This is a genomic window from Rhodococcus sp. IEGM 1354 (assembly GCF_030056855.1).
In the GTDB taxonomy this organism is placed as follows: domain Bacteria; phylum Actinomycetota; class Actinomycetes; order Mycobacteriales; family Mycobacteriaceae; genus Rhodococcoides.
The window spans coordinates 114,924-230,266 of sequence record NZ_JASHKT010000007.1 but is presented as its reverse complement, the minus strand read 5'-3'; the positions used below and the strand labels follow the sequence as shown (position 1 = coordinate 230,266).

The following is a 115,343-nucleotide window of genomic DNA, read 5'->3' as shown; positions in this document are numbered from 1 at the left end:
CACCGAGACTACGGTGCACGTGTCGTATCAGGCGTTGGGCTCCGCGTCCGTCGCAACGACCGCATCGGTGGTCGGCAAGCCCATCGCAGGGTTGCGCGTCTACGTTCTCGATACCCGGCTCCATCCGGTCCCGGTCGGCGTCCCCGGCGAGATGTACGTTGCCGGTGGACAATTGGCGCGCGGGTACCTGGGCCGCTCACCGCTCACCGCGGTGCGGTTCGTGGCCGATCCGTTCGCCGCCGGCTCCGATGCCGGGTCGATGCTGTACCGCACCGGCGATCTGGCGCAGTGGAACGCGTCAGGCGAGCTCGAGTATCTGGGCCGCTCCGACGATCAGGTCAAGGTTCGCGGCTTCCGAATCGAGTTGGGTGAGGTCGAGGCCGCGGTCACCGCGCACCCCGCCGTCACCCAGGCCGCCGTCGTCGTCCGTGAGGATTCGCCCGGGGCAGCCCGATTGGTGGCCTACGTGGTCTCGGCGTTGGCGAACGGTCGGCCGACCCTGGACCTCGAGGATCTGCGAACCGGTATCGCCGAACTGTTGCCGGAGTACATGGTCCCGTCGGCGTTCGTTGCGCTGGAGACGATCCCGTTGACGGTCAACGGAAAGCTGGACCGGCGCGCACTGCCTGCGCCGGTGTTCGAGGTGCGAGATTTCCGCGCGCCGACGACACCGATCGAAGAGATAGTCGCCGACGTCTTCGCGGAGGTCCTCGGCGTCGAGCGGGTGGGACTGGACGACGACTTCTTCGAGCTCGGTGGCAACTCGCTGATCGCGACCCAGGTGGTCTCGCGGCTCGGAGTCGCTCTCGACGCCACCGTGCCGGTGCGCATGCTGTTCGAGGCGTCGACGGTCGCTCTGCTCGCGGTGCGCGTCGAACAGGCCGCGGGGGAGGGTGGACGGACTGCATTGGTTGCGACCGTCCGGCCGGAGCGCATCCCGTTGTCGCTTGCACAGCAACGCATGTGGTTCCTCAACCGGTTCGACGTCGACTCCGCCGCGTACAACATTCCGTTCGCGCTGAAGCTGACCGGTGACCTGGATGTCGCCGCACTGCAGGTCGCCATCATGGATGTCATCGACCGGCACGAGTCTCTGCGCACCGTCTATCCCGACACCGCGCACGGACCGCAGCAGTCCATTCTCGACGCCGCGCAAACGGTGCCGAACCTGATGCCGATTCCGACCTCGGCAGCGGACATTCAGCGGCAGGTCTTCGCGCTCGCGTCGACAACGTTCGACGTGACCGTCAACGTGCCGATCCAGGCCCGACTGTTCGAGATCGGTCCACGCGAACACGTGATCGCCATGGTGGTCCACCACATCTCGGCCGACGGCTGGTCGATGGGACCGCTGGCCCGAGACATCATGATCGCCTACGCCTCGCGCACCGCGTGGGAGAACCCGGCCTGGATGCCGTTGGAAGTGCAGTACGCCGACTACAGCCTGTGGCAACGTTCGGTTCTGGGCTCCGAGGACGATCCGCAATCGCTGATCTCCGGTCAGGTGAACTACTGGGCCGACATCCTCGCCGGCCTACCCGACCAGCTCGATCTGCCGACCGATCGGCCGCGCCCCAGCCGCCAGTCCTACCAAGGCGCCTCCATCGGATTCGACGTGCCCGCTGATGTGCACCAGGGACTGTCCGCCCTGGCACACACCCACAACGCATCGCTGTTCATGGTCGTCCACGCCGCACTGGCCGTGCTTCTGGCCCGTCTGTCCGGGACCGAGGACATCGCCATCGGTACCCCGGTCGCCGGCCGCGGTGACGCAGCGCTCGACGACGTGGTCGGCATGTTCGTCAACACGCTCGTCCTGCGCACCGACATCGACTCCGGGCGCACGTTCTCCGAGCAGATCGGCCGCGCGCGCGAGGTAGCGCTCGGAGCCTTCGGACACGCCGATCTACCGTTCGAGCGTCTGGTCGAGGTCCTGAACCCGTCTCGGTCGCAGGCTCGACACCCGCTGTTCCAAGTGATGCTCTCGTTCGAGAACCTCACCCGTACACACGTAGATCTGCCGGGGCTGTCGGTGGACAGCGTCGCCCTCGACGCCGAGGTCGCCAAGTTCGACCTGCAGCTCACCGTGACCGAGTCCATCGGACTGGACGGCCGCGGACAGGGCATGGCCGCCGAACTAACTTACGCGACAGACCTTTTCGATGCCGAGACCGTACGCGGATTCGCCGACCGATTCGTGCGGATGCTCACGGCCGTGGTGTCCGATTCGTCGGTGGCCGTCGGCGACATCGATCTGCTCGACGACGGCGAGCACGATCGTGTGGTGGCCGGGTGGAACGACACCGAACACGAGGTCCCCTCCGGCGTCACGCTGGTGGACCTGTTCGACCGACAGGTTGCCCTGACCCCGGACGCAACTGCGTTGGTCTTCGAGGGCGAGCAGCTGACGTACGCCGAGTTCGACGCGCGAGTCAACCGTCTTGCGCGGCATCTGGTGTCGCTGGGCGTCGGGCCCGACACGTTGGTCGGCCTCGCGATCGCCCGCAGCCTCGACCTGTTCGTCGGCATGTATGCGATCGTCAAGGCCGGGGCCGGATACGTGCCGATCGACCCGACCCAACCGGCGGATCGCAACGACTACATCGTGGCCACCGCGGCACCGATCCGGGTGTTGTCCACCGTGCGCGATCACGTCGAATTCCCCGGCGTCGACACGATTGACATCGACACGCTCGATACTTCGAGCCTGTCGTCGGAACCGTTGCGCGACAACGATAGACGCGCCCCACTGCGTTCGCGGAACCTCGCGTACGTCATCTTCACGTCGGGTTCGACGGGCCGTCCCAAGGGTGTCGGGGTGTCGCACGACGCGATCGTCAACCGACTCCTATGGATGCAGGGCGAATACGCCCTGACTCCACGCGACGTGGTGCTGCAGAAGACGCCGTCCACTTTCGACGTGTCGGTGTGGGAGTTCTTCTGGGCGCTCCAGGTCGGTGCCTCGGTGGTGATCGCCGTTCCCGACGGTCACCGAGATCCCATCTACTTGCTCGATGTCATTGCACGCGAACGTGTTTCGGTGGTGCACTTCGTGCCGTCGATGATGTCGGTGTTCGTACCCGAAGTCGAGCGGCGTCGCAGCGCGGGAGCCTCGCTCCGGCTGATGTTCGCCTCCGGCGAGGCCCTGCCGCCCACCACCGCTCGCGCACTGCGGCGTGCGGTCGCCTCGGTGGAACTGCACAACTTGTACGGACCCACCGAGGCTGCCGTGGACGTGACGTATCACGCGGTCACGGATTCGGATTCCGACGTCATGCCGATCGGTGCTCCGGTCTGGAACACTGCTGTCTACGTGCTGGATTCGCGACTGCATCCGACCCCGGTCGGTGTTGCAGGTGAGCTCTATCTCGCCGGTACTCAGCTCGCGCGCGGCTATGTGGGACGCCCCGACCTGACCGCGGACAGGTTCGTCGCCCACCCGTTCGCCGATGGCGGCGCGCGGCTGTACCGCACCGGCGACGTCGTGCGCTGGAATCGCGACGGCGAGCTCGAATACGTCGGACGTTCCGACTTCCAGGTCAAGTTGCGCGGCCTGCGCATCGAACTGGGTGAGATCGAAACGGCGCTGCTCGCCCAGCGGTCGGTCTCTCAAGCCGTAGTCGTGGTCCGCCGCGACCAACTCGTCGGATACGTGGTTCCTTCGGGGGTGTCGGTCGACACCGGAGCCGTTCTGTCGGCGCTACGCGGCCGTCTGGCGGAGTACATGGTGCCGTCGACACTGATCGTGCTGCCCGAGTTCCCGCTCGGCGCCAGCGGAAAGCTCGACCGAAAGGCGTTGCCCGACCCCGCATTCGAGGTCACCGAGTACCGCGAACCGACCAACGACATCGAACGCACCGTCGCCGAGGTGTACGCCCAGGTGCTCGGCGTCGAGCGCGTGGGTCTCGACGACGACTTCTTCGAGCTGGGCGGAAACTCGCTCATCGCCACGCAACTCGTGTCCCGACTCGGCGTCGCGCTGGACACCCGGATCGCCGTTCGCGAGCTGTTCGACGCGTCCTCGGTGGCCGACCTCGCAGCCAGACTGGGCACCCTGGTCGCCACCGGCAGCAGGCCGCCGCTGGTACCGCAGCAGCGTCCGCAGCACATTCCGCTGTCGCTGGCGCAACAGCGGATGTGGTTCCTCAACAAGTTCGACGTCGAATCGGCGGCCAACAACATCCCGATCGCCGTCCGGTTGTCCGGTCTGCTCGACCGCCGAGCCATGCAGATCGCGGTCGCGGACGTCGTCGCCAGGCACGAGTCTCTGCGGACGGTGTTCCCGGAGACCGACGGCACGGCTCATCAGGTGATCGTCGACGCGCAGACGGCCACACCGGAATTGACGCCGATCGAAATTTCCGCGCATCAGGTGGCCGATGCCATGCGCGAGCTGGCGACGACAGGATTCGACCTGTCGAAGGACCTCCCGTTCCGTACTCGGTTGTTCGAGGTGAGCCCCACCGAGCACCTGCTGGTGTTCGTGGTGCACCACATCGCCGCCGATGGTTTCTCGCTCGGCCCACTCACTCGCGACGTCATGAATGCCTATGCGGCGCGGTCGATGAACCAGGAGCCGTACTGGACTCCGCTTCCGGTCGACTACGCCGACTACAGCCTGTGGCAGCGCGAGGTGCTGGGCTCCGAGGACGACCCCACGTCCGTGGTCTCGCAGCAGATCGACTACTGGACGACGACGTTGGCCGGTCTGCCGGATCAGCTCGATGTGCCCTCCGACCGTCCCAGGCCGGCGGTGGCATCGAACAGCGGTGCGCTGGTGCGTTTCTCGATCGACGGAGAACTGCATCGCGCTCTGATCGAGGCGTCCCGACGTGAGAACGCGTCGCTGTTCATGCTGGTGCACACCAGCCTTGCCGTACTGCTGTCGCGGTTGTCCGGCGAGACCGACATCGCCATCGGCACACCGGTCGCGGGCCGCGGTGAGGCCGCGCTCGACGACCTGATCGGCATGTTCGTCAACACCCTCGTGCTCCGAACGGAGATCGACACCGCGCGCAGGTTCGACCAGGTACTGGCCGATGCTCGCGAGACCGATCTGTCGGCGCTCGCGCACGTGGACGTTCCGTTCGAGCGTCTGGTGGAGATCCTCAACCCGGTACGTTCCACGGCACGTCATCCCCTCGTTCAGGTGGTGCTCGCGTTCCAGAACCTGGGTCAGAAGGATCTCGAACTACCGGGACTGTCGGTCTCGGGCGTCGACTTCGAGACCCTGGTTGCACTGTTCGACCTGCAGTTCACGTTCGTCGAATCGTTCGGGCCCAGTGGCGCGGCGCAGGGTATGACGTTCGATGTCACCTACGCCACCGACCTGTTCGACGAGTCCACGGTGGTCACCCTGGGTGAGCGTCTGATCAAGGTCCTCGAATCCGTCGCCGACAATCTCTCGACCGTCGTGGGCGACATCGAACTGCTCGACGACGTCGAGTACAAGCGCGTGCTCGACGACTGGAACGACACCGACCACGACGTCGACCGGTCGCAGACGCTGGCCTCGCTCGGGCGGTCGGTCGAATCCGACGGAACCGCACTGGTTTTCGGTGACGAGTCGGTGTCCTACGGCGAGTTCGACGCACGGGTGGCTCGTCTTGCGCGGTACCTCGTCGACCGTGGTGTCGGGCCCGAGACCACCGTGGCGATCGCTGCCCGTCGTTCGGTGGAGCTCCTCGTCGGAATTCACGCGATCGTCGCGGCGGGCGGTGCCTACGTACCGATCGACCCGGATCAGCCTGCCGAGCGAATTGCGCACATCCTGCGCACCGCGGCACCGGTGTGCGTACTGAGCACGTCACGAGACTCGGTGGATGCCGACGGGCTCGACGTGATCGACATCGACGTTCTCGACCTGTCCGGGGTCTCCGATGCACCGATCACCGACGCGGACCGAATCGGTGCACTCGCACCGACGAACACCGCATACGTCATCTTCACGTCCGGGTCGACCGGGCAGCCGAAGGGTGTGGCCGTCACACACGAGGCAATCGTCAACCGCCTGCTATGGATGCAGTCGGAGTACGAGCTCGTCGCCGACGATGTCGTGTTGCAGAAGACTCCCGTCACGTTCGACGTGTCGGTGTGGGAACTGTTCTGGCCGTTGCAGATCGGGGCGACGCTGGTCATCGCGAAGCCGGACGGGCACCGAGACCCGCAGTACCTGCTCGAGACCATCGAGGCGCACTCGGTCACGACGGCACACTTCGTGCCGTCGTTGCTAGAGGTCTTCGTCGCCGTCGTCGCAGCCGAGCAGTCCTCGTCGGCTGCGTCGCTGCGGACGCTGTTCGCCTCCGGTGAGGCGCTGCCCGCCGAGGTCGGCGAACGCGTCCGACGCGTCCTGCCGGGCGTGGCGCTGCACAACCTCTACGGACCCACCGAAGCGGCTGTCGACGTCACTTATCACGAGGTGTCGAAGGCGGACGTCGACCTGGTTCCGATCGGTGTTCCGGTGTGGAACACCAGAACCTACGTCCTCGACTCCCGACTGTCCCCGGTTGCTCCCGGGGTCGCAGGTGAGCTCTATCTCGCCGGAGTCCAACTGGCCCGCGGCTACCTCGGTCGAGTGGATCTGACGGCAGATCGATTCCTGCCGGATCCGTTCGGCGAACCGGGTTCTCGTATGTATCGCACCGGCGATCTGGTGCGCTGGCGGGAGTCCTCGTCTCACACCGGGCGTCTGGAGTATCTGGGCCGCACCGACTTCCAGGTCAAGTTGCGTGGTTTGCGCATCGAACTCGGGGAGATCGAGACCGTGCTGCGCCGGCACCCGTCGGTGGAGTCGGCCGTGGTGCTGGTTCGCCAGACGGCCGTTGCCGGAGATCAACTGGTCGCCTATGTCGTCCCGGCCGCCGGTGCGACCGTCGACGTGGCCGACCTGACGGCGTTCGCCGCCCGCTCGCTCGCCGGATACATGGTTCCGGCTGCGACCGTCGTGCTCGACGCACTTCCGCTGACCGCCAACGGCAAGCTCGACCGGCGCGCGCTCCCGGCACCGGATATCGAGCAGCGTGCCTTCCGCGCTCCGACGACCACGTCGGAAATCGTGGTGTCGCAGGTGTTCCGCGACGTGCTCGGCGTCGATGTCGTCGGAGCCGACGACGAGTTCTTCGCTCTCGGCGGTAACTCGCTCGTGGCGACCAGGGTGGCGTCGCGCATCGGTGCCGCGACGGACACCACGGTCAGTGTTCGGACCATTTTCGAGGCGTCGACGGTGTCGGCTCTGGCGGCGAAGCTGGACGAACTCTCGGGATCGGGACGAAAGATTCCGCTCGTGCGCACCGAGTTGCCGGACTTCGTTCCGCTGTCGCTCGCACAGCGCCGGATGTGGTTCCTCAACCGGTTCGACGTCGATTCGGCGACGGAAAACCTGCCCGTCGCCATCGAACTGATCGGTGACCTCGACGTCGCCGCGCTGCGCTCTGCCGTGGCCGACGTGATCGAACGGCACGAATCGCTGCGCACCGTCTACCCCGAGGTGGACGGGGTGGCGTCCCAGGTGATCGTCCCCGCAGCGCAGGTAGCTCCGGAGCTGGCACCGACGAAGGTCACCGCCGCCGACGTCACCGCCGCCCTGGCCGAATTCTTCGTGCAGGGTTTCGACGTCACGGCCGCACCCCCACTCCGCGCCATCCTGCTCGAGCTCGACTCGAACCGGCACGTGCTGGCCCTGGCCACACATCACATTGCCGCAGACGGTTTCTCGATCGGACCGATGACTCGCGACCTCATGATCGCGTACGCGGCCCGGAGTGCAGGAAACGAACCGGGTTGGGCACCGCTCGCGGTTCGCTACGCCGACTACACCCTGTGGCAGCAGACCGTGCTCGGTTCCGAGAGCGATCCCGATTCACCGGTGTCCGGCCAGATCCGACATTGGACGCGAACGCTGTCGGGACTGCCGGACGAGAGCACGTTCCCCGGCGACCGAGTGCGTCCCGATCGGTCGTCCTACCGCGGCGGCAACGTTCGGCTGACGCTCGATGCGCAGACGCATGCGCGCCTCGGTGCGGTCGCTCGCGTCAATCAGAGCTCACTGTTCATGGTGTTGCACGCTGGTCTCGCGGTGTTGCTCTCCCGGTTGTCGGGCGAAACCGACATCGCCATCGGTACTCCGGTCGCCGGTCGCGGTGAGGCGGCACTCGACGACGTCATCGGTATGTTCGTCAACACCCTCGTGCTGCGGACCGAGATCGATCCCGGTGCTGCCTTCACCGAATTGCTCGCCCGGACGCGCAACACCGATCTGTCGGCGTTCGCGCACGCGGAGGTGCCGTTCGAGCGACTCGTCGAGGTACTCGACCCACCGAGGTCGGCCGCGCGGCATCCGCTGATCCAGGTGATGCTCACCGTGCAGAACATGGAGCAGACCGAACTCGAGCTCCCGGGTCTGACCGTGCGCGGAGTCGATCTCGACGTCGAGACGGCGAAGTTCGACATCCAGTTCACGTTCACCGAGAACCAGGCGGACGGCACCTCGGCCATCGACGTGACGTTCGCCCGTGATCTCTACGACGACGACACAGCGCGCGCGTTCGGTGAGCGCCTGATCCGCGTGCTGGAGTCGGTCGGTACCGATGCCGAGCAGCCCGTCGGGGACATCCCGGTGATGGATACGGCCGAGCGCGATCACGTTCTCGCCCTTGCCCAGGACGCACCGGCGGTCGCGGATTCTGCCGACTCCATCGTCTCCCTGTTCGCGGCCAGGGTCGCGGAGAACCCGGACGCGGCCGCCGTCGTGTTCGACGGTCGCTCGCGCACGTACGGAGACATCGACACCGAGTCGACGGCACTGGCGAGAGTTCTTGTAGCACAGGGTGTCGGCCGCGAATCCGCGGTCGCAGTCGTACTGCCTCGCACGGCCGATCTCGTGGTGGCGCTGCTCGCGGTGCTCAAGGCCGGAGGTGCATACGTACCGATCGATCCGTCGTACCCGGCCGATCGCATCGAGTTCGTGCTCGCCGACTCGCGTCCCGCCGCGGTACTGACCTGGACCGGTGTCGAGGTCGCGCTACCGCCGGAACTGCCCAGGGTCGACATGGACACCCCAGCGGACGATTCCCAGTTCGCAACGGGCGTCCTTCCCGCGGTGACGGCCGCAGAAGCTGCGTACGTCATCTACACCTCGGGTTCGACCGGCACCCCCAAGGGCGTCGTCGTCCCGCACCGCAACGTCGTCCGTCTGCTGGCGAACACCCAGCGGCACTTCGATTTCGGCCCCGCCGACGTCTGGACTCTGTTCCACTCGTACGCGTTCGACTTCTCCGTGTGGGAACTGTGGGGCCCGCTCACCACGGGTGGCACCGTCGTCGTGGTCGACTACTTCACGTCGAGGTCGCCGGAAGCGCTGCGCGAGTTGTTGATTCGCGAACGGGTGACCGTGCTCAATCAGACCCCGTCTGCCTTCTATCAGTTCGACCAGGCCGACCGCACGGCATCGGGTGCTGCCGAGTACGCGCTGCGCTACGTCGTCTTCGGCGGAGAAGCGTTGGAGCTGCGTCGATTGAGCGGTTGGTTCGATCGGCACGGTGATCGGTCCCCGCAGCTGGTCAACATGTACGGCATCACCGAAACCACCGTCCACGTCTCGCATCGGGCGCTCGACGCGCAGGCGGCCGCGGAGGCATCGGGGTCACTGGTGGGTCGGGCGATCTCCGGGTTGTCGGTGTACGTGTTGGATGCGCGACTCGGCCTCGTGCCGGCGGGTGTCCCGGGAGAGATGTACGTCTCGGGCGGTCAGGTGGCACGGGGATACCTGGGTCGGCCGGACCTGACGGCGACACGATTCGTGGCAGATCCCTTCGCAGGCGACGGATCCGTGCTCTATCGCACCGGCGACGTCGCCCGGTGGTCGCCCACCGGCGAGCTCGAATTCGTCGGGCGCGCAGACGATCAGGTCAAGATCCGCGGCTTCCGCATCGAACTGGGCGAAGTCGAATCGTCGGTTCTGTCGGCTCCGGCCGTCGGACAGGCCGCGGTGATCGTGCGCGAGGACGTTCCTGGTGCCGCGCGCCTGGTCGCTTACCTGGTGCCCACAACCGGTTTCACGATCGATGTCGACGCCGTCCGTGCGTCGGTGGCCGAGCAGCTCCCCGAGTACATGGTCCCGTCGGCGTTCGTGGTGCTCGACGCAATTCCGTTGACCACCAACGGAAAGCTGGACCGACGAGCGTTGCCCGAACCGGCCGCGCGGACTCGCGAGTTCCGGCAGCCGACGACTCCGATCGAGTCGATGGTCGCCGAGGTGTTCGCCGACGTCCTCGGTCTCGACCGGGTCGGCCTCGACGACGACTTCTTCGAACTCGGTGGCAACTCGCTGGTGGCCACCCAGGTGGTGTCCCGGCTCGGTGCCTCCGCCGACACGACGGTCCCGGTCCGGGCACTGTTCGAGGCCCCGACGGTCGCGGCACTCGCGGCGAGGGTCGAGCAGGGCTCGGGCGCGCGGCCGGCGCTGGTGCCGGGGCCTCGTCCCGATCGAGTTCCACTCTCGCTCGCGCAGCAGCGGATGTGGTTCCTCAACCGGTTCGACTCGGACTCGACGGCGTACAACATCCCGTTCGCTCTGCGGCTGAGCGGCGATCTGAACGTCGGCGCGTTGCAGAGCGCGGTCACTGACGTCATCGAGCGGCACGAGACACTGCGATCGGTGTACCCGGATTCACCCGAGGGACCGCATCAGGTGGTCGTGCCGATGTCCCAGGTGCCGACGACTCTCGACGTGATCGACACCGACGCGGAATCGGTGACCGCCCGGGTGCTGGAACTGTTGGCATCGACGTTCGACGTCACCGCAGAGGTCCCGCTGAAGACCTCGCTGTTCCGAGTCTCCGCCACCGAGTTCGTACTGGCGATGGTGGTCCACCACATCAGCGCCGACGGTCTGTCGATGATGCCGTTGTCGACCGACGTCATGACGGCCTATGCCGCCCGTACCCGGCAGTCCGATCCCGCATGGGCACCGCTGCCGGTGCAGTACGCCGACTACGCGCTCTGGCAACGCGACGTCCTCGGGTCCGAGGATGACGCCGAATCGATTGCAGCGCAACAGATTCGGTACTGGTCTGCCGCTCTGTCGGAGTTGCCCGAGCAGATCGAGCTACCTCTCGACCGCCCGCGTCCGGCCAGCCAGACCTTCCGGGGTAATCGCATCGATTTCCGAATCGACGTCGACGCGCACGCCCGGCTCGCGGAACTCGCACGCGCGCACAACGCCACCGTCTTCATGGCCGTGCATGCGGCCTTCGCGGTACTGCTCTCGCGGATCTCGGGGTCCTCGGACATCGTCGTGGGTACACCCATCGCAGGTCGCGGCGAGGCCGAGATCGAGAATCTCGTCGGCATGTTCGTCAATACCCTGGTGTTGCGACTCGATGTTCCGGGCGAGGCGACCTTCGGTGATCTCCTCGACGCCGCACGTGAAACCGATCTGCAGGCGTTCGCCAACTCGGACATCCCGTTCGAGCGGCTCGTCGACGTGGTCAACCCCACGCGCTCGACGGCTCGGCACCCGCTGTTCCAGGTCGGCTTCTCGTTCCAGAACTTCGCTCGCCGCGAGTTCGAGCTCGACGGGTTGGAAATCTCGGCGCTCGACACCGAGACCGGCAACTCCCAGTTCGATCTGCATCTGATCGTGTCCGATGCCCAGCAGGGCGACGGCGCGGCAGGTGGCTTCGATGCCCTGCTGACCTACGCGACGGATCTGTTCGACGAGAGCACCGCCCGTTCACTCGTGGCCCGCTTCGAGGCCGTGCTGGCCGCCGTCGTGGCGTCGCCGTCGACACCCATCGGCGATCTCGATGTGCTGCTGGACGGCGAGCGATCTGCGATCGTCGAGGACTGGAACGACACGGTTCACGATTTCGGTGCCGTCGAAGGGACGACTCTGCCCGATCTGTTCGGTGCAGCCGCCGAACGCGACCGCGCTGCAGTCGCACTCGTCCACGACGACGGCGTGGTGACGTACGGAGAGTTCGCCGAGCGGGTCTCGCAGCTCGCGCGTCACCTGATCGGCATGGGTGTCGGGCCGGAAGTGCCTGTCGGCCTTGCCATTCGGCGCTCGGTCGATCTCCTCGTCGGCATGTATGCCATCTCGACAGCAGGCGGGGCGTACGTTCCGATCGATCCCGACCAGCCGGCCGAGCGCAACGCGTCGGTCCTCGAGACAGCCGCTCCCGCGTGCATTCTGATCTCCGGCGATGTGGGTGCCGAGATCACCGATGCTGCTCCGATCGTGGATCTGGCCCGGTTCGACGCCGATGCCTACTCGGGTGCTCCGGTGGACGCGTCCGAACGCACCGGGGTGCTCACCGCAGCCAACACCGCGTACGTCATCTTCACGTCCGGGTCGACCGGTCGGCCGAAGGGCGTTGCGGTCTCGCACGGTGCCGTCGTCAACCAGCTGAACTGGCTGCGTGCGGAGTACGCACTCGACGAGACCGACGCAGCGCTGCTCAAGACCGCAGCCACGTTCGACCTGTCGGTGTGGGAGTTCTGGTCGCAGCTGACCTCCGGCGGGCGGCTCGTCGTGGCCGAGGCCGACGGTCATCGCGACCCCGACTACCTGCTGAATCTGATTCGCACACAGTCGGTGACGACACTGCACCTGGTGCCGTCGATGCTGTCCATGCTCGGCACCGTCGCCGCGGGCCAGGTGTCGCCGAGCCTGCGGCGAGTGCTGGCGATCGGTGAGGCACTGCCTGCGGCCGCCGCACAGGAGTTCCGCAAGCGGAACGGGTCGACCGAACTGCACAACCTGTACGGGCCGACCGAGGCAGCGGTGTCGGTGACCGCGCACGCGGTGACGGACGCCGACACGACCGCGGTGCCGATCGGTGTTCCCGAGGCGAACACGACGTTGTTCGTTCTCGACTCGCGGTTGCATCCGGTGCCTGCGGGCGTCAGTGGCGAGCTCTACCTGGCGGGCGCGCAGCTGGCGCGCGGCTACTTCGGGCGCGCGGACCTGACGTCGGAGCGATTCGTCGCCAATCCATTCGACGCGAACGGTTCTCGGATGTACCGCACCGGCGACCTGGTGCGCTGGCGGATGCCCGTCGTCGACGGAACGGCCGCCCCGGCGCACCTCGAATACATCGAACGTGCCGACTTCCAGGTCAAGATTCGCGGATTCCGCATCGAGCTCGGTGAGATCGAAGCGGCCCTGCGGTCGCAGCCGGCAGTGGCAGATTCGGCCGTCGTGGTGCACAGCGGCGAGTCCATGGGTGACCAATTGGTGGCCTACGTCGTCGGCCGGGCCGGAGAGGTCGTCGATGTCGCGCACGTCGAATCCGAACTCTCGCATCTCGTTCCGTCGTACATGGTGCCTGCGGCATTCGTGGTGCTCGAAGCGCTACCGCTCAATGCCAACGGAAAGCTGGACCGAAAGGCGCTGCCCGCGCCGCACTTCGAGGCAGCCGAGTTCCGCGCACCGGTCACCCCGATCGAGGAGATCGTCGCGGCGACCGTCGCCGAACTGCTCGGGCTGGACCGCGCCGGGCTGGACGACGACTTCTTCGCCCTCGGCGGAAACTCGTTGATCGCAACCCAATTGGTCTCACGTCTGGGCCAGGCTCTCGACGCGCAGATTCCCGTGCGATCGGTGTTCGCGGCGTCCACGGTGGCGGGCCTCGCTGCACACATCGCTCCGCTCGTCGGCGGCGGTGCCCGCCGGGAACTGACGGTTCGCGAGCGTCCCGATCGACTTCCCCTGTCGATCGCCCAGGAACGGATGTGGACGATCAACCGCATCGACCCGGGCTCGTCCGCGTACAACATCCCCGTTGCGGTGCGCTTGACCGGTGCTCTCGACATCGTCTCGCTCCGCGGCGCGTTCGACGATGTACTCGGCCGCCACGAGATCCTGCGGACGGCGTACCCGGACTCGGTCGACGGCCCGGTGCAGCAGATCGGTGGCGTTGGTGATGTCGGGGTGGATCTCGAACCCGAACGGGTGGCACCGGATGCCGTGGTGTCCCGCCTGACCGACGTCCTGGGTGCGGGATTCGACGTGACGAAGACCGTCCCGGTCCGGGCTGCGCTGCTGCAGGTCGGCGACGACGAACACGTCCTCGCCGTGGTGGCTCACCACATCGCCGCCGACGGATTCTCGATGGGGCCGTTGATCCGCGATGTCATGGTCGCTTACACCGCTCGGGTGGCGGGGGAGATGCCGTCGTGGGCACCGCTGCCGGTGCAGTACGCCGATTTCGCGCTGTGGCAGCGTGACGTACTCGGCCGCGAGGACGACCCGGACAGTCCGCTGGCGAAGCAGCTGGCCTACTGGACCGCCGAGCTGGCGGGAGCGCCGGAACAACTGGCACTGCCGCTCGACCGCCCACGGCCACCTCGACCGACCATGGAAGGCGCGTCGTACGGCTTCACGTTCGGTTCCGACGTGGCGTCGGCCATCGAGAAGATCGCCCGCGAGCATGCGGCGACGACGTTCATGGTGGTGCACAGCGCGTTCGCGGTTCTGTTGGGCCGGTTGAGCAACTCGTCGGACATCAGCATCGGCACTCCGACCGCAGGACGCGGCGAGGAGCAACTGGACGACCTGGTCGGCATGTTCGTCAATACGTTGGTGCTGCGCACGCAGATCGATCCGAACGGGACGTTCCTCGACCTGGTGCGTCAGGCGAAGGACAAGGACCTCGCGGCGTTCGGCCACGCGGACGTTCCGTTCGAGCGGCTGGTCGATGCGCTCGGCCGCGCCCGGTCGAGCGCCTACACACCGCTGTTCCAGGCGATGTTGACGTTCCAGAACCATGCGACGGGCACGTTCGAGTTGCCGGGCCTGCAGGTGCAGGCGCTGCCGGCAGGCGACGATCAGGCGAAGTTCGACCTTCAGCTGACCGCCGTCGAGAACTTCGACGAGACCGGAGCGCTGCAGGACATCGAGGCGACGTTCACCTACGCGACGTCGATCTTCGACGAATCGACGATAGCGACGTTCGCCGAGCGGCTGTCGAAGATTCTGCGGACGGTCGTCTCCGATCCCGAGGTGGTGCTGCGATCCATCGACATCCTCACAGACGAGGAGAAGGCCGAGTTCGCGCCGCGCGCCAAGCCGAAGACGGTCGACGACCTACCGCAGTTGATTGCCGACGCAGCGGCGACCGCGCCCGATGCGGTGGCACTGGAGCACGAATCGACGAGTGTCGATTTCGCGGCCCTGAACGCGAAATTGACGCAGATGTCGGCGACGATGGGCGCGGCGATGAAGCCGCAGGCTCTGGTGACGGTCACGCTGTCCGCACTGATTCCGGGCATCTTGCCCGCCCTCGGTGCAGAGGGGTTGTCGACCGCTCTGGCATCGTTGATCCAACGGGCGGAGTCGGTGATCGCGTCGTCGTGACGAAAGCCGAGCTCGCCGGTTGTGCACGTGGATCGATCAGGAGGAAAAGTTAGATGGCGGTTGGACGTCGACGCGAGGCAGCATTGACGGTCGAGGACCTTCCGCGCTTGGTTCGGAGCGTTGCTGCGGTCGAACCGGACCGCGTGGCGCTCGCGCACCTCGGCACGGAGTTGACCTACGCCCGGTTGGACGAGGAGATCACCACCCTCGACACGGCCATGGGTGGGGTTCTCGGCCCGGACGCGCTGGTCCCGGTCGTGCTGTCCAACACCGTTCCCGGCCTCATCGAGGCCACCGACGGTGGTCTCGATGCCGTGGTCTCGTCGGTGGTCTCCGATGCCGCGACGGTTCTCGGTGGCGACGACTCGGCGTCGAGCCCGGCCGAACCAGAAGCGACCACCCTCTACACCCTGTTCGCCGATCAGGCCGAGCGGACCCCGGACGCGCCCTCGCTCGTGTTCGGCGACGAGACTCGGACCTACGGCGAGTTCGCAGAGTCGGTCGAACGCCTCGCCCGGGTTCTGGTCCAGCGGGGAGTCCGCCCGGATTCGACGGTGGGGCTGTCGATCCGCCGCTCGTTCGATCTGCTGGTGGGTATGTATGCCATCTCGGCAGCCGGTGGTGCCTACGTTCCGTTGGACCCCGAGCACCCGGTGGATCGACTCGCCTACGTTCTCGATACCGCGCGACCGGTTCTGGTGCTCACGACATCGGAGGACCTGCCGCAGCTGCCCGACGGCACGCAGACTCTGCTCGTCGATGCCGTCGACGTCACCGGCGTGACTGCAGGCCGCATCACCGATGCAGACCGGCTCGGCAGCCTCGGCGAGGACGACCTCGCGTACGTCATCTTCACGTCCGGCTCGACCGGGCGTCCGAAGGGCGTAGCGGTGAGCCACCGCGCGATCGTCGCCAATATCTCCTGGCGGCAGCGGGAATACACGATGACCCCGGCCGACGTCGTCGTGCAGAAGACGCCGTTCACGTTCGACGTGTCCGTCTGGGAGTTCTTCTGGCCGTTGCAGATCGGCGCGACACTGGTGATCGCCGAGCCCGACGGGCACCGCGACCCCGCCTACCTCGCCCGCATCATCACCGAGCACGGCGTGACGGTGACCCACTTCGTGCCGTCGATGCTGTCGGTCTTCGTTGCCGAACCCACCGCTGCACAGGCTGATTCGCTTCGCATGGTGTTCGCCTCCGGTGAGGCGCTGCCGGCGCGCACCGTCAACGCGTTCCACGCGATCTCCGATGCCGAGTTGCACAACCTGTACGGTCCCACCGAAGCAGCCGTCGACGTCACGTACTACCGAACCCAGCAGGTGGAGGACGGCTCGGTACCGATCGGCGCTGCCGTCGACGACACCGACCTCTACGTGCTCGACGAGGGTCTGCGGCGCTCACCCCGGGGAGTCGAGGGAGAGCTCTATCTCGCGGGCGTGCAGCTCGCTCGCGGATACCTCGGACGCACGGACCTGACGTCCGATCGATTCGTCGCCGACCCGTTCGGTGAGCCGGGGGACCGGATGTACCGCACCGGCGACCTGGTGCGACGACGCGCCGACGGCCAGATCGAGTACATCGGCCGCACCGACTTCCAGGTCAAATTGCGTGGCCTCCGCATCGAACTCGGCGAGATCGAGCAAGCCCTGCTCGCCGAGCCGCAGGTGACCCAGGCCGCGGTGCTCGTTCACGCCGACCACTCGCAGGCGCAGTTGGGCGAGCAGCTCGTCGGCTATGTCGTGAGCACCGAGCCCGATATCGATCACGACGGCCTTGCGGATGCGGTGCGCCGCCGCATGCCCGAGTACATGGTGCCGTCGGTGTTCGTCGTGCTGGACGAATTCCCTCTGAACGCCAGCGGCAAGCTGGACCGAAAGGCCCTGCCTGCACCCGATTTCGCCTCGCTCGTACGCGAGTACCGCGCCCCGGGCACCGACACCGAAACTGCTCTGGCGGCAATTTTCGAGACGGTTCTCGGTATCGACCGTATCGGCGTGGACGACGACTTCTTCGTTCTCGGCGGAAACTCGCTCAACGCCACCCGCGTGATCGCGCGAGTCAACGCGGAACTGGGCACAGCAGTGGATGTGCGGTCGTTCTTCGACGCACCGACCGTCGCCGAACTCGCCGCGGCGGTCGATGCCGCAGGCTCGACGCACGCGCGACCTCCGTTGGTGGCACAGCAGCGGCCCGAACGTGTGCCGCTGTCGCTGGCCCAGCAACGGATGTGGTTCCTCAACCGATTCGAGCCGGACTCGGCAGTCAACAACATCCCGGTCGCCATCGCGTTGAGCGGTGAACTCGATTTCGCCGCCCTGCAGGCGGCCTTGATCGACGTGTTGGACCGGCACGAGTCGCTGCGGACAGTACACCCCGATCACGACGGCATCGGCTTCCAGCAAGTACTCGAATCCGATGCGGTGGCAGTGGAATTGGAACGCGCGACGGCAACCGATGCCGACGTTCCCGCCGTGCTGCTCGAGTTCGCGCTCAGGCCCTTCGATCTGGCAGTACAGCTGCCCTTCCGGGCGGTGCTTCTCGAGACGTCCGAGACCGAGCACGTGCTCGCGTTCGTGGTGCACCACATCGCGGCCGACGGATTCTCGATGGGCCCGCTGACCCGAGACGTGGTGGCCGCATACTTGGCCCGCACCGACGGGCAGGAACCACAGTGGGCTCCGCTCGAGGTGCAGTACGCCGACTTCACGCTGTGGCAGAGGGCCGTCCTCGGTAGCGAGGACGATCCGGAATCTCTGATCTCGGCGCAGGAGAACTACTGGCGGCACCAACTCGGCGGCGCACCAGACCAATTGGAGCTACCCACCGACCGCCCCCGCCCGGCTGTCGCCACGACCAACGGCGGCACGCACACGTTCGAGATCGACGCCGAACTGGTCCGCGCGCTGGAGAAGCTCGGAAGAGACCACAACGCAACGACGTTCATGGTCGTGCACGCCGCACTGGCCGTGCTGTTGGCCAAGCTCGCGGCCGCCGACGACATCAGTGTCGGTACGCCGGTCGCCGGCCGCGGAGACGCGGCCCTCGATGACGTCGTCGGCATGTTCGTCAACACACTGGTGCTGCGCTCCGAAGTCGATCCACGGACGTCGTTCGACGATCTGCTGCGCAAGATCCGGGAAGTGGACCTCGCTGCGTTCTCCCACGCCGACGTGCCGTTCGAGCGTCTGGTGGACGTGTTGGCCCCGGCACGCTCGCAGGCCCGGCACCCGCTGTTCCAGGTGATGTTGACGTTCCAGAACCTGGATCGGACGTCGGTCGAACTCCCCGGCCTGACCATCGCGGCGGTCGACTACGAGGCAGACCTGGCGAAGTTCGATCTGCAGGTGACGTTGTGGGATTCGGCTCCGGCCGGCTCGGAGCCCGCGGGCCTGACCGTCGCCCTGACCTATGCCGCGGACCTGTTCGAGAAATCGACGATGGCCCGATTCGGAGAACGGTTCGTTCGTGTTCTTCGTGCGATCACCGCAGCGCCCGCCGCAGCCGTCGGAGAGATCGACCTCCTCGACTCGGTCGAGCGGAAGTCGGTGCTGGCGTTCGGTTCGGGGCCGGCACACGAGATCCCCGGCGGGACTACCTTGGTGGGGCAGTTCGATGCTCGCGTCGAGCAGACCCCCGACGCGCAAGCCCTGGTGTTCGAGGACGATCGGCTGACGTACGCCGAGCTCGACGCGCGCGCGAACCGCCTGGCACGGTACCTGTTGTCGGTGGGCGTCGGCACCGATTCGACGGTCGGCCTCGCGGTCGGTCGCAGTATCGAGTTGCTGGTCGGCATGTACGCGATCGTCAAGGCCGGTGCCGCCTACGTACCCATCGACCCGGGTCAGCCGTCGGAGCGCAACGAGTACATCGTGAGCACGGCGTCGCCGGTACGGGTGCTCTCGAGCACCAGAGACCACGTCGAGTTCCCGGGTGTGGAGACGGTGGACATCGACACCGTGGACGTGTCGGAATTCTCGTCGGCACCGGTGACCGATGCGGAGCGGACGGCACCGCTGCGGGCAGAGAACCTCGCATACGTCATCTTCACCTCGGGTTCGACCGGTCGGCCGAAGGGCGTCGGCGTATCGCACGCGGCGATCGTCAACCGGTTGTCGTGGATGCAGCACGAGTACCCTCTCGGTCCGCTGGACGTGGTGTTGCAGAAGACGCCGGCTACGTTCGACGTGTCGGTGTGGGAGTTCTTCTGGGCCTTCCAGGTCGGCGCATCGGTGGTCGTCGCAGTTCCCGAGGGCCATCGGGATCCGTCCTACCTGCTCGATGTCGTTGCACGCGAACATGTTTCGGTGGTCCACTTCGTGCCGTCGATGATGTCGGTGTTCACGCCGGAGGCGCTGCGTAGGCCCGACGCGGGAGCGTCGCTGCGTACGGTGTTCGCCTCGGGGGAGGCGCTTGCGCCTGCTACTGCACATTCGCTGCGCCGCGCACTCCCACAGGTGTCGGTACACAACCTGTACGGCCCGACCGAAGCTGCTGTCGACGTGACCTATCACGCGGTCTCCGACGCGGACACCGCTGTGGTGCCGATCGGCTCACCGGTGTGGAACACCGCTGTGCGCGTTCTCGATTCGTCGTTGCGGCCGGTTCCGGTCGGGGTATCGGGAGAGCTCTATCTCTCGGGTGTCCAGCTCGCCAGGGGATACGTGAGCCGACCCGATCTGACCGCGGATCGCTTCGTCGCCGATCCGTTCGCGGTCGACGGTGAGCGGATGTACCGAACCGGCGACGTGGTGCGGTGGCTGCCCGCCGGTGAACTGGAGTACGTGGGCCGGTCCGACTTCCAGGTGAAGTTGCGTGGTCTCCGTATCGAACTCGGCGAAATCGAATCGGCTCTGTTGGACCTGCCCGAGATCGCTCAGGCCGTGGTGCTCGTGCGACGGGAACAACTGGTCGCCTACGTCGTCCCCACCGACGGCCCGGTCGATGTGGACCGGGTACGCACCGCGCTACGTGGACGTCTCGCCGAGTACATGGTTCCGTCCACCGTCGTGGAATTGGCCGAGTTCCCGCTCGGCGGAAGTGGCAAGCTCGATCGAAAAGCGCTGCCCGATCCGGAATTCGAGGCAACGCCCTACCGAGCACCGTCCGATCCGGTCGAAGAGATCGTCGCGAACGTGTTCGGCGCGGTCCTCGGACTCGACCGAGTCGGTGTGGACGACGACTTCTTCGCGCTCGGCGGCAATTCGCTCGTCGCCACTCAGGTCGCGGCACGACTCGGTGCCGAACTGGGCACGACGGTGCCCGTCCGAACGATGTTCGAGGCAGGCACGGTGGCAGCCTTGGCTGCTGCGTTGGAAAGCCACGTCGGCCGCGGAGTCTCCGCGCCTCTGGTGCCGCAGGAACGCCCCGAACGAATTCCGCTCTCTCTCGCCCAGCAGCGGATGTGGTTCCTCAACCGATTCGAGCCCGAATCGGCGGTCAACAACATCCCCGTGGCGATCCGGCTCACCGGAGCACTCGACGCTGCGGCCCTGAACGCGGCGGTCGTCGACGTTCTCGACCGGCACGAAGCACTGCGCACCGTCTACCCGAGTGTGGACGGAGCGGGGCACCAGGTGATCCTGCCTGCCGAATCGGTGGCACCTGACCTGACGCCCACCACGCCGTCCGCCGACGGTGCGGTGGCCGACCTGATCGCTTTCGCCTCCGAAGGATTCGACGTCACCCAGTCGATTCCCCTGCGCGCCAAACTGTTCCAGGTCACCGACGACGAGTACGTGCTGGTCGTCGTGGTTCACCACATCAGTGCAGACGGGTGGTCCATGGGGCCGCTGACCCGCGACGTGATGACCGCTTACCTCGCTCGTGTGGCCGGCGACGCTCCGCAGTGGACGCCGCTGGCGGTTCAGTACGCCGACTTCGCGCTGTGGCAGCGCGCCGTGCTGGGCGACGACGCGGATCCGAGCAGCCTGATGGCAGCACAGGCGGACTACTGGCGTTCGGCCCTGGCGGACCTGCCCAGTGAGCTGACCCTGCCGTACGACCGGCCGCGTCCTGCGGTGCAGTCGTACTCGGGCGGGCGGTTCCAGTTCGACATCGACGCGGATCTGCGTGCCTCGCTCGACGATCTGGCCCGGTCGACCGGAACCACCCTGTTCATGGTGCTCCACGGTGCTCTCGCGCTGTTCCTGGCTCGCATGTCCACCTCGGACGACGTTGCGGTGGGTACCGCCGTCGCAGGCCGCGGCGAGCCCGTCCTGGACGACGTGATCGGCATGTTCGTCAACACCCTGGTGCTCCGCACCTCGGTCGATCGAAGCAAGGGATTCACCGACCTCCTCGGCCACGTCCGGGACGTCGATCTCGATGCATTCGCACACGCGGACATCCCCTTCGAGCGGCTCGTCGATCTGCTCGAACCCGAGCGCACGACGGCCAGGCATCCGCTGTTTCAAGTGGCGATCGCATTCGAGAACCTGCCGCCGAGCGAATTCCACCTACCCGATCTGACGGTCTCGGCGGTCGACGTCGAGGTCGACACCGCCAAGTTCGACCTGTCGCTGACGCTGCACGAGAAGTCCGACGGCACCGGTCTCGCCGCTGGTTTCCTCTACGCGCGAGACCTGTTCGACGAGAACACGATCGAGGTGTTCTCGCGACGTTTCCGCTGGCTGCTCGAAGCGATCGTGGCGACACCGAACACCCCGGTGGGCGATCTGTCCATCCTCTACGACGACGAATACGACCGGCTCACCCACGTCCACGGTGACGACGTGTTGGCCGGCGGCACTCTGGCCGAGATCTTCGCTGCCGGAGCCGCACTCGACCCGTCGGCGACCGCGATTCGCTACGAGGGCCGCTCGATCTCGTACGCCGAACTCGATGCGACGTCCTCGCAGCTCGCCCGGGTGCTCATCGAGCGCGGGGCCGGCCCCGAATCCGTTGTGGCTCTGGGATTCCAGCGCTCCTACTTCATGGTGCTCGCGGTCTGGGCAGTGGCGAAATCGGGAGCTGCACACCTACCCGTCGACCCGACGTATCCGCAGGATCGCATCGCCCACATGATCTCGGACTCCGAGGCCCTACTGGGTCTGACCACCCGGGCACACTCGGATCGGCTCGCCGGCGGACAGCAGGACCTGACCTGGCTCAGCGTCGACGACGACGAGTTCGTGGCCGAGGTCCGCACCCGCTCTGCCGAGCCGGTCACCGACGCCGCCCGCCTGCGACCCGTCACGTTCCAGAACCCCGCCTACGTCATCTACACCTCGGGCTCGACGGGCAAGCCGAAGGGCGTCGTCGTCACGCACGCCGGACTCGGCGGCGTCCTCGACGCAGCAACCGATCTCTATCACCTGAAACCGGCCTCGCGGTTCCTCCACGTCTGCTCGCCGAACTTCGATCCGTCGGTTCTGGAGTGGATGGCGGCGTTCTCCGTCGGCGCCACGTTGGTAGTGGTACCGGCATCGATTCTCGGCGGCACCGAACTGGCCGAATTGTTGAAGGCGGAGAGGGTCACTCACACGATCATCACGCCCGCGGTGCTCGGCACGATGGATCCCCACGGGATCGATTCGCTCGAGGTGCTCTCGGTGGGCGGCGACGTGACCACTCCCGAACTCCTCGCCCGGTGGGCAGGGGACCGGAAGTACTTCAATGGGTACGGACCGACCGAGACCACGATCATCTCGAGCTTCGCCCAGTTGACGCCCGGCGAACCGATCACCATCGGTCGACCGATTCACGGCATGTCCGTGCTCATCCTCGATTCCCGACTCGAACCGGTTCCGACCGGTGTCGCGGGTGACCTGTATCTGTCGGGCGGTGCGCTCGCTCGCGGCTATCTCGGTAGGCCGAGTCTGTCTTCCGAGCGCTTCGTGGCCAATCCGTACGGCATCGACGGCGCACGGATGTACCGCACCGGCGACGTCGTGCGATGGACGGACGACCTGCAGCTGCAATTCGTCGGCCGCACCGACTTCCAGGTCAAGGTGCGCGGTTTCCGTATCGAGCTCGGCGAGATCGACTCCGCGCTCACCGCTGCTCCCGAAGTCGACTTCGCCGTCACCCTCGGGCACGAACTGCCGTCGGGCGTCACCACGCTCGTGTCCTACGTGCTGCCGACGCGCGGGGCCGTCGTCGACGTCGAGGAGCTGACCGCCTTCGTCGGAAAATCGCTGCCCGCCTACATGGTTCCGTCGTCGATCATCGTTCTCGACACCATTCCGCTGACCCCGGTCGGCAAGTTGGACCGCGCCGCACTTCCCGCACCCGTGTTCGAGGCCCGTGAATTCCGAGCACCCACCACCGCGGTCGAAGAGATCGTCGCCGGAGTGTTCGCCGACGTCCTGCACATCGATCGAGTGGGACTGGACGACGACTTCTTCGCCCTGGGCGGCAATTCGTTGATCGCCACCCAGGTGGTCTCGCGACTCGGCACGGCCCTGGACACCGTCGTGCCGGTGCGCGCACTGTTCGAGAGCTCCACCGTCGCCGCACTGGTGGCGCACGTGGAGAGCGCTGTCGGTTCGGGCGGGCGAGCTGCACTCGTGGCCGGTCCGCGTCCCGAGCGCCCGCCGCTCTCGCCGGCACAGCAGCGGTACTGGTTCCTCAACCAGTTCGACACGACGTCGTCGGTGGACAACATTCCGTTCGCCGTGCGGTTGTCGGGCGAGCTCGACGTCGCTGCGCTGCAATCGGCGGTGCGCGACGTCGTCGAACGCCACGAGTCTCTTCGTACCCGTTACCCGGACTCGACACAGGGCCCGTTCCAGCAGGTGCTGCCGGCGTCCGAGGTGCCGATGGACCTCAGCGTCCGAGATGTGGCCGGTGCGAACGTCGTTGCCGCCGTGACCGAATTCTTCACGCGTGGCTTCGACGTCACCGCCGAGGTGCCGGTCGACGCGCGCGTGTTCCGCGTCGACGAGAACGAGCACGTCTTGGCCTTCGTCGTCCACCACGTGTCGGCCGACGGCGCGTCGATGGGCCCGCTGGCCGTCGACGTCATGACCGCATACACCGCGAGATCTGCAGGGGCGGCCCCGGACTGGGAGCCGCTCGAGGTGCAGTACGTCGACTTCGCGTTGTGGCAGCGAACCGTGCTCGGTACCGAATCGGATCCCGATTCGGTTGCAGCGCAGCAGGTGTCGTACTGGAAAGATGCGCTCGCCGAGCTGCCGGATCAGTTGGTACTGCCTACCGACCGCCCGCGCCCGCCTGCGCAGAGTTTCCGCGGCGATGCCGTGCGGTTCACCGTCGACGCGGGCACGCACGCCGCTCTCGCCGAGCTCGGACGCACCGAGCAGGCAACGTTGTTCATGGTGGTGCACTCGGCATTCGCGGTGTTGCTCGCACGCCTGTCCGGTTCCGAGGACATCGCCGTCGGAACGCCCATCGCCGGCCGCGGTGAGCGTGCTCTCGATTCGATGATCGGTATGTTCGTCAATACCCTGGTCTTCCGGTCGTCGGTCGAATCGTCGATGACTTTCCGCCAGTTGCTCGCTCAGGCCCGTGAGCGGGACCTGGCTGCGTTCGCGCACTCCGACGTTCCGTTCGAGCGTCTCGTCGAGGTGCTGAACCCGGTGCGTTCGACGGCACGCAACCCGCTGTTCCAGGTAGGCCTGTCCTTCCAGAACCTCGCCGAGTCGACGTTCGAGCTGCCGGGTCTGACGGTGAGTGCCGTCGAGGCGGACGCGGTGACCGCGAAAACCGATCTGCAACTGTCGATCTCGGACCGCTACGCCCCGGACGGGTCGCCTGCCGAACTGTCGGCCGAATTCAGTTACGCCACCGATCTCTTCGATCGCGCCACGGTGGAGACGTTCGCCGACCGGTTCGTGCGCCTCCTCGCCGCAGTGGCCGAGGATCCCTCGGCCGTCATCGGCGATCTCGAGCTGCTCTCACCCGAGGAACGCACCCGGATCGTGCGCACGTGGAACGACACCGATCACGATGTCGATGCGGCGCAGACACTGGTGTCGCTCTTCGACCGACAGGTGCAGGCGCAGCCCGACGCGATCGCGGTGGTCCGTGCGGGAGAATCGCTGTCGTATGCCGAGTTCGATCGTCGAATCAATCGGTTGGCTCGCGTCCTGATCGGTGCCGGCGTCGGCCCGCAGGTGACGGTCGGCCTGGCGATCAGGCGCTCGATGGATCTGCTCGTGGCGATGTACGCCGTCGCCAAGGCCGGCGGAGCGTACGTGCCCATCGACCCGGATCAACCGGCGGACCGTAACGCCTACATTCTCGAGGTAGCCGCTCCCGCCCTGGTGTTGAGCACTGCGCGTGACGATGTCCAGTTCGAGTCGGTTCCGGTTCTGCTCGTCGACACCGATCCTCGACTGCTGGGTGCAGAGGTCTCGGACGCGCCCGTCACCGACAGCGAGCGCACCTCGCCGCTGCGGCCCGAGAACACCGCGTACGTCATCTTCACGTCCGGATCCACCGGCCGACCCAAGGGTGTCGCGGTGAGTCATGCCGCCATCGTCAATCAGCTGCTGTGGCAGAGCGCCAATTACGGGCTGGGCACCACGGACCGGGTACTGCTCAAGACTGCCGCCACCTTCGATCTGTCCGTGTGGGAGTTCTGGGTCGCCACCGTCTCCGGTGGTGCGATCGTCGTGGCCGACGCCGAGGGCCACCGCGATCCCGCCTACCTCGTCGATCTGATGAACCGGGAATCGGTGACGACACTGCACACCGTGCCGTCCGTGCTCGATGCGCTGGTCACGGCGTCGGCGGGAGTCCTACCCCGGCATCTGACACGGATCCTGGCGATCGGCGAAGCGCTGCCGGTCGCGACGGCGGAGCGCGCACTGCGCAGTTCTGCTGCGCGACTGGACAATCTGTACGGGCCGACCGAGGCCGCGGTCTCGGTGACCGCGCATCGGGTGACGACCGTCGACGGCACGGCCGTCCCCATCGGCACGCCCGAGTGGAACACCCGTGTCTACGTGCTCGACTCGCGTCTGACTCCCGTTCCGGTCGGCGTCGCAGGTGAGCTCTATCTCGCGGGTACGCAACTGGCCGACGGGTACTTCGCGCGGCCGGATCTGACGGCCGAGCGTTTCGTCGCGGACCCGTTCACCCCCGGCGGCCGCCTGTACCGCACCGGCGACCTCGTGTCCTGGCGTGCCGACGGCGAACTGGAGTACGTCGGCCGCACCGACTTCCAGGTGAAGATTCGCGGTTTCCGTATCGAACTCGGCGACATCGATGCCGCTCTCGGATCGCTCGACGACATTCGTGACGTCGCTGTGATCGCTCTCGCGGACACGGGATCAGGCGCGCGGCTCGTGGCCTACCTCGTGCCCGCCGATGGGGTGACGCTGGATCAGGACGGCATCCGTCGTGCACTCGCCGAACGTCTGCCGTCGTACATGATCCCGGCGGCCTTCGTCGTGCTCGAGGCTCTTCCCCGAGGCGTCAACGGCAAGCTGGATCGACAGGCGCTTCCCGAACCGCAGTTCGAGACAGCCGAGTTCCGCGCACCGACCAACCCGGTGGAAGAGACCGTTGCGGCGGTGTTCGCCGAGGTACTCGCCGTGGAGCGCGTGGGTCTGGACGACGATTTCTTCGCACTCGGCGGTAACTCGTTGATCGCCACCCAGGTGGTCTCTCGGCTGGGGGCGGCGCTCGATACTCAGGTGCCGGTCCGCTCGATCTTCGAGTCTCCGACGGTGCAGACGCTCGCCCGCGCCATCGAGTCCGAGGTGGGTACCGGTGCGCGCCGGGCACTGACGGCTCGAACACGACCGGACTCGGTGCCGCTGTCGATGGCTCAGCAGCGCATGTGGTTCCTGAGCCAATTCGATCCGACCTCCGCCGTGAACAACATCCCGGTCGCAATTCGGTTGTCCGGCAGCATCGATGTCGATGCACTCACCAACGCCGTGCACGACGTGCTGGCGCGGCACGAAATTCTGCGCACCGTGTACCCGGAGGTCGACGGACGAGGCCATCAGGTGGTACTCGGTACCGCAGAGGCCGGCGTGACGGTTCTCGTCGACGACGTCGACGAGAGTTCGATCGAGCAGGCCCTGCGCGACTTCGTGTCCGCGGGATTCGACGTGACCCGAGCTGTTCCGGTCCGAATTCGGATTCTGCGGGTCAGCGAGACCGAACACGTACTGGCTTTCGTCGCCCATCACATCGCCGCGGACGGGTTCTCGATGGGACCCCTGACACGCGATGTCATGGTCGCCTACACCGCCCGTGCCGCAGGGGAGAGCCCGCAGTGGGCACCGCTTCCGGTGCAGTACGCGGACTTCACACTGTGGCAGCGCGAGGTTCTCGGTTCCGAGGACGACCCCGATTCGCCGTTGGCGAAGCAGCTCGCCTACTGGACGTCGGCTCTGGCCGGTGCCCCGGCGCAGCTCGATCTCGCGACCGACCGACCGCGCCCAGCGGTGGCGTCGTATCGCGGTGCGGCATACAACTTCTCGATCGACTCGACCCTGCAGTCGAACATCGCTCGGGCCGCCCGAGCCGGTAACGCCACGAACTTCATGGTGGTGCACACCGCGCTCGCGGTGCTTCTCGGCGCGATGGCGGGTACCGACGACGTGACGATCGGAACCCCGGTCGCCGGTCGCGGTGATGCGGATCTGGACGAGCTCGTCGGCATGTTCGTCAACACGCTCGCCCTGCGTACCGCGGTGAACCCCGCGGCAACGTTGCGGGAGCAACTCGCCGCAGTTCGTGAATCCGACCTGGGTGCCTTCGGACACGCCGACGTCCCGTTCGAGCGGCTCGTCGACGAGCTGGCCCCGGACCGTTCTCAGGCTCGGCACCCGATCTTCCAGGTCATGTTGACGTTCCAGAACCTGAACCGTCAGACGCTGGCCCTGCCCGGGCTGAGCGTCGAGGGAATCGATCTCGGCAGCGCGTTCGCAAAGTTCGATCTGCAGGTGACGCTGTGGGAGAACACCGACGAGCACGGCGCTGCGGCGGGCATCGACGTGCAATTCGACTATGCCACCGATCTTTTCGACGAGTCCAGCATGGCGTCTCTCGGGCGCCGGCTCGTCCGAGTACTGCACGCGCTCACCGACGCACCGGACGGAGTCGTCGGCGACCTCGACATCCTCGAGGAGGGCGAACGTACCCGCGTCCTCGAGGACTGGAACGCGACCGCACACGAGGTGGATCCCGGCGCGACTCTGGTGTCGCTGTTCGAGGCCCGAGTTGCGGCGTCACCGGAGAACATCGCCACGAGCTTCCTCGACGATCAGGTGACGTACCGCGAATTTTCCGAGCGGGTCAACTCGCTCGCGCGTCTGCTCATCGCCGAGGGCGTCGGCCCGGAAACCGTAGTGGCCACGGCCATGCGCCGCTCGATCGACATGCTGACGGGTATCTACGCCGTGCTCGCCGCCGGTGGTGCCTACGTTCCGGTCGACCCGGATCTACCGGCCGAACGGATCGGCTACATCCTGGACACGGCGGCACCGGTGGTGCTGCTCACGACCGAGCACGACGGCACATCTCTCGTGACCGACGCCGCCAGGATCCTGGTCGACACCGTCGACACGACAGGTCTGTCCACGGCACCGGTGACCGATGCCGAGCGAACCGCACCGCTGCGGCCGGCGGACACCGCGTACGTCATCTTCACCTCCGGCTCCACCGGTCGCCCCAAAGGCGTTGCGGTCAGCCACGAGGCCATCGTCAACCGTCTGCTGTGGATGCAGGACGAGTACCGCCTCACCGAGCAGGACAAGGTGTTGCAGAAGACGCCGGTCACGTTCGACGTGTCGGTGTGGGAGCTGTTCTGGCCGTTGCAGATCGGTGCCGAACTCGTCATCGCGGTGCCCGACGGTCATCGCGATCCGGCATATCTGGTGAGCACCGTCGCCGAACGCGGCGTCACGGTCGCGCACTTCGTGCCGTCGTTGCTGGCCGTGTTCGCAGCCGCGGACGGTGTCTCGAACTGCACCGGTCTGCGTGCGGTGTTCGCGTCCGGTGAGGCACTGCCCGCATCGGTCGCGGCTGCCCTGCGCGCTGCACTGCCCGCAACCGAGCTGCACAACCTCTACGGCCCGACCGAGGCTGCGGTCGACGTCACGTACCACCGCGTGCTGCCGTCGGATACCGTGTCGGTCCCCATCGGCGCACCGGTGTGGAACACCCGAGTCACCGTGCTCGATGCACGCCTGCACCCGGTCCCGGTCGGGGTACCCGGGGAGCTGTATCTCGCCGGGCGGCAACTGGCCCGCGGATACCTCGGCCGCCCGGACCTGACCGCCGACCGGTTCGTCGCCGATCCGCACGGCGCAGCCGGCTCGCGGATGTATCGCACCGGAGACCTGGTGCGCTGGAGGCGCGACGGTGAACTCGAGTACCTCGGCCGCACCGACTTCCAGGTCAAACTCCGAGGCCTCCGGATCGAACTCGGCGAGATCGAAGCCGCACTGACCGCAGACCCGTCGGTCGATCAGGCCGTGGTTCTCGTGCGCCGGACGCCGTCTGCAGGCGAACTACTGGTCGGGTACGTCGTGCCCATTGCCGGGGAGACGATCGACACCGCAGCGGTCACCGCGTCGGTTGCCACCCTGGTTCCGGAATACATGGTTCCGGCCGGGCTCATCGTGCTCGATGCCCTCCCACTCGGGCCGAACGGCAAGCTGGACCGCAGAGCGCTTCCCGAACCCGAATTCGGCAGCGATGCCGAATTCCGCACGGCGACAACCGATACCGAACGCATCATTGCCGAGGTCTTCGCAGACGTGCTCGGCCTCGACACCGTCGGGGTCGACGATTCGTTCTTCGCGCTCGGCGGCGACAGTATCGTCTCGATTCAGCTCGTTTCTCGTGCCAAGGCCAGGGGAATTCAGTTCGGTCCGCGAGATGTGTTCGAGCGCAAGACCGTCGCCGGTCTCGCCGAGGTCGCCGTGACCGTCGGTGAGGGCAGTGACGCGGTCGTGCTCGAGGAACTCGACGGCGGCGGCGTCGGTTGGATGCCGCTACCCCCGTTCGGTGTCGCGATGATCGAGCGCGGCGGCGGGTGGTCCCGCTTCCATCAGGCCGTCACGCTGGAGCTGCCGCTCGGTATCGACCGAGCCGGGATTCTCGCCACGGTGACCGCAGTGGTCGATCGACACGACGTGCTGCGGTCGACCCTGGTGCACGACGACCGCGGCTGGGGTCTCGATGTTGCCGGCATCGGTGCCGTCGACGTGGATGCTTTGCTCGATCGGGCCGATACCGATTCGGCCGCAACAGTATTCGACGATGCAGTCGGAACGCTCGACCCCACGGCCGGGCGCATGCTTGCCCTCGTCTGGGTCGATCGAGGACCCGACGAAGCGGGCACCCTGACCGTCGCGGCGCATCACCTCGTGATCGACGGAGTGTCGTGGCGAATTCTGGTCCCCGACTTCGTGTCCGCCTGGGCTCAGTTGTCCGGGGGAGTGGACCCGAGCCTGCCCGAGGTCGGAACCTCGATGCGGCGGTGGACCCATGCCCTGGTCGACGCGGCAGCGAGCGAAGCGCGGCTGGCCGAGTTGCCGCTGTGGCGTTCGATCGCCGACACCGAGGATCCCGTGTTGGGCAACCGCCCCTTCGATCCCGCCGTCGACGTCGTGGCGACGCTCGAACGGGTGAACATCGAACTGGCACCCGGCGTCACGCGCACCTTGCTGACCACCGTTCCGGAGATCTTCCGCGGTGGTGTCGGCGACGGGTTGCTGGCCGGGCTCGCTCTGGCCGTCACGAGACTGCGGTCCGAGCGCGGCGTCACCGCACCGGCAACGCTGGTGCAGCTCGAAGGCCACGGCCGCGAGGAAGCGGTGGTTCCCGGCGCTGATCTGGGGCGCACCGTCGGCTGGCTGACCAGCCTGTTCCCCGTCCGCCTCGACCTGACCGGAATCGACGTCGACGCTGCGTTCGCTGGAGGGGCGCAGCTCGGCGATGCCGTCAAGGCCGTCAAGGAACAGATGCTGGCGCTGCCCGATCGAGGCATGGGCTGGGGACTGCTCCGTTACCTGAACTCCGAGACCGCTGCGGAACTGGCGGAACTCGGGACCGGACAGATCAGCTTCAACTATCTGGGTCGGGTCGACACCGGCGAGGTCCCGGACGAGATGAAGGCGCTCGGCTGGTTGCCTGCCGCCGACAGTGAGCTCTCCGCGCCCGGTGACGCCGACATGGCCGCGAACAAGACGATCGACATCAACGCGATCGTGCTCGACACCGACGAGGGTGGGGTCCTGAGCGCGTCCTTCGCATTCCCGACCGGAGCCGTGTCCGCGGACACGGTCGAGCGCCTCGCCGGGCTGTGGTCCGATGCGTTGACGGCGCTGGCCACGTACGCCGAGGCACCCGGCTCGGGTGGCCTGACCCCGTCGGACGTGCCTCTGGTGGCGCTGTCGCAGGCCGACATCGCGTCGTTCGAGGCGCGCTACCCACAGCTGACCGACATCTGGTCGCTGGCACCGTTGCAGCAAGGGTTGCTCTTCCACGCGTTGTTCGCCGATGCGTCGATCGACGTCTACACGATGCAGGTCGTACTCGACCTGGCCGGCGAGGTGGACGCCGAACGGCTGCATCACGCTGCCCAGACGTTGCTGGACCGGTACGACAATCTGCGTACCTCGTTCACCGCGACCGCGGACGGCGAGACGGTGCAGATCGTCCATCAGGACGTCGTGTTGCCCTGGTCGACGATGGACCTCTCGCACCTCGACGAGCCGGAACGCGGCACTGCCGTCGCCGACGCTCTGGCGGCCGAGCAACGACGACACTTCGACGTCTCCACCGCACCGCTGCTGCGTTTCGTCCTGGTGCGGATCACCCCGACCACCTACAAGCTCGCGATGACCAACCATCACGTGCTCCTCGACGGCTGGTCTCTGCCGCTGGTGATGAAGGAACTGTTGTACCTGTACGCCGCTCGGGGTTCCACCTCGTCGATGCCGAGGGTTCGCTCGTACCGCTCGTACCTGGCCTGGCTGAACCAACAGGACCCGGCCGCATCTCTCGGTGCGTGGACCACCGCGCTTGCCGGAGTCGAGGAGCCGACGTTCGTCGCACCGCCGAGTGTCGGACGAGAGATCTCCGCACGCTCGGCCGAGGCGGAGCACTTCGTCGATCCCGAGACCACCGCGTCGCTCGTCGCGCTCGGTGGCAGATTGGGCGTCACCGTCAACACGCTGGTGCAAGCGGCGTACGGCCTGCTGATCGCACACATCACCGGCCGCACCGATGTCGTGTTCGGGGCCACGGTCTCCGGTCGTCCCGCTGCTCTTGCGGGCGTCGAGTCCATGATCGGGCTGTTCATCAACACCATCCCGGTGCGGGTGCGATTCGATCCCGCCGACACGGTGGAGAACTACCTGGTCCGGATTCAGGGAGAACAAGCAGACCTGCTCGACCACCATCACATGGGACTCGTCGACATCCAACGGGCGATCGGCATGGGAAATCTGTTCGACACCCTCACCATCTTCGAGTCCTACCCGGTGGACGAAGCCGAGTTGACGCAGCAGGCGGCAGCGATCGACGGAATGACCGTCGAGTCGGTGAGCTCGAACGACAACACCCACTACCCACTGACGTTGTTGGTCGTGGCCGAGGATCGAATCTCGTTCACGCTCAAGTACATCAGCGATCTGTTCGACGCTGCGTACGTCGACTCCATCCTGTCCCGGCTGGTCGGTGTTCTCGAGACCTTCGTCTCCGACACCACTGCGGCGGTCGGCGATATCGATCTGCTCGGCTCGGCAGAACGAACCCGCGTGATCGAGACCTGGAACGACACCGCACACGAGGTCGACGCAGGCATCATGTTGACCGCGCCGTTCCGGGCTCGGGTTGCGGCGAACCCGGACGCCACGGCCGTGCTCTACGAGGGCACCGCAGTGACCTACGCCGAGTTCTCGGAGCGGGTCGACCGTCTTGCCCGACACCTGATTTCGCTCGGCGTCGGCCCGCAGTCGCTCGTCGCTCTCGGCATGAGGCGAGGCATCGATCTGATGGTCGGCATGTACGCCGTCCTGGAAGCCGGCGGCGCATACGTACCCATCGATCCGGACCACCCGACCGAGCGCATCGAGTACATCCTCGACGCCGCAGTGCCCGTCGCCGTTCTCTCGACCAGCCACGATCGGACGGGACTGCCGGAACGGTTCCCGATTCTCGAACTCGACACCCTCGATCTCTCGTCCTACCCGGCAGTCGCCGTGGCAGACGCCGACCGACTGGCACCGGTACGCCCGGAGAACACCGCCTACGTCATCTTCACGTCCGGCTCGACCGGGCGGCCCAAGGGCGTCGCGGTGCCGCACCGCGCGATCGTCAACGAGATGGCGTGGATGATCGACCAGTACTCGCTCGACGAGAACGACGTCTACCTGCAGAAGACGGCGACGACGTTCGACGTGTCGCTGTGGGGCTTCTTCCTGCCACTGCAGGTCGGTGCGAGCGTCGTCCTCGCCACCCCCGACGGCCACCGCGACCCGGCGTACGTCGCGGAGCGCATCGCCCGGCACGGCGTCACCGTCACGGACTTCGTGCCGTCGATGCTCACGGTGTTCGCCGCGTACGCCACCGAGGAGCAGTGCCGGTCCCTGCGACACGTCTATGTGGTGGGTGAGGCACTGCCCCCGGAGACGGTGACGGATTTCCGTGCGATCACCTCTGCCGGGATCCACAACCTGTACGGACCCACCGAAGCCGCAGTGACGGTGACCTATTGGGAGACATCCACCGACGAGGGCGCGACCGTCCCCATCGGAGCGCCGGAATGGAACACCCAGGCCTACGTTCTGGACAGCAGGCTGCATCCGGTGGCCGCAGGGACCGCGGGTGAGCTGTATCTGGCCGGAACCCAGCTCGCCGACGGATACCTCGGCCGCGTCGACCTGACGATGGACCGCTTCGTCGCGAACCCGTTCTCGGCTGCCGGCGAGCGCATGTATCGCACCGGAGACCTCGTCCGATGGCGATCGGGGCCTGGCGCTGCAGGAGTCTTGGAGTACATCGGGCGCACCGATTTCCAGGTCAAGTTCCGTGGCCAGCGGATCGAGCTCGGTGAGATCGAGACCGCACTGTTGGCCCACCCGGACGTCAACCAGGCCACGGCCGTGGTGGCGACCACCGGTGCCGGCGACCAGCTCGTCGGATACGTGGTGCCTGCGCCGGGTAGAACGCTGGATCCGGCCGAGGTACGCACCTTCGTCGGTGGCGCGCTGCCGAAGTACATGGTGCCGGCGACGGTGATGGTGCTCGCCGAATTCCCTCTGAACACCAGCGGCAAGCTGGACCGAAAAGCATTGCCGGAGCCGGTGTTCGAGGTTCGCGAGTTCCGTGCTCCTGCAACGCCGGTCGAGGAGATCGTGGCGGAGATCTACGCCGAGCTGCTCGGCGTCCAGCGTGTCGGATCGGACGACGACTTCTTCGATCTCGGTGGTAACTCGCTGATCGCCACGCGAGTGGCGGCGCGAGTGTCGGCGGCGCTCGGGAAGAAGGTCGGTGTCCGAGACCTGTTCGAGGCCTCGACGGTCTCGGCACTCGCCGCGCGTGCCGAATCACGCATCGACGACGCGAACGATGTGCCGCTGCGCCGCCGGCCGGCCGGACAGATCGTGCCGTTGTCGCTCGCGCAACAGCGCATGTGGGTACTGAACCGACTCGACCCCGAGTCCGGGGCCTACAACATGCCGCTGGCGCTACGTCTGCGCGGCGAGCTGGATGTCGCGGCACTGCAGACCGCCGTGTCCAGCACCGTGGAACGCCACGAGGCACTGCGCACGCGCTACCCGGAAGATGCGAACGGTTCGCCGTATCAGGAGTTCGTCGACGCTGGATCGGTCGTACCCGATCTGACTCCCATCGACGCGCCCAACGACTCCGACACCGCCGAACGGATTCGCGCACTCGTCTACGAGGGCTTCGACGTCACCGTCGCGCCCCCGGTCCGGGGGGCACTGTTCCGCTTCGGTCCGGACGAGTACGTTTTCGTCATCGTGATGCACCACATCAGCGGAGACGGCGCATCGATGGCACCACTGGCACGGGACGTCATGACTGCGTACCTTGCTGCCGCGTCGGGAACCGACTACACGCCCGAACCGCTGACGGTGCAGTACGCGGACTTCGCGGTCTGGCAGCGGCAGGTGCTCGGCTCGGACAGCGACCCCACGTCGATTCTGTCGCAGCAGTTGGCCTTCTGGGCGGACGAGCTGAGCGGGATCACCCCGGTCGTGTCGTTGCCGTGGGATCGGCCGCGAGCGGCCACCGCGAACCTGCGTGGGGCCAGTGTGAGTGTCGAGCTGGACGAGTCGGTACACACCGGGCTCGCGGCGATCGCCCGCGAGAACAACGCGACCCTGTTCATGGTGTTGCACGCCGTACTCGGGGTGTTGTTGTCGCGGATGAGTGGCTCCCGCAGCTTCGCCGTCGGCACTCCCATCGCCGGCCGCGGGCACGAGGCGCTCGACGGACTGGTGGGCATGTTCGTCAACACGCTGGCGCTGCGCACGGACGTGGACCCGGACGCGACGTTCGCAGAGCTGCTGACCGCTCTACGCGAGACCGACCTGCGGGCCTTCGCCAATTCGGACGTGCCGTTCGAGCGGGTCGTCGACACCATCGCACCGGACCGGAACGCCGGGTACACCCCGCTGTTCCAGACGGTTCTGTCCGTGGAGCCCCACGGCGAGGCGCGCTTCGAGCTGCCGAACCTGGTGGTCGAACCAGTCAGCGGTTTCGAGCCGACGGCGAAATTCGACCTGCAGGTCACGGTGGAGACCCAGCACGCCGACGGGAACAGCGGCACCGGAACCCTGAACGTCGAATGGGTGTATGCCGCCGATTTGTTCGACGAGTCCACGGTCGCGTCACTGGCGGACAGATTCGCACGCATCGCCGGCGCGGTAGCGGCAACACCAGCGGTCGTCGTCGGCGATATCGACGTGCTCGACGCCGCCGAGCGGGCCGCGCTGACCGAGACCCCGCAGACCGCTGACTCCACTGCGGTGCCGGTCCGGTCGGACTCGACCTTGCCGCAGGTACTCACCTCGACGGTCGAGGCAGATCCCGACGCGCCCGCATTGTCGTCGGACGGAGTCGAGACCACCTACCGTCAGCTCGACGAGCAGTCCTCAGGGATGGCTCGGGTACTGATCGAGCGTGGCGTCCGGCCCGGAGTCGTCGTGGGCGTCAGCGTCACCGACGACGCCCAGGCCGTCGTGACGCGATGGGCGGTGGCCAAGGCAGGCGGAGCTGTGGCTCCGATCGCCCCGTCGAACTTCTCCGACGTTCTGGAGCGAACAGGCGCATCCGTCCTCGTCCTGGACGGTGACGACGCGCCGAGCTGGGCCGGGTCCGTCACGACCATCCACCTCGGGCATCCGGACGTCGTCGACGCCATTGCCGCGAGTTCTGTGCGGCCGGTGACGTATTCGGACAGAACGGACGTGCTGGGACCCGACAGCCCAGCGTTGGTCGTGGTCGACGACGGCACCGTGATCGACCACGGAACACTCGCTGCACTGGCGACGAGCGCAGTGGCGGAGTGGGCCGTGGCCTTCGATTCACGGCTGGCCGTCCCCACCCGGTTCGATTCCGCTGCAGCGGTTCTGGCCGGCGTGGTCGCCGTGACGGCAGGTGCAGCTCTGGTCACCGACCGGGCGGAGTCCGCCGAGGACGCCGCCGACATCGTGTCCGCAGAATGGGTGACCCATGCGCTCCTCGCCGCAGCAGACATCGCCGCGGTCGATCGACTGCAACCCGAGGACATCGAGGATCTCGTTGCGATCGTGTCGGTCGACGGTGACGGTGTCGAGATGAGCGGTGTCGACATTCCGGTGCATCGTCTGCCCGGGTCGATGGGAACCGCCGACCGATAGGGTGAAGCGAACTGCAACGCTCGCCGCGTCGTGGACGATGAACGGTCGGATCGGCCGACGCGTCGTCCACGACCGAGCGCGGGGCAACACTGGTGAGGAGTCATACTTCAGATGAGTTCGGATGGATCGACCGGCACACCGTCCGAGTCGGGCGGCCGAGTGGGTGGACGGTCGAGCCGCCCCAGGCCTACCCGTGCACGACCCACCCGCCAGCGACCGGCCCGTACGGTCGCGCTGCCGACTCTGCTCGCCGCGGCGGTGGAAAAGAACCCGGACGGTACCGCGGTGGAAGTCGGCACCCGGTCGCTCACCTATCGGGAGATCGACTCCCGGTCGTCCAGGCTCGCCCGGCTGCTCATCGCACGCGGGGTAGGTCCCGAGGATTTCGTGGCTCTGGCACTGACCCGTTCGATCGAATCGGTCACGGCCGTGTGGGCCGTAGCGAAGACCGGTGCTGCATTCGTGCCCATCGACCCCAACTACCCGGCCGCCCGCATCACTCACATGGTGAACGACTCCGGCGTGCGAATGGGTGTCACTGCAACACAATTCGAGGACGCGATGCCGACGTCGGTGTCGTGGATCAGCCTCGACTCGTCCGAGACCGAAGGCGCACTCCAGGGGTTCTCCGACGACCCCGTCGTAGCCGACGACCGACGGGCGCCGATTCGCCCGTCCACGCTCGCGTACGTCATCTACACCTCCGGCTCAACCGGTCTGCCGAAAGGCGTCGCCGTCTCCCACGCCGGACTGGCTCCGCTGACCTCCACTCAGGTCGAGACCTACGGGCTGGACTCCGATTCGCGCACACTGCATTTCGCGTCACCCAGCTTCGATGCGTCCGTGCTGGAGCTACTGATGGCCGTGGGTGCGGGGTCGACGATGGTCATCGTCCCGCCCGGCGTCTACGGCGGTTCCGATCTGGCCGACATGCTCCGCAGCCACCGCGTCAGCCACGCTTTCATCACCCCGGCAGCGCTGGCCTCGCTCGATCCGGCAGAGGTCCCCGACATGCGAGTGCTCGCGATCGGCGGCGAGGCCTTCACCTCGGAGCTGATGTCGAAGTGGGCACCGGGTAGACGTTTTCACAACGTATACGGCCCCACCGAAGCGTCGATGGTGTGCAACATCTCGCCGCCGTTGAACGCGGGCGAAGCCGTGCTGCTCGGGCCGTCCACCAAGGACATGGGCTACCACGTGCTCGACGACCGGTTACGGCAGGTGCCCGCCGGAGTGCCTGGGGAGCTGTATCTGACCGGTGCCGGCTTGGCGCGGGGCTACCATCGACGATTCGCGCTGACCGCGGCGCGATTCGTGGCCAATCCGTATGCAGCCGAGGGTATCTCGGATCAGAGTCGGCTGTACCGCACCGGTGACCTGGTGCGCTGGCGGGAGGTGGCGTCCGGACGGGCCATCGAATACTTGGGCCGCAACGACTTTCAGGTCCAGATCCGAGGCTTCAGAATCGAACTCGGTGAAATCGATGCCGTTCTCACAGCGCAGGACGGGGTCGACTTCGCAGTGACCCTCGGGCACCGCAGCCCTACCGGCGCAACCGTTCTCGCAGCGTACGTACTGCCGGTGGCAGGGACGGACGTCGACCTGGACCGGGTGCTGGACGAGGCCGGGCGCAGTCTGCCCGCGCACATGGTGCCCTCGGTGATCACGCGGATCGATTCGATCCCGCTGACTCCCACCGGCAAGCTGGACCGAGACGCACTGCCGGAACCGGTGTTCGAGGCCGCGGAGTTCCGGGCCCCGTCGACCCCTACCGAACACGTGGTGGCCGATATCTTCGTCGAGCTGCTCGGGGTCGAACGGGTCGGCTTGGACGACGACTTCTTCGCGCTCGGGGGCAACTCCCTGATCGCCACACAGCTTGCGGCTCGATTGGGTTCGGCTCTGGGCGTTCATGTTCCCGCGCGCTCGGTGTTCGAGTCCTCCACCGTGGAAGCCTTGGCGCAGGCCGCCGATTCGGCCGACGGTCCGGTTCGAGCTGCGCTCGACACGTCGAGGCAGCGGCCCGAGCGCATCCCGCTCTCGTCCGCACAGCAGCGAATGTGGTTCCTCAACCGCCTCGACACCGATTCCGCCCTCAACAACGTGCCGGTCGCTCTGTTGCTCCGCGGAGAACTCGATGTCGACGCGCTGCAGGCCGCCGTGGGGGACGTGGTCGGTCGACACGAATCGTTGCGCACCGTGTACCCGGAGATCGACGGTGTCGGGTACCAACAGGTGCGGGAGGAGGCCGAGACGCACGTCGGGATGGACGTGGTCCGCATCGCTCGCGACGACGCGCTCGCTGCGGTCACGCAGTTCTTCACCCGGGGATTCGACGTCACCGTCGAGATCCCGTTTCGTGTCCGGCTGTTCCACATCACGGACCCCGCCGGGGCAGCACCGGAGTACGTGCTGGCCTTCGTGGCCCACCACATATCGGCGGACGGGCTCTCGATGGCCCCGCTGTCCCGCGACGTCATGACGGCGTACCTCGCGCGGCACGGCGGATCGGCACCGCAGTGGGCGCCGCTGCCGGTCCAGTACGTCGACTACACACTCTGGCAACTCGACATGCTCGGCTCCGAATCGGATCCGAAGTCGCTGGCCCGCAAGCAGATCGACTATTGGCGTCGCACGCTCGACGGCCTCCCCGAGCAGTTGGATCTGCCCTCCGACCGGCCGCGTCCGCGGGTCGCGTCGGGGCAGGGGGCGGTGACGGCGTTCGAGATCGATGCCGCACTGCACGCCCGCGTACTCGAGTGCGCACGCGAGCACGACGCCACCGCGTTCATGGTGGTGCACGCTGCGTTGGCGGTGCTGCTGGCCACGTTGTCCGGGACGTCCGACATCGCCGTGGGAGCACCGGTGGGTGGCCGCGGCGACGCACGATTGGACGACCTGGTGGGCATGTTCGTCAACACGGTGGTCCTGCGAACGCAGATTGCCCAGGATGCCCCGTTCGGCTCTGTACTCGATGCCGTACGTACCTCCGACCTGGAGGCTTTCGACAATGTGGACGTGCCCTTCGAGCGTCTCGTCGAGGTACTCGATCCGGTGCGTTCGCAAGGGCGGCACCCGCTGGTCCAGGTGGCGTTGTTCTTCCAGAACTTCTCCCAGGGGTCGTTCGAGCTCCCCGATCTCGGCGTCGAGGCATTCGGTTCCGGGGCGGCGTCGGCGAAGTTCGATCTTCAGGTGACGCTCACCGAACTCGGGGACGGCGCAGGTCTGGCCGGCGAGCTCATGTACGCGACGGATCTGTTCGACGAATCGACGGTGGCGTCGTTCGGGCGACGGCTGGTGGCTGTTCTCGAGGCAGCGACCGCTCGTCCGAATGTTGTGGTCGGCGATATCGACGTTCTCGATTCGGCCGAGCGCGAACGAATCGTGTTGCGCGGCAACGGCGACGAGGTGGCTGTCGATTCCGGCGAGGTGTTGTTGGACGGCTTCGACCGCGTGGTGGCCGACACACCCGACGAGGTTGCGGTGGTGTTCGGTGAACGGTCGCTGACGTATCGGGAGTTCTCGGCTCGGGTCGACGGGACTGCGCAGCTGTTGCGCGAGCACGGTGCCGGCCCCGGGGTTCTGGTGGGGCTGGCGATGCGGCGGTCCGTCGAGTTGGTCGTCGGCATGTATGCGGTGCTGCGGTCGGGCGCGGCGTACGTTCCGGTGGACCCGGATCAGCCGACCGAACGTAACGACTACATTCTCGACACGGCCGCTCCGGCGGTCGTGTTGTCCACGGCACGAGACGAATTCGTCACTGCCACCACAGTTCCGGTGGTCGACATCACCGACCCACCGGAGCCGTCCGAGTCGGTGGTGTTTCCGCGTGCCTCCGGGGACGACCTGGCGTACGTGTTGTTCACGTCCGGGTCGACCGGTCGCCCGAAGGGCGTGGCGATCGAACACCGGGCCATCGTCAACCAGATGGCCTGGATGGCGCAGGAATACGCTCTCGATGCGTCGGATGTGTACCTGCAGAAGACGGCGACGACGTTCGATGTCTCGCTGTGGGGTTTCTTCCTGCCGCTGCGAACCGGCGGTCGGTTGATCGTTGCTGCCCCGGGCGCGCAGCGTGACGTCGAGGCGGTCGCCGCCGATATCGCGCGGCACGGAGTGACCGTGACGGACTTCGTGCCGTCGATGCTGACGGTGTTCGTCGAAGCGGTGTCGGCGCAGTCCATGTCGTCGTTGCGACACGTTTTCGTCATCGGTGAGGCGCTGCCCGCGGGTACCGTCGCTGCCTGTCGGGCCGTGTCGGATGCGCGGGTGCACAACTTGTACGGGCCGACCGAGGCGGCGGTGAGTGTCACCTATCGCGATGTCTCCGAGGACGGGGCGTTGTCCGGATCGGGGGCCGGTTCGGTCTCCATCGGTGTGCCCGAGTGGAACACGTCTGGTTACGTACTGGATTCGCGGTTGCATCCGGTACCGGCGGGCGTTCCGGGGGAGTTGTATTTGGCTGGTGTGCAGTTGGCGCGGGGTTACGTTGCGCGGCCGGACCTGTCGGCGGAGCGGTTCGTGGCGAACCCGTTCGGCGACGCGGGGGCGCGGATGTATCGAACCGGTGACCTGGTGCGGTGGTCGATGGATTCCGATCGGCTCGAGTACATCGGGCGCACCGATTTTCAGGTGAAGTTCCGTGGGCAGCGAATCGAGTTGGGAGAGATCGAGACTGCGCTGACGGCGCGGTCGTCGGTGAGTCAGGCCGTCGTCGTGGTGTCGCACTCGGCGGTCGGTGAGTCGTTGGCGGCGTACCTGGTTCCCACTCCCGGCACCGACATCGATGTCGAGGCGGTGCGGGCGGAGGCGGTGTCTGCGCTGCCGTCGTACATGGTTCCGTCGGCCTTCGTCGTGCTCGACGCTCTACCGCTCAACGCTGCGGGAAAGCTGGATCGTCGTGCGCTGCCTGCTCCGGAATTCGAGACCCGCGAGTTCAGGGCCCCGCAGACACCGGTGGAGGAAGCAGTTGCCGGAGTTTTCGCGGACGTTCTGGGAGTCGAACGAGTAGGACTCGACGACGACTTCTTCTCGCTCGGCGGCAACTCTCTGCTGGCCGTCAAGTTGGTCTCCGCGCTGAAGGGGGCCCTCGGTGGTCGGTCTGTTCCTCTGAACTGGTTGTTCGTGGACGCGTCCGTCGCCTCGCTTGCGGCGCGAATCACTGCTGCCACGGCATCGGGAGTCGGCGGAGCGGAAGCAAGCGGACTCGAGGTCCTCGTACCTCTACGGGTGGGTGGTTCTTCGGCCCCGCTGTTCTGTATCCACCCCATTGTGGGTCTGTCCTGGGCCTTCGGCGCTCTGGCACCGCACATCGGCGACGACCGCCCGATCTACGGATTGCAGTCGCCCGCGCTGTCCGGTGCAGAACCTGTGCCGCAGTCGATAGAGCAGTGGGCTGCGATATTCGTGGACAAGATTCGCGCCGTGCAACCGTCGGGCCCGTATCACCTGCTGGGGTGGTCCATGGGCGGACTAATCGCACATGCGATGGCCGTACAACTGCAACGCGAGGGCCACGAGGTCTCGACGCTGGCCATGATGGACTCGTTCGTTGCGGGTGGATCGGACCACCTCGTCGACAGGCCGGTATCGGCGGACGAAATTCTCGGCGGGCTGGGTGTCGGTGCGGACGACCACCTCGAGATCGGTGAACTCACGGTCGACTCCGTGGCCGAACTGTTGAAGTCGATGCCCGCACCTTTCGACTCGATTTCCCGCGAACGGGTCGCCGGGATACTCGACGGCATCGCACGATCGGCAGAGCTCATCGAAACCTATGTGCCGCAGACCTTCACGGGACGGGCGCTGCTGTTCGCATCGGTCACCGACGATCCCACGGGCCACGTGGCGGCGGCCACGTGGCACGGTGCGCTGAGCGAGGGCGTAACGGTCGTCCCGGTCCATTCGACGCATTGGCAGATGGCGTCGTCGCCGGCATCGACCGAGATCGGGCCCGTGCTGGACGCGGAATTGCGCCGGTAGGCCGTTCGGCAACGACGAAGGCCTCACGACACCGTGTCGTGAGGCCTTCGTCGTTGCGTGTGGAGAAACGCTCAGCAGGGTGCAGGCGTGGTGGTTGCGTAGTCGGGATCGAGTGCGGTCTTCACCATGTACAGGGGAGCGGGATCGGCAACGAGACCGACGTGCGACGTCGTTGCCGCGGGGCACACGTCCTGAACCCAGACGTTGTGCACCATCGCCGGGTCGCCGGACTTGAGAAAGGTGTTCGAGGGCGGCGTCGAGACGGTGTCGTTGCGCGTGGCGATGACGGTGTACTCCACCCCGGGTTCGACGTCTCCGCCCTCGTTCAAGCTCGTGAGCGTCGTCGAACCGACGAGTTGCTGGGCACCCGCCATGTTGTATGTCAGGGGGGTGAGTGCGTCGCCGGGCAGACCGAGCGAGGTGAGCAATTCGGAGAGTTGCTGCAGACCACCGAAGGTCGTGCCGTGATTGGTGGCACCCAATGTGACCAGTGTGTGAACCTTGTTGCGGGCTGGGTCCTGCGGATCGGTGCCGCCATCGAACTTCATGTACTGCCGAGTGGCGGTGCCGCCCTGCGAATGGCCGACCATGTCGACTTGCTCGGCACCGGTTGCCGCGAGTACTTCGTCGACGAAACGGCCGATCTGACGGCCTGACTCTGCGATGTCGCCGGAGCCCCAGATGGTCGTATTCGGGTCGAGCAGCAGCGGTACTCCGCCGTAGTTGGGCGCGAAGACGCAGTAGCCCTCGCTCTTCAGCTGCGGTGCCAGGATCTTCCACGTGGACGCATCCATCTTGGTCCCGTGGACGAGCACGACCGGACGGGGATGGGCTTCGCTGGGAACACAACCGAAGTCGTTGGCACCCTCGAGCGTAGGAGTGGCGGACACCGAGGTGCCGGTGGGCGACGGTGCAGCTACCGCTGTGCCCGTCCCGGTGAAGGACAGGGCACCGGCCATCGCGACAGCAATCGCCGTGGGCAATACTCTCGTGAACTTCTTCGGCATGGCCTCTATCTCGTCCGGGGCGTGGAATCCGCCGCTGTCACCTGCATCTGCGTCACCGACCGTAACAGCCGGACACGCAGACGTAACAGGCGTGCTGGTCAAGGGTGCCGGTCGGGCAGGCCGGTCGGCGAGCGCGTGTGGTGGACATCACCAACTGATGGCTCCGTATCTGATCCCTGCCCGAAGCTCGCCGACCCGGATGACGAACGCACGCAGCCAATGGCCGCGTGACATCCCGGTCAGCGACGTCGGCAACAGCGGATTGCGCAGCAACAGCGCCACCCACCAGGACACGACTCGGCGCACTTTCAGTGCCGGGCACCCCTGAGGCCGGTAGATTCCGCGCAGCTTGGCGAAGCCGAACCCGAGACGAAAGGACTGGCGCAGGAGAGGGCGTAGCTCGTCACGCAGTCGATACGCCACTACTGCCTCGGTACTGAACCCCAAGGAGTAACCCGCGAGTTGCGCACGCCAACTGAACTCGACATCCTGGCTTGCTCGGTAGCGGTTGTCCATGCCGCCGAGATTGCTGTACACCGATGCCCAGCAGGCCATACTTGCGCCGATCGCGAACGGCAGGAAGTCGGTGCGGCCCTGCTTCTCCGGTGGCGTCGTGGGAGTCCACGACAGCGCCCGGGCACTGTTCAGCGTGTCGGTTTCGACAGCCGTCCCGACCACATCGAAGGACGACGCCTGCTGCACGAGCGTGGTGAGCCACGACGTGTGCACGACATCGTCCGAGTCGCAGAACGCCAACAGGTCACCGGACGCCTCTCGGGCACCGCAGTTGCGTGCGTAGCCCGCTCCGGTCTCGCGGGAAGCATCGATCGACCTGAGCTGCAGCCGCTCCCGCAAAGGATGAGCGAGTACGTACTTGCCGAGGTCCCCGGCTCGGGTGTTGTCCGCGACGAGCACCTCGAACGGAAAACGGACATCCTGATCGGCCAGAGCCTGCAACTGTGCGTCCAAGTGCGGATCGAGGCCGCCGACGGGAATTATCACCGATACCGACGGGTGCTCAGGTCGTGCCCGGTCGACCACAACAATCCCCCCAAAGTAGAAATGGCGGCCCGGACTACGCGATCAGCCCGACGCGGATGCCTTCTTGTACCCCCGAATCGCAGGGTAGAGGAAGATCACGACCATTCCCAGAGACCACGCGAGAGTTTGGAGAATTGGAGTCATGACGGGCCCGCCGACAGCCAGCGCGCGCATCGCGGAGACCGCAACCGACATCGGTTGCGCGGCAACCACCGGCTGCAGCCAGAGCGGATACGCGAGGACGGGGACGAATCCTGCGTTGAAGAACATCAACAACGTGCAGAAGATCGATACCAACTCGACCAGTGGTGCGTCGCCGGCCACCGTGGCGAGGAACGTGACCATGACTGCGAACCCGATACCGAACACGACCGGAATCAGGAGCAGCAGGATGCCGGCCTGGATTCCCTGGGTGAATCTGAACCCCAGCGCCACACCGGCACAGATGATGACCACGGTTGTGACCAGCACTCGAACTGCTTCGGCGATCATCCTGCCCAGTAGACCGGCCGCGCGGTGAGTGGGCGTTGTCCAGAACCGCGACAACAAGCCCGACTTTCGTTCCCCCTTGAGGCCGACAGCGCTGACGATCGATCCGAACATGGCTCCGACCAGAGCGATCATCGGCACCTGGCCGTAGATCGCCGGCGATCCGGTGGCCGCGGAAATGGAGTTCCCGAGTACGACACGGAACATGACCAGCATCAACGCGGGGTACAGCAACGCTTGAATCATCGTCGACGGATCGCGCATCCATCGCATCAGAAGTCGCTTGGCCTGGATCAGGCTGTGTGTCCCGAGCGCACGAATCGACCCTTCTCGCAGGGCCATGTTGGGTTCGGGAAAGGTCAAGTTGGATACGCGTGCAGCGTTCACCGACGCTTCTGCCATCGTCATCTCGGACTCGTCATTCTGGTCTCGAGCTCGCCCAGATGGCGAGCGGGACGAAGAACAGGATCAGGCCGGTCACCCAGGCGAGGGATGGCCACAACACCTGGAAGCTGACTCCGCCCTCGGCCATGTCGCGCATGGCGAACGAGAACTGAGAAATCGGTTGATTGCGAACGAACGGTCTGATGAGTTCCGGAAAACCGCTCTCCGGAACGAATCCGCACGAGGCCATGCCGAGGATGAGCTGGGGCAGGGTCAACACCTGGCTGGTCGCTTCGGGGCTCTTCGACAGCGTTCCGATTGCATCGGCACCGATCGACAACGTGGTGCTGATCAGCATGGCCAGCGCGCAGAACAACAGGGCCTGACCGAATCCTGCGGAGAAGCGAAAGCCGATGACGTAACCGAAGCCGAGTGCGGATACGAGAGATACCAGCGAGCGGACCACGCCGCTCGAGATTCGCGACACCAGCGGAACACCACGTACGACGGGCATCGTCTTCAGACGCGAGTTGAGTCCGCTCATCGCCTCCGTCGATGCCCTCTGCGCTGCGGAGATGGCGGTGAACGCCATTGCCTGCAGCACGATGATCGGCATCAGAAATTGTGCGTAGTCGATGCCCTGCAGGCCCATCACGAACTTGAGCGGAAGATAGAAGCCGATAGTGAAGATCAGCGGAGCGATGACCGCGATCAGCAGCTCACCCTGGGTGAGCATCGTCCACAGCGCACGACCGGTCAGTGCCTGCCACTGCACGAAGCCGGACGGCCGCGTTCGTGACCGGCGTCTGGGCTGCTGCGTCGTCGACCCGGTGGTCGTCCGAGGGGCGGTGACCGCACGCGTGTTCGACACGCCTCGCGTCGTGGCCGTCACGGTGTGGGGCTCGCTTGCGAATGGCCGGTGAGGGTGAGGAAGACGTCGTCGAGCGAGGGGCGGCGCAGTGCGATGTCGGCCAGCACGATGCCGCGGGCGTCGATGCGGCGGAGGATTTCGGACAGCGTCGCAGCACCGTCGGGGGCCGGCACGGACAGGCGGTCGGATGCGGCAGTGATCTCGGCGTGCACGGCCGGAGGCACCATGTCGCCCAGCGCCTCGGCAGCTGCTCGCAGCTGACCCGGATCGAGGGGCACCACTTCGCAGTAGCTACCGCCGGTCATGGCCTTGAGTTGGTCGGACGTACCTTCGGCGATGACCGTGCCCTTGTCGATGACGATGATGTTGTCGCTCAGCACGTCTGCCTCTTCGAGGTACTGCGTCGTCAACAACACTGTGATGCCCTGTGCCTTCAACGCCTCGACCAACGACCACACCCCCTGCCGGCTGCGAGGATCGAGTCCGGTGGTCGGCTCGTCCAGAAACACGACTTCGGGACGCACGACCAGGCCGCATGCGATATCGATACGACGGCGCATGCCGCCGGAATAGCCGCGGACCGGACGCTTACCGGTGTCGGACAGGTCGAATTCGTCGAGCAGGGCCTTGGCGCGAGCCTTGGCAGCCTTTTTGTCCAGACCCATGAGGCGGCCGAACAATTCGATGTTCTCGCGCCCCGAGAGAGTGTCGTCGAGGGCGGCGTACTGGCCCGTCATCATGATCGATCGCCGCACCGCGGGAGCGTCGGCGGCAACATCGTGGCCGGCGACGAAGGCCCGGCCACTGTCGGGCGCGATCAACGTGGACAGCACTTTCACAGTCGTGGTCTTGCCCGCACCGTTGGGTCCGAGGATGCCGAGCACGGTTCCCCGCTCGGCCGAGAAGCTGATGCCGCGCAGCGCATGCACGTCGCCGAAGGACTTGTGAACGTCCTCCACGTGTACGGCTGCGTGTTGAGCTGACGACATCGGATCTCCGAGCTGTGGGATGAATGGGGCCGGGGCAGTGCCGAGGCCCGTGGAGGGCCACTACTTGATACGGGAACTGCCGGGAAATGTTACCTGTGGAGTGCAGTCGCAGATGTTCTGCCCATCAGCCCCAATCGATATCGATACTGTCCTCGACGTCGAGCTTTCGGCACAGGGAGCGCAGTCCGCTGTAGTCCTGAACCAGCGCTCGACGGCTCTTGTCGGCCTCGACGTCGGCGATCATGGCCTCGGCTCCGCGAATTCCTTCGAGTTCGAGAATGCGCGCCCAGGTCGAGAAGTCGCTGCTCGAGAACGCATCCATGCCGTCGACGAGGCCGTCGAGGAACTTCTGTCGATCGTTGGGTCCGAGCCTGTCGAAGACGATCGCCGCCATGTCGTCGGCAATGGATGCGTGGCAGTACTCGTCGCGATTGTGGAGTTTGACGGTCGCCCGATTGATCGGCTGAATGACGTCGTCGTCCTCGATCAGATCGAGATAGGACGTGATGGAGATCTCGGCCACCGTCATGAAGGCAAGCGAGCTGATCGCGGCAGACCACGGGTCGTCGGTGGTTGCCTGAGCGGTCCGCTGACGGCGGACGGTGGAACTGAACGGCAGCGATCGTTCGGACAACGCCCAACCGCGACCGCGACGGGTCGCCGCACTGGCGTTGAGATGCATCAGTGTGTGGTATTGCTCGTCCACCATGGCCTGAGTCACCGCCACCGCGAGGGTGTCGCCCATCCCGGTCTCGAACACATCCTGAGCCAGCAGCGAAAACCCCGGGTGAACGACGTGCTGCTCGACATCCATCACGTTCTTGTTGAACGCGATCCAGCCCCAGGCCCGCAGCCGATCCTGCTGTTCCGATTCGGCACCGAGGAATGTGTCGTGTTCACCGAACGGGATCAAGGCGTCGGGAAAGTCTTGCTTGGTCAGGTCGAACAAATCGTCCAACTGGGGTTCGGGCTTCTTGACGGTGGCACGCTGCGACCAGTTCTTCGCCAACCGCGCTACGACCGCGCTCTCGACGACATCGTGGGGGTCGTGCTCCGGCAAGGTCGGCTGTTCCAACATCGTGTGCCCCGCCTCCGCGTCCGGACCGGCGATCACGAATTGTCGCCGGAACCTCGAACGATACCGAACAACTCGGCACAGACGGATCGATAGCGATCGGCGGAGCCGCCGAGGGCGCTGCCCGCTCGGGTCATCAGTTCGGCGAACTCGAACTCCGAGCCGGATTCGACGGTCGCGCCGAGCAGTTCCGTTGCGCGGTGCAGCGCCGCCCTGGCGTCGGCGGCGTGTGGGTTACCTGCCTGAACGTCCCAGTACACCTCGGGCTCGCCACCGGTGATGCGCGCAAGGACGGCGAGCATCGTCGTGTGTGGGGGAGGGGCGACGGCGTCGACGTCGTCGAACGGCAGATCGAGCTCGGCCAGGGCGAGCCCGAACGCGAGAACGCTGGCGTGGGTGAGCGCTTGGGTCGCCGCAGCGAGTCGGTCGTGGCGCTCGGCGTCGAGGAGAACGGTACGGCCACCCCAGTGCTGCAGTCTGTCGACGAACGCGTCGGCCGAGGTACCGGGTCGGTGGACGACGACGGCAACGGGGCGTCCGTTCATGCCGAGGGACGGTGCGAACATCGGGTTGATGCCCAGCGTCGGGCCGAGGTGTCCGCCGCGGCCGACGTGCTGCGAGTAGCCGGACTTGACCGACAACGTCTCCACCAGCAGGGCGTCGGGGCGTACCGCGGTCAGGTCGGCCGACAGTGCCACGGACTCGGGCACAGCGAGCACGATCGTCGACGCAGTCGACAGTGCAGCTGTGACGCGGTGGTCGGGTGCGGTGATGTCGCCGACGAGCGTCGCGGCGTCGACCGATGTCGAAGCGGCTCGAGCGTCGACGACGGTGACCTGCACGCCGTCGCTGCGCAGGAGGTCGACCAATAGCCGGCCGACGGCACCGGAGCCCCCGACCACCACTACCGAGTTCTGCTGCTCCGACCTAGTCACCGTGTCCATCGGTCGAGTATGTCAACGAGAGGCTGCAGATACCCAGATCGTGATGTCGGCGTGCATCACCTCGACGCCCACGGTGTCACGGATGGCAACCGGCACGACGATCTCGCATCCGTCGGTGATGGTCGCGAAATCGGGAATGGTCTCGAGTTCTGCCACCGCGCGCAGTGACGTGGTCGCCTTCGTCAGGTACTGGACGGTCATCGACTTCGGGATCCAGCGGTGCGACGTCGGGACAGTGGCCTCGGCGAGCATCCCCATCGCGACCTCGGCGAGGTTGCATGCGGCGATCGCGTGGAACGTGCCCAGGTGGTTGCGGATGCCCAGCCATTTCGGAGCCTTGACTTCGCAGCGACCCGGTTCCAGCGCAACCACCCGCGGTAGTACGGACGCGAAATAGGGCACGCGAAGACACATGCCGATGGAGAACACGGTGGATCCGATAGTGTTGTTCGGGAGCTTCGACCAGGCACGGTACGTGGCCCCGGTGGTGGTGGCGGCTGTGTTCATTGGCTTACCTTACTGCTGAGTAAGGTCGCGCGGGGCATGCGGATCGACCCCGAGTTGATCTGTCGGGCACACTGCGGCATACTGGTCGGGTTGCCTGGACACGGGACGCGCATGCGTGCGGCCTGAACCAGGTGAGTCGATCGAAAGGTCGGCTGAGTAGAACATGAGACCAGCGCTCCACGTGAGCGCGTCCGGACCACCAGCTCGATCGGTGTGGATCTCCTCCTTCGGATGGTTGAAGCGAAAGTTTCAGCGCAGAAGAATGGGCGGAATCGCGACACGCCCGACCGCGTGGACCGGAGAACCATGACAGATGAAGAGCGGCAACGGATACAGGTCACGCCTGGTCGTCAACGTTTTTCACTGTCGTGTGTGCACGAAGGCAGTTCGAGTCGGAGGGATTCCCCCGGCTCGGGGACTGTGCAGACGAGGTGGAGCAGGCCGAACGGCCCGTTCTACGACCAAGCGGCAAGAAAAGGACACTAAGCGTGGCGGGACAAAAGATCCGCATCAGGCTCAAGGCCTACGACCATGAGGCGATCGACGCGTCAGCGCGCAAGATCGTCGAAACGGTCACCCGTACGGGTGCCCGCGTCGTCGGACCGGTGCCGTTGCCGACAGAAAAGAACGTGTACTGCGTCATCCGTTCGCCGCACAAGTACAAGGACTCGCGCGAACACTTCGAGATGCGTACTCACAAGCGGCTCATTGACATCCTCGACCCGACACCGAAGACGGTGGACGCGCTCATGCGCATCGACCTCCCGGCCAGTGTCGACGTCAACATCCAGTGAGCGCGGAGACAACGATGACTGATAACAAGAACCGGCCTGCGACAGGAATTCTGGGCACCAAGCTCGGAATGACCCAGGTCTTCGACGAGAACAACCGCGTCGTTCCGGTGACCGTGATCAAGGCAGGCCCCAACGTGGTCACCCAGATCCGCACCCAGGAACGTGACGGCTACAGCGCCGTCCAGGTCGCATTCGGTGCGATCGACCCGCGCAAGGTGAACAAGCCCACCACCGGCCAGTTCGAGAAGGCAGGTGTCACGCCGCGTCGCCACATCGTGGAGATCCGCGTTGCCGACGCCTCGCAGTTCGAGGTCGGCCAGGAGCTCACGGCTGCAGTGTTCGAGGACGGCGCATACGTCGACGTCACCGGCACCAGCAAGGGCAAGGGCTTCGCCGGAACCATGAAGCGTCACGGCTTCAAGGGACAGGGCGCGAGCCACGGTGCACAGGCTGTGCACCGTCGTCCCGGATCCATCGGTGGCTGTGCAACGCCGGGTCGCGTGTTCAAGGGAATGCGCATGTCCGGACGTATGGGTGGCGACCGAGTCACGACGCAGAACCTCTCGGTCCACAAGGTGGACAGCGAGAACGGTCTGCTGCTGATCAAGGGAGCGATCCCGGGCCGTCGCGGCAACGTCGTGATCGTCAAGTCTGCATTGAAGGGTGGTGCACGGGCATGACCAGCCTCGAGAAGAACACCGAGACCAAGCTGACGCTCGATGTCAAGGAAGCCGGCGGCAAGACCAACGGCACCGTCGATCTCCCCGCGGAGATCTTCGACGCACCGGCGAACATCGCGCTGCTGCACCAGGTCGTCATCGCACAGCTGGCAGCTGCTCGTCAGGGAACCCATTCCACGAAGACTCGTGGCGAGGTTCGCGGCGGCGGCAAGAAGCCGTACCGGCAGAAGGGCACCGGCCGCGCCCGTCAGGGCTCGACCCGCGCTCCTCAGTTCGTCGGCGGTGGCACGGTCCACGGACCGCAGCCGCGCGACTACAGCCAGCGGACCCCCAAGAAGATGAAGGCCGCCGCTCTGCGCGGAGCCCTCTCCGATCGGGCCCGCAGCGAGCGCCTGCACGTCATCACCGAATTGGTTGCCGGACAGGTTCCGTCCACCAAGGGTGCGAAGACGTTCCTCGCCGAGATCTCGGACCGCAAGAAGGTCCTGCTCGTCGTCGGCCGCGAGGACATCGCAGCCTGGAAGAGCGTTCAGAACCTGGACGGCGTGCACCCCATCGCACCCGACCAGCTCAACACGTACGACGTGCTCAACGCCGATGATGTCGTTTTCAGCGTGGAAGCGCTGAACACCTTCATCGCTGGGCCTGCAAAGAACGAGGAGGCAAGCAAGTGACCACGATCGCCGATCCCCGCGACATCTTGCTGGCACCGGTCATCTCCGAGAAGTCCTACGGACTGATCGAAGAAGGCACGTACACGTTCCTGGTGCACCCGGACTCGAACAAGACGCAGATCAAGATTGCCGTCGAGAAGATCTTCGACGTCACCGTGACCAGCGTCAACACGATGAACCGTCAGGGCAAGCGTAAGCGGACCCGGTTCGGTTACGGCAAGCGCAAGGACACCAAGCGCGCGCTCGTAACGCTCTCCGCCGACAGCAAGCCCATCGAGATCTTCGGAGGTCCGGTCGCGTAAGCGACTGGGACTCTTCGGATATAGAGGACGAGAAGACTCATGGCAATCCGTAAATACAAGCCGACAACCCCGGGCCGTCGTGGCTCCAGCGTGTCCGACTTCGCTGAGATCACGCGTTCGACCCCCGAGAAGTCGCTGATCCGCCCGCTGCACGGTCGCGGTGGACGTAACGCACACGGTCGTATCACCACCCGGCACAAGGGTGGCGGTCACAAGCGTGCGTACCGTCTCATCGATTTCCGTCGCAACGACAAGGACGGCGTGCCGGCCAAGGTCGCTCACATCGAGTACGACCCCAACCGCACCGCGAACATCGCACTGCTGCACTTCGCAGACGGCGAGAAGCGCTACATCGTCGCACCCAAGGGCATCGCCCAGGGCTCGCCGATCGAGCAGGGTGCCAATGCCGACATCAAGCCCGGCAACAACCTGCCCCTGCGCAACATCCCGACGGGTACGACCATCCACGCGGTCGAGCTCCGTCCGGGTGGTGGCGCGAAGATGGCCCGCTCCGCTGGAGCGAGCATCCAGCTCCTCGGCAAGGAAGGCCCCTACGCCACGCTGCGTATGCCGTCCGGTGAAATCCGTCGCGTCGACGTGCGCTGCCGCGCAACCGTCGGCGAGGTCGGCAACGCCGAGCAGTCGAACATCAACTGGGGCAAGGCCGGCCGCATGCGCTGGAAGGGCAAGCGCCCGACCGTTCGTGGTGTCGTGATGAACCCGGTCGACCACCCGCACGGTGGCGGCGAGGGCAAGACCTCCGGTGGACGCCACCCGGTCAGCCCGTGGGGACAGCCTGAAGGCCGTACCCGCAAGAACAAGGCGAGCGACAAGCTGATTGTCCGTCGTCGTCGTACCGGCAAGAACAAGCGCTAGGAGGGAGTTCAGAATGCCACGCAGCCTGAAGAAAGGCCCGTTCGTAGACGATCACCTCCTCGCGAAGGTTGACGTCCAGAACGACAAGGGAACCAAGCAGGTCATCAAGACCTGGTCCCGTCGATCGACAATCCTGCCCGACTTCATCGGTCACACTTTCGCCGTCCACGACGGTCGCAAGCACGTACCGGTGTTCGTGTCCGACTCCATGGTCGGCCACAAGCTCGGGGAGTTCGCACCGACCCGCACGTTCAAGGGTCACATCAAGGACGACCGGAAGGCGAAGAGGCGATGACCAACTTCACCCCCACCGCCAATCCGACTGCCAAGGCCGTAGCGAAGCACGTTCGCGTCACGCCGATGAAGGCACGTCGCGTCGTGGATCTGGTTCGTGGGCGCTCCGTCGAGGACGCGCTCAACATCCTCAAGTTCGCGCCGCAGGCAGCGAGCGAGCCGGTCGCCAAGGTGATCGCGTCCGCAGCCGCCAACGCCGAGAACAACCTGGATCTCGATCCCAGCACGCTGATCGTCGCTACTGCATTCGTCGACGAGGGCACCACCCTCAAGCGATTCCAGCCGCGTGCTCAGGGCCGGGCATTCCGGATCCGCAAGCGCACCAGCCACATCACGGTGATCGTCGAAAGCCTGCCCAAGACCGGCGGAACGTCTCGTAACCGTCGTAAGGGCCAGGCGTCCAAGGAAGGGGCTCAGTAGTGGGTCAGAAAATCAACCCGCACGGCTTCCGCTTGGGTATCACCACTGACTGGAAGTCGCGTTGGTACGCAGACAAGCAGTACTCGGAGTACGTCAAGGAAGACGTCGAGATCCGCAAGCTCCTCGCCACCGGCATGGAGCGCGCGGGTATCGCCAAGGTCGAGATCGAGCGCACTCGTGACCGTGTTCGCGTGGACATCCACACGGCGCGTCCGGGCATCGTCATCGGTCGCCGTGGTGCCGAGGCCGACCGCATCCGCGGAGCGCTCGAGAAGCTGACCGGCAAGCAGGTTCAGCTCAACATCCTCGAGGTCAAGAACGCCGAGTCCGAGGCTCAGCTCGTGGCCCAGGGTGTTGCCGAGCAGCTCAGCAACCGCGTCGCATTCCGTCGCGCGATGCGTAAGGCCATCCAGTCGGCCATGCGTCAGCCGAACGTCAAGGGCATTCGTGTTCAGTGCTCCGGCCGTCTCGGTGGCGCGGAAATGTCTCGCTCGGAGTTCTACCGCGAGGGACGCGTTCCCCTGCACACGCTCCGTGCCGACATCGACTACGGGCTGTACGAGGCCAAGACCACCTTCGGCCGCATCGGCGTCAAGGTCTGGATCTACAAGGGCGACATCGTCGGCGGACGGCGTGAACTCGCTGCCGCTGCGGCTCCGGCCGCCGGTGCAGACCGTCCCCGTCGTGAGCGTCCCACTCGTCCGCGTCGCAGCGGTGCCTCGGGCACCACGGCGACCAGCACCGAGGCCGGCCGCGCGGCATCCGCAACCGAGGCTCCGGCCTCGACCGAGCCCACTCAGGAGGGCTGACGCATGTTGATCCCCCGCCGGGTCAAGCACCGCAAGCAGCACCACCCGAAGCGTTCGGGTGCCGCCAAGGGCGGAACTCAGGTGACATTCGGTGACTACGGCATTCAGGCTCTCGAGCCCGCCTACATCACCAACCGTCAGATCGAGTCCGCTCGTATCGCGATCACTCGCCACATCAAGCGTGGCGGCAAGGTCTGGATCAACATCTTCCCGGACCGCCCGCTCACGAAGAAGCCTGCCGAGACCCGCATGGGTTCCGGTAAGGGTTCGCCCGAGTGGTGGATCGCGAACGTCAAGCCGGGTCGCGTGCTCTTCGAGCTGTCGTACCCCGACGAGACCATCGCGCGTGAGGCACTGACTCGCGCCATCCACAAGCTGCCCATCAAGGCACGCATCATCACCAGGGAGGAGCAGTTCTGATGGCTACCGGAACCCCAGCCGCAGAGCTCCGCGAGCTCACCGGTGAAGAGCTGGTCACCAAGCTGCGTGAGTCGAAGGAAGAGCTGTTCAACCTTCGTTTCCAGATGGCTACCGGCCAGTTGGACAACAACCGTCGACTGCGCGTGGTGCGCCACGAGATCGCGCGTATCTACACGGTGCTCCGCGAACGTGAGCTCGGCTTGGCCTCTGGTCCTTCCGAGGACACAGCAGGTGACGCAGCATGAGCGAGGAAAACACTGTGACTGAAGAGCGCAACAACCGTAAGGTCCGGATCGGCTACGTCGTATCCGACAAGATGGAAAAGACGATCGTGGTCGAGCTCGAGGACAGGGTCAAGCACCCCCTCTACAGCAAGATCATCCGTCGTACCACCAAGGTCAAGGCACATGACGAGAAGGGCGACGCCGGCGTAGGCGATCGCGTTCAGCTCATGGAGACCCGTCCGCTGTCCGCCACGAAGCACTGGCGACTGGTCGAGGTTCTCGAAAAGGCCAAGTAGAACCTGCACGAAAATGCCCGCCCCCATTCTGGGGGCGGGCATTTGTGCGTTCTGGTCGCGGGCTCATCGGCCCAGCAAGCCGCCCAGCGCCCCGCCGACCCCGGCCTGCTCACCGCCGCCGGTACCGCCGACCAGTCCACCTGGAGGCTGTTCCGACGGCTGCACCACCACGAACCCCTGGCCGGCGAATTCCAGCGTGAACCTCTCTCCGGTCGATCGGCCGATCAACGTGCCGAGCCCGAACGAGTCGTTCTTCTTCACCCTCGTCTGCAGGGAAGACGACCACGCAACAGCGGCCTGCGGGTCGGCGAACGTCGGCTGGTCGACCTTCAGCACGACCGGCACTCCGTCGGTGGTGATGGCGATTCGGCCCCGACCGGTGAACACGCAGTTGAAGAACCCCGCGTTTCCACCCGCAGCGGCACCCTGGACACGCTTGATGTCGTAGCTCAGCGAGGACTCGAACGCGAGGACGTTGGCCCCGTTGATGGTGAGCCCGTCCGTACCGTCGAGATCGATCAGATGAACGTCCTGTGCGGCGTTGGCAAGAAACAAGTCACCCTGGCCCGTCACCTTCATCAGCGGGACGCCTTCGCCGGACAGGGCTTGCTTGAGGGCTCGACCTATACCCCCGGAGCCCTTGGCCTCGAACTGCAGATTGCCCTGGTACGCGACCATCGAGCCGGCCCGAGCCATGATCTCGCCGTTCATGCCGACCCGGCACATCTTGCTGCCCTGTTTCTGAATCCCCGAACCGGGAACTTCGGCGTGGGCGGGAGCGAACAGTTCACTTCTCATGGCCAGGTCTCCTCGATGGACAGGTGAATTCACGATCGCGTCGCTTCGGTGCGAGGGCGGTACCGTCGGTGCCTCGGATGTGGGCGGATCGTCGTCCTCGACGCTGATGCCGAATGCGGTGGCCAGGCCCGCCAACCCGTCGGCGTACCCCTGGCCCACCGCTCGGATCTTCCATTGCTGGTTGCGGCGATAGAACTCCAGGATGACGAGAGCGCTCTCGTCGCCGAGCGCGTCGGCGGTGAATCCCACCATCGCACCGCCCGACGCATCGGAGACTGTCACCGATGTCGGGCCGGCGGCAGCGAACGTTGCCGGACCGCTTCCGTCCAGCGATGCCGCGATGGCGACGGTCTCGATATCGGGTGGAATTGCCGAGGGATCGATCAGGACGAGGTGGCCGGACGGCCCGCGCTGGTACTCGAGGCCCGCGCCCTCGGGCTGGTTGTAGAACACCAGATCCGCGTCCGAACGCACTCGTCCGTCCGGCCCCAACAGCAGCGCGGACACGTCGACCGACGTCGAGGCGGCAAGTGTCACCGTCAGCCGGCCGGTCGGAGCGGGGCAGTTCTCCCCGCGAGCGAGGTTTTTCATCGGATCCAGTGTGCCAGTGTCGACCACGTGCTGTCAGGAACGCGCGAGTTCGATGACTTCTTCCTCGGTCGGCGGGCTCTTCGGATGGTAGGACAGGCAGAGGGGAGTGGCGGTTCGCCGGAACTCTGCGCCCTCGACGGCAGCGTAGAACTGCCCCGCGGGCAGACGGCCGACGTCTGGTACCGAGCCGCCTTTGACGCGGGCCATCTCCTTGGCTGCCTCGACCTGGGACGGGCTGTTGAGCAGTCCGTAGAACTGCGTCGACGCGTTTCCGGCGATGCGGTTGTGCAACCCCTTCGGTGCCTGTGTGGCAAACACGAGACCGAGACCGTACTTACGCGCCTGCGACGCCAGCGCAAGTGTGCTGTGTGTCGCTGCGGTCGTCCGATCGGAGGGGGCGAAGTTCTGCGCCTCGTCCATGACGAACAGTCCGCCGAGCGGCCGGTCACCTGCCGGGTTCTTCTTGATCCAGGAGAACAGGCCCATCTGCAGCTGATTGACGAAGCTCTGCTTCTGCTCGTCGGTGGTCAGGCCCGCAAGATTGATCACCGACACTCTGGCCTTCTTTCCCTCGGCCGGAGTCAACAGCACTGACGGGTCGACCGGGGTGCCCGCCCCGGCGAACATGGGGTCGTTGGCCACGGCAGCCTTCAGATTTTCGGCCAGTCCCTGCGCGATCCGTACGGCATCGCGCAGGTCGCTGGTGTCCTCGGGCAATTCTTCGAGCAGGTCGATGAAGTCCGCCAGCGTGCCGCCCTGTGGGCGTCGACCGAAGAGATCGAGCGCCGACTTCAGCACTGCGCGGCCGTGTTTCGCCTTCTGGGACGTACCCAGGACGCCGGCGGCGGGCTCGAGCGACGCCAATGCGGATTCGACAGAGGAGTCGAATTCGTCGGAATCACCGAGAACGCTGACGAAATCGGGCAGTGGCTGAAAGCTCAGCGGTCGGCCCGCCGACTTGCGGGGCGTCCACACCACGACGTCGGTGTCGCGTAGATACGCCGTCGCCTTGGCCTCGTCGCCCGGCGGCCACGTCCGTTCGTCCTCGGGCCACGCGGTGCCTAGGCGAGCCAGGTCGTTGTTGACGTCCAACACGATCGCCGAAACACCCTGCAGCGCACATTCTTCCACCAGTCGGCGAATCAGTACCGTCTTCCCAGATCCGGAACCCGCGAAGATCGCTGTGTGCTTACGCAGCGCTTCGAGTTGGATTGCGACGTCCGCACCGGTGCTCACTTCCGAACCGGCGACGATCGACGGCCGGCGGCTCGCAATCGGCTCGGCCGCGACGGTGTTCTCGGGTTCGATCAATGCGGTGTCGTCGTCGACGACGCTGACTGCAGGCAACACGGAGGAGAACAGTTCGACCTCGTGTGCGGGCTTGCGTGCGAGCAACCACGACGTGAGAGCGGGGGAGTTCTCGGCGAGGAGCACCGACAGAGCCGCCAAGGCCCTGCGGTCCTCGTCGCCGAGCGGCACGACAATGCCGCCGGCACGTCGCAGAGCGGCGACGGTCTGCTCGGTCTTCGCGCCATTGGGCCACGGGTCGTTTCTGATGAGGATCAGTCGCCGTTTCGGCATGTCTGCTCTGAGGCCGGCCGTGGTCACTGCACGCTCCACACGGGCCAACGCGGCCCTGGCATTGCCGGAGGTGACCGCGCGGAAGCACCAGTGCTCCTCGTCGTCCGTATCGGTGTCGACGGTATGTCGCAGCCTGGCATGCAGGGCAGGCTTGCCGCTCGGAGGTGGGTCCTGGGCAAGGCTGTCGTCCGAGGACTGATGCTCGTGGATCCACGCGGTCAGGCCCGCAGACAGGAGTGCGGGGACGATCGAGTCCTCGCTGTCCGGCTTCAGCGGAATGGAGACGTCGACCTGTTTGCGCAGTTCTGCGTAGCGATCGTCGAGTATGTCGAGTTCGTCGACCCGTGCCTTGGGGAGGTCCTGCGCATCCGCGGGCCCGGACTTGTCCGTGAAACTCTCCAACTCCGACGCGACGCCGGTGTCGAGGCAGTGTCTGATGTGACGGTCGACCGCGATCAGCAGCTGCCGCGGAGTGAAGTCCGGGGCCTGCTCGAATGCGTCGGGTGCCACCGGCCACGTCGGATGCGGCGGGGTGAAACCGGCCTCGAGAAAGCATGCCGCCAGACGTCGTCCCAGTAACAGGCGTCCGATGTCGGACGACGGAATCGGCTTGAGAGGCTGCGTCACTCGGAAGCGGTCGCGCATCGGTGCCACGCCGCGGGCGGCGATCAATTCCCACGCGCTCGACAGTGCCGAGAGAACCGACGCGGTGCGAGGAAGCGTTTCGCGCAGCGACATCAGACCGTGCGCCAGTTGCTCGACGACCTTGTCTTCCTGTGCGTCGGCGAACTCCTGATCCGATCCCGTTCGGGATTGCGCGACCAACGTGTCGATCTGGTCTATCGCGAGAATTGTCGGACCGGTGATGGCCAGCAGCCGTGAGATGTTCTCGGCAATGCCTTGGTGACCGAGCTCGGCCCGGCGGATACCCCAGGGCGAGAATTCTTCGGCATCGACGTCGTCGATCGACTGCAGGTATGCGTCACCGAGATCCTGGACGGCCGAATCGGGGGCGATGGACAGCACCAAGGCGCGCAGCGTGTGCTGCGAGGTACGCCGATGTCGGGGGTGGACCTTGTATACGGCTGTGACGAAGTCGTTCAGCGTCGCGGCGTCGATCATGTTCTCGCCCATGATCTTTGCGCGTTGTTCGTCGGGAATGTCACCGATCGTGCACAAGCGACGCAGCAGAAGTGCGAGTTGGCTGTCGGATCCTTGGCCGGAGGGCCGCATCAGGTCGTCGAGCATCCCCATGAGAGTCGACCGCCAGAAGCCCGCGGCGTCGAGCAGCCTGATCAGGAAGAAGTACCCGCCCTTCTGCTGCACCTCCTCGCGCACCTGCCCCAGCAGATGCGTCTTGCCGGATCCGGCCGGCCCGCGTACGACGACTCCGAGCGGACTGGCGTCATCCGACGTCTCCGCGTCGTCGTAGGCGTTCATCACCTCGAGGAACACCCGCTCGTGCATGCCGGGAACGTGCACGTTGGACTGCGAACGCCACACGTCGTCGGGGGTCGGGGCCCAGCTCAGCCGTACCGATTCCAGAGCCCGGATCTGCTCGTTGTCCGTCATCGTGGAGTTCACGCCCATCATGATTCGATCGAGAGAAGGTGGTTCTGCTGATTACCGACGACGACGGCCGCAGCGCGTTCCTCGTCGGTCAGCGTCTTCTGGTTTTCCTCGGGTATCAGCGAGACGTCCGCCGCGCGTCGCAGCCGTGCAAGAGCATCGTCGAGATCGGCACGAGGGATGTCTCGCAACTCGTTTCGCAAGCGAGACAGCCGAACGGTGCTGCCGGGTTCACGTGCGAGCGACGCGTACGCGGCGCGAATCGAAGCCTCGATGTCGACGGTCTCATCGGCCTTCTCGGACGTGTCGAGGGGTGTGGGCTCGTCTCCACGGGGCGAGAACACATCGGCCGGACGGCTGTCGGTGCGATCCAGCCACCGACGTAGCCCTGCCAACACGGTGAACATGGCCTTGCCTGCGCCTGTCGACCGAGCCGGTGGTTCACCGCCGATGAGCTCGCCGCAGGTGCGCCACCCTTTGTCGGTCAGCTCCAGAGTCATCGGGCGCACCGAAGAATCGACCTCGATCAATCCCGCATTCTTCAGTTTGTCGCGGGAGGGCTTCGATAGTTCGGGGCCCAGTGCCTTGAGGGCGCTGTTCTTCACCGGACTCGCTTCGGCCATCAGGACGAGCAGTACTGCTGCTTCGGTGCCGGTCAGGTCTTCGGTACTCATCGAGGATCCCCCTTCGATCGTCTGCTCGATACTGCCTCGCGGATGGTAGCCACAGCGCGGTGCGGGTCGTCCATCACCTGAGCGTTGGTGAACCGCAACACCATGTACCCGTGTGTCTGCAGCTGGTTGTCGCGCACGCGGTCCTCGGCGAAGCGCTCGGCGGCACGGTGCTCGTCGCCGTCGATTTCCACGATGACTCTCTCGGTGCGCCACAGTACGTCGACTGTGAACGGACGGCTGAGTTCGCCGAGCCGAATCGAGCGATTGTGTTCTCGCCCGGTGGCCCATTCATGCTGGTCCAGCGCTCGATACAGGCGCTTCTCCGGATCGCTCGCCGGGTGTGGGTGTCCGGCGATCGGCGGATAGCTCAGCGGCCGGAAGCGATCGAGGACGGTGCTGACGCCGGCAGGCACAGCGGGTGCGCGCACCGATACGGACGGGAATCTGTCCATGCTCGACGACCCACCGCCGGTGAGCCACACGCCCGCCCGTGCGTGGGCACACAGCCACTCCGCTGCGGTCGATACGAAGTCGGCGTCCACGGCCTCGGGTACGACCAGCACGAGAGCGGCAACGTCGCGGCCGTGAGCTGCCGCGAGAGCTCGCGTCGAACCTGCCGCGCGGGTCTCGACGGTGAACACCGCCCGGCGCACCGGCCGTCCCGAGGAGGCCGACTCGGCCAGAGCCGCCACGTAGGGGCCGAAGTGTGCCGAGTCGGCAGCCAGGCGAACAGCGGACGTGCGAGCGGCACGCCGCTCCAATGTGGAGGTCCCCGCGTTGTGCTCGAACTCGGGGAGCCACAGCGCGGTCGAGTCGACCGCTGCGGTCTCCAGCGCTGTGACCACCATCTCGACCAGGTCTGCAGAACGACGAGATGCCGGCACATCGACAGTGAAGAAGACGATCGCGGGTGCGTCGGCGGGGAGCGGGTTCGCGGATTCGGCGAGCTCGCGTTCGGAAGCCCCCCGAAGTCGAGTCACTCGATCTGCGGGAAGACTCGACCACCAGCCTGCGGTCTCACCGTCCCCGGTCACAGCTGCTCCACGCCCACCCCTGTTGCCCCATTCCCGAACCGTACCGACAGAGTCCGACACGTAGGAGGCGAGCATGTCTCGAGACGAGGATTTGGCTCCTGCGTGGGCGTTCCCCTACACTTGACCGGTTGCCTGTGGCAGCGGTGTGTCTTAGTGCGCCCGCTCTCGGCAGCCGACCGCGCGTGTCGGGACGGAAATCCGGCACGTACGTACATCCAGGTCAAGGAGAAGTTAGTGATTCAGCAGGAGTCGCGAGTACGCGTCGCTGATAACACGGGCGCGAAGGAAATCCTTTGCATCCGCGTTCTCGGTGGTTCGTCACGTCGCTACGCCGGAATCGGCGACATCATCGTAGCTACGGTGAAAGACGCCATTCCCGGTGGAAACATCAAGAAGGGTGAGGTCGTCAAGGCCGTCATCGTCCGCACCGTCAAAGAGCGTCGCCGTCCGGATGGCTCGTACATCCGTTTCGACGAGAACGCTGCGGTGCTGATCAAGCCGGACCACGACCCCCGTGGAACCCGCATCTTCGGCCCGGTCGGCCGCGAGCTGCGTGAGAAGAAGTTCATGAAGATCGTCTCGCTCGCCCCGGAGGTGCTGTAAATGAAGGTGCACAAGGGCGACACCGTTCTCGTGATCGCAGGCAAGGACAAGGGTGCCAAGGGCAAGGTCATTCAGGCCTACCCCGCTGACTCCAAGGTCCTGGTCGAAGGCGTGAACCGCATCAAGAAGCACACCGCGGTCTCTGCCAACCAGCGCGGCGCATCCTCGGGTGGCATCGTCACTCAGGAAGCTCCGATCCACGTATCGAACGTCGCAGTGGTCGACTCGGACGGAAACCCCACTCGCGTGGGCTACCGGACCGACGAAGAATCCGGCAAGCGCGTTCGTGTTTCCCGCAAGAACGGGAAGGACATCTGAGATGACTACCACCGAAAACATCGCGGGCGAACAGCCCCGCCTCAAGGCGCGCTACCGCGCTGAGATCAAAGACGCCCTGAACACCGAGTTTGCATACGAGAACGTCATGCAGATCCCCGGCATCGTCAAGGTCGTCGTCAACATGGGTGTCGGCGACGCCGCCCGTGACGCCAAGCTGATCAACGGCGCAGTTGCAGACCTCGCTGCCATCACCGGCCAGAAGCCGGAGATCCGCAAGGCTCGCAAGTCCATCGCACAGTTCAAGCTGCGCGAAGGAATGCCCATCGGCGCACGCGTCACCCTCCGTGGCGACCGCATGTGGGAGTTCCTCGACCGTCTGGTCTCCATTGCCCTTCCCCGAATCAGGGACTTCCGCGGCCTCTCGGGCACGCAGTTCGACGGCAACGGAAACTACACGTTCGGCCTCAACGAGCAGTCGATGTTCCACGAGATCGACGTGGACAAGATCGATCGTCCGCGCGGCATGGACATCACCGTAGTAACCACCGCAACCAACAACGAAGAAGGCCGCGCGCTGCTCAAGCACCTCGGCTTCCCGTTCAAGGAGAACTGAGTCCATGGCGAAGAAGGCATTGGTCAACAAGGCCAACAAGAAGCCGAAGTTCGCGGTGCGTGCATACACTCGCTGCAACCGCTGCGGCCGTCCCCATTCCGTGTTCCGCAAGTTCGGCCTCTGCCGTATCTGCGTGCGCGAGATGGCACACGCCGGAGAGCTTCCCGGAGTTCGCAAGAGCTCCTGGTGATCTGAAGCCCCCGGGCTTCGTTACACCACCACACCGACGGGCGTGGGTTCCATACGGAACCCACGCCCGTTCGGCGTTCGAACAATCGGGCCGCCCGGTACTTCGGACATAGTTTCCCTCGTGACCATCTGTCGATTTCGGCGTCGAGAGCCGGCGACAGGCTTACGCTGCATCGACGAAGACGTTCGGAACCGGTTGCACGGACCGCGGAGGTCACCATGGCAGACGTAGCGCGCGAGCAAGTGGACGCACGGACGAAGGAACCCGAGCTCAAACGGGTACTCGGCCCCGGGCTGCTGCTTCTGTTCATCGTCGGAGACATTCTGGGGGCGGGCGTGTACGCCGTGACCGGCGACATGATCGAGAACGTCGGCGGGATCGCCTGGGTACCCTTCGTTCTCGCGTTCGTGGTGGCCACATTGACGGCATTCTCGTACCTCGAACTGGTCACCAAGTATCCGCAGGCCGCCGGCGCTGCGCTGTACACCCACAAGGCCTTCGGAATCCACTTCGCCACCTTCATCGTGGCGTTCGCGGTGATCTGCTCGGGTATCACCAGTGCCGCGACCTCGTCCAACGTCGTCGCCGGCAATCTTCTGGCTGGGCTTCACGAAACCTTCAGTGACGCGGACGGTCTCGGCTGGTTCGATGTTCCGACGGGCTCCACCTCTCAACTCGTCGTCGCCCTGCTCTTCATGGGCTTTCTCGCGGCGATCAATCTGCGCGGCGTCGGCGAGTCGGTGAAGTTCAACGTGGTGCTGACCGCGATCGAGATGGCGGCGCTGGCAATCGTCATTGTCATCGGATTCGTGGCAGTAGGGCAGGGGAGCGCCGAGGGGGACATCGGCAATCTCGTTGTCTTCGAGGATCAGAACGCGAAGGGGGCATTCATCGCGGTCACCATAGCGACGACCATCGCGTTCTTCGCGATGGTCGGTTTCGAGGATTCGGTCAACATGGTGGAGGAAACCAAGGAACCACAGAAGATCTTTCCGAAGACGATGTTGTCCGGTCTTGCCGTCGCCTGTCTGATCTATGTACTGGTCGTCGTCGCAGTCATCGCGGTGCTGCCGTTGAACTACGACTCGGGTAGCGAGGGAATTCTGCTGCACGTGGTGCGCACCGGCGCACCGGGTCTCCCGATCGACGAGATCTTCCCGTACATGACTGTCTTTGCTGTGGCGAACACTGCGTTGATCAATATGTTGATGGCCAGTCGGTGCATATACGGTTTGGCCAGGCAGAACGTGCTGCCTGCTGGACTGGGTGCAGTCCTGCCCGGTCGTCGCTCTCCGTGGGCGGCAATCGCTTTCACTACCGCAATGGCAGTGGGCCTTATCGTCGTCGTCAATCGGTTGTCCGGGAACTCGGTGGTGAGCGCCCTGTCGGGCACTACGGGGCTGCTCCTGCTCGGCGTGTTCTCGGTGGTGAACGTCGCGTGCCTGGTGCTCAAACAGCGCGCGGACAAGACGTTCTTCCGAGCACCGGTGTGGATTCCGGTGACCGGAGCGGCGCTCTGCTTGTTTCTCGTCGGACCCTGGGCCAGAACCGATGCCCAGATGATTCAGTACAAAATTGCCGGTGCCATGTTGCTGATCGGTGTCGTCCTGTGGGTAGTGACGTACGCGGTGAACCGGGCCACCGGGCAGAAGCCGCCACGCGTCGATCCCGAACGACTCGAGGCGGACTGAATGCGGGTGAAGCCGAACCTGTGGTCGTACTCGACATGCGCGGACGGGATCTCACACCGTGCCAACGAGCACTACCACGATCGATTTTGAGAATGGCACCCGGTTCCCTACACTAGAGCGGTTGCCCGGGCTTCGTCGTGCCTGCACGCGAGTCCTTGCAATACAGAACGCAACCTCGAGTTCTCCGTACGTCAGCATTGAACATGCGGAAGCTCGTAACACCTGGCAGTGCAGCGATGCATTGCTTGGAGCGCAACCCCTGACCGGCAACAGTCGGTCAGGACATGTTCACTTCGCTGTAGGCCCACGATGTGACGAGCCAGGCCCGATGGGTTCTCCGGAACCCCAAGGCACCAGCCCGCGCGTGCTGCATGGGAACCGCTGCGAGAAAGGTGCACAGGTCACACCATGACGATGACCGATCCAATTGCAGACTTCTTGACCCGTCTGCGCAACGCCAACTCGGCGTACCACGACGAGGTGACGCTTCCCCACTCGAAGCTCAAGGCGAACATCGCCGAGATCCTCAAGCGCGAGGGCTACATCTCCGATTACCGCACGGAAGACGCCGAGGTGGGCAAGACCCTCATCGTCGATCTGAAGTACGGCCCGAGCCGTGAGCGCAGCCTCGCCGGCGTGCGACGCGTCTCCAAGCCCGGTCTCCGGGTGTACGCAAAATCCACCAATCTGCCCAAGGTTCTCGGCGGCCTGGGCGTGGCGATCATCTCCACGTCCACTGGTCTGCTCACGGAGCGTCAGGCTGCCAAGCAGGGTGTGGGCGGAGAAGTCCTCGCCTACGTCTGGTAGGGGAGGCCACACCATGTCACGTATTGGAAAATTGCCGGTCGCAGTCCCCGCTGGCGTCGATATCACCATCGACGGCCAGGACGTTGCGGTCAAGGGCCCCAAGGGTGCCCTGAGCCTGACAGTCGCCGAGCCCATCAAGATCGCCCGCGCCGACGACGGCACCATCGCCGTCACTCGGCCCGACGACGAGCGTAAGAGCCGCTCGCTGCATGGTCTCTCGCGCACTCTCGTCGCGAACCTCATCACCGGTGTCACCAACGGTTACACCACCAAGATGGAGATTCACGGCGTCGGTTACCGCGTCGTACTCAAGGGCAAGGACCTCGAGTTCGCACTCGGTTACAGCCATCCCGTGCTGATCGAAGCACCCGAGGGCATCACGTTCACGGTCGAGTCGCCCACGCGATTCACCGTTGTCGGCATCGACAAGCAGAAGGTCGGTCAGATCTCTGCCAACATTCGTCGTCTGCGGCGTCCGGACCCGTACAAGGGCAAGGGCATCCGCTACGAGGGTGAAGTGATCCGCCGCAAGGTCGGAAAGACGGGTAAGTGATATGAGCCAGCAAACAGCAGACAAGGCGAACGTCGTCAAGCGCACACCGCGCGGCACCGACGTCTCGACGAAGCGTCGCCTGTCGAAGGCACGTCGTCACTTCCGCCTTCGCAAGAAGATCTCCGGAACGCCCGAGCGTCCGCGCTTGGTCGTCAACCGGTCCTCGCGTCACATCCACGTGCAGTTGATCGACGACCTGGCGGGCCACACGCTGGCCAGCGCGTCGAGCATCGAAGCCGATGTGCGCGCACTCGAGGGCGACAAGAAGGCCGTCAGCGCGAAGGTCGGCGAGCTCATCGCCAGCCGTGCGAAGGCAGCCGGCGTCGAGGCAGTCGTGTTCGACCGCGGCGGCAACAACTACAGCGGCCGCATCGCGGCACTCGCAGACGCTGCCCGCGAAGGCGGGTTGACGTTCTGATGATGACAATGACTGACAACGGAAGGACAGCCTGATGCCGGGACGTCAACGGCGTGACGGCGGAAGCGGCCCCGCCGGACAGAACAGTGGCCCCAACGCAGGTGGCGACAACAACCAGCGCGGCGACAACCGCGGTGGTGGCGGTCGCGATCGTCGTGACAACGGCCGTGGCGGCAACGCTGCGGACAAGTCGAACTTCATCGAGAAGGTCGTCACGATCAACCGCGTCTCCAAGGTGGTCAAGGGTGGTCGACGCTTCAGCTTCACCGCCCTCGTCATCGTCGGTGACGGCAACGGACTGGTCGGCGTCGGCTACGGCAAGGCCAAGGAAGTTCCCGCGGCCATCCAGAAGGGTGTCGAGGAGGCTCGCAAGAGCTTCTTCCGCGTCCCGATGATCGCCGGCACCATCACCCACCCCATCCAGGGCGAAGCCGCTGCCGGCGTCGTCATGTTGCGTCCGGCCAGTGCCGGTACCGGCGTCATCGCCGGTGGTGCTGTTCGCGCAGTGCTGGAGTGCGCCGGTGTCCACGACGTGCTGTCGAAGTCGCTCGGTAGCGACAACGCCATCAACGTCGTGCACGCGACCGTCGCAGCCCTCAAGGGTCTGCAGCGTCCCGAGGAAGTTGCGGCTCGCCGCGGCCTGACCCTCGAAGAGGTTGCACCCGCCGGAATGCTGCGCGCACGCGCACAGGCAGGAGCGGTGAAGTAATGGCTCAGCTGAAGGTCACTCAGATCAAGAGCACCATCGGCCAGAAGGCGAACCAGCGTGACAGCCTGCGTACTCTCGGGCTCAAGGGCATCCGCCAGACGGTCGTCCGCGAGGACAACCCGCAGAACCGCGGACTGGTCAACACGGTGCGCCACCTCGTAACTGTTGAGGAGGTCTAACCATGACCATCAAACTGCACCACCTGCGCCCCGCAGCCGGATCCAAGTCGACGAAGATTCGCGTCGGCCGTGGTGAAGGTGGCAAGCGCGGCAAGACCGCAGGTCGCGGTACCAAGGGAACCGGCGCACGCAAGAACGTGCCGGCACGCTTCGAGGGTGGCCAGATGCCCCTCCACATGCGGCTCCCGAAGCTCAAGGGCTTCACCAACCGCAACCGTGTCGTGTTCCAGGTCGTGAACCTGCGCGACATCGAGCGCCTGTTCCCCGAGGGTGGTCAGATCGGTATCCCCGAGCTGATCGCCAAGGGAGCTGTTCGCAAGAACGAGCTCGTCAAGGTTCTCGGAGACGGAAACCTCACCGTGAAGGTCGATATCTCGGCCAACAAGTTCACGGGCTCCGCCAAGGAAAAGATCGCCGCTGCCGGCGGTTCTGCAACCGAGGTATGAGCGTTGCTTCGATGTGCTGAGTAGCAGCGCGTCGAGCAGCAGTTCGTGACGATGGCCGCAGCCACAGCTCTCGCAGCTGAGCTGCGGCCATCGTTGCCTACACGGAATGTCGTGTGTGTCGACCGATCGGCCAGGGTCCAACACTGACCGTCGGTCCGTTCTATGCGCACTGTTAGAGTTCTAGAGTTCAGAGAAGTTCGTATCGATGCGGTCGACGCATGTCGTCCGCAGTCCATGCTCGTGAGGCTCACGGGAGCATCAGTCGCTCCCGATGAAGCATTCGCGGCGTCAACGCAGTCGTGCCAGGAGGATCTTTGCTTTCCGCCTTCGTGTCGGCCCTCAGGACTCCTGACCTGAGACGGAAGATCCTCTTCACGCTCGGTCTGGTGGCCCTGTATCGCTTCGGTGCAACACTGCCGTCGCCGGGTGTCGACTACGCCAATGTCCGAGCATGCATCGACCAGGTCTCCGGTGGAGACTCGGCAGGCATCTACTCGTTGATCAACTTGTTCTCCGGTGGAGCGCTCCTTCAGCTCTCGGTGTTCGCGATCGGCATCATGCCGTACATCACCGCCAGCATCATCGTGCAGCTGCTCACCGTCGTCATCCCCAAGTTCGAGGAACTCCGCAAGGAGGGACAGTCGGGCCAGGCCAAGATGACGCAGTACACGCGTTACCTGTCGATCGCACTGGCCATCCTGCAGGCGACCGGCCTGGTGGCCCTCGCTTCTCGCGGCCAGTTGCTCCAGGGATGTCAGCAGGACATCATCGCCGACCAGTCCATCTTCGGGCTCGTCATCATCGTGCTGGTCATGACTGCAGGCGCAGCCGTCGTGATGTGGTTCGGCGAGGTCATCACCGAGCGCGGTGTCGGCAACGGAATGTCGCTGCTGATCTTCGCCGGAATCGCCTCGCGCATCCCGTCCGAGGGCAACTCGATTCTCGAGAGCCGCGGCGGGTTGGTCTTCGGGTTCGTCTGCTTCGCAGCGTTCCTCATCATCACCGGTGTGGTCTTCGTCGAGCAGGGTCAGCGCCGAATCCCCGTCCAGTACGCCAAGCGCATGGTCGGCCGGAAGATGTACGGCGGCTCGTCCACGTATCTGCCGCTCAAGGTCAACCAGGCCGGCGTCATCCCGGTGATCTTCGCGTCCTCGCTCCTCTACCTACCCAATCTCATCGCCCAGCTCACGTCCGCCAGCACCGCAACCGATCCGAGCTGGTGGCAGCGGATCATCAACGAGTACCTGGTGAACCCGGCGAACCCGGTGTACATCGCTATCTTCTTCGGGCTGATCGTCTTCTTCACGTACTTCTACGTGGCGATCACGTTCAACCCCGAAGAGCGGGCCGACGAGATGAAGAAGTTCGGTGGATTCATCCCGGGCATCCGACCGGGTAAGCCGACAGCCGATTACCTCAACTACGTTCTCAGTCGCATCACGCTGCCCGGTGCGGTGTACCTGGGCACCATCGCGGTGCTTCCCAACCTGTTCCTCGACATCGGCAGTTCGGGCGGAGCACAAAACCTTCCGTTCGGTGGTACCGCCGTGTTGATCATGGTCAGCGTGGGCCTCGACACCGTGAAGCAGATCGAAAGCCAGCTGATGCAGCGTAACTACGAAGGGTTCCTCAAGTGAGACTTGTTCTGCTCGGTCCCCCCGGTGCCGGCAAAGGCACTCAGGCCGTCCTCCTCTCCGAGAAGCTGGGCGTGCCACACATCTCGACAGGCGATCTCTTTCGCGCCAACATCGGCGAGAAGACCCCGCTCGGATTGGAAGCGAAGAAGTACCTCGACGCGGGCGACCTCGTGCCGAGCGAGCTCACCGTGGACATGGTGCGCAGTCGACTCGCCGAGCCCGACGCCGTCAACGGATTCCTGCTCGACGGTTTCCCGCGTTCGGTCGGCCAGGCCGAAGCTCTGGTCGACATCCTCTCCGACCTGAACGCGCAGCTCGATGCAGTGCTGTCCTTCGTCGTCGACGAGGACGTCGTCGTCGATCGCATGCTGGCGCGCGGCCGTGAGGACGACAAAGAGGACGTCATTCGCAATCGCCTCAAGGTGTACCGCGACGAGACGGCACCGCTGTTGGACTACTACTCCGACAAGCTGGTCACCGTCGATGCGATCGGTGAGGTGGACGAAGTCAACGCCCGCGCGCTGAAGTCCATCGAGGACCACGGCAAGTAATGGCGTTCGGCCGTAAACGAAAAGTCGTCCCGTTCAAGAGCGCCGGTGAGCTCGACGCGATGGCGGCAGCCGGTGCCGTGGTAGGTGCCGCTCTCGTCGCCGTACGAGATGCAGCCAAGCCCGGAGTCTCGACGCTCGAACTCGACCGAGTTGCCGAGGCGGTCATCCGTGATGCCGGTGCGGTGCCCTCTTTCCTGGGGTACCACGGATTCACCGGCAGCATCTGCTCGTCCGTGAACGACCGCGTGGTGCACGGCATTCCGTCGGCGGACGAGTTGTTGGTCGCCGGGGATCTCGTGTCCATCGACTGCGGTGCCGTTCTGGACGGCTGGCACGGAGATTCGGCGTGGACGTTCGGCGTCGGCGACATCATCGAGGCCGATGCGTTGCTGAGCGATGCGACGAGGCTTTCCATGGAGGCCGGGATCGCAGCGATGATCCCCGGCAATCGTCTGACCGATATTTCCCACGCCATCGAGTCTGGTACGCACGCGGCCGAGGATGCTCACGGTCGCAAATACGGAATCGTCGACGGGTACGGCGGCCACGGAATCGGCCGCGAAATGCATATGGACCCGTTCCTCGCGAACGAGGGCGCGCCGGGCAAAGGCCCGGAGCTCGTGGTGGGTTCCACGCTGGCCATCGAACCGATGTTGACGCTCGGTACCTACGAGACCGACATTCTCGACGACGGGTGGACAGTGGTGACCACCGATGGTTCACGCGCGGCGCACTGGGAACATACGGTCGCGGTGACCGAGGACGGCCCGCGCATCCTGACGGTTCGGCCTCGCTAGAACTACCAGGTCGACACTTACCAGGTGAGTGACGAGTAACGAAGGCCCCCTCGGATGAGTCCGAGGTGGGCGGCCGTCAGGCGCAGCCAGAGGCGAGTCGGCATCCGCGTCAGCGCGGTCGGCAGCAATGGGTTTCGTACCGCGAGCGCGAGGAGCGCCACGGAAACCGTGCGGATTCGGAACGGCGGGCATCCGGTAGCCCGATACATTCCGCGGACGTGGGCCGATCCGTATCCCAGTGCCCCGGCTTGTCTCCAATTGTCCCGGTAGCCGGTGCGCAATCGATATTCGACCAGTGGCTCGGCTATGAAGTGCAGGCGGGCACCCGATTGCTGTGCGCGCCATGAGAATTCCATGTCCTCGCTGGCATGGACGAACTCGAGCATGCCACCGAGATCCCGGTAGGTGGACGCGCGGCACGCCATACTCGCCCCGATGACGAAGGGGCGAAACGGCGATTTGCCCTGATCCGAAGGTGGTGCGAACGGAACTGCAGCGCGCGTCGCTTCGGAGTTCAGCGACTCGGTGCTCAGGCCGGTTCCCACGAGGTCGTACCGGTCCAGTTCGGCGGTGATGCGCCGCAGCCATGTCGGGTGGACGACGTCGTCGGCATCGCAGAAGGCCAGAAGTGGGCCCTCGGCTGCTTCCGCTCCACGATTGCGCGCATGCGACGCGCCTGGGGTGCCGGACGAATCGACGTACTTCAGATTCAAGTCGGCCCGTAGCGCGTGGTCTTCCACGAACTCTCGCACTCCGTCCGTGGAGCCGTTGTCGCTGACGACGACCTCGAACGGGCCGGCGTAGTCCTGGTGCGCGAGCGCGCGTAGTTGCTCGTCGAGCAGATCTCTGGCGTTGTGTACGGGAATGATCACGGAGACGGCTGGGCCGCGGCCGGACGGGCTGGAACTCAAGAGGGCACCTTGCGGGCTCGGTGGCTGAACGATGGCGGGCGGACGAAAGGTTAGCTCAGTTAATCGAACGTCGCCATCCGGCGTGTTTCGCGCCCGCTTCGCGCGCATTTGGCCAGATGTGTCTTTGCCGGTAACATAGATCGACGGTGCGCCCTGCGTACCGGATGTTCGCATGCCTCGAGGGCTGTGCGGCCGTCCGGCGATAGCCCGACTCGGTTCCGAGGAGTCGGTCAGTGGGCATCACGGTAACGGAAACAGATGCAATCAACCAGGTGTGAGAGCCAGGATCGCGGAGGATATGGCCAAGAAAGACGGTGCTATCGAGGTAGAGGGCCGAGTTGTCGAACCGCTGCCCAATGCGATGTTTCGCATTGAGCTCGAAAACGGCCACAAGGTACTCGCCCACATCAGCGGAAAGATGCGTCAGCACTACATCCGCATCCTTCCCGAGGATCGCGTCGTGGTAGAGCTTTCGCCCTACGACCTCACGCGTGGACGCATCGTTTACCGCTACAAGTAAGAGCTTCCTCGGCCATGTCCGGTCGGGGAGAACCATGCTCGGTCCGCTGCTCGCAGCGGGTCCGAGCTACACACAGGAGATCAACGACGTGAAGGTTCAGCCGAGCGTCAAGAAGATCTGCGAGAAGTGCAAGGTGATTCGTCGTAACGGACGCGTCATGGTGATCTGCGACAACCTGCGTCACAAGCAGCGTCAGGGATAACCACCGAGCATCACGCACGTCGGCTTGGCAACAGCTAGAAGATGACCTCCCAGCACCAACCGCAACACACGCGTTGCGGCAGACCCCCGGCACGGAGGCCGGGGCCCCACTGAGTTTGTTGAAAGACGCTTCCCACCCCAGCGGTGAGAAGGACACAGGGGACGGACTGGGAGCAGACCTCCGGACAAGAAAAGGAAATGCCACATGGCACGTCTCGCAGGTGTGGATCTGCCGCGCGAAAAGCGCATGGAGATCGCACTGACTTACATCTACGGCGTCGGCCGTACCCGCTCCAAGGAAATTCTCGCAGCAACGGGCGTCAGCCCCGACCTGCGCAGCAAGGATCTCGGCGACGACGATCTGCGCAAGCTCAGCGATTACATCAACGAGTCCCTCAAGGTCGAGGGCGATCTGCGCCGCGAGGTGCAGGCCGACATCCGACGCAAGATCGAAATCGGCTGCTACCAGGGTCTTCGCCACCGTCGTGGTCTGCCCGTCCGTGGACAGCGCACCAAGACCAATGCGCGTACCCGTAAGGGACCCAAGCGCACCATTGCCGGCAAGAAGAAGGCGAAGTAATGCCCCCCAAAGCACGCGGTACCGGTCCGAAGAAGGCGCAGAAGACGCGTCGCAGGGACAAGAAGAACGTCCCGCACGGATCTGCGCACATCAAGAGCACGTTCAACAACACGATCGTGTCGATCACCGACCCCGCCGGAAACGTCATCTCGTGGGCATCCTCGGGACACGTGGGCTTCAAGGGCTCGCGCAAGTCGACTCCGTTCGCCGCACAGCTCGCAGCCGAGAACGCTGCGCGCAAGGCTCAGGAGCACGGCGTCAAGAAGGTCGACGTGTTCGTCAAGGGTCCCGGCTCCGGCCGTGAGACCGCGATCCGCTCACTTCAGGCCGCAGGCCTCGAGGTCGGCACCATCTCCGATGTCACCCCTCAGCCGCACAACGGCTGCCGTCCGCCCAAGCGGCGTCGGGTCTAGCGGGAAGGAAAGGTTTAGAAAATGGCACGTTATACCGGTCCTATCACCCGCAAGTCGCGTCGTCTGCGCGTCGACCTCGTCGGAGGCGACCAGGCGTTCGAGCGTCGTCCCTACCCGCCCGGCCAGCACGGTCGCGCGCGGATCAAGGAGAGCGAGTACCTGCTCCAGCTGCAGGAGAAGCAGAAGGCTCGCTTCACCTACGGCGTCATGGAGAAGCAGTTCCGTCTGTACTACAAGGAAGCCAACAGGGCCGCCGGCAAGACCGGTGAGAACCTGCTGACCATCCTCGAGACTCGCCTCGACAACGTCGTCTACCGTGCGGGTCTCGCACGTACGCGTCGTCAGGCACGCCAGCTGGTCACCCATGGCCACTTCCTCGTGAACAACAAGCGAGTGGACATCCCCAGCTACCGCGTCTCGCAGTACGACATCATCGATGTCCGCGAGAAGTCCGCGCAGACCCTGCCGATCCAGATCGCTCGTGAGAGCTACGGCGATCGTCCGGTGGCTCCCTGGCTGCAGGTCGTCCCCAACCGTCTTCGCATCCTGGTTCACCGGGTGCCGGAGCGCGCACAGATCGATGTGCCGCTCCAGGAGCAGCTCATCGTCGAGTACTACTCGAAGTAAGGCGCAGCACGCATGTGAGTCTCCCCGTGAGGCTCACATGCGTCTTCGCCTCCACACGTGGGCGTCAAATAGCGGACGCCCGTACAGGAGGAACACAGAATGCTCATTTCACAGCGCCCGACGCTGACCGAAGAGGTCATCGCCGACAACCGCTCGAAATTCGTCATCGAGCCGCTCGAGCCCGGCTTCGGTTACACACTCGGCAACTCGCTCCGCCGCACCCTGCTGTCGTCGATCCCCGGCGCTGCTGTCACCAGCATCCGTATCGACGGCGTCCTCCACGAATTCACCACCGTTCCCGGAGTCAAGGAAGATGTCACCGACATCATCCTGAACCTCAAGGGACTCGTAGTGAGCTCCGAAGAGGACGAACCGGTCACCATGTACGTCCGCAAGCAGGGCCCCGGCGCTGTCACCGCGGGCGACATCGTGCCTCCGGCCGGCGTCACGGTGAACAATCCGGATCTGCACATCGCGACCCTGAACGACAAGGGCAAGTTGGAGATCGAGCTCGTCGTCGAGCGCGGTCGCGGCTACGTCCCCGCCGTTCAGAACAAGGCATCGGGTGCCGAGATCGGCCGTATTCCGGTCGACTCGATCTACTCACCCGTGCTCAAGGTCACCTACAAGGTGGAGGCCACCCGCGTCGAACAGCGCACCGACTTCGATCGGCTCGTTCTCGACGTGGAGACCAAGAATTCCATCACCGCGCGGGACGCGCTCGCTTCGGCGGGCAAGACCCTGGTTGAGCTCTTCGGCCTCGCCCGTGAGCTGAACGTCGAAGCAGAAGGCATCGAGATCGGACCCTCGCCCGCCGAGGCCGATCACATCGCATCCTTCGGACTCCCCATCGAGGATCTGGACCTGACGGTTCGTTCCTACAACTGCCTCAAGCGCGAGGGTGTTCACACCGTCGGTGAGCTGGTTGGTCGTACCGAGTCCGATCTGCTCGACATCCGTAACTTCGGGCAGAAGTCCATCGACGAGGTGAAGGTCAAGCTGCACTCGCTCGGCCTTTCCCTCAAGGACAGCCCCGCGTCGTTCGATCCGAGCACCGTGCCTGGCTACGACGCCACCACGGGCACGTGGAGTGACACCGACGCAGGCTCCTTCGGCGACACCGAAGGCGCCGAGCAGGACTACGCCGAGACAGAACAGCTGTAATCAGCTCGCTGGAGCTCTTACTAGGAGATTCATCATGCCCAAGCCCACCAAGGGCCGCCGTCTCGGCGGGTCGGCGTCACACCAGAAGGCCATCCTGGCCAACCTGGCGACGTCACTCTTCGAGCACGGCCGCATCACCACCACCGAGTCGAAGGCCAAGCGCCTTCGTCCCCACGCCGAGAAGCTCGTCACCCACGCCAAAAAGGGTGATCTGGCCCATCGTCGTGAGGTTCTCAAGACGATCAACAACAAAGATGTCGTGCACAAGCTCTTCGCTGAGATCGGGCCTTTCTTCGCCGATCGCGACGGTGGCTACACGCGCATCATCAAGACCGTCCCCCGCAAGGGTGACAACTCGCCGATGGCCATCATCGAGCTCGTCAACGAGCAGACGGTGTCCAACGAAGCCGACCGCGCACGTCGCGTGAAGGCATCGAAGGCTGCTCCCTCCGCAACCGAGGACACGGCAGACGAGAACGTCGTCGAGGCTGTCGAAGCCGACGCGACCGACGCCGAGGTGGCCAACGCCGACGCAGTCATCGAAGGCATCGAGGACAACGACGCTCACGCGTCGGACGCCCCCGAGGCCGAGGATGCGAAGAAGGACTAGTCCTTTTGAGTTTCGAGCACGACCGGAGCGGGCCCGCCATTTCCTCAGGAGATGGCGGGCCCGCTTTGTCGGTTCCCGCCAGATATCGGCTCGACATCTCGTACGACGGCACGAACTTCTCCGGCTGGGCTCGGCAACCCGGTATCCGAACCGTGTGTGGCGTGCTAGAGGAAGCCTTCTCCACGGTGCTCCGCCAGCCGGTCGAGCTGACGGTGGCCGGTCGAACCGACGCCGGAGTGCACGCGACCGGTCAGGTGGCACATTTCGACGCCGTGGGTGTGCCGGACAATCACGACCGGCTGATTCGAAGAATGGCGCGCTTCCTTCCCGCCGACGTCCGGGTTCGTGCGATCACGGAGGTCTCGCCCGAATTCGACGCTCGGTTCTCGGCGTATCGCCGTCACTACGAGTACCGATTCGGCACAGCGCTCTACGGTGTCGATCCATTGGATGTCGCGGGGGTCGTGTCCTGGCCTCGGCCCATCGATTTGGACGCAGTTCGCGAGGCATCACAGGCACTGATAGGACTTCACGACTTCGCTGCGTTCTGCAAGAGGCGTGACGGTGCCACGACGGTGCGGGAACTGCAGCGGTTCGACTGGGAACGCGAGGGGGATCGATTGACCGCGTACGTCAGCGCCGATGCATTCTGCTGGTCGATGGTGCGCAGTCTGGTCGGGGCGATGCAGGCCGTCGGTGAAGGACGACGAACCCCCGAGTGGGCACGTTCTCTGCTCGGTCGTCGAGTACGTGCGAGCGAGGTGGCGGTGGCCCCGGCCCACGGACTTGCCTTGGTGCGGGTCGACTATCCACCCGCCGACATGTTGGCCGCGCGCAATGCTGCCACCCGGGAGACTCGGCCGGCAATCGTCGGCGACGAATGTTGTGGAGGAGAAGGATGAGCGACGATCGCGCTGGGTCCGGGGCCGAATCGATGCAGCCGATACGTCTTGCGGTGGTCACCGGCAGCGTTCGGGAGGGGCGGGTGGGCCCCACCGTCGCAGCCTGGGTGCGGAGCGTGGCGTCGGCGCGCGACTCCTTCAGGGTGGTGGATGTCGATCTCGCGGACTTCGATCTTCCGAACAGCCTGACGTCGAGCGAGGACTCCGAACGTTTCACCCGCATAGTGGGCCAGGCCGACGCGTTCGTCCTCGTAACTCCCGAATACAACCACGCCGTGCCCGGCTCGCTGAAGACCGCGCTCGACACGGTGAAGTACGAATGGCGTTCCAAGCCAGTCGGATTCGTTTCCTATGGCGGTCTTGCGGGTGGTGTGCGAGCGACCGAGCAACTGCGCCTCATCGCCGCAGAGCTGCACATGGTGTCGGTGCGAGATTCGGTGTCACTCCATCGCGTGCGTCGGCGTTTCGACGAGGCCGGTGGCGTCGACGATCCCGCTGCGGTCGACTCCTTGGGGCGATTGCTCGACCAACTCGAGTGGTGGGCCGGCGCAGTGTCGAGCGCGCGGGCGCGCGTTCCGTACCCCGGCTGACCATTTCAGACTCGGACGGCGGGTCGAAGACTTCTCGGGCGACCGATGTACGCCGTTTCCTGCGGAATGGTCACCAGCGTGAGTTCGATGTCTATCGGACCCGAACGCACGCGAATTCGATCACCCGACGCACGCGGCTGAACGATCGACAGCGTCGCTGAGAATCTCTGTCGGGCCGGCTCGGGTGCCGCCGGATCGTGCGGCGGTTCGTGCTCGGTCAGCGAGATCACGGTGACGCCGGGAACAGACTGGTGATCGCGCGAGATGGAGCCGTCTGCGAAGTCGACCACGACGACGTCGTACGAGGGCCGCACCCGGGTGTGGTCGCTGTCGACCAGAAACCGGTCGGGTTCTCCGAGAGCGTCGCGGAGGGCTCCCCAGGCGTGCGGTCGGTCCGTTCTGACTACAACTCGCGCTCCGATCGCCACGGCTCGGAACAGAAGCTGTTGGGCGAGGTAGAGCTCGCCCACAATGCTGACCCGCGACAAGTTCGCCCCGAAGATCCGCACCGCCACACCGTTTCCGTTCGCGTCCGATCCCAGTAGTTGGCCGCAACCACTCACCGGGAACGCCCAGGCTTGCACTGCGGAGGTCGAGAGGGTTCCGACCGGCATCACTGCCGAATGTGCTGCCACGGCCAGCGGCAACTGAGCGAGAATGCCGTCTCGTTGACGTCCGGCCATCGAGGTCAATGAAGCAACATCGGGTCTCGGGATTGCCTCTCGCGCAGCGAATCTGCACGACGCACGAACGCGGACGCGGCTCGGCTCGTCGGTGGGGCGTAGGTGAACGGAGATGGTCGTACCCAGCGACGGTATCGCCCACAGGGCCGAAAGATCCTCGGCAGTGATTGTGCTGCAATCGATTCCGTAGCCCGTACTCGCGACGCCGGGCAATGGGGCGTAGGACCACACCTGAGTCAGGTCGTCGGTGCCGACACCTCGGCTCAGGTGCAATGCCGCGGCCCGTAGTTCTGCGGCCGTCGACAGCCGTGTGGACAGTCCATGAGATTCCAAGGCCCGTGCAACGCGGAGGGCTGCAACGACCGCGGTTCGGGCCGCCCCCGTTCGGCCGGTGCCCCTCGCCGCCATCGCCCGGGCGTTGCCGCGCACGTCCAGAGTGACGGATACCCACACCGTGCGCTGCGCGACGGCGGGCAACGGGCCGATGAGACCCTCGTACACGTCGGTGGTCACCGAACCGTCGGCGGTTCGAAAGCCGAGCGCGACGATGTCGATTGCGGCAACCTCGACGTCGTGCTGATGGAAGCACGACGTCAACGCCTCGATGGGCAGCGTGTGTCGTGTGTCGGCTCGCGTTCGCGCCAGCACCGTCGTGTCGTGCTCTGGTGCGAGAATCTCCACGGTGCACGTGACGGTGTCGCGCTGCCAGTGCACGCCGACGGGCCGGCCGTCCGGATCGACATGTTCTGTTGTCACCCCGACGGCGGGGACTCGGCCGGATCCGAAGCGTAGAGCGACGACCAGCCAGTCGGCGATCGACGTCCGCCGAAAGGCGAGGAAAGGCACGAGCGACACCGCCGCTGCGGCGGTGAGCGTCCACTCCATGGGCACGTCGGCCGCGAACAGAGCGAGAGTCGTTGTCACAGCGGCAGTTTCGACCGCGAGGAACCTTCGAACAGTCGGCACGGCGAACGACACGACCGACGTGCGTCGTCGTCTCCTCGAACGCGTCATCACACAGCCTCCCCCCGAAGGTCGCAGCCCGATCGATCGTCGCCGATGCGGTCGCCGATGGGTGCGGGGGAACTGTACTGTGTCGCGTGACCCGATGGGGGATCGGGTCGGCACAATCCTGGGGAGGAATCGTGGCGTCGACTCCGACGACGAAATGGCAGGTGGGCGGGTACCGCTTTCTCGTCCGCCGAATGGAACATGCCCTCATCAGGCGCGACGCGCGGATGCTGCACGACCCGATGAAGTCGCAGTCGCGCGCGCTCATGGTGGGTGTCGTCGTCGCATGTGTGGGTCTTGCAGGGTGCGCTGCCCTGGCGCTGTTTCGGCCTCAGGACAAGATCGGCGACGCGTCGATCGTGGTCGGTAAGGAGTCGGCCGCCATGTTCGTCAGCGTCGACGGCGTGTTCCATCCGGTGCTGAACCTGGCTTCGGCGCGGTTGATCGTGGGAAGGCCCGACAACCCTGTGACGGTGAAGGAATCGGAACTGGCGTCGCGACCTCGCGGTGCGCTGGTCGGAATCCCCGGTGCCCCATCGGCGTTGCCGAACGACCCCGACGGAGAGGCCGAGTCGTGGACCGTGTGCGACACCGTCGATCCGATCGCCGGCGTCACGTCCACGACAGTGATCGTGGGGGAGCCCCGCTACGGCGAGAACGCGGCTGCGCTCGGCCCGTCCGAAGCATTTCTGTGGGCTTCGGGTGATGCGGCGTATCTCGTCCACGACGGAACGAAGTCGCCCGTCGATCTGGCGGACAGAGCAGTCGTTCGCGCGCTGGGCCTCGAGGATGCGACGCCGACGCCGGTCAGTGCCGGTCTGCTCAACGCGGTGCCGCAGTCGCCTGCGGTCACGGCCCCGTTCATTGCCCGATCGGGTGAGATACCCGCCTACCCGTTCGACAACCGGCCCATCGGCTCCGTGGTCAAGGTTGCCGGCCGCGACGTGCAGTACTACGTCGTGCTCGAGGACGGCATCCAGGCCATCAGCGAAACCGCAGCCCTGCTCGTCAAGTTCGCCGACTCGCAGGGCAGTCCCGACATCGCGGCCGTGAATCCCGACGTCCTGGCCGACGCTCCCAAGACGATGTCCGGGCTCGACGTATCGACCTTCCCGCCGACGACTCCCGACATCGTCGACTCGGGCCAGAGGCCCGTCGGGTGTCTGACGTGGTCACCACTCGATGTCGCCGACGGTGGGCCGACTGCGCAGCTGGTCGAATCTGCCGGACGTGCGTTGCCACTCGATACCACCGCATCACCGGTGGAACTGGCTCAGGCGGACGGCGGCGGTGATGCGGTCGACCAGGTCCATCTGTCACCGGGCAGCGGCGGATTCGTCCGAAGCACCGGTATCTCGACTGCCAGTACCCGTCAGGACAGCGTCTTCTTCGTCGCAGACACCGGAGTTCGCTACGGAGTCGAGGGTGCGGATGCAGCGTCGGCATTGGGCTTCGGACTCCCGGCACCTGCACCGTGGCAAATTCTGCAGTTGCTGGGCAGCGGACCGACCCTGGGGCGCGGTCAGGCGCTGACCATGCACGACGGGGTCGCGGCGGACCCGCAGGCAGCCGCGGTTCCGTCCAAATAGTCCCAGTGAGTGGGCTAGCCGATCACAGTCGCCGACGCAGGGGAATGGAGACTGCCATTCCGAGGCCCAGAATGACCGCGACCACCACCGACCCCGCCACCGCCGCATCGCGTGGCCGATGATCGACGGCGAGCGGTGGGAGCGGCGCACCGATTGCGACTGCGTCTGCGGGGACGGTTCGCTGCGTCGGTGTCACGACGTCGGTCACCGCAGCGAGTGGATCGACGACGCCGTGGCCGACCACCGGATTCCATCCGTCGGCCGGAGCATGAGCTGTTCGCTCGATGCGGTCGATCACTTCGAGAGCGGACAGATCGGGCCTGTACGCCCGCACCAGTGCGGCTGTCGCAGCGACGAGCGGTGCGGCGAAACTGGTTCCGCTCATGGGAACTACGCCGTCGGTGCCCCGAATGCCGTTGGCCAGACCGTTGCCCGCCGGTGACAGCGACGTCATGTTGGAGCCCGGAGCAGCCACGTCCACCCATGGTCCGGCCAGGCTGAACGACGAGGGCGAACCGTCCAACTCGACCGAACCGACGGTCAACACGTCGTCGAACCAGGCAGGTGTCGCGATGGTCGCAAACCCTTCCCACGGGTCTGCCTCGGGCCGGACCGGGTCGGGCATGGGGTTCTGTGTCCTGCACGCTTCGCTACCGAAGTTGCCTGCCGCAGCCACGACGACGGCGTCGCTCTCACGAACGGCGTACTGCACTGCTGCACCGAGTGGCCCGTCGGCGACGCCCGCGCCGGCTGGGACGCACGCCACTTCGGAGATGTTGATGACCGATGCGTCTGCGTCGGCCGCCGCCCGGATTGCCATGGCCATCGTCCGAACGTTGCCGTACCCGGCAGCGTTCTCGGGTTCGGTCGTCTTCTCCGGGTCGGTCCTGTCGTCCACGACTTGAAACACGTTGCTGGACTGGCGGATCGACAGGATACGGGCGTCCGGAGCGCCGCCGGCGAAACCGCTGCCCGAGGCCGTCTGTGCGGCGATGAGACCGGCCACCATCGTGCCGTGCGCGTCACAGTCGAGCAATCCGTCGCCGGTGCCGACGTAGTCGCCCCCCGGAATCAGACCCGGAAGACGTGGGTGAGGCGTGACGCCCGTATCGATGACGGCAATCAGTTGACCGGCTCCGCGCGTGATAGGCCACACGGACGCGAAGTCGAGTGCCTGCTGCGCCGTCGGTATTTCCTGGGCGTCGATCGTTTCGGAGGGGACGGCGCACGCGTTCTTCTGCTCGGTCGGTTCCAAGGGACCGGGAGGGCTGGGCGGTGGCAGTTGCACCGGATCGATCAGCGGGCGTTCGGCGTGCGCGAAGGACGGTCCGATCAGTGCTTCGTAGGTCAAGGTCAGGATGGTGAGCGCGGAAACGGCGAGCGCTCGACGCCGGCGCGTGGTCACAGTCCGCGGACGACGCTGTACAGACCGCACACCCATACTGCGATCGGAATGACGAGGGCGATCGCGGCGTATTCCACCAGTTCGGCCGAACGCCGCATCACCGGCGAATAGTTGCGGGTCGGAACCAGGGCTCCGAACACGGATGCGACGACGGCGGCGGCCAACGCCGCGCCGAACAACTCGAGTGCACGGTCCGGCAATGTGATCACTGCCCCGACCGAGAGCGAGAACAGGATGACCGCACCACCTCCGACGAGTGAGACGGCATGTGTGACAACGGCATACGTACGTCCGCGCAGAAGCAGCACCAACGCACACAGTGCGGCGAGGACGATGCCGGGCCACCCGGAACCGGTCGCGGTGTCACTCGCCGCCGCAACAAGTACCCCCATCACTACCACGACCGTGAACGCCGCGAGCAATCCCGTCAGGTAGCTCCGTGCGCGCGTGGCTGCCACCTGCAGATCTGCGAACGACATCGAATCGAGTTCTGCCTCCTGGGCGGTGTCCAGTGGCGCACCAGCGGTGGGAACGGGAGGTAACGGAAGCCGCGCCTGCATCATCGACAGGCGGGCCGACACGGCGATACCGGTGAGACCTACCAGTGCTGCGACGGTACCGATGGCCGCCGGCGTCATCACGGTGAACAACGCGCAGGCCGCCGCGGCGAACGCCGACACTGCCAGCACGATCGACGCGGTGAACACGGCGAGCCCGGCACCGCCGATTCGCAGGGACAACAGGGCGATCGAGCCGACCATGGCCGAACCCAACATCACGTGAGCTGCACCGAACTGGCCGGGTACGAACAGACTTCCACCGGTGAACATCAGCGCCGAGGCACATCCCCCGAAGAGCACCGCGACGGCCACCTGCTCGTACAGTCGGCCGAGGATCATCCCCGCAACGGCGAACAGGACCGCGGCCGCGACCGCGGCGACTGCCTCGACCGGGCTGCTTGTGTTCTCGGCACCGGCTCGCACCGGGCCACTCAGAACGATTCCGCAGGCGAGCAGCACCATCGAGCCGGTGATGATCGAACCGACCGTGCGCGCAGTACGCGCGGTCCACTGAGCCACGTCGTCGTCGCCGGCCCGGGCCACGGCGTCCATCAGATCGTCGAACAACGGAGTCGGTGCCGGACGCTCGGCGACACCCAACACGAGCAGGTCGCCGTCACGTACGCCCAGTTCCGACAGTGTGGACGTCGACGGTAGCGGCGGACGTCCGATACGGGACAGCGTCCAGGCCCCCGGCAACCCGTCGGCCTCGGAGTCCGCGGTCCGGCTTCGGACTCGACCCGGTTCCTCCGCAGGCTCCGCTCGTGACGCGATCATGTCGACAATCCCCGGAATCAACAGCGACACCGGAACGTCCACGGGCAGAGCCATATCCACCTGAGTCGACCTCGCCAGCACCGTCACCCGGCACACGTCCTGGGCGACGACCGCACGCAGCCCCTGCGCACGACGGGCCGGGTCCGATGCGACGGTCGGTTCGGCTGCGTCGGATGGTGTATTCGTTGTTGCGGGACGGCTGTCGGCGCGTGTCATGGATATCCCCCCGGATGCGTGCAGAGCGCGTATCGATGCCCGCCCCCGGGCATCATGCGTCCACACCCTACGACATCACGCCGACACTCGGCCGTTCGTCGCCCCCGGCGAGACTTGCTCCCAGCAGTCAGGCAGGAACCAGCTCGCTCACCTGGGCCAGCAGCTCGAACGACCTGAGCCAGGATCGACGATCGGACACACCCGAGGCGACGATCAACTCATCTGCTCCTGTGCGTTCGGCGAATCGGTCGAGGTACTCCCTGACCATGTCGGGTGTGCCGACGGCCGAGTACTTCGTCATCTTCGAGATCTGTTGCCCAGCGGGTGCTTCCAGCACCATGTCGGCTTCTTCGTCGGTGAAGGTGCGACCCCGTCCGAGCAGCAGGCTCACGCGGCTTCTCTTGGTGCGGAGGAACTGGGCCTGAGCCTCGGCTACGGTGTCCGCGGCGATCACGTTGACGCCCACGATGAGGTGAGGTTCCGACAGCTGCGCCGACGGGCGGAAGTCGCGGCGATAGATTTCCACGGCCCGCTCGAGTGCGTCGGGTGCGAAATGCGACGCGAATGCGTAAGGCAGGCCGAGGGCTGCCGCGAGCTGTGCGCCGAAGAGAGACGATCCGAGGATGTACAGCGGCACCTCGGTGCCGGCACCCGGCGTGGCACTGACCCCGGGGACGAGGGACTGGTGAGACAGGTACCCCTGCAGCTCCTGGACGTCCTGGGGGAATCGGTCCGAGGATGCCGGGTCGCGGCGCATGGCGCGCATGGTCACCTGGTCGCTGCCGGGGGCGCGGCCCAGTCCGAGATCGATCCTGTCCGGGAACAACGTGGCCAACGTGCCGAATTGCTCGGCGATGGTGAGCGGCGCGTGGTTGGGAAGCATGATCCCGCCGGAGCCGAGTCGAATTCGCTTCGTGTGTGCGGCCACGTGCCCGATCAACACCGACGTCGCCGACGATGCGATCGTCTTCATGTTGTGATGTTCGGCGTACCAGATGCGCTGGTAACCCCAGTTCTCGGCATGCTGGGCAAGCGTCACGCTGGCGTCGAAACTGTCTCGGATTGTTTCGCCCTCGCCCACGTGTGCGAGATCGAGGATGGACAGGGGTACGGACACGGAAGCCGACCTTTCGTTCGTCGAACATGTGCGGCCATGGGGCCGCATTCTCCGTTCAACCGAATTCGGTGCCGTTCTATTTCTCGTATCCCGATGCTTGGACGCAACTGTGGACCCTCCGGTTGCGCATGCGTTAGCCTGTCGTCCACGCGGCCTCGGGGGGAGGTCGCCGCTGATGCAGTTGTGGGGGCGCGGCCGTGGGGGCTGATCGATGAGTACCGTGCGCTTCGTTCGCAGCGCGCGCCGGGAAGTACCTCGGTCACCGGGCGGCGAGGTCGTACTTCAACCGCCACCTCCGGTACCGCGCGCGGTACCCGGCAATCTCCTGATGAAGCTGATGCCGCTGGTGATGGTTGCCGCAATGGTCGGAATGGTCGCGCTCATGTTCACTTCCGGTGCAGCAGCGAACCCGATGATGTTGATGTTCCCGGCCATGATGCTGATGTCGATGGTGGGGATGTTGGCCGGCGGGGGCAAATCCGGGGGAGCACGCACCGCCGAGGCGAACGAGGACCGCAAGGACTATCTGCGCTATCTCGACCAGCTTCGACGCGACGTCGCCGACACCGAGCGAGATCAGCGCAAGGCACTCGAGTGGAGCCACCCGGATCCGACCACTCTGTGGTCGACGGCCGGAACGCAGCGCATGTGGGAACGACGGCCCCAGGACGCCGACTTCGCGCACGTGCGGGTCGGGCTCGGCGATCAGCGTCTGGCGACCCGATTGGTGCCTCCCGAGACCGGACCTGTGGAAGAGCTCGAACCGGTGTCCGCGGTGTCGCTGCGCCGATTCGTGCGAGCGCACTCGGTGGTGGCCGAGTTGCCGATTGCCGTGTCGCTCAGGGGCTTCGCTGCTCTGTCGGTAGCTGGGGACCGCGACGCCGCTCGTGCGATGGTGCGCTCGATGGTCGCGTATCTCTGTACTTTTCACGGACCGGATCACCTCGCGGTGGCCGTCGTCTGCGGCCCCGACACCGTGGAGCAGTGGGAATGGACCAAGTGGCTGCCGCACACACAACACGACGTGTTGCGAGACGGTGCCGGTTCTGCGCGGATGATCTTCGGCAGCGTCCTCGAGCTCGAGAGCGCGCTGGGGGACGTCCTGTCGATGCGCAATCGCTTCGCACGTGGAGCGGCGACCAGTGGGGTCACGCAGTTGGTGATCGTGGTGGACGGCGGACTGGTTGCCAACCGTTCGACCGACCTCACCGACACCGGTCTCGATTCCGTCACCATCATCGACCTGTCCGGGTTGTGCACGCGACTGGCGGCAACTCGCGGACTCCAGCTGGTGGTCGAGAACGGCTCGATCGGTGCGGTCAGCGGCACGGCAGTCGAGGTTTTCGCTGTGGCGGACGCGATGAGTAGCACCGAAGCGCACGCCGTTGCTCGACGCCTTTCTCCGTATCGCGCGCCGTCGTCGCCCTCCGCTGTCGATACCGTCACCGACGACGGGGCCGCAGTGTCGGGATGGAACAGCCTCGTTGGAATCGCCGACATCGGTGCGCTCGATACGGATCGAGCGTGGACCGTGCGTCGCGGTCGCGACCGGTTGCGGGTACCCATCGGCGTCGCACCCGACGGCAGCGCGGTCGAGATCGATCTGAAGGAGTCTGCCGAGAACGGCATGGGTCCACACGGATTATGCATCGGCGCAACGGGTTCGGGTAAGTCGGAGTTTCTGCGTACCCTCGTTCTCGGGTTGGTGTCCACGCACGCGCCGCAGCAGTTGAACCTGGTACTCGTCGACTTCAAGGGCGGGGCGACCTTCGCCGGACTCGAGGCCGCGCCGCACGTTGCGGCGGTGATCACCAACCTGTCCGAGGACCTGGCTCTGGTCGATCGGATGCGTGATGCCCTCGCCGGCGAGATGAACCGTCGGCAGGAGTTGCTGCGCTCGGCCGGCAACTTCGCCAATGTGTCCGATTACGAGAAGGCGCGCGCAGCGGGAGCTGCTCTGGCACCGTTGCCTGCTCTGTTCGTGGTGGTCGACGAGTTCTCGGAATTGCTCAGTCAGCAACCGGAATTCGCGGAATTGTTCGTGGCCATCGGGCGACTCGGACGTTCGTTGCACATGCACCTCTTGCTGGCCAGTCAGCGTCTGGAAGAAGGCAAGCTGCGCGGACTCGACAGTCATCTGTCCTATCGAATCGGCCTGAAAACGTTCTCGGCCAACGAATCACGTTCGGTTCTCGGTGTCCCCGACGCGTACCACCTGCCTGCTCAGCCCGGTGCCGGCTATCTCAAGTGCGACTCGGCCGAGATCGTCCGCTTCGCTGCGGCCTACGTGTCCGGACCGTACGTTCCACCACGTTCGACTGCGGGGACACCCGCCGCGCAGGGCGTCGATATCCGTCCGAGGCCGTTCACCGCATATCCGGTCCTGTTCGATCCCATCGAGAACGACCTCCGTGTCGAGCCGGTGGCCGAACCGAATCCGGTCGAGACCGAGGAAACGGGGGCGACCGTTCTCGACGTCGTCGTCGGCCGAATCGCCGGCCGCGGTATGCCGGCCCACGAGGTATGGCTACCGCCGTTGGACAAGGCCCCGACACTGACCCACTTACTGCCTCGGTCGGTACTGAGCGGCGGGGTCGATCCGCTGAGCGCCCTTCGTGCGCCGATCGGCATCATCGACAGACCGTTCGATCAGCGGCGGGATCTACTGACCGTCGACTTGTCCGGTGCAGCCGGGCACGTGGCGATCGTGGGGGCGCCGCAGTCGGGTAAATCGACGGCCCTTCGGTCGCTGATCATGGCTCTGGCGATGACGCACACACCCGCTCAGGTTCAGTTCTACTGCTTGGACTTCGGGGGTGGAACGCTGGCCGGGTTGGCCGAACTACCGCACGTCGGGTCGGTGGCCAACAGATTGGACGTCGACCGAGTACGCCGGACCGTGGCCGAGGTCGCGGCTGTCGTTCGTCAGCGCGAGAAGACTTTTCGAGATCGCGGCATCGATTCCATGGTCGAGTTCCGGCGGCTGCGGGCGATGCAACCGGTCGATCCGAACGACCGGTTCGGCGACGTCTTCCTGGTGATCGACGGGTGGCAGTCCATCAGATCCGATTTCGAGAGTCTCGAACAACAGATCGCGACGCTGACGACCCAGGGACTGGCATTCGGTCTGCACCTCGTTCTGACGGCCTCCCGCTGGGCGGAAGTGAGGCCCGCGACGAAGGATCTGATCGGGACCCGACTCGAGCTTCGACTGGGAGATCCGTCGGACTCGGACATCGGCCGAACGAAAGCCGCCAGTGTGCCGCAGGGCCGGCCGGGTCGGGGCATGACCAAAGACGGTCTGCACCTGCAGATCGCACTGCCTCGGGTCGACGACAGTCGATCGGTGGCCGACCTGTCCCGAGCTGTCGCAGAGTCCGTCACCGCGATTGCCGCAGCGTCCGCAGGGCCGCCTGCCCCACCGGTCCGCATGTTGCCGGAGATGATCGAACGGTCGGAAGTGCTCGATCGACTCGGTGGCACCTGGCCTCGCGACCGCGGCACCGTTGCGGAACTGAGAATTCCGATCGGCATCGACGAGGCCGAGCTGGCTCCGGTGACGGTCGACTTCGCGGAGAATCCACATTTCGTCGTATTCGGCGACAGCGAATGCGGGAAGACGTCCCTGCTGCGGGGGATCTGTCGATCGTTGGTCGATGCGAACCCACCGGATCGAGTGAAACTGATCGTGGCGGATTATCGTCGAACTCTGCTGGGCACAGTCGATTCCGAGCATCTCGCCGGCTACGCAGCCGCGCAGGCGACGTTGACGGCGATGATCGTCGATCTGGCCGGCAGAATGAGCAGGCGCATGCCGGGATCGGACGTGACCCAGCAGCAGCTTCGAGAGCGGTCGTGGTGGGACGGGCCCGAGGTGTTCGTCGTCGTCGACGATTACGACCTGGTGGCCACTGCGTCCGGAAACCCGTTGTCGCCCTTGGTCGAGCATCTGCCGCACGCCCGGGACATCGGGCTGCACCTCATCGTGGCGCGTCGCTCGGGAGGGTCGGGGCGGGCACTGTTCGACCCGGTGATCGGGCGGCTGCGCGACCTGGTGACTCCAGGATTGGTCATGAGTGGGAGCCGAGACGAGGGGAGTTTGATCGGCACCGTGCGCCCGAGCCCGATGCCGCCCGGACGTGGAGTGTTCGTCGATCGGTCCGGCCATGCGCTCGTGCAGCTCGGACACTCGAGTTGACGAGGCCGCAGTGGCGTTACGCGGCCGTGCATCTGAGTCATTCGGAGATTTCTGTCATCGCGTCCGGCGCGCCGCTGCAGGGTCCACGCGAACACGTCGGATCCGCATACGCGGTATCGGAGGGTGGTCGTCTCGTCTTCGGGCGGGCGGGTGTGGACACCGAGGTCCCTCCGCTGCTCTGTCTGGACGATCGATCGATCCTCGTGGGCGGCGCTGTATGGGATCGCGGCGAAGTCTTGCACGGGATCGTGTGGTCCGCGCTGCAGGGAGCCGGGATACGTGACCGACTCGATCTGCTCGAGATCGCGTATCCCTCGACGTGGGGCGACGAGCGTCGGGAGCTCCTCCGCACCGTGTTCGCCACGTCGGCGAGCGAGGTCGTCGTCGTGGAGACGGCGATCGCCGCGGTCGCGTCGGCAGGAGAACGCGCACCGGCCGCTGCGGTGGTGATCGAAGTGGGCACCCTCGACACGACGGTCGTCCTGGTGGACGAGTCGGGAACTCACGGCGGCGACATCGGTGCAGTTCTTGCTGTCGGAGTACGAGACGACAGCTGGCGACGACGAGCCGATGACTACCTTCGGTCGTCGGTGTCGCGATGTCCCGAGGACATTTTCATCGTGACGGAGTCGGGTTCGAGCTCGCGCCCCGCTGCGGATGATCCGGCACGATGGCTGACAGGTCTCGACGTGGCCAGGTCTCTGTATCGACGCGCGGGAGCGGAAGTGGAGACTGCCCCGCCAGGGCGAGCCGCGGCTGGGCGTTCGGCGGCATGGCTCGACGAGGTGACCGTCGCGGTGCCGCCTCCCCGGAGAAACGGATTGTCGGTTCGAGCGCTCGGTGCGGTCGCCGCATCGATCATCGTGGCCGGTGGTGTCGTGGCACTGACGTCGGTCCTTCGGTCTCCGGGAGAGGCGGCCGTCGCGACCTCGCCGCCGTTCGCAGTGCCTGCCACCCAGACCGTGTCGGCGACCGAGGCCACCTCCGCAACCGAAGCCACCCCCACGACCGAATCGAGCTCGGCGACAGCGGTATCGGCGACGTTCGTCTCGGGCCGGGCGTCGCTGCGACTACCGGCGACCTGGACCAGGATGGAGGACTCGGCCCGGATGGTGTTGATTCCGCCGACAGCACCCGAGCGTCGCATCGTCGTCACGGTGAAGGAACTGGTGCCCGGCTCGACGCTCGAACAGGTTGCGTCCGAGCTCGGTGCGGCAGTCGACGCGCGTGGACCCGACTCCACGATCGGATCTCTGGAAGCTGCCCGTGATTTCGGGGGTCGGGTGGGGATCTCGTACGTCGAGCGGCCGGCCGATGCGTCCACTGTGCTGTGGCGTGTGCTCGTCGAATCGGACGTGCAGGTGAGCATCGGCTGTCAGTTCGAGGGAGCGGACTCGTCCGCGATCGACACCGAATGTGATCAGGCCACCCAGACTCTGGAGATCGTGCCGATGCGTTGAGGACCGCGCGCAGATTTTCGCCGTATGCCGGAACCGAAACGAGGGGTGGCTGCGTCCAAGGAGATGTAGGGGAGTGAGCGGGCCGCACGCGGTCCCTCGGTCGAGCGACATGTACGCCGCAGGCGTACGTGGATACGAAAAACGAAGCAGAGGAGTCGAAGTGGGATATCCAGGGGGACCGGAATCTACGGGTTCGTCGAACGGCGTCACCGTCACACCGCAGGAGCTCGTTGCTGCCGGAGCGACGATCGAGGGCCTGAGCGTATCGATCAATGCGTCCAACTCGGCCGTGCGTTCCATCGTCGAGCAGACCGCCGAGGCGTGGGTGGGCAAGGCCGGCAAATCGTTTCAGGATGTCATGGCGCAGTGGGACACCAGTGCGCAGAAGATGCGCAGCGCGCTCGAGCAGATCTCGGCGGACATCAAGACCAACGGCCACGGCTACTCCGATGCGGACGACGACAACGTGGCGGCTGTGAACCAGGTGGCGGGATCGCTCGGTTCGGGACTGACCACGTTCAACTGACGGCACGACCGGCCACCGAACGACCGACCACACGACCGAGTTCTATTTAGGAGACTGATTCGACATGAAGTACGACTTCGCTCAGATCGCGGCGTTGACCGAGGCGATGAACAAGCAGGCGAATGTGACCAAAGACCTTCTCGCCGACGTGGACGGCACTGCGAAGAGACTCTACGAATCGTGGGAGGGCGACGCGATGACGTCCTACTACGAACTCCAGCGTCAGTGGAACTCCGCATCCGACGAGCTCAATCTCATCCTGTCGAGCCTCGTCGCGGCCGCCCGCACCGGCGGCGAGACCATGCACGGAGTGGAGATGGCCAACAAGGCGCGCATGGCGCGCTGACCGTCGAGACGAGCGTCGTATGCCCCGATCGACACTGTCGGTCGGGGCATACGACTGTCGAGGGGCCGCGGCACCTGGCGTGGGTTGCGGTGGCAGTGTGTACTGGACGGATGACGGATTTCGGGACGGCGATCGATGCCGAGCGGTCTCGCGCCGAACACCGACTGAACTCCCTTCGTGACGAGCTCGCGTCGGTCATCGAAGGCAGCCGGTGGACCACCGACGACGACGAGCACGACCCGGAGGGCTCCACCATTGCGTTCGAGCGTGCCAAGATCGCAGCCCTGATCTCCGACACCGAGTCCGAGATGCGCGAGCTCGACGCTGCGTCCACGCGGTGGGATCTCGGTACGTACGGCACGTGTGAGCGGTGCGGTGAGTCGATACCGGCCATCAGGCTCGAGGCATTACCGGCGGCCCGCCGCTGTGTGCACTGCGTCCGCCTGTCTTGAGTCGGTCTTCTGCGTCGGAGGCGTTTTGACCTGGGCACCGGCTCCCGGTATCGTCTCCCTTTGGCGTGTATGGGCTCGCCGCGTTCTTTCGATGCGCAGAGCTCTTGTCCTCGGGTCTCAACTGGCCGCCGAGGGCATCCACACGTCTTGGCCAGCAGCGACATCATGAAGACAGGAATTTTCTGTGTCTACTTACGCCCCGAAGGCCGGGGACACCACCCGGACGTGGCATGTGATCGACGCCACGGACGTCGTGCTCGGACGCCTCGCCGTCCAGGCCGCGACACTGCTCCGCGGTAAGCACAAGCCCACCTACGCACCCAACGTCGACGGTGGCGACTTCGTCGTCATCATCAACGCCGAGAAGGTTGCCATCAGTGGCAACAAGCTCGATGGCAAGTTCCACCACCACCACTCCGGTCATCCGGGCGGTCTGAAGTCGCGCTCGACGCGTCAGGTGCTCGAGAACAACCCCGACCGTCTCGTGGAGAAGGCCGTTGTCGGCATGATCCCGAAGAACAAGCTCGGAAATGCCATCGCGAGCAAGCTGAAGGTCTACGCGGGACCGAACCACCCGCATGCCGCTCAGCAGCCCGTTCCGTTCGAGATCAAGCAGGTGTCCCAGTGACGGCGCCGGAGGGAAATGACGTGACGTCGCAGGAGAACATCGAAGAGATCGCCGCCGACGAGTTCGTGGCAGTGGAAGATCCCGAGGTGGCCACGGAAATCGAAGCTGCTGCAGCTCCGGCCCCCATCGTGTTCGATCGCCCGATCCAGACCGTCGGCCGCCGCAAGGAAGCCGTCGCTCGTGTTCGGTTGTCCTCGGGCACCGGCGGATTCAAGCTCAACGGCCGCACCCTCGAGGATTACTTCCCGAACAAGGTGCACCAGCAGCTGATCAAGGCTCCTCTGGTGCTGGTCGACCGCGCGGAGTCCTTCGACATCGTGGCACTGCTGCACGGTGGCGGACCGTCGGGACAGGCAGGCGCGCTGCGTCTGGCCATCTCGCGTGCGCTGATCGAGCTCACCCCGGACGATCGCCCGGCCCTCAAGGCCGCCGGCTACCTCACGCGTGACGCGCGTGCGGTCGAGCGCAAGAAGTACGGCCTGAAGAAGGCCCGTAAGGCGTCGCAGTACTCCAAGCGCTGACGCGTCTTACCCGTTCCATCCTCGAGGGCAGGCTCCAGCAGTATCGGATGCCTGCCCTCGAGGCATTTTTCGACGATGTTCTCTCTGTTCGAAGGGGTCTTCATTCATGGCGCGATTGTTCGGCACCGACGGAGTGAGGGGACTCGCAGGCGGGGTCCTGACGGCAGAGCTCGCCATGACCATCGCCCGGGCTGCCGCCGCCGTGCTGGCACCGGACGTCGACGGTGGTCGACGGACAGCGGTCGTCGGCCGTGACCCCAGAATCAGCGGTTCGATGCTCGGTGCCGCGGTGTCGGCCGGGCTCACCGCTTCGGGCGTCGACGTGATCGACGTGGGCGTGCTGCCGACACCCGCGGTCGCCTACCTCACCGGCGAATACGGCGCAGCGCTCGGCGTGATGATCTCCGCCTCGCACAATGCGATGCCCGACAACGGAATCAAGATTTTCGCTGCAGGCGGGCACAAGCTCGATGACGACATGGAAGATCGCATCGAGGCGTTGCTCGGGGTGGACGGCCGAACCGCACAGCCGGTCGATGTGACGGGCGCTGCCATCGGTCGTATCGACGTTGCTCCCGACGCTGCCGAACTCTATGCCGGGCACCTCGTTGCACCGCTCTCGCACCGACTCGACGGTGTCACCGTCGTGGTGGATTGCTCGCACGGTGCAGCCTCGACGGTCGGACCGGAGATCTACCGCCGGGCCGGTGCGACGGTCGTGGCGATCAACGCCGAGCCCGATGGACTCAACATCAACGACGGGTGCGGTTCGACGCACTTGGAAGGGCTGCAGAAGGCTGTCGTCGAGCACAGGGCCGACCTCGGGATCGCGCACGACGGAGACGCCGACCGCTGCCTCGCTGTCGATGCCTCCGGTGCGGTGGTGGACGGGGACGCGATCATGGCTGTGCTGGCCATCGCGATGAGTGAGAACGGCACGCTGACCGACAACACGTTGGTCGCCACCGTCATGAGCAACCTCGGGCTCCACATCGCGATGCGCGAAGCGGGAATCACGTTGCGTACCACCGCAGTCGGTGATCGATACGTCCTCGAGGAGTTGCGCCGCGGAGGGTACGCACTCGGTGGTGAGCAGAGCGGACACGTCGTACTGCCCGCGATCGGGACGACCGGCGACGGGATCGCCACCGCGCTGCGCCTGATGGAGAGAATGGCCCGGACCGGACGCTCCCTGGCAGATCTGGCGTCGCCGATGCGCACGCTGCCCCAAGTGTTGATCAACGTACGTGTTACGGACAAAGCTGCGGTGGCGTCGGCACCGTCGGTGTCGGACGCCGTGGCCGTTGCCGAGCTCGAGCTCGGCGAATCAGGACGAGTTCTGTTGCGCCCCAGCGGGACCGAACAACTCGTGCGAGTGATGGTGGAAGCGTCGGAACTCGACGTCGCGACCCGGCTCGCCGAGGAGCTGGCGGGCCGGGTCGCGGCGGTCTGATCGTCGGGCAGTGTCCGATCGTCAGGCGGTGAGTTGTCGCAAGGCGGTGAGCTGCGCGACGCGTCCTGCGGTGTTCTCGGCCAACGGTGCGACGTTGAGTGTCGTGACGCCGGCTTCGGCGAAAGCTGCCACGCGTTCCTTGACGTAGCTCTCCGGTCCGATGAGGTTCACCGAACGCGCCAGCTCGTCCGGAACCGCCGCTGCCGCTTCCTCTTTCTTGCCGGCGAGGTACAGATCCTGAATCTTCTCGGCCTCGGCTTCGTAGCCGTAGCGCTGAGCGAGCGAGTTGTAGAAGTTCTTTCCCTTGGCGCCCATGCCGCCGATGTAGAGCGCCAGGTGCGGCTTGACCCAGGGGAGGTACTTGTCCGCGTCCTCTCCGATGGCCAGGGTGGGACTGGCGAACACCTCGAGTTCGCCGAGTGACGGATCGCGTTTGGCCTTGCCTGCGGCCAACGATTCGCCCCACACGTCGGCTGCCTTCTCCGGGAAGTAGAAGATGGGCTGCCAGCCCTCTGCGATCTCTGCGGTGAGCTCCACGTTCTTCGGGCCGAGTGCGGCGATGACGACCGGAATGCGTTCGCGCACAGGATGATTGATCAGCTTAAGTGGCTTGCCCAGGCCGGTTCCCTTGTCTGCCGGCAACGGGATCTGGTAGTGCTTGCCCTGATACTGCACTTTCTCTCGACGCCACACCTGGCGGCAGATCTCGATGACCTCACGAGTTCTGGCGATGGGTGCGTCGTACTTGACACCGTGGAAACCCTCGACGACCTGTGGCCCGGATGCGCCGAGTCCGAGGACGAATCGTCCGTCGGAGACGTAGTCGAGGCCGGCGGCCGTCATGGCCGTCAGCGACGGCGTTCTGGTGTAGATCTGGAAGATGCCCGATGCGATCTTGATCGTGCTCGTCTTGGCCGCAAGGAATCCGAGTTGGCTGACGGCGTCGAACGAATAGGCCTCGGGCACGAAGATGATGTCGAGGCCCGCCTTCTCGAGTTCGGCTACCTCGGCAACGGTCTCGGTGAAACCACCGCTGTAGTTCAGCATCGTTCCGATGTGCATGGGACTCCTCGTTCTCGAGTAGCTGGTGGAGCTGCTCGGTTGTCTGTTACCGACGTTTCGTATCGGGACGTTACCGCTCGCCGGGGAACCGATGGGAGTCGGCGCACGTCATAGAGGGAAAGGGGCACTTCGAGCGGGAACGGGCGGGCTATGAGCGACGGATTCTGGGTGGACGCAGTCCGCGTGCGCGAGGTGGCCGACTCGATGACGGCGTCGGCGGAGGCCCTGGGTGCGGCAGCCGATTCGATCGCCTCGCCGGCATTCGGTACCGCGGCCGCAGGACGGAACTACGGAGACCTGGGCGCGGCCTATCTCGACGCCCACTCCGGGCTCGGACGAGCCGTCGGGGTGTGGCGATCGTCGGTCGACGACATCGCGGATGCCCTCGTCGCTGCGATGAATGCGTACGAAGTACAGGACGACGTCGACGCGCACGCGATCGACTCGGTGCGGTGACCGTGTCTTCCACCTCGCCCGCCGAGGCGGCATCGGTCGACGAGATTCTCGACGCCAATGCCGTCGGACTGCTGTATTTCGAGCGTTTCCTGCCGTTGGCCGAGCGCGTGCCCGGCAGCGAAGTCCCGCGCTACGACGAGGTGTGTGCACGGTACGACGAGCAGCGCGGCCTGAATCTGGAGGCTCTGACGTCCGACGCAGATGCGGTCGGGGCGATGGCTGCGGCGCTGAAAGAACAATTGGACGAGCAGGCGCAGCTTCTGATCGTTCTCCGACTGCGGTGGCACGGTGACGCCGGTGAGGCGGCGCAGCAGTACGTGGGCACCGAGCAGGAGAGAGCAGGGGTGCTTCTCGACTCGGTCGAGGATGCGCTGCAGACGATGTACGCGGCCGTGGACGTGCTGCGTGAGGCGGTGACCGACAAGGCCGAGCTCGTCGGAAGCCTCGATACCGACGCCGTCGACGGACACGATGCAGACCGGACCGACGCGCTTCTGCTGGCCTCGGGCATCGAGTGCGTTCCGGTCGACCGGGCAACCGTGTTCGCCCGCCTGGCACCGGCGTTTCCGGAATGGGCCGAGCGAATCGCGCGTGCAGACGTATCGGACGAGTTCGCGGCGGAGGTTGCCGACCGGTCTCGAGAATGGATCGAGGGCGAGTTCGTGCCACATGTGCAACGCACGTGTGCCGCAGTGTCGTCTGCCTGCACTGCCACGGATACTGCCGTTCGAGATTGCTTGGCCCTGGTGGTGAAGGTCATCGAGGAAGTCGTCCAACCCGTGTTCGACGAGCTCGACGAGCGCAGCTGGGTGCCGCTGCCTGTTTCCGAGCACTCGAGCGAGCGGTCGTCGCCCGAGAACTCCCCAGCGGCGGTCACGGCCGGAGCCGGGGGAGAGGCAGTCGTCACCGGACCCGCATCGGCAGCCCAACCTCCGTCCGGGCCGCCGGCGCAACCGGCACCTGCTGCGGATACACGTGCCACCGGTCCCATGGCGTGGGGCGAAACCGGGACCGACAACGGTCGTGGAGACGGGCGAGTCGATGCAGTCGCCGGGCTCGTCGACAGCGTTGTGGACGACATCGTGAGCCGGGTTGTCGAGGCGCTCGGCACCAAGATCGGTGCCGAAGCACCCGACCCGGTCACAGAACCCGGCCCCACTGCAGAACCGGAACCCACTGCAGAACCTGAACCCACTGCAGAACCGGAACCCACTGCAGAACCGGAACCCACTGCAGAACCGGAACCCACTGCAGAACCCGAACCCACTGCAGAACCCGGCCCGGCTACAAAGCTCGATTCGATCCCGTCGCCGGAATCCGGTGATGCATCGGAGGCCGCCGGCGAGCGCGGCCATCTCGAGGCCGAACTCGACGGCCATCGTGCCCGTATCGCACTGGAACACGACGGTGCCGTGTCGCTTCGCCTCGAGACACCGGGTATCGGGGTGCGCACGTTCGAGCTGCGCGTCGGTCCCTTCGGGTTGCCCGAGATCGTCGAAGTTCCCGGGACCGTCGATCCGAGCAGTGTCGGGGTGTCGAACCGGTCCTCGGCGAACGCGGAACCGCCGGAGCCGGCGGCGGGGCATCGAACCATCACCGATGCAGAACCCGAGACCGAACCGGCACCTCCTTCTGTCGAGTCCGGCGCTCCCGAGCCGAACACAGTGACCTCACCGCCGGCGGATGTCGCACCGGCCGACGAGCCGCAGGCGGGTGATGCGCCGACCGACCTGCCGCCTGCAACGACAGCGGATACCGCGGATGTATGCGTTCCGGAAACTTCGGACGAGGAGCACTCCGTCCGGCAGGGCCCGAACGAGGCTCATGAGGTGAGCGAGGTGCCTCCCGCTCCCGTGGCCCCTCCGGTCACCGAACCACAGCCCAGCTCGGCGGGTTCCGGCGCGGGCTTGAGCGAGGCGGGTGCACTGTGAATTCGGATCCGGCGTGGCGTCGTGAACTGCATCGCATTCGCGACGCGCATCGGACTGCGATGGCGGATGCCGCAGAACAGCTACGTCATCCAGAAGAGTCGGTAAGACCCGATGCGGGACAGGAGTTTTCAGGCCAACCGAGCAAAGACGACACTCGGTCGGCGGCGGGCTCGCTCTTGCGCCCGGCGCACCTGGATCGGCGGCAGGGCGCACCACACGTCGAACCGGACCCCGACGAGCAACCCCGATCGTGGCTGGTGTGACGGCGCCGAGCCGGAAGGGTCAGCCGCGTCCCAGCAGTGCCTTGATCGAGGCGGTCGCCTTCGGCTTGGGCTGCTCGGTCAGCGGCGCGTGAGGATCGACAGCACGGGTGCCGGCGATGTCGCCGTTCGTTCCGGCCAATTCCTCGTAGTCGGAGTCGCCGGTCAGGTGGTAGAGCAGAAATGCGGTCAGTACAGCGCGGGTGCGTTGCTGGGTCTTGCGGTCGGAGCTGTTGACTCCCAGTGCGCGGAGCATTCGCCGGCCTTCGACGAATCCGTCTGCCGTCGAGCCGTCGATCCGTCGGAGGACGGATGGTCCGTGCCAGGCCTGGGCGAGAGCCAGTGAATTGTCGTTGAGCGAATCTGCGTTCGAGCTGTCGCCGACGACCAGTCCGGGCACGTCGAGGCCTGCGGCGGCGTCCTCGGACGACGGTGCCGTCGGTGCCGGAAACAGGGCGGCGACCGCTTTGACATCCGGTCGTCGGGAGGCAGCGAGTACGGCGGTCCCGGCGCCCATCGCGTGACCGACTGTGGCCAGATTCTCGGGATGCACGCTGATGTTGCCCGAGCCCAGGCGAACGCCGGTCATGATGTCGAGCACAGTGCCCAGGTCGGTGGCGAGTCCGCGGTGCGAGGGCACGAGGCCACGCTCGGTGTCGGGTGCTGCCACGACGAACCCCCACGACGCCAGGTGCTTCAGGGTGTCGGTGTAACTGCCGGGGCGCAGCATCCAACCGTGCGCGAACGCCACACCGGGCAGGCCGAAGCCTTCGGCCGGGGTGTAGACGACGCCAGGTTGCCCGGCCAGGGCCAGGTTCCCTCTCAGTACCTTGTGCGGGCCACGCTTGGAGAGAGCAGATGCCAGCTTCTTCGGTTTCGCCACGAGAGATGACGCTACCGAATGTGCTCGGGTATGGGGACGCCGGACACGGCGACCTGAGCGAATGGGTCGTGCGCGTCGTGCCGAGTACCCTGATGCACCATGTGCGGAATCGTTGGATATGTCGGCCACCGCCCAGCTTTGGGTGTCGTGGTCGAGGCGCTTCGGCGTATGGAATATCGGGGCTACGACTCCGCAGGAATCGCGATACTGGACGGCGCGGGCTCTACGGAGGTGGAGCGCAAGGCCGGGCGGCTGGCAAACCTCGAGGCCGAATTGGACGACATCGGCACCGATACGTTCGTCGGGACCACCGGCATGGGACACACGCGGTGGGCGACGCACGGGCGTCCGACCGACCGCAACGCTCACCCACATCGCGACGCGTCCGGAACGGTGGCGGTGGTGCACAACGGCATCATCGAGAACTTCGGTCCGCTGCGTGCCGAACTCGAAACGGCGGGTGTCGAGTTCCTGTCCGACACCGATACCGAGGTCGCTGTCCACCTCGTCGCTCGGGCATACGCGGACGGGCCTACGGCAGGCGATTTCGTGGCCAGTGCGAAGGCAGTGCTGCGTCGCCTCGAAGGTGCGTTCACGCTGGTCTTCACTCATTCCGACCACTCGGACACGATCGTCGCCGCGCGTCGGTCGACCCCTCTGGTGCTCGGAGTCGGCGACGGCGAGATGTTCCTCGGTTCCGATGTCGCTGCGTTCATCGAGCACACTCGAGACGCCGTCGAACTCGGGCAGGACCAGGTCGTCGTCATCACCGCAGACGGCTACGACATCAGCGACTTCGAGGGCAACGACGCCCAGGGGCGACCGTTTCGGATCGATTGGGACCTGGCTGCCGCGGAAAAGGGCGGCCACGACTACTTCATGCTCAAGGAAATCCAGGAGCAGCCCGCCGCCGTGGCCGACACGTTGCTCGGTCACTTCGACAAGGGCCGGATCGTGCTCGACGAGCAGCGTCTCTCCGATCAGGAACTGCGTGACGTCGACAAGGTGTTCGTCGTCGCCTGTGGCAGTGCCTACCACTCGGGTCTGCTCGCCAAGTACGCCATCGAGCACTGGACCCGGCTGCCGGTGGAAGTGGAACTGGCCAGCGAGTTCCGCTATCGCGACCCGGTGTTGGATCGGTCGACCCTGGTCGTTGCCATCTCGCAGTCCGGCGAGACGGCCGACACTCTCGAAGCAGTGCGGCATGCCAAGGACCAGAAGGCCCGCGTCCTTGCGGTGTGCAACACCAACGGCTCCCAGATTCCCCGCGAGGCCGATGCAGTTCTGTACACGCGTGCAGGTCCGGAGATCGGCGTCGCGTCGACCAAGGCGTTTCTCGCCCAGGTGACTGCGAACTACCTCGTCGGCTTGGCTCTCGCTCAGGCGCGCGGCACCAAGTATCCGGACGAGGTGGCGCGCGAGTTCGCCGAACTCGAAGCGATGCCGGAGTTGGTGCAGCGGGTGCTCGAGACCGTCGAGCCGGTGCGTGCGCTCGCGCGCGAGCTGTCGACGTCGTCGACCATCCTGTTCCTCGGTCGACACGTCGGTTACCCCGTCGCTCTCGAAGGTGCGCTCAAGCTGAAAGAGCTCGCCTACATGCATGCGGAGGGCTTCGCGGCGGGTGAGCTCAAGCACGGACCGATCGCACTGATCGAGGACGGCGTTCCGGTCATCATCGTCATGCCGTCGCCCAAGGGCCGTGCCGTGTTGCACTCGAAGATGCTCAGCAACATCCGCGAGATCCAGGCGCGCGGTGCTCGGACGGTCGTCATCGCGGAGGAGGGCGACGAAGCGGTCCGGCCTTTCGCGGACAGCCTCATCGAGATCCCGGCGGCATCGACACTGCTGCAGCCGTTGCTTTCGACGATTCCGCTGCAGGTCTTCGCAGCCGAGGTCGCTCAGGCTCGTGGTTACGACGTGGACAAGCCACGAAATCTGGCCAAGTCCGTCACGGTCGAGTAGTAGTAGCGGCGGGGCTCGAAACACACGACGGTACGAGCGGGAGGACCTCGGCATGCGCGGCTACTACACACCCGAGCAGATCAGGAACGCCGAGGCTCCGCTGCTGCAATCGTTGCCCGACGGCACGCTGATGCGCCGCGCTGCGTACGGCTTGGCCTCGGTGGTGGCGCGCGAGCTCTTCTCGCGAACCGGCGGCGTCGCGGGGCGACGAGTACTGGTACTGGTCGGATCGGGAGACAACGGCGGAGACGGACTGCGGGCAGGTGCGTTCCTGCGCAGGCGCGGGGTCGTGGTGTCCGCGCTGCTGCTCGATCCGGACCGTGTGCACGCCGAAGGTCTTGCGGCCCTGCGTGCCTCGGGCGGACGGGTCGTAACGGAGCCGGACGATCCGGACCTCGTCATCGACGCCATCGTCGGGATATCCGGGAAGGGTCCGCTACGTCCTCACGCTGCCGGGATGGTCGACCGGATCACCGCGCCCGTCGTCTCCGCGGACATCCCCAGTGGCGTCGATGCAGAAACCGGTGAGGTGTCGGGGCCCGCGGTGACCGCCGATGTCACCGTCACGTTCGGCGCTCGCAAACCGGTGCACGTGTTGGCCGTACCCCGTTGTGGCCGAATCGACGTGATCGACATCGGGCTGACCCTGCCGTCACCCGAGATCGAGTCCTTCGAGCCGGCCGACGTTGGCCGAATCTGGCCGATTCCCACCGCGTCGGACGACAAGTACTCGCAGGGAGTCGTCGGCGTGTTGGCCGGCAGCGCCACGTATCCCGGGGCCGCGTTGCTGTGTGTCGGCGCAGCCGTCGCCGCCACGTCCGGGATGGTTCGGTACGTGGGAAGTGCCGGCGCAGAAGTGGTCTCGCATCACCCGGAGGTCGTCGTCGCACCGGATCTGGATGCAGCGGGGAGGGTGCAGTCGTGGGTCGTCGGCCCCGGCTTCGGCGCGGACGAATCCTCGGCGGACATCGTGCGTCGAGTGCTCGAATCGAATCTGCCGGTGGTCGTCGACGCCGATGCATTGACGATCCTCGCGGACAACGAGCAGTGGGTCGTCGATCGCACTGCACCGACGCTGTTGACCCCGCACGCCGGGGAGTTCGCCCGCCTGACCGGATCGGAACCCGGTCCGGACCGCGTCGCGGCCGTACGAGGCCTCGCCGCTCGGTGGGGCGTCACCGTGCTGCTCAAGGGCCGCGCGACGGTCGTCGCCGACTCGGACGGCACCGCGTTCGTCAGCGACGCGGGCGGATCCGCCGCGTCCACCGCCGGATCCGGGGACGTGCTGTCCGGCGTCCTCGGTGCCCTGCTCGCAACCGGAATGGCACCGTCGACGGCGGCCGCATGCGGGGCCAAGGTGCACGCACTGGCCGCAGCCCATGCCGCGCACGGAGCCGATGGCGAATTCGCCGCCCCGATCTCGGCGACACCGTTGTCGAACAGCCTGCGAGAAGCCATCCGGACGGTCCGCTCGGTCGCTGTCTGAGCTGCACCGGGCTCGCCGGCCGACCTGACGGTGTGTCATGAGTTGTGCCACCTGATCCGTGGTGTGTGCGGCAGGGATGGCACTATCGAATGTTGTGACTATCGGTAACGGCGACGTGGAGACCGATCCGCGGACGGATTCGGGTGCTCTGGCAACCGTCGATCTCGATGCCGTGGCCCACAATGTCCGGGTTCTGCAGGAAGTCGCAGGCGACGCCGCCGTGATGGCCGTCCTGAAATCCGACGCCTACAACCATGGGGCAGGCCCCGTGGCACACGCTGCCGTCGCGGCCGGCGTGCACGAATTCGGGGTCACGACCATCGGCGAGGCCCTGGAACTGCGCGCAGCCGGAGTCAACGTGCCGGTGCTGGCTTGGCTGCACTGTGCCGATTCGGACTTCGGTGCTGCGATCGCCGAGAACATCGGAGTCGGGGTGTCCACGGCCGGCCAGCTGAACTCGGTGATCGCCGCAGCCAGGCGGACCGGTCTCACCGCCGACCTCTCGCTCAAGATCGATACCGGCCTCAATCGCAACGGCGTTGCGCGGGCGGACCTCGATGTCGTCCTGGATGCCACCGCGTCGGCGGTCGCCGAGGGGTCCGTGCGATTGACGGGGATGTTCTCGCATCTCGCCTGTGCCGACGAACCGAATCACCCGGCCAACGACGCCCAGGCAGAGCGGCTCCGCGACGCTGTTGCCCGCGCCGGCCGGCGCGGTATCTCGCCGGCCGTCGTGCATCTGTCCAACTCGGCGGCAACGCTGACCAGGCCGGACCTCGGTTTCGACATGGTGCGTCCGGGTATTGCGCTGTACGGCCTGTCGCCGGTGCCCGATATGGGAGATTTCGGCTTGCGTCCGGTCATGACATTGTCCGCGCAGGTGGCCCACATCAAGAAGGTGAACCGAGGTGAATCGGTGTCGTACGGATACACCTGGACAGCTCCGACCGACACCGTGGTCGCACTGGTGGCGCTGGGTTATGCCGACGGGGTCGTACGCCGACTCAGCGGTCGTTTCGAGGTGACCATCGACGGTCGTCGTTACCCGTCGGTGGGGCGCGTGTGCATGGACCAATTCGTCGTCGATCTCGGCGGCGACAGCTCGGGTGTCGCCATCGGCGACGAGGCGATACTGTTCGGGCCGGGGGACAGCGGAGAGCCGCACGCTCAGGATTGGGCGGATGCGCTCGACACCATCGGCTACGAGGTCGTCACCGGCGTTCGTGGACGTGTTCGACGTCGTTTCGTCGGCACGCGCTCAGGGGAGGCGACGAAGTAGGCCATGCTGGGATTGCTGGAGAGTCTTGCGATAGTGGTGCGGGAGACGGCGTTTCGATCCAACAAGGATCCGCTGGCGACCGAGAATCTCGACCTGATGGACGCCGATCGAGGCAGTATCGTCACGGCGGACGACGGTGTTCCGCTGGCGGTCCGTGAGGTGGGGCCGGCGGATGCACAACTGACCGTCGTGTTCGTGCACGGATACTGCCTGCGCATGTCGTCGTGGCATTTCCAACGACGTGCGCTCGAACAGCAGTGGGGTTCGAGCGTGCGCATGGTGTTCTACGACCAGCGCGGTCACGGCCGCTCCGGGGTGCCCAGTGCAAGCAGTTGCACCATCGGTCAGCTCGGTCTCGACCTCGACGCGGTCATCCGTTCGGTCGTGCCCAAGGGACGCATCGTTCTGGTCGGGCACTCGATGGGCGGCATGTCGATTCTTTCCATGGCGCGACAGCGGTCGTCCGTCGTCCGGCAGCGAGTGATCGGTGCCGTGCTGATCTCCACTACGGCTGCCGGCCTCGCACAGACGGGAGTCGGCCGCAGCCTGCAGAATCCGGCGGTCGATGCTTTTCGACTGGCTGTACGCACGTCACCCGGCCTGGTGCAATTCGGGCGAGGAGCGGTGCGCGCCATCATTTCACCGGTGCTGCGCGCGGCCTCGTACGGAACGCGGGTGTCTCCTCGGCTGGTGGCATTCTCGCAGTCGATGATCGACGACACCTCCGTTGTCACCATCGTGAATTTTCTCGAGACCCTCGAACTGCACGACGAGTCGGCGGCTCTGGCGGAATTCGAGAACATTCCGGTGTCGGTGGTGTGCGGCGACGAGGATTGGATCATTCCCTTCGCGAGTTCGGAGGCACTCACCGACGCTCTGCCGAAATCGGAGATGGTGCGGGTGCGTCAAGGTGGGCACCTGGTGCAGTTGGAGTTCCCCGAACAGGTCAACGGTGCGATCCTTCGCCTGGTGGCGCGAGCATCGGAGCCCAAGAAGAAGCGGTGGGGCGTTGTCTGATTCCGAGAGTCCACCGAACTCCCGGCTCGACCTGCCCGTCGAGGCCGAACTGGCGACGGCGACGGACACGGCCGAGTTCGGTGCTCGGCTCGCGGACATTCTGGTCGCCGGCGATCTCGTCGTACTCGACGGTCCGCTCGGTGCGGGGAAGACCGCGATGACCAAGGGGATCGCGGCGGGTCTCGGGGTGCACGGTCGCGTCACCTCACCGACGTTCGTCATCGCCCGCGAGCATCGACCAGGCGTGCGCCCCAACGGTTTACCGCCTGTCGCCCTCGTGCATGTCGACGCCTACCGTCTGGGTATGACGGGACAGTCCGCGTTCGACGAGCTGGACGCGTTGGACCTCGATACCGATCTCGAGCACGCCGTCGTCGTCGTCGAGTGGGGCGAGGGCGTGGTGGAAACCCTGACGGATCAGCATGTCTCCGTGCGCTTGTCACGCGATCCGGAATCGGACGTCCGAAGGGTGAGTGCTCGCCGGGTGAATGGCGATGCGCTCGGCCGCCTACCCGAGTGAGCACCGAAGCCCGGCGCGCCCGTAACGGCACTCGACGAAGCGTGCGATGCGGGTATCCCGGGTTCGTGGTGCCGCGGCTACGGGAGTGCTGGGTGCGGCCACCGGGCGGGTAGCCTTGATCCTCGTGCTCGTACTTGCCGTGGACACCTCGACCCCTGCCGTCACCGCAGGTGTGGTGCGGTTGTCCGACTCCGCTGCCGACGGAGCCGATGTCACCACCGTCGCCACCCGCATCAAGGTCGACGCGCGATCGCACGCCGAGGTTCTGACTCCCCACATCCTCGAGTGCCTGGCCGAGGCCGGCATCGTGGCTACCGATCTGGCGGCTGTCGTCGTGGGAGTGGGCCCCGGTCCGTACACCGGCCTGCGGGTGGGGATGGCGACCGCGGCCGCATTCGGTGATGCGCTCGGACTGCCGGTCCACGGTGTCTGCAGTCTCGACGCGATCGCGGCAGACGTCGACGAATCCGGATCGCTGTTGGTGGTCACGGACGCACGTCGTCGCGAAATCTATTGGGCACGTTACGAAGCCGGGGTTCGGGTAGCGGGCCCCGACGTGATCGCTCCGGCCGAACTGGAGCACGGAGGTGTCGACGCTGTTGCCGGTTCCGCGCCGCATGCCGCACTGTTCGGGTTGCCGGTGCGTGACGTGCAGGCCCCGTCGCCGGCAGGGTTGGTTCGGGTCGCTGCCACCGACATCGGCAGCGGGACTGTACCGGGACCGCTCGTTCCGCTCTATCTGCGGCGCCCGGACGCGAAGACACTCGCCGAACGGGCTGCGGAGAAGGCCGCTCGATGACGGTGACGATCGAACCGATGACGGTGCACGACTGCGCACGATGCGCTTATCTCGAGACGGTGCTCTTCGAGGGTGACGACCCGTGGTCGGCAGACGCATTCGTGGCGGAACTGGCTGCGCCGCACAATCATTACGTCACGGCGAAGGAGGCCGGCGAGATCGTCGGTTACGCGGGAATCTCTCTGCTGGGGCAACCGAGCCGCGGCGCATTCGTCGCCGGTGAGGCCGAGGTGCACACCATCGGTGTCGATCCCGCGCACCATCGCCGGGGGATCGGCGGACGACTGTTGAGCGAATTGCTGCGCGTCGCCGACGATCACGGTGGGCCGGTGTTTCTCGAGGTGCGCACCGACAACGACCCGGCCATCGAGTTGTACCGACGTGAGGGCTTCGAGATCGTGGGTACCAGGGCGAAGTACTACCAGCCCAGCGGAGCCGATGCGTTCACCATGCGTCGGCCGGAGAAGACGGAGGCTGCCCGATGATCGTCATGGGTATCGAAAGCTCGTGCGACGAAACAGGAGTCGGCATCGTTCGCTGGCGCGACTCGGGTGTGTGCGAGTTGCTGGCCGACGAGGTGGCATCCAGTGTCGACGAGCACGCCCGGTACGGCGGAGTGGTGCCCGAGGTGGCGTCGAGGGCCCACCTCGAGGCCATGGTTCCGACGATGCGCCGCGCTCTCGCCGCCGCCGACATCGATCGTCCCGACGCGGTCGCAGTGACCATCGGACCAGGACTGGCCGGTGCCTTGCTGGTCGGAGTTGCCGCTGCCAAGGCCTACGCAGCGGCGTGGGACGTTCCCTTCTACGCCGTCAATCATCTGGGCGGCCACGTCGCGGTCGACACCCTCGAACACGGTCCGATGCCGTCGTGCGTGGCACTTCTGGTTTCCGGTGGCCATACTCATCTGTTGCACGTCGACGATCTGTCCAAGCCCATCGCGGAACTGGGTACCACCGTCGACGACGCGGCCGGTGAGGCGTTCGACAAGGTGGCCCGCCTGCTCGGTCTGGGCTACCCGGGCGGTCCGGCGCTCGACGATGCCGCGCGCGAAGGCGATCCGACTGCGATTGCTTTTCCCCGCGGAATGACCGGCCCACGGGACGCCCGCTACGACTTCTCGTTCTCGGGGGTCAAGACGGCCGTCGCCCGCTTCGTCGAGGCACGTCACCGGGCCGGAGATCCGATTCCGGTCGCAGACATCGCGGCGTCGTTCCAGGAGTCCGTCGCGGACGTGTTGACGATGAAGGCGGTTCGGGCGGCGACAGACGTGAACGTCGACACCGTCGTTCTCGGTGGCGGTGCAACGGCCAACTCGCGGATCCGCTCGTTGATCGAATCACGATGCGCCGACAACGGTTTGACGCTGAGAATTCCGAAGCCGCGGCTGTGTACCGACAACGGTGTCATGATTGCCGCCCTCGGTGCTCACCTGGTTGCCGGGGGCGCGGCACCGTCGGCTCTGACAGCGGTAACCGACCCCGGCCTGTCGGTCGCGACCAGTCAGGTTCCCGGCTGAGCGTCCTGAGGGGGCTCGGAGGTTCGCGGCGCTACCGTGTCCGGTGACGTCCGGGGTTCGACGCTCTGACCGGATACAGCAGGTGGTGGTGACCAGACCGTCGGCGGAGCGGTCAATTCCGGAGTGGGATCCGAGCCACGGACGACCGTCGTGGGCACGGTAATCGATCCGGTCGGTACTTCCGAGCTTTCCGGAACCGACCCTGCCGAGGGCTGCGGTGTCGGTCCTGGGCTGAGCTCGATCGGGCCGGACGGCGTGCTGGGTTCGGGAGTCTCACCCGGGGCCGGGGCCGGGGTCGGCTCGACGGGCGAGCTGGTGGTCGGCGCGGGCGTCGTCGTGGGCGCGGGCGTCGTCGTGGGCTCGGGGGAGACCGGCGTCGACGGCTCGACGGTGACGCTGGTGCCCGCGTCGGGAGACGACGACTCCGGTGCCGGATCCATGGGCCAGTCGATCCGCGGGAGGTCGGGAGCAGGTCGCAGCGTCGGCGTGGTGGTCGGTGCGGAGGACGCGGGGAGTCGGGACGTCGGACGCGAGGAATCCGCTGTGGTCGCCGCGGGGCCGATCGGGTCAGCCGAGTCACGGGTCGAAGTCGATGTATCGCTCGGCGAGTAGCCCTCCGCTGCGGGTCGTCCTGCGTCCCCGGCTGCGACGGGTTCGGTGGCGCTACCGGCAGGGGACACGCTCGGGTCGTCTGCCGGGGCCATCGTCTGCAGCCCGTAGGCGAGGACCAGCCCGCCTGCGACGACGGCCGCAGCGATCGCACCCGAGTAGCGACCCATCCGGCCTGCAGTCCGGCGTGCGGCCGAGACCAGGGGGTAATCGTTGTCGGTCACCGATGCGGCGACGACGGCCGCGCCCACGGCGAGCACGGCATCCGGCTCGGGGAGGCGAACGATGCGTGCATGGAACGTGTCGGTCAGAGACTTGGCCAGCAGCGGGATGTGGGCACCGCCGCCGATCATCACGATGGCCTCGGGTTCGTGGGTGCTTTCGTCGAACACGCTGCGCACGAACTGCGCTGCCTCGTCGAAGAGGGGCGATGCAACGGTCTCGAATGCAGCGCGGCTCACGGTGAGCGGTACACCGCTGTATCGCTCGATGCGTGCTTCGTTCTCGTGCGAGAGCAGTTCTTTGATCGCCCGGTACCGCGCCGATCCGATTCCGCGGTCGTCGCGAATGTCGTCTCGCAGATTGTCGAGCGTCATGTTCTGAACGAGGTCCTTGACCAGTGCGTCGAGAACGACGCCGCCGATGGCCTCGGATCGGCCGTAGGACAGAACGACACCGTCGGTACGGCGGGCCACGGTCACCGACAGTCCACTGGCTCCCAGGTCCACCAGGGCGATGGTGTCGTACCCGTCGACCAGACCGGTGGTGGCCAGATGTGCCGACGCGGCGGCGGCTTCCGGAACGAGCCGAACGTCTCGCGTGGTGTGTGCAATTGCAGCGCGGATGCGCGCCGCATGTTCTTCGGTTCGGAAGGTGACGGCGATGGAATCAGGCTGCCGGTCGCCGGGAACGAGGGACGCCATCAGCTCGACCGCGGACGTCACGAGATCACCGACATCGATCTTCGCCTGGCGATCCGCCGAGACGGTGCGGTACTCGACTGCATGGCTGCCGTCGGATTCGACGGTGACCAGGGCTGCGCACACGCCCTCGGATCCGGTGGATACACCGACTCCTACCCGCATGGTGTACCTCCGCCCCGTTGTCCGTGTGCGGGAACCGTTCGGTTCCGCCGATGTCGTGCAGTGCCTCTCGTGTGTCGAGTCGTGGCACGGCTGTCGATCGTTATCGTTCGGACAGCTCCGTTATCGTAACGTTACCGATCCCGTTGCGCGACCGTAATAATCTGCTCGGTCGGTTACTTCGCAGGCTCGGGTGCGGCCTCACCTGCACCTTCGGCAGTGTCGGGGCGTCGAGAAAAAAGTGTGGAAATCCCCGTGTCGTGTGCCGAGGCGACCGGTGCGGGTCGGGTGGAAGTGCGATCCGGCCGAGTCGGTGGCCCGAACGCAAGCCTGGCGAACCCAGCCCTTGAGTGCTGGCACTCTCGTGTATAGAGTGCTAGTTGGCACCGAGTGAAGTCCCGGCACCCGCGACGACGGGACCGAGTTTCGTGCCGAGTTTGTCAGGACCGCACGAGAAGTACTTACACACAGCTGTCCGGGGATCCGACCCCGGACGCGTACCCCATAACTTTGGAGGGCTCAACGTGGCGAGCGTGAAAATCAAGCCGCTCGAGGACAAGATCCTCGTCCAGGCCAACGAGGCCGAGACGACGACCGCCTCCGGTCTGGTCATCCCCGACACAGCCAAGGAGAAGCCCCAGGAGGGCACCGTCGTCGCCGTTGGCGAAGGCCGTGTCACCGAGAAGGGCAACCGAATCCCGGTCGACGTCAAAGAAGGTGACACCGTCATCTACAGCAAGTACGGCGGCACCGAGATCAAGTACGCCGGCGAGGAGTACCTGATTCTGTCGGCACGCGACGTGCTGGCAGTCATCGCCAAGTAGGCCACAACGCATCCCGCCCCGGAATCCGATTTCAGTGTCGGTCCCGGGGCGGAGTGCGTTCGATCGAGTTTCTTTACTCGAAGGAGTAACACCGAAACATGGCAAAGCAAATCCAATTCAACGAGGAAGCGCGCCGCTCTCTCGAGCGCGGCGTCGACAAGCTCGCCGACGCAGTCAAGGTCACTCTCGGACCGCGTGGTCGCCACGTCGTCCTCTCCAAGGCATTCGGTGGCCCCACGGTCACCAACGACGGTGTGTCGATCGCTCGTGAAATCGACCTGGAAGATCCGTTCGAGAACCTCGGCGCCCAGTTGGTCAAGAGCGTCGCCACCAAGACGAACGACGTCGCAGGCGACGGCACCACCACGGCGACCGTTCTCGCACAGGCTCTCGTCCGCGGCGGACTGAAGAACATCGCCGCCGGAGCCAACCCCATCGCGCTGGGCACCGGCATCTCCAAGGCAGCCGACAAGGTTGCCGAGGCACTGCTCGCCGCCGCCACCCCGGTCGAGGGCAAGCAGGCCATCGCTCAGGTTGCCACCGTGTCCTCGCGGGACCCCGAGATCGGCGAACTCGTCGGTGAGGCGCTCACTCGCGTCGGTGCAGACGGCGTCGTCACCGTCGAGGAATCCTCGACGCTGCTCACCGAGCTGTCGGTCACCGAGGGCGTCCAGTTCGACAAGGGCTACCTTTCGCCGTACTTCGTCACCGACGTCGACACGCAGGAAGCTGTGCTCGAGGACGCCTACGTCCTGCTGTACCGCGAGAAGATCACCTCGCTTCCCGACTTCCTCCCGCTGTTGGAGAAGGTTGCCGAGAGTGGCAAGCCGTTGCTGATCATCGCCGAGGACACCGAGGGTGAGGTTCTGTCGACCCTGGTCGTGAACTCCATCCGCAAGACGATCAAGGCCGTTGCCGTCAAGGCTCCGTTCTTCGGCGACCGTCGCAAGGCGTTCCTCGACGACCTCGCAGTCGTCACCGCAGGCCAGGTCATCACTGCAGATGTCGGCCTGAGCCTGAAGGAAGCCGGCCTCGAGCTGCTCGGCCGCGCGCGTCGCGTCGTCGTCACCAAGGACGAGACGACCATCGTCGACGGTGCCGGCTCGCAGGACGACATCGATGCCCGCGTCGGCCAGCTCCGTCGCGAGATCGAGAACACCGACTCCGAGTGGGATCGTGAAAAGCTCGAAGAGCGGCTCGCGAAGCTCTCCGGCGGCATTGCCGTCATCAAGGTCGGTGCCGCAACCGAGACCGAGCTCAAGGAACGCAAGTTCCGTGTCGACGACGCAGTTGCAGCGGCCAAGGCTGCAGTGGAAGAGGGCATCGTTCCCGGCGGCGGCTCCGCTCTGACGCAGGCCGCGTTGTCCCTTGCCGACGATCTCGGCCTCACCGGTGACGAAGCCACCGGCGTCGCAGTAGTGCGCACTGCTCTGAACGCACCACTGTTCTGGATCGCCACCAACGCCGGCATCGACGGTTCCGTCGTCGTCAGCAAGGTGGCCGAGTTGCCGAAGGGCCACGGTTTCAACGCCGCGACCCTGACGTACGGCGACCTGCTGGCCGACGGCGTGGTGGATCCGGTGAAGGTGACCCGATCTGCCGTGGTCAACGCCGCATCCGTCGCGCGCATGATCCTGACGACGGAAAGCTCCATCGTCGAGAAGCCCGAAGAGGAATCCGAGGCCGCAGCCGGCCACGGACACGCTCACTGATTCTCGGGTAGTACGACGAAGCCCCCAACCCGAACGGGTTGGGGGCTTCGTCGTGTGTGCAGCTGTGAAGTCGTGTGCTCAGACCGCGATGCGGCGGCGGTTGTGCCGGGCGTGCAATTCGCGCTCCGTCTCGGACATCCCTCCCCAGATGCCGTACGGCTCGCTCACGTTGAGTGCGTGGGTGCGGCACTGAGCGAGTACCGGACAGCTGCGGCACATCTCTTTGGCGCGCATCTCTCGTTGTGCTCGCGCCCGACCCCGCTCGCCGTCGGGGTGGAAGAACATGGACGAGTCGACGCCACGGCACAAGCCGTGCATCTGCCAATCCCAAATATCGGCGTTCGGCCCAGGGAGGTGGTTCGGCTGCGGCATGGAAACTCCTAGGGTGGTGTGGCTTCGACGGATTCGTGATCCGAACAGCGACAACGTTATGTGGGTCGACGAAATCGAGTCAATAGAGCTCGATCGTGGGCAAATGCATAGCGGGAGGGCGAAGAATTAACACGCTCGATATTTACTTCGAGCCGGTTGCATGTGTGCGTCTCCGGTTGAGAAATCGGCCGAGTCGGGAGACGATGCTCATGGCTCGACGTGGCGAAGGATCGACGGTGACGTGTCGGTGCGAGCCGGTGCCGCTCCGAATTCCACTGCCCGTTTCTCGAAGACCCGCAGCTCGAAGGTGTTGTCGCAGAGTGACGAGCGAGCGGCGGGCCGGGTTCGGCCTCGCTGCGCAAGCAGCCGAACGGATCGAGCGCGGTGTCGGTCGTTACTACGGAACGATTCCGATCGGCGGAGTCGAATGTGCCCGACACATTCTTGTCCGACTCCGATAAACGACCCGCCGTTTAACCCATTCGCCACACAGCGTTCAGATAACTGTTTCCGAAACAACACCTATTCACATTGTTAATTCTGTGAAAACTGCTGCGGCGTCCGGAAAGGTCGTCGTGAAAGAGACAGCCGTCCGGTGCGGAATTCGCATTCGTACGTTTCGGTGTCTGTCGGTCTCGGTCGTCGCACTCGCGTGCCTGCGGTCCGGCTGTGGCCATACCCTGATGTCGTGCACAGTGTCTCGAAGTCGTCGCCCGTCACCGGAAAGTCCGACAGCATCGGGCCGGCGCTGCGAGAGGCGGCGTTCGGAGTAGACCCCGGTCGAACCGACCTCCCGGCGGCCACCGATGCGCGGCAGAGTTGGTACCGCGGCGTCGCGTTGGCCGGCCAGGGTCGCTACAACGCTGCCAGGGTCGAGCTTCGGCGGTTCCGACCGACGTCGCCGGCACTCGAGTCCCTGTACGAGTCGACCAGGGCGTCATGGCTACGCCAGGTCGGTCGGCACCGGCTCGCCCGCGGGTTCGACGGAAGGGCAGTGATCCTGATCGGGCTCGTCGGCGAGGCGCGAACGACGGACACGGTGGAGGCGCGCAGTGACGCACTGGTCGGATTGGCGGCAGACGCACTGGGTACCGGCCGATTCGGATTCGCGGATGCGTTCCTGGCGCGCAACGCAGAGCTGCTCTCGGTGCCTGGCGGATCGCATCTGTGGCGTCCGGCGCTCCGCGCGCACTGGGTGGCAGCCGAGCTGGCGATGATGCGTGGGGACGGCTCGGGAGCGCTCCGACACGCCGAGTCTGCTCGCGCACTTGCCGAGGACACCGATTCGTTACGTCATCGCATCAAAACCGATCTGGTGATGGCCGCTGCCCTGAGCTGCGCCGGTGCGACCGAGCGCGCACGGGCAGGGGCCGTCGACGTGGCCTGCGCTGCGGCGATGCACGGTTTGCTGCCCCTGCAATGGGCCGCGACGATGCTGTGCCAAGGAACCGGGGGAGCGGATCCGAGCATGGTGCCGGCGCACGACCTGGACGTCGCACTCGAACGACTGGGCGGATCCGCGGTCGGTTGACCTGGACCGTAGCCGCACACGGACCGAGCGGTTCGATTGTGGGCCGTCGGTGTCGCTATCCTTGGTTCGTTCCACCACCACGTGGAAGCGCTCCCAGGCGGGTGCGTACCTGTAACGCGGGGAAATTTGTCGACGATGAACAGTGCGGGTGAGGAGTTGGACTCTTTCGTCGTTGCCGCAGCGCAAGGCGATCGTCTGGCTCTGTCCCGGGTCTTGGAATTCATCCGACCTCTCGTCGTCCGGTATTGCCGGGCTCGAGTCGGTTCGGCTGAGCGTGGTCAGCTTTCGGCCGACGACGTGGCGCAGGAGGTCTGTTTGGCAGTCATGACCGCCTTGCCGCGTTACCAGGATCAAGGTCGTCCGTTCATGGCATTCGTGTACGGCATCGCGGCACACAAGGTCGCAGATGCTCATCGCAGTGCCTCGCGTAACAAATCGGACCCGGCCGCCGAAGTACCAGATGTCGTGTCGACAGAACACGGTCCGGAGCAGCGAGCTCTGGAATCCGAGTCGAGTCGACAGATGACTGCACTACTGGACACCTTGCCCGCCAAGCACCGCGAGATTCTGGTGCTCCGACTCATCGTCGGATTGTCGGCCGAGGAGACGGCAGC

Annotated in this window: 81 protein-coding genes, 1 tRNA gene and 1 pseudogene (2 of these 83 cut by a window edge); 61 read left to right on the top strand and 22 right to left on the bottom strand. The window is 65.7% G+C overall.

Translation table 11 applies throughout. The features are described 5' to 3' along the window. Positions 1-4,039: pseudogene (locus tag QM588_RS25830) on the top strand (amino acid adenylation domain-containing protein) (its annotated part extends 5,510 nt beyond the left edge of the window); the annotation flags it as partial. Positions 4,040-4,394: 355 nt separating this feature from the next. Here the strand turns inward: QM588_RS25830 and QM588_RS17315 are convergent. Next, positions 4,395-4,501, bottom strand: a tRNA-OTHER gene (locus QM588_RS17315). Between QM588_RS17315 and QM588_RS17310 the strand changes: the two genes are divergently transcribed. From QM588_RS17310 to QM588_RS17300, 3 genes are all read left to right on the top strand, one after another. Further along, entirely contained in the window at positions 4,454-15,358 is a 10,905-nt protein-coding gene (locus QM588_RS17310) for a non-ribosomal peptide synthetase (protein WP_283315114.1), read from the top strand. The genes QM588_RS17315 and QM588_RS17310 overlap by 48 nt on opposite strands. A gap of 53 nt (positions 15,359-15,411) precedes the next feature. Further along, positions 15,412-37,167, top strand: a complete 21,756-nt coding sequence (locus QM588_RS17305) for a non-ribosomal peptide synthase/polyketide synthase (RefSeq protein ID WP_283315113.1) — start codon at positions 15,412-15,414, stop codon at positions 37,165-37,167. Positions 37,168-37,278: 111 nt separating this feature from the next. Continuing rightward, entirely contained in the window at positions 37,279-43,149 is a 5,871-nt protein-coding gene (locus tag QM588_RS17300) for an amino acid adenylation domain-containing protein (protein ID WP_283315111.1), read from the top strand. A 71-nt stretch (positions 43,150-43,220) separates the two neighbouring features. Here QM588_RS17300 and QM588_RS17295 read toward each other — a convergent pair whose 3' ends face one another. The 8 genes from QM588_RS17295 to QM588_RS17260 all read right to left on the bottom strand — a co-directional run bounded on the left by QM588_RS17295 (position 43,221) and on the right by QM588_RS17260 (position 50,456). Further along, positions 43,221-44,156: an esterase/lipase family protein gene (locus QM588_RS17295; protein WP_283315110.1), complete on the bottom strand. Its 936-nt coding sequence runs from the start codon at positions 44,154-44,156 to the stop codon at positions 43,221-43,223. 147 nt (positions 44,157-44,303) lie between these two features. Continuing rightward, positions 44,304-45,158, bottom strand: coding sequence for a glycosyltransferase (locus QM588_RS17290; protein ID WP_283315108.1), 855 nt, complete (start codon positions 45,156-45,158; stop codon positions 44,304-44,306). An 81-nt stretch (positions 45,159-45,239) separates the two neighbouring features. Next, entirely contained in the window at positions 45,240-46,094 is an 855-nt protein-coding gene (locus QM588_RS17285; RefSeq protein ID WP_283315103.1) for an ABC transporter permease, read from the bottom strand. A 10-nt stretch (positions 46,095-46,104) separates the two neighbouring features. After that, positions 46,105-46,941: an ABC transporter permease gene (locus QM588_RS17280; RefSeq protein WP_283315100.1), complete on the bottom strand. Its 837-nt coding sequence runs from the start codon at positions 46,939-46,941 to the stop codon at positions 46,105-46,107. 17 nt (positions 46,942-46,958) lie between these two features. Further along, positions 46,959-47,930, bottom strand: coding sequence for an ATP-binding cassette domain-containing protein (locus tag QM588_RS17275; protein WP_135046975.1), 972 nt, complete (start codon positions 47,928-47,930; stop codon positions 46,959-46,961). A 124-nt stretch (positions 47,931-48,054) separates the two neighbouring features. Beyond that, positions 48,055-49,008 (bottom strand): AurF N-oxygenase family protein, encoded by a 954-nt coding sequence (locus QM588_RS17270; RefSeq protein ID WP_283315291.1) that lies wholly within the window; start codon positions 49,006-49,008, stop codon positions 48,055-48,057. A 32-nt stretch (positions 49,009-49,040) separates the two neighbouring features. Next, entirely contained in the window at positions 49,041-49,949 is a 909-nt protein-coding gene (locus QM588_RS17265) for a prephenate dehydrogenase dimerization domain-containing protein (RefSeq protein WP_052061452.1), read from the bottom strand. A 12-nt stretch (positions 49,950-49,961) separates the two neighbouring features. Then, complete coding sequence (locus QM588_RS17260) at positions 49,962-50,456, bottom strand: hotdog fold domain-containing protein (RefSeq protein WP_283315094.1); 495 nt, start codon at positions 50,454-50,456, stop codon at positions 49,962-49,964. Between the two features lie 488 nt (positions 50,457-50,944). Between QM588_RS17260 and rpsJ the strand changes: the two genes are divergently transcribed. Genes rpsJ through rpsQ form a run of 11 tightly spaced genes read left to right on the top strand, consistent with a single transcriptional unit; the run spans position 50,945 to position 56,245 of the window. After that, positions 50,945-51,250, top strand: coding sequence for a 30S ribosomal protein S10 (gene rpsJ / locus QM588_RS17255; protein ID WP_003938093.1), 306 nt, complete (start codon positions 50,945-50,947; stop codon positions 51,248-51,250). Between the two features lie 14 nt (positions 51,251-51,264). Continuing rightward, the gene (gene rplC / locus QM588_RS17250; protein ID WP_027496309.1) at positions 51,265-51,930 is read left to right on the top strand and encodes a 50S ribosomal protein L3; all 666 of its coding nucleotides are present in this window, start codon (positions 51,265-51,267) and stop codon (positions 51,928-51,930) included. Then, positions 51,927-52,604, top strand: a complete 678-nt coding sequence (gene rplD, locus QM588_RS17245) for a 50S ribosomal protein L4 (protein WP_008718317.1) — start codon at positions 51,927-51,929, stop codon at positions 52,602-52,604. The genes rplC and rplD overlap by 4 nt, the downstream gene beginning before the upstream one ends. After that, entirely contained in the window at positions 52,601-52,906 is a 306-nt protein-coding gene (gene rplW / locus QM588_RS17240; RefSeq protein ID WP_027496310.1) for a 50S ribosomal protein L23, read from the top strand. Before rplD ends, rplW begins: the two co-directional genes overlap by 4 nt. A gap of 39 nt (positions 52,907-52,945) precedes the next feature. Further along, on the top strand, positions 52,946-53,782 hold the full coding sequence (gene rplB / locus QM588_RS17235) for a 50S ribosomal protein L2 (RefSeq protein WP_008718311.1): 837 nt from the start codon (positions 52,946-52,948) through the stop codon (positions 53,780-53,782). A 13-nt stretch (positions 53,783-53,795) separates the two neighbouring features. Then, positions 53,796-54,077 carry a 30S ribosomal protein S19 gene (rpsS, locus tag QM588_RS17230; RefSeq protein ID WP_008718309.1) on the top strand — a complete coding sequence of 94 codons (282 nt, stop codon included), beginning with the start codon at positions 53,796-53,798 and terminating at the stop codon, positions 54,075-54,077. Continuing rightward, on the top strand, positions 54,074-54,496 hold the full coding sequence (rplV, locus tag QM588_RS17225) for a 50S ribosomal protein L22 (RefSeq protein ID WP_027496311.1): 423 nt from the start codon (positions 54,074-54,076) through the stop codon (positions 54,494-54,496). Before rpsS ends, rplV begins: the two co-directional genes overlap by 4 nt. Continuing rightward, positions 54,496-55,305, top strand: a complete 810-nt coding sequence (gene rpsC, locus QM588_RS17220) for a 30S ribosomal protein S3 (protein ID WP_027496312.1) — start codon at positions 54,496-54,498, stop codon at positions 55,303-55,305. Before rplV ends, rpsC begins: the two co-directional genes overlap by 1 nt. A 3-nt stretch (positions 55,306-55,308) precedes the next feature. After that, the gene (gene rplP, locus QM588_RS17215) at positions 55,309-55,725 is read left to right on the top strand and encodes a 50S ribosomal protein L16 (RefSeq protein WP_027496313.1); all 417 of its coding nucleotides are present in this window, start codon (positions 55,309-55,311) and stop codon (positions 55,723-55,725) included. Next, positions 55,725-55,970 carry a 50S ribosomal protein L29 gene (rpmC, locus tag QM588_RS17210; protein ID WP_032376634.1) on the top strand — a complete coding sequence of 82 codons (246 nt, stop codon included), beginning with the start codon at positions 55,725-55,727 and terminating at the stop codon, positions 55,968-55,970. The genes rplP and rpmC overlap by 1 nt, the downstream gene beginning before the upstream one ends. After that, entirely contained in the window at positions 55,967-56,245 is a 279-nt protein-coding gene (rpsQ, locus tag QM588_RS17205; RefSeq protein ID WP_032376635.1) for a 30S ribosomal protein S17, read from the top strand. The genes rpmC and rpsQ overlap by 4 nt, the downstream gene beginning before the upstream one ends. A 63-nt stretch (positions 56,246-56,308) precedes the next feature. On the opposite strand, the gene QM588_RS17200 is transcribed toward rpsQ, so the two are convergent. From QM588_RS17200 to QM588_RS17185, 4 genes are read right to left on the bottom strand one after another with little or no spacing between them, the layout of a single operon-like run. Next, complete coding sequence (locus tag QM588_RS17200) at positions 56,309-57,634, bottom strand: AIM24 family protein (protein WP_283315091.1); 1,326 nt, start codon at positions 57,632-57,634, stop codon at positions 56,309-56,311. A 33-nt stretch (positions 57,635-57,667) separates the two neighbouring features. Continuing rightward, positions 57,668-60,787, bottom strand: a complete 3,120-nt coding sequence (locus tag QM588_RS17195) for a helicase HerA domain-containing protein (RefSeq protein WP_283315289.1) — start codon at positions 60,785-60,787, stop codon at positions 57,668-57,670. A 17-nt stretch (positions 60,788-60,804) separates the two neighbouring features. Then, positions 60,805-61,458: a hypothetical protein gene (locus QM588_RS17190; protein WP_283315089.1), complete on the bottom strand. Its 654-nt coding sequence runs from the start codon at positions 61,456-61,458 to the stop codon at positions 60,805-60,807. Further along, on the bottom strand, positions 61,455-62,492 hold the full coding sequence (locus QM588_RS17185; protein ID WP_283315087.1) for an endonuclease domain-containing protein: 1,038 nt from the start codon (positions 62,490-62,492) through the stop codon (positions 61,455-61,457). Before QM588_RS17185 ends, QM588_RS17190 begins: the two co-directional genes overlap by 4 nt. 234 nt (positions 62,493-62,726) lie before the next feature. Between QM588_RS17185 and rplN the strand changes: the two genes are divergently transcribed. From rplN to map, 14 genes are all read left to right on the top strand, one after another. Continuing rightward, the gene (rplN, locus tag QM588_RS17180; RefSeq protein ID WP_027496320.1) at positions 62,727-63,095 is read left to right on the top strand and encodes a 50S ribosomal protein L14; all 369 of its coding nucleotides are present in this window, start codon (positions 62,727-62,729) and stop codon (positions 63,093-63,095) included. After that, positions 63,096-63,413: a 50S ribosomal protein L24 gene (gene rplX, locus QM588_RS17175; protein ID WP_008718278.1), complete on the top strand. Its 318-nt coding sequence runs from the start codon at positions 63,096-63,098 to the stop codon at positions 63,411-63,413. A 1-nt stretch (position 63,414) separates the two neighbouring features. Next, entirely contained in the window at positions 63,415-63,987 is a 573-nt protein-coding gene (gene rplE, locus QM588_RS17170) for a 50S ribosomal protein L5 (protein WP_008718275.1), read from the top strand. A 4-nt stretch (positions 63,988-63,991) separates the two neighbouring features. Next, on the top strand, positions 63,992-64,177 hold the full coding sequence (locus QM588_RS17165; protein WP_008718273.1) for a type Z 30S ribosomal protein S14: 186 nt from the start codon (positions 63,992-63,994) through the stop codon (positions 64,175-64,177). A 218-nt stretch (positions 64,178-64,395) separates the two neighbouring features. Further along, positions 64,396-65,868 carry an APC family permease gene (locus tag QM588_RS17160; protein ID WP_283315084.1) on the top strand — a complete coding sequence of 491 codons (1,473 nt, stop codon included), beginning with the start codon at positions 64,396-64,398 and terminating at the stop codon, positions 65,866-65,868. A gap of 408 nt (positions 65,869-66,276) precedes the next feature. Then, positions 66,277-66,675, top strand: coding sequence for a 30S ribosomal protein S8 (gene rpsH, locus QM588_RS17155; protein WP_283315082.1), 399 nt, complete (start codon positions 66,277-66,279; stop codon positions 66,673-66,675). 13 nt (positions 66,676-66,688) lie between these two features. Then, positions 66,689-67,228 carry a 50S ribosomal protein L6 gene (gene rplF / locus QM588_RS17150; RefSeq protein WP_027496323.1) on the top strand — a complete coding sequence of 180 codons (540 nt, stop codon included), beginning with the start codon at positions 66,689-66,691 and terminating at the stop codon, positions 67,226-67,228. A 1-nt stretch (position 67,229) separates the two neighbouring features. Continuing rightward, positions 67,230-67,646: a 50S ribosomal protein L18 gene (gene rplR, locus QM588_RS17145; protein WP_032365631.1), complete on the top strand. Its 417-nt coding sequence runs from the start codon at positions 67,230-67,232 to the stop codon at positions 67,644-67,646. Positions 67,647-67,680: 34 nt separating this feature from the next. Beyond that, complete coding sequence (gene rpsE / locus QM588_RS17140) at positions 67,681-68,355, top strand: 30S ribosomal protein S5 (RefSeq protein WP_032365630.1); 675 nt, start codon at positions 67,681-67,683, stop codon at positions 68,353-68,355. After that, on the top strand, positions 68,355-68,534 hold the full coding sequence (gene rpmD, locus QM588_RS17135; RefSeq protein ID WP_008718256.1) for a 50S ribosomal protein L30: 180 nt from the start codon (positions 68,355-68,357) through the stop codon (positions 68,532-68,534). The genes rpsE and rpmD overlap by 1 nt, the downstream gene beginning before the upstream one ends. 2 nt (positions 68,535-68,536) lie before the next feature. Beyond that, on the top strand, positions 68,537-68,980 hold the full coding sequence (gene rplO, locus QM588_RS17130; RefSeq protein WP_027496326.1) for a 50S ribosomal protein L15: 444 nt from the start codon (positions 68,537-68,539) through the stop codon (positions 68,978-68,980). Between the two features lie 314 nt (positions 68,981-69,294). Further along, positions 69,295-70,617, top strand: a complete 1,323-nt coding sequence (secY, locus tag QM588_RS17125; RefSeq protein WP_027496327.1) for a preprotein translocase subunit SecY — start codon at positions 69,295-69,297, stop codon at positions 70,615-70,617. Next, entirely contained in the window at positions 70,614-71,168 is a 555-nt protein-coding gene (locus QM588_RS17120; protein ID WP_283315078.1) for an adenylate kinase, read from the top strand. Before secY ends, QM588_RS17120 begins: the two co-directional genes overlap by 4 nt. After that, a complete protein-coding gene (gene map, locus QM588_RS17115) occupies positions 71,168-71,965 on the top strand; it encodes a type I methionyl aminopeptidase (RefSeq protein ID WP_027496329.1) in 798 nt (265 codons plus the stop codon). The genes QM588_RS17120 and map overlap by 1 nt, the downstream gene beginning before the upstream one ends. Before the next feature lie 17 nt (positions 71,966-71,982). On the opposite strand, the gene QM588_RS17110 is transcribed toward map, so the two are convergent. Beyond that, positions 71,983-72,876, bottom strand: a complete 894-nt coding sequence (locus QM588_RS17110) for a glycosyltransferase (RefSeq protein ID WP_283315076.1) — start codon at positions 72,874-72,876, stop codon at positions 71,983-71,985. Positions 72,877-73,174: 298 nt separating this feature from the next. Here QM588_RS17110 and infA point away from each other — a divergent pair, with 298 nt between their 5' ends. From infA to QM588_RS17065, 9 genes are all read left to right on the top strand, one after another. After that, positions 73,175-73,396 carry a translation initiation factor IF-1 gene (infA, locus tag QM588_RS17105; RefSeq protein ID WP_005140011.1) on the top strand — a complete coding sequence of 74 codons (222 nt, stop codon included), beginning with the start codon at positions 73,175-73,177 and terminating at the stop codon, positions 73,394-73,396. An 88-nt stretch (positions 73,397-73,484) separates the two neighbouring features. Then, the gene (rpmJ, locus tag QM588_RS17100) at positions 73,485-73,598 is read left to right on the top strand and encodes a 50S ribosomal protein L36 (RefSeq protein WP_025347279.1); all 114 of its coding nucleotides are present in this window, start codon (positions 73,485-73,487) and stop codon (positions 73,596-73,598) included. Positions 73,599-73,802: 204 nt separating this feature from the next. Further along, positions 73,803-74,177 (top strand): 30S ribosomal protein S13, encoded by a 375-nt coding sequence (gene rpsM, locus QM588_RS17095; protein WP_027496330.1) that lies wholly within the window; start codon positions 73,803-73,805, stop codon positions 74,175-74,177. After that, positions 74,177-74,590, top strand: a complete 414-nt coding sequence (gene rpsK / locus QM588_RS17090) for a 30S ribosomal protein S11 (protein ID WP_027496331.1) — start codon at positions 74,177-74,179, stop codon at positions 74,588-74,590. The genes rpsM and rpsK overlap by 1 nt, the downstream gene beginning before the upstream one ends. Positions 74,591-74,611: 21 nt before the next feature. After that, on the top strand, positions 74,612-75,217 hold the full coding sequence (rpsD, locus tag QM588_RS17085) for a 30S ribosomal protein S4 (protein ID WP_008718223.1): 606 nt from the start codon (positions 74,612-74,614) through the stop codon (positions 75,215-75,217). 99 nt (positions 75,218-75,316) lie between these two features. Further along, entirely contained in the window at positions 75,317-76,381 is a 1,065-nt protein-coding gene (locus QM588_RS17080) for a DNA-directed RNA polymerase subunit alpha (protein WP_027496332.1), read from the top strand. Positions 76,382-76,415: 34 nt separating this feature from the next. After that, positions 76,416-76,991 (top strand): 50S ribosomal protein L17, encoded by a 576-nt coding sequence (gene rplQ, locus QM588_RS17075; RefSeq protein ID WP_283315072.1) that lies wholly within the window; start codon positions 76,416-76,418, stop codon positions 76,989-76,991. Between the two features lie 5 nt (positions 76,992-76,996). After that, positions 76,997-77,893, top strand: a complete 897-nt coding sequence (gene truA / locus QM588_RS17070; RefSeq protein ID WP_283315071.1) for a tRNA pseudouridine(38-40) synthase TruA — start codon at positions 76,997-76,999, stop codon at positions 77,891-77,893. After that, positions 77,890-78,483, top strand: a complete 594-nt coding sequence (locus tag QM588_RS17065; RefSeq protein ID WP_283315070.1) for an NADPH-dependent FMN reductase — start codon at positions 77,890-77,892, stop codon at positions 78,481-78,483. Before truA ends, QM588_RS17065 begins: the two co-directional genes overlap by 4 nt. Positions 78,484-78,488: 5 nt before the next feature. On the opposite strand, the gene eccE is transcribed toward QM588_RS17065, so the two are convergent. Beyond that, positions 78,489-80,180, bottom strand: coding sequence for a type VII secretion protein EccE (eccE, locus tag QM588_RS17060; RefSeq protein ID WP_283315069.1), 1,692 nt, complete (start codon positions 80,178-80,180; stop codon positions 78,489-78,491). A 131-nt stretch (positions 80,181-80,311) separates the two neighbouring features. On the opposite strand from eccE, the gene eccB reads away from it, so the two are divergent. Further along, on the top strand, positions 80,312-81,766 hold the full coding sequence (gene eccB / locus QM588_RS17055) for a type VII secretion protein EccB (protein ID WP_283315067.1): 1,455 nt from the start codon (positions 80,312-80,314) through the stop codon (positions 81,764-81,766). 22 nt (positions 81,767-81,788) lie between these two features. Here the strand turns inward: eccB and mycP are convergent, their stop codons facing one another. From mycP to QM588_RS17040, 3 genes are all read right to left on the bottom strand, one after another. After that, the gene (mycP, locus tag QM588_RS17050) at positions 81,789-83,207 is read right to left on the bottom strand and encodes a type VII secretion-associated serine protease mycosin (protein WP_442972940.1); all 1,419 of its coding nucleotides are present in this window, start codon (positions 83,205-83,207) and stop codon (positions 81,789-81,791) included. Next, complete coding sequence (gene eccD / locus QM588_RS17045) at positions 83,168-84,724, bottom strand: type VII secretion integral membrane protein EccD (RefSeq protein WP_283315064.1); 1,557 nt, start codon at positions 84,722-84,724, stop codon at positions 83,168-83,170. The genes mycP and eccD overlap by 40 nt, the downstream gene beginning before the upstream one ends. 127 nt (positions 84,725-84,851) lie before the next feature. Then, complete coding sequence (locus QM588_RS17040) at positions 84,852-85,841, bottom strand: LLM class flavin-dependent oxidoreductase (RefSeq protein WP_283315061.1); 990 nt, start codon at positions 85,839-85,841, stop codon at positions 84,852-84,854. Positions 85,842-86,052: 211 nt separating this feature from the next. On the opposite strand from QM588_RS17040, the gene eccCa reads away from it, so the two are divergent. From eccCa to glmM, 8 genes are all read left to right on the top strand, one after another. Then, the gene (eccCa, locus tag QM588_RS17035) at positions 86,053-90,039 is read left to right on the top strand and encodes a type VII secretion protein EccCa (protein WP_283315059.1); all 3,987 of its coding nucleotides are present in this window, start codon (positions 86,053-86,055) and stop codon (positions 90,037-90,039) included. After that, positions 90,036-91,499: a type VII secretion-associated protein gene (locus QM588_RS17030; RefSeq protein ID WP_283315057.1), complete on the top strand. Its 1,464-nt coding sequence runs from the start codon at positions 90,036-90,038 to the stop codon at positions 91,497-91,499. The genes eccCa and QM588_RS17030 overlap by 4 nt, the downstream gene beginning before the upstream one ends. Positions 91,500-91,659: 160 nt before the next feature. Further along, positions 91,660-92,025 (top strand): WXG100 family type VII secretion target, encoded by a 366-nt coding sequence (locus QM588_RS17025; protein WP_283315055.1) that lies wholly within the window; start codon positions 91,660-91,662, stop codon positions 92,023-92,025. A gap of 64 nt (positions 92,026-92,089) precedes the next feature. Beyond that, on the top strand, positions 92,090-92,371 hold the full coding sequence (locus QM588_RS17020; RefSeq protein WP_135047012.1) for a WXG100 family type VII secretion target: 282 nt from the start codon (positions 92,090-92,092) through the stop codon (positions 92,369-92,371). A 110-nt stretch (positions 92,372-92,481) separates the two neighbouring features. Further along, positions 92,482-92,823 (top strand): TraR/DksA family transcriptional regulator, encoded by a 342-nt coding sequence (locus QM588_RS17015; RefSeq protein ID WP_283315053.1) that lies wholly within the window; start codon positions 92,482-92,484, stop codon positions 92,821-92,823. A gap of 184 nt (positions 92,824-93,007) precedes the next feature. Next, the gene (rplM, locus tag QM588_RS17010) at positions 93,008-93,451 is read left to right on the top strand and encodes a 50S ribosomal protein L13 (RefSeq protein WP_027496344.1); all 444 of its coding nucleotides are present in this window, start codon (positions 93,008-93,010) and stop codon (positions 93,449-93,451) included. Beyond that, a complete protein-coding gene (rpsI, locus tag QM588_RS17005; protein WP_027496345.1) occupies positions 93,448-93,972 on the top strand; it encodes a 30S ribosomal protein S9 in 525 nt (174 codons plus the stop codon). Before rplM ends, rpsI begins: the two co-directional genes overlap by 4 nt. Before the next feature lie 106 nt (positions 93,973-94,078). Next, on the top strand, positions 94,079-95,425 hold the full coding sequence (gene glmM / locus QM588_RS17000; RefSeq protein ID WP_283315052.1) for a phosphoglucosamine mutase: 1,347 nt from the start codon (positions 94,079-94,081) through the stop codon (positions 95,423-95,425). 21 nt (positions 95,426-95,446) lie between these two features. Here glmM and QM588_RS16995 read toward each other — a convergent pair whose 3' ends face one another. Further along, positions 95,447-96,487, bottom strand: a complete 1,041-nt coding sequence (locus tag QM588_RS16995) for an LLM class F420-dependent oxidoreductase (RefSeq protein WP_283315050.1) — start codon at positions 96,485-96,487, stop codon at positions 95,447-95,449. A gap of 150 nt (positions 96,488-96,637) precedes the next feature. On the opposite strand from QM588_RS16995, the gene QM588_RS16990 reads away from it, so the two are divergent. After that, positions 96,638-96,943: a type VII secretion target gene (locus QM588_RS16990; RefSeq protein ID WP_283315049.1), complete on the top strand. Its 306-nt coding sequence runs from the start codon at positions 96,638-96,640 to the stop codon at positions 96,941-96,943. Between the two features lie 2 nt (positions 96,944-96,945). Beyond that, positions 96,946-98,874: a hypothetical protein gene (locus QM588_RS16985; protein ID WP_283315047.1), complete on the top strand. Its 1,929-nt coding sequence runs from the start codon at positions 96,946-96,948 to the stop codon at positions 98,872-98,874. A gap of 282 nt (positions 98,875-99,156) precedes the next feature. Here the strand turns inward: QM588_RS16985 and QM588_RS16980 are convergent, their stop codons facing one another. After that, a complete protein-coding gene (locus tag QM588_RS16980) occupies positions 99,157-100,017 on the bottom strand; it encodes a dienelactone hydrolase family protein (protein WP_027496351.1) in 861 nt (286 codons plus the stop codon). 99 nt (positions 100,018-100,116) lie between these two features. Here QM588_RS16980 and glmS point away from each other — a divergent pair, with 99 nt between their 5' ends. The 8 genes from glmS (at position 100,117) to tsaD (ending at position 108,599) form a co-directional block, all read left to right on the top strand. Continuing rightward, positions 100,117-101,979: a glutamine--fructose-6-phosphate transaminase (isomerizing) gene (glmS, locus tag QM588_RS16975; RefSeq protein ID WP_283315046.1), complete on the top strand. Its 1,863-nt coding sequence runs from the start codon at positions 100,117-100,119 to the stop codon at positions 101,977-101,979. 52 nt (positions 101,980-102,031) lie between these two features. Next, entirely contained in the window at positions 102,032-103,465 is a 1,434-nt protein-coding gene (locus QM588_RS16970; RefSeq protein WP_283315044.1) for an NAD(P)H-hydrate dehydratase, read from the top strand. 76 nt (positions 103,466-103,541) lie between these two features. Beyond that, complete coding sequence (alr, locus tag QM588_RS16965; RefSeq protein ID WP_442972939.1) at positions 103,542-104,744, top strand: alanine racemase; 1,203 nt, start codon at positions 103,542-103,544, stop codon at positions 104,742-104,744. A 3-nt stretch (positions 104,745-104,747) separates the two neighbouring features. Further along, a complete protein-coding gene (locus tag QM588_RS16960; RefSeq protein ID WP_027496355.1) occupies positions 104,748-105,761 on the top strand; it encodes an alpha/beta fold hydrolase in 1,014 nt (337 codons plus the stop codon). Then, positions 105,754-106,281, top strand: a complete 528-nt coding sequence (tsaE, locus tag QM588_RS16955) for a tRNA (adenosine(37)-N6)-threonylcarbamoyltransferase complex ATPase subunit type 1 TsaE (protein ID WP_027496356.1) — start codon at positions 105,754-105,756, stop codon at positions 106,279-106,281. Before QM588_RS16960 ends, tsaE begins: the two co-directional genes overlap by 8 nt. A 124-nt stretch (positions 106,282-106,405) precedes the next feature. Further along, positions 106,406-107,080 (top strand): tRNA (adenosine(37)-N6)-threonylcarbamoyltransferase complex dimerization subunit type 1 TsaB, encoded by a 675-nt coding sequence (gene tsaB, locus QM588_RS16950; protein ID WP_032371131.1) that lies wholly within the window; start codon positions 106,406-106,408, stop codon positions 107,078-107,080. Next, positions 107,077-107,565, top strand: coding sequence for a ribosomal protein S18-alanine N-acetyltransferase (rimI, locus tag QM588_RS16945; RefSeq protein ID WP_027496358.1), 489 nt, complete (start codon positions 107,077-107,079; stop codon positions 107,563-107,565). The genes tsaB and rimI overlap by 4 nt, the downstream gene beginning before the upstream one ends. After that, on the top strand, positions 107,562-108,599 hold the full coding sequence (tsaD, locus tag QM588_RS16940) for a tRNA (adenosine(37)-N6)-threonylcarbamoyltransferase complex transferase subunit TsaD (RefSeq protein WP_032387018.1): 1,038 nt from the start codon (positions 107,562-107,564) through the stop codon (positions 108,597-108,599). Before rimI ends, tsaD begins: the two co-directional genes overlap by 4 nt. Here tsaD and QM588_RS16935 read toward each other — a convergent pair. Continuing rightward, positions 108,584-110,293: an Hsp70 family protein gene (locus QM588_RS16935; protein ID WP_283315034.1), complete on the bottom strand. Its 1,710-nt coding sequence runs from the start codon at positions 110,291-110,293 to the stop codon at positions 108,584-108,586. The two genes, tsaD and QM588_RS16935, sit on opposite strands and share 16 nt — an antisense overlap. Before the next feature lie 521 nt (positions 110,294-110,814). On the opposite strand from QM588_RS16935, the gene groES reads away from it, so the two are divergent. Further along, entirely contained in the window at positions 110,815-111,114 is a 300-nt protein-coding gene (groES, locus tag QM588_RS16930; protein WP_008718149.1) for a co-chaperone GroES, read from the top strand. Between the two features lie 98 nt (positions 111,115-111,212). Then, positions 111,213-112,826, top strand: a complete 1,614-nt coding sequence (gene groL, locus QM588_RS16925) for a chaperonin GroEL (RefSeq protein ID WP_032408017.1) — start codon at positions 111,213-111,215, stop codon at positions 112,824-112,826. A gap of 78 nt (positions 112,827-112,904) precedes the next feature. On the opposite strand, the gene QM588_RS16920 is transcribed toward groL, so the two are convergent. Beyond that, on the bottom strand, positions 112,905-113,198 hold the full coding sequence (locus QM588_RS16920) for a WhiB family transcriptional regulator (protein ID WP_027496361.1): 294 nt from the start codon (positions 113,196-113,198) through the stop codon (positions 112,905-112,907). A gap of 688 nt (positions 113,199-113,886) precedes the next feature. On the opposite strand from QM588_RS16920, the gene QM588_RS16915 reads away from it, so the two are divergent. Next, positions 113,887-114,729, top strand: coding sequence for a hypothetical protein (locus tag QM588_RS16915; protein ID WP_283315030.1), 843 nt, complete (start codon positions 113,887-113,889; stop codon positions 114,727-114,729). Positions 114,730-114,864: 135 nt separating this feature from the next. Then, on the top strand, positions 114,865-115,343 hold the 5' portion of the coding sequence (locus tag QM588_RS16910) for a sigma-70 family RNA polymerase sigma factor (RefSeq protein WP_027496363.1). It continues 100 nt past the right edge of the window; the window shows 479 of its 579 coding nt (coding positions 1-479); the start codon lies at positions 114,865-114,867; its stop codon lies off the right edge, out of view.

Bases quoted from the DNA above. Each gene is read 5' to 3' on its own strand.
- QM588_RS17305 (WP_283315113.1), top strand. From the start codon at position 15,412: ATGGCGGTTGGACGTCGACGCGAGGCAGCATTGACGGTCGAGGACCTT.
- QM588_RS17300 (WP_283315111.1), top strand. From the start codon at position 37,279: ATGAGTTCGGATGGATCGACCGGCACACCGTCCGAGTCGGGCGGCCGA.
- QM588_RS17295 (WP_283315110.1), bottom strand. From the start codon at position 44,156: ATGCCGAAGAAGTTCACGAGAGTATTGCCCACGGCGATTGCTGTCGCG.
- QM588_RS17285 (WP_283315103.1), bottom strand. From the start codon at position 46,094: ATGACGATGGCAGAAGCGTCGGTGAACGCTGCACGCGTATCCAACTTG.
- QM588_RS17275 (WP_135046975.1), bottom strand. From the start codon at position 47,930: ATGTCGTCAGCTCAACACGCAGCCGTACACGTGGAGGACGTTCACAAG.
- QM588_RS17270 (WP_283315291.1), bottom strand. From the start codon at position 49,008: ATGTTGGAACAGCCGACCTTGCCGGAGCACGACCCCCACGATGTCGTC.
- QM588_RS17265 (WP_052061452.1), bottom strand. From the start codon at position 49,949: ATGGACACGGTGACTAGGTCGGAGCAGCAGAACTCGGTAGTGGTGGTC.
- QM588_RS17260 (WP_283315094.1), bottom strand. From the start codon at position 50,456: ATGAACACAGCCGCCACCACCACCGGGGCCACGTACCGTGCCTGGTCG.
- rplC (WP_027496309.1), top strand. From the start codon at position 51,265: ATGACTGATAACAAGAACCGGCCTGCGACAGGAATTCTGGGCACCAAG.
- rplD (WP_008718317.1), top strand. From the start codon at position 51,927: ATGACCAGCCTCGAGAAGAACACCGAGACCAAGCTGACGCTCGATGTC.
- rplB (WP_008718311.1), top strand. From the start codon at position 52,946: ATGGCAATCCGTAAATACAAGCCGACAACCCCGGGCCGTCGTGGCTCC.
- rpsS (WP_008718309.1), top strand. From the start codon at position 53,796: ATGCCACGCAGCCTGAAGAAAGGCCCGTTCGTAGACGATCACCTCCTC.
- rplV (WP_027496311.1), top strand. From the start codon at position 54,074: ATGACCAACTTCACCCCCACCGCCAATCCGACTGCCAAGGCCGTAGCG.
- rplP (WP_027496313.1), top strand. From the start codon at position 55,309: ATGTTGATCCCCCGCCGGGTCAAGCACCGCAAGCAGCACCACCCGAAG.
- rpmC (WP_032376634.1), top strand. From the start codon at position 55,725: ATGGCTACCGGAACCCCAGCCGCAGAGCTCCGCGAGCTCACCGGTGAA.
- rpsQ (WP_032376635.1), top strand. From the start codon at position 55,967: ATGAGCGAGGAAAACACTGTGACTGAAGAGCGCAACAACCGTAAGGTC.
- QM588_RS17200 (WP_283315091.1), bottom strand. From the start codon at position 57,634: ATGAAAAACCTCGCTCGCGGGGAGAACTGCCCCGCTCCGACCGGCCGG.
- QM588_RS17195 (WP_283315289.1), bottom strand. From the start codon at position 60,787: ATGACGGACAACGAGCAGATCCGGGCTCTGGAATCGGTACGGCTGAGC.
- QM588_RS17190 (WP_283315089.1), bottom strand. From the start codon at position 61,458: ATGAGTACCGAAGACCTGACCGGCACCGAAGCAGCAGTACTGCTCGTC.
- rplX (WP_008718278.1), top strand. From the start codon at position 63,096: ATGAAGGTGCACAAGGGCGACACCGTTCTCGTGATCGCAGGCAAGGAC.
- rplE (WP_008718275.1), top strand. From the start codon at position 63,415: ATGACTACCACCGAAAACATCGCGGGCGAACAGCCCCGCCTCAAGGCG.
- QM588_RS17165 (WP_008718273.1), top strand. From the start codon at position 63,992: ATGGCGAAGAAGGCATTGGTCAACAAGGCCAACAAGAAGCCGAAGTTC.
- QM588_RS17160 (WP_283315084.1), top strand. From the start codon at position 64,396: ATGGCAGACGTAGCGCGCGAGCAAGTGGACGCACGGACGAAGGAACCC.
- rpsH (WP_283315082.1), top strand. From the start codon at position 66,277: ATGACGATGACCGATCCAATTGCAGACTTCTTGACCCGTCTGCGCAAC.
- rplF (WP_027496323.1), top strand. From the start codon at position 66,689: ATGTCACGTATTGGAAAATTGCCGGTCGCAGTCCCCGCTGGCGTCGAT.
- rplR (WP_032365631.1), top strand. From the start codon at position 67,230: ATGAGCCAGCAAACAGCAGACAAGGCGAACGTCGTCAAGCGCACACCG.
- rpsE (WP_032365630.1), top strand. From the start codon at position 67,681: ATGCCGGGACGTCAACGGCGTGACGGCGGAAGCGGCCCCGCCGGACAG.
- rpmD (WP_008718256.1), top strand. From the start codon at position 68,355: ATGGCTCAGCTGAAGGTCACTCAGATCAAGAGCACCATCGGCCAGAAG.
- rplO (WP_027496326.1), top strand. From the start codon at position 68,537: ATGACCATCAAACTGCACCACCTGCGCCCCGCAGCCGGATCCAAGTCG.
- map (WP_027496329.1), top strand. From the start codon at position 71,168: ATGGCGTTCGGCCGTAAACGAAAAGTCGTCCCGTTCAAGAGCGCCGGT.
- infA (WP_005140011.1), top strand. From the start codon at position 73,175: ATGGCCAAGAAAGACGGTGCTATCGAGGTAGAGGGCCGAGTTGTCGAA.
- rpsM (WP_027496330.1), top strand. From the start codon at position 73,803: ATGGCACGTCTCGCAGGTGTGGATCTGCCGCGCGAAAAGCGCATGGAG.
- rpsK (WP_027496331.1), top strand. From the start codon at position 74,177: ATGCCCCCCAAAGCACGCGGTACCGGTCCGAAGAAGGCGCAGAAGACG.
- rpsD (WP_008718223.1), top strand. From the start codon at position 74,612: ATGGCACGTTATACCGGTCCTATCACCCGCAAGTCGCGTCGTCTGCGC.
- QM588_RS17080 (WP_027496332.1), top strand. From the start codon at position 75,317: ATGCTCATTTCACAGCGCCCGACGCTGACCGAAGAGGTCATCGCCGAC.
- rplQ (WP_283315072.1), top strand. From the start codon at position 76,416: ATGCCCAAGCCCACCAAGGGCCGCCGTCTCGGCGGGTCGGCGTCACAC.
- QM588_RS17065 (WP_283315070.1), top strand. From the start codon at position 77,890: ATGAGCGACGATCGCGCTGGGTCCGGGGCCGAATCGATGCAGCCGATA.
- eccE (WP_283315069.1), bottom strand. From the start codon at position 80,180: ATGACGCGTTCGAGGAGACGACGACGCACGTCGGTCGTGTCGTTCGCC.
- mycP (WP_442972940.1), bottom strand. From the start codon at position 83,207: ATGGGTGTGCGGTCTGTACAGCGTCGTCCGCGGACTGTGACCACGCGC.
- eccD (WP_283315064.1), bottom strand. From the start codon at position 84,724: ATGACACGCGCCGACAGCCGTCCCGCAACAACGAATACACCATCCGAC.
- eccCa (WP_283315059.1), top strand. From the start codon at position 86,053: ATGAGTACCGTGCGCTTCGTTCGCAGCGCGCGCCGGGAAGTACCTCGG.
- QM588_RS17020 (WP_135047012.1), top strand. From the start codon at position 92,090: ATGAAGTACGACTTCGCTCAGATCGCGGCGTTGACCGAGGCGATGAAC.
- QM588_RS17015 (WP_283315053.1), top strand. From the start codon at position 92,482: ATGACGGATTTCGGGACGGCGATCGATGCCGAGCGGTCTCGCGCCGAA.
- glmM (WP_283315052.1), top strand. From the start codon at position 94,079: ATGGCGCGATTGTTCGGCACCGACGGAGTGAGGGGACTCGCAGGCGGG.
- QM588_RS16995 (WP_283315050.1), bottom strand. From the start codon at position 96,487: ATGCACATCGGAACGATGCTGAACTACAGCGGTGGTTTCACCGAGACC.
- QM588_RS16990 (WP_283315049.1), top strand. From the start codon at position 96,638: ATGAGCGACGGATTCTGGGTGGACGCAGTCCGCGTGCGCGAGGTGGCC.
- glmS (WP_283315046.1), top strand. From the start codon at position 100,117: ATGTGCGGAATCGTTGGATATGTCGGCCACCGCCCAGCTTTGGGTGTC.
- QM588_RS16970 (WP_283315044.1), top strand. From the start codon at position 102,032: ATGCGCGGCTACTACACACCCGAGCAGATCAGGAACGCCGAGGCTCCG.
- alr (WP_442972939.1), top strand. From the start codon at position 103,542: ATGGCACTATCGAATGTTGTGACTATCGGTAACGGCGACGTGGAGACC.
- QM588_RS16960 (WP_027496355.1), top strand. From the start codon at position 104,748: ATGCTGGGATTGCTGGAGAGTCTTGCGATAGTGGTGCGGGAGACGGCG.
- rimI (WP_027496358.1), top strand. From the start codon at position 107,077: ATGACGGTGACGATCGAACCGATGACGGTGCACGACTGCGCACGATGC.
- tsaD (WP_032387018.1), top strand. From the start codon at position 107,562: ATGATCGTCATGGGTATCGAAAGCTCGTGCGACGAAACAGGAGTCGGC.
- QM588_RS16935 (WP_283315034.1), bottom strand. From the start codon at position 110,293: ATGCGGGTAGGAGTCGGTGTATCCACCGGATCCGAGGGCGTGTGCGCA.
- groL (WP_032408017.1), top strand. From the start codon at position 111,213: ATGGCAAAGCAAATCCAATTCAACGAGGAAGCGCGCCGCTCTCTCGAG.
- QM588_RS16920 (WP_027496361.1), bottom strand. From the start codon at position 113,198: ATGCCGCAGCCGAACCACCTCCCTGGGCCGAACGCCGATATTTGGGAT.